Genomic DNA, 115,343 nt, shown 5'->3' with positions numbered 1-115,343 from the left:
GTAATTATCTATCCCCATTATGCTGGAGATTCACCGTCTCCTTCATTTAAAGCTGGCTGCGTAACCGGCTTAGGGGTATGCTTATTTGTAGGTTGAGAAATGTTGCGAACACAGAAGTAAATACAAGAGTGTCCTGCGCCAATAATGGCTAATAGTATGGGTAAACTTTGCTGTTCATTAAAAAAAACGACAGCGATGAGAAAAGAGCCAATTGAAATGATGCGTCCAATATTTAAAAAGACATCTCGAACCACAATATATTCAATACGTTTAGAAACAATATCTTTGGCTCGACCAATAACATCATATGTTAAGGACATATACGGTACCAGCAAAATAGGGTAGCCAATTGCAATACAAATTGCATATAAAATAAGGTTTGTGTACGATAAATTAAATAGCAGTAAAAAAACTGAACCGTATAGAAGAATTCCACCTGCTAAAATGAACTTTAAGCGATCTTTTTGTTTAATAAACCTAGAGGCAACATAATATGCAACAAAGGCTACAGCTGAGTTAACCAGACCAAACGTACCAAGTGCAAGTTCACTATCAGTTGTAATAAAGACCAATACTGACACTACAAAAATAAACGTACCTTCTCTAATTCCTTGAAATACATGTGCATATAAAATTCTGCGCCAGTCTCGATTATATTTTCTTTCCCTCAATACTTCTCTAAATTTATATACGCCCTCAGCTGGACGTCTTTGTAAAAAGAAGCTAAGGACAACCGCACTAACAAACATTAAAAGTGACACTCCAAAGACTACGCGATAACCGATGTATTCGTAAAGGCTAGCGATAATAAAACCTGCGCCTAGAGGGCCAATCATTCCGGCAAATGAGTTCAATACTCCGAGAAATCCGTTAAAAAAATCCCGTGTATCAGGTTCTGTAATTTCAAATGTTAATACGTTAAATGCTAACCAATAGAATCCATATCCTATTCCTAAAAGCGCACCGAGAAGAATTAAAAACTCATCAGCTCGGTCACCTACCATTAATACAACAATATAGAAAATAGACAGAAACGACACACCTAATCGAAGCACAACCACCCGATCGATTTTTTTAGCCCACCTTCCAGCTAAAATAAAGGTCAGTGGTTGAAAAATAACAATGACTAAGTTATAGATCGCTAAAGCAGAAAATTCTCCTGTTTGCTTCCATAAATACACATTTACAAACGAATTCGAAATTGAAATAGCTAAAGCATATAGCCCTCCAATAATAAGTAATAACAATAAATCTTTATTAACTTCTACATCTCCAACAACTTTCTTTAATAAAGGCATATAAAAAACTCCTTTTCTCTTCTACCCCTAGTGTGTGAAAAAGAAAAAGAGATATGTAAAAGAATTGGAAAACAAAAAAACCAGTAAAGGCAATAATTGCTTTACTGGTTTTTTTTATTATTTTGCTGCTGCGTAACGCTTTGCAACTTCATCCCATTTAATTACATTAAAGAATGCTGAAATGTAATCTGGACGACGGTTTTGGTAGTTTAGGTAGTAAGCATGCTCCCAAACGTCTAGTCCTAGGATTGGCGTTTTGCCTTCCATTAGTGGGCTATCTTGGTTTGGTGTGCTTGTTACTTCTAATTCTCCATTGTTTACAACTAACCAAGCCCAGCCAGAACCGAAGCGTGTAGTTGCGGCTTTAGCGAATGCATCTTTAAATGCATCAAAGCTTCCAAATTTGCTGCTGATTGCGTCTGCTAACTCACCTGTTGGCTCACCGCCACCGTTAGGGCAAAGAATTGTCCAAAATAGTGAATGGTTAGCATGTCCACCACCGTTGTTACGTACTGCTGTACGGATGTCTTCTGGTACAGCGTCCATGTTTGAGATTAACTCTTCAACGCTTTTAGAAGCTAAATCAGCTTTTCCTTCTACTGCTGCGTTTAAGTTTGTAACGTAAGTGTTATGATGTTTCGTATGGTGAATGTTCATCGTTTCTTTGTCGATGTGTGGTTCAAGTGCATCGTATGCATAAGGTAATTGTGGTAATTCGTAAGCCATGGGTAATTCCTCCTTTAAAATATGTACCTAATTTGGTGAAAGAAAATTCACCTCATGTTTTTAGATTAGCAAATTTAACCTACGCTTTCAATGAAAAAGCATCTAATCATCATTTATATTTACCCGATTCCCATTGTCTATCCTATTTAAACATAAAATTTTAGCTAAAAACAAAATAAAAAATCTTTCTTTACAATTGTAAAGAAAGATTTATCAGCAATATGTATGGCGGAGGAAGAGGGATTCGAACCCCCGCGGGCTTTAACACCCCTGTCGGTTTTCAAGACCGATCCCTTCAGCCGGACTTGGGTATTCCTCCAACCTTTTCATGGTGGACCCTGCAGGACTCGAACCTGCGACCGGACGGTTATGAGCCGTCTGCTCTAACCAGCTGAGCTAAGGGTCCATGGCTCCACAGGTAGGACTCGAACCTACGACCGATCGGTTAACAGCCGATTGCTCTACCACTGAGCTACTGTGGAATAATAATATGTAAACTTTGTCACTGAAAGGTATAGCGGCGGAGGGGATCGAACCCCCGACCTCACGGGTATGAACCGTACGCTCTAGCCAGCTGAGCTACACCGCCATGGCTCCACAGGTAGGACTCGAACCTACGACCGATCGGTTAACAGCCGATTGCTCTACCACTGAGCTACTGTGGAACGATATAACATTTATTAGCGACATTAAAAATTTAACATGATTTTAAATAAAAGTCAACAAATTATTATAAAACAACAATAAGGAAATATATAATCATTGCCGCTTGAATAATTCCTTTTGAAATGGCCCCGCTGAAAAAACCAACTAACGAACCAAAACCAATTTTCACAGCATTTTGAACACTAGTACGATGTACGACTAGCTCTCCAATCACCGCTCCTAAAAATGGACCAAGTAGTATCCCAATTCCAGGAATTAAAAACGGGCCAACCAATAACCCAATGGTGCTTCCCCAAATTCCTGCTTTTGTTCCACCAAACTTTTTAACCCCAATTAGATTTGCCAAATAATCAGCTGCAAAAAGCGCTGCTACAAGCAGACCTTGAATAAGTACAAACAAGAAGGTATATGGCTCAAAACTATAGAAGAAACCGTACAATAAAAACCCCAATGCTACAAACAGTACGCTTGGGATAATAGGATAGATTAATCCAATAAATGATACTACAAAACAAACTACAATGAGTGTCCAATATAAAAAGTCCAACTTAACACGTTCCCTTTCATCTCAATCTCTATTTGCCATTATCAAACAGTATACACCTTAACAACTTTTTTGATAATAATATTCCATAAAAAAGAGCGACCTTTTAATAAGTCGCTCTTTTTAGCTTATTTTTATTTAGATTTTTGAGCCACGCTTTTTTTATTTTCGCCTAATACCGCTTCTGCAATATTAACAGCATGATCTCCAATACGCTCTAAGTTACTGATAATGTCAACAAATACAATTCCAGCTGACCCTGTGCAAGCTCCTTCATTCAAGCGTAAAATATGCTTTTTACGAAGTGAACGCTCCATGCTGTCAATTTGATCTTCTTGCTGCATAACGTGAACAGCCTTTTCACGATCGTTGTGCTCTAGTGCTGCAACAGCTTCTTTAACTGTTGAAATTGTTAGTTCGAACATTTCTGCTAAATCTTTATTAGCTTCAGATGTTACTTTTACTTTGTTAGTGATTTGATAGTCAACGAGCTCAACGATATTTTCGAAATGATCTCCAATACGTTCAATATCACGAGCTGTGTCTAACAACATTGAATGCTCTTCACTTTCTGACGCTGACATAGAAGAAGAAGAAAGTAAAATTAAATAGTTGGTAATTTTTTTATCCAAATTATTAATAGCATCTTCAATTTGTAGAGCCATATCAGAATGCTTATGTTGCTTCGTTTTTAAATAATTGTTTGCTTCTTCTAATCCAATTGTTGAGAACTGTCCCATACGAACTAGCTCTTCTTTTGCTTGTCCTAACGCAATCGATGGTGATTGCTCAATAAAAACTGGATCTAGATGTTTCGGTTTAAAGTCAACTAGCGCATCGTCTCCAGGGATTGCTTTTGTTACGATATAAGCCAAGAAACCGATTAATGGGAACTGGATAATCGTGTTAGAAATATTAAATGCACCGTGCGCAAACGCAATCGTCATTTCTGGGTTTAAACTTAGCACCCCTTGTAGATAGATGATGAATTTAGTAAATACAGGTAAAATAATTAAGAAAATTACTGTACCCACAATATTAAATACAACATGGGTTAACGCTGCGCGTCTTGCCGCAACGCTTGCACCAATAGATGCTAAAATTGCTGTAATGGTAGTACCAATATTGTCACCAAATAATACCGGTAACGCTGCATAAATATCGATTGCTCCTTGTCCAAAAAGCTCCTGTAAGATACCAATTGTTGCACTTGAACTTTGAACGATAACTGTAAACACCGTACCAATGACAACACCTAAAATTGGATTATCACTCATGCTTACCGTTAAATCTTGAAACGCTTGAAGTGAACGGAGTGGCTTCATGCCATCACCCATTAGCTCTAGTCCAAAGAATAACATTCCAAAGCCAAACACAATTTGTCCAAAGTTTTGAACTGGCTTGCTCTTGAAGAAGAACAGTAGGAGAGCACCCACAGCTAAAATAGGTAACGCATAATCTGAAATTTTAATACCGATTATGAAAGCTGTAACGGTTGTTCCGATATTCGCTCCCATAATAACTCCAATTGCTTGACGTAAGTTCATAAAACCAGCACTTACTAACCCGACTGTAATAACGGTTGTTCCAGAACTACTTTGAATGAGTATGGTAACCAAAATCCCTGCAAGCACACCCATAAATGGATTTGTTGTAAAACGATCTAGTATATCGCGCAATTTATCTCCGGCTGACTTTTGTAAGCCATCACCCATGAATTTAATCCCAAACAGGAAAATCCCGAGGCCACCGATAAATTCAAATATCATCTTCTGAACATCTAGTTCCAAAGAATTCCACTCCTATCTCTACAGTTTCATTTTTCGACAGACATCTACAAGTCCCACATAATTATTAACGTAAAATAAATGTTGTGTAAACGCTGATTCTGAAAAATTTACATTATCTTAACATTTCATTTACATAACACAGCATCTACATAAAAAAAATCACCTTTTCGCACTTTCATTATGAATATAATGGTAAAATAAAAAGCAAATATTACTAAAATAAGGAGCTTTGTCCATGGAAATGTTTCGCCGCTTTTTAATGAGTACATACCTTCCAAAAAAAGTAGTGATGCTTAGATTTGAACATCCAAATAAAACCATCGGTTATGTTTTATTGTTAACTGCTTTCTCATTACTACCAGCTTTGCTTTTTATGATACCCACAATTGTAAGCGGTTATCAAAATGCCATTCAGTATATTACAACACCATCCACAACTGTTTACCTTGAAGATTACACACTTTACGAAGAAGGAAAAAGGAATATTTCTAGTTCTTCATTTACTCTAGATTCCACGACTACAACTGAGGAAGTTTCAATTACACCGCCTTTATACGGAATAGGATTGGTGAAAGATGGTGTCTTTCTTGCCATTAAAGGACAAGCACAAGTGTATTCATACGAACTTTTAGGTTGGGACTCTTTAAGCAAAGTGGATCTTTTACATCACTTAAAGGATATTAAAAATACGCTTTTTGTTTTTATTCCTCTCTCTGTCTTTTTATTATTTTGTTTAACAGCAGGATTAAAGTTTATTCAAATTACACTTTTCGCTGTAATTGGTCTGTACGCGAGTCGCTTCACCAAAAAAACAGTAACGTTCAAACACGCTTGGGTATTGAGTGCTTACAGCATTACTCCCATGACTGTTCTATTTATGATTATTGATTTATTCTCTTATTCTGCCCCTTACTCAACAAGCCTTTATTTAGCTGGAGTGCTATTTACGTATGTACTTATTTTATCGAGGCTTCCAATTAAAAAGGAAAAGGGTATCTCTTTAAACGCTTAAGAGGTACCCTTTATATTAATAAAAAAACTGAGCGACTTGCTGTAGCTTTTTGGAGAGTATGGTTAACTCTTGTGCTATTTACTCAGTGTTTTCAACATGCTTTCTTTAGCTATTAAAAGTATGTACAAAGCTCCGTGGTACTCGCAACCACTTCTTTGGAAACTGCCATTAAGCTTTCAGCGAATGGATTGATTTCTGATATCATGTATCTCATTTATCACACATAGATGCAACTTTGTTCCCTCTTTTAATTAGTAGTCCAAAGTATGAAAGAAGGTTGTAAACTCTATATAAAGAAATTGTTCTTTTCAAATGAAAAACTACTTCAGTTTCACCTTTACAACTTTTCTCTTTCCGATATCAACTGAGCTGAAGATTCGTAAAATCAGCCATCCGCCCGCTATGAGCAAAGTTAGAAAACTATACATGTACATGCTTTTTTCATTTACCATCCAAACTCCATATACGATGGGTCCTAAAGCAACACCTAGAAACCGGGTTGTGCCGTATAATGACACAACAAACCCTCTTTCTGCATCTGAAGTTGTAGACGTAATCATCATGTTCACACACGGCAACACAAAGCCAAGCCCGCCAAAAGCAAGCGTCAAGCTAAACATTAAAACAGAAAGAGAATGGACAAAAATAAGCAAACCAAACGTTACAAATAATAAACTTGTACCTAGAAGCATTAATTTCTTCATTAAGACCTCATCGTTTTTAATTCGTTTTCCACTCCAATAAGAAGCAAGGGTCATCGCAGTGAGAGGGAAGAAAAAAGCTGTCCCTTTAAAAAAGCCATCGATATGATACGTTTCTTGAATTAAAAAGGATAGAAAGTACAGAACACCAAAGACAATAAACAGCCCTACCCCTCCTATAAAAAAAAGAGGAAACAATTCTCTCTTCCGTTGATAAACAATCCGAAAGGCTTGTTGAAAATAAGCTCGAATTCCTAACGCATTTTCACTGTTCTTTACATTTTCTACGTATCGATTAATACCTAAAAAAGCCATTAATGCAACCAAAGGATAGACAATGAAAACGGCAGACCATGTTACGAGCGCAACAGTCGCACCTATAATAGGAGCAATGACTTTTCCAACTCCGTTATATACTTCTAACAATCCTAATGCCGTCGCCCGCTTGTCATTATGAAACACATCACCTACTAAAGCCATTGCAAGAGTTGTCGTACCTGCTGCTCCTATTCCCTGTATTACTCGCCCTCCAATTAATATTGAAAACGCCTGACTTGGTATTGCCATACTAAAAAAAGATACAATACTTCCTACCATAATAAAAGTTAACGAAATTAAGATAAGTTTTTTTCTACCATAACGATCTGATAAGATACCTGCAATTGGAATTAAGATGGCTGCTGGAATTGTAAAAGCACTTAAGATAAAGCCCGTTTGTAATTCATTTAAATCCAAGGACTGCTGAATATTTGGTAACAGAGGAATCAAGGTAGAATTCCCCAGAACCATAATGAGCGGTAATAGTCCTAGTGAAATCATCATTAATTTTTCTTTCAAAATAAATTCTCCATTCATAGTTAAAGTTGGACAAGCATAAGCTATAACACCCTGTTTATTTAAAATTTGCTTTCAGGAGGAGCTTATGAAAAGACTATCTGCCCTTGCCGCTCTCGCATTTGTTGGTTATATTTGTCATTATGATATTAAATATGGTACGATTCCTTCCTCAACTGAAGCTGCTCCTGTTCTGGCAAATGTTGAGAAAGAACAGCCAACACAAACAACAACACATTTTATAGAAGTAAAAGTAAAAGCTGGAGATACGGTATTGTCTATTATGGAAAAGTCATTAAAAGGTTCTATTCCCGTTTCAATCAATCAGCTGTCAAAAGACTTTACCACTTTAAATAACGGGCTTTCTCCACATGAAATCCAAGTTGGAAAAACATATAAATTCCCTACTTACAAGTAATTACAGCATACTTCTTGTCAAACAAAGATTGTCATTGTTAAAATAAACAGGCAACACTTTATACTAGTTATTTTATCTATAAAGAGTTATTCTATTAATGAATCTAAATTCTTGATTTCTTTTTGAAGGAGAGATTATCACGTGAGTGAAATTATACATCGTACAAAAACACGCCCTGTTAAAGTTGGAAATTTAACAATCGGTGGCAATAATGAAGTAGTTATCCAAAGTATGACAACAACAAAGACACATGATGTTGAAGCAACGGTCGCTGAGATTAAGCGCCTAGAAGAAGCAGGCTGTCAAGTTGTTCGCGTAGCTTGCCCAGATGAGCGCGCAGCAAATGCTATTGCAGATATTAAAAAACAAATTAACATCCCTTTAGTTGTTGACATTCATTTCGATTACCGTCTTGCTTTAAAAGCAATTGAAGGCGGAGCTGATAAAATCCGAATTAATCCAGGAAACATTGGACGCCGTGAAAAAGTTGAAGCTGTTGTTAACGCTGCAAAAGCTAAAGGCATTCCAATTCGTATTGGAGTTAACGCAGGCTCACTTGAAAAGCGTATTCTAGATAAATACGGATATCCAACAGCTGATGGAATGGTTGAAAGTGCATTACATCACATTAAAATTCTAGAAGATCTAGACTTCCACGATATCATCGTATCTATGAAGGCTTCTGATGTAAACCTGGCAATTGAAGCATATGAAAAAGCAGCAAAAGCTTTTGATTATCCTTTACACTTAGGTATCACAGAGTCTGGTACGTTATTTGCAGGAACAGTAAAAAGTGCTGCTGGATTAGGTGCTATCCTATCCAAAGGTATTGGAAATACCGTTCGCGTATCTTTGAGTGCTGATCCTGTTGAAGAGGTAAAAGTGGCTCGCGAATTATTAAAATCATTCGGCTTAGCAGCTAACGCAGCGACTTTAATTTCTTGTCCTACATGTGGACGCATTGAAATCGACCTTATTAGCATCGCAAACGAAGTTGAAGAGTATATTTCACATATTAAAGCACCGATTAAAGTTGCTGTATTAGGTTGTGCAGTAAATGGACCTGGTGAAGCTCGCGAGGCAGATATCGGAATAGCTGGTGCAAGAGGTGAAGGATTGCTCTTCCGCAAAGGAGAAATCGTTCGCAAGGTTCCAGAAGAAACAATGGTTGAAGAGTTGAAAAAAGAAGTCGATAAGATTGCTGAAGAATATTATGAAAAGCAAAAAGCAGAACAAAACACTTAAAAAACAGGGTACCCAAACGGTACCCTGTTTTCTTTGTTAAAAGAACGGGAGGATAAAGGTTCCCACAATAATGGATACAATCCCAATCCCTATTGCCCATGCTCCTAACGTGTTTGCTCCTTTTCTTCGTGCGATAAACCCTAAAATAATCCCAGCTGCGCCAAGGATAATTGGCAAGAAAAATAACGAAAGAATGGATAGGATCAGCGCAAAGCGCCCATACCCTTTTCCTTCATCTTGACCAACTACTTCATGTTCACGATGAATATGCTCTTCACGTCCTGAAGCTGGAACTGCTATCTCAGCAGCTGTTTCTTCCATAAAGTCCGCTTCGTACGCGTCGTAATCTGTATCCTTACGTCGTTCATGCTGCTCATTCTCCATGTCTATCCCTCACTTTCTGAAATAAAGGAGCATTTATAGTATGTGATGTCATCTTAAAATTATAGTTGTTAATGTTTTCTTACTTTAGTACACTTAACATAACAAACCGCTAGAGAAGATTTTACAGATTGGAGTGCAATTGTTTGTCTAAACGATTTGGAATTGATATTGATGGAACAGTTACTTCACCCGAAACATTTGTTCCTCATTTAAATAAAGCATTTAATGCAAATTTAACTTACGAAGATATTACGGAGTATGATTTCTTACCTTTTGTAAATGCTACTCGTGAAGAATTAGCACAATGGTTTACAGACAACGAAGCCGCAATTTACAAGTCATCCCCTCTTGCTTCCCACGCAAAAGAAATTTTACAACAGTGGCATAAGCAGCATGAACTTTTTTTTATCAGTGCTCGCTCAGATAAACTATTAGATGTGACGAAAAATTGGTTTAATGAACATGATGTATCGTTTCATCATATTGAACTTATTGGAACACATTTCAAAGTAGAAGCAGCAAAAAAGTACAAAGTGGATATATTCTTTGAAGACAAACATGACAATGCTTGTGATATAAGTGAAGAGTGTGATATACCTGTCATTCTTTTTGATACGCCATATAACCGTCTTCCAGTGCCTTCAAAAGTTGTACGAGTTCACAATTGGTTAGAAGCAAATGAATGGGTAAACAATTGGATCAAAAAGCAATCGTAATGACAAAAACAAAAGGCGAACTTAGCTAAGTTCGCCTTCTTTTTATCAAATTCAGTTTACCACTTGCTCGTTACAATCCGTACACTTACCGTAGATTTCAAATTTATGTCCCGTTACATCGAATCCCTCTAAATCTTCGTTTACATACTTCATTGGACAAGCATCAATTTCTTTTGTTTTGCCACATTGTAAGCAAATAAAGTGATGATGGTGGTGTTTAGTTGCACATTTAAAGCGGAAATGCTTTTCACTTGAAAGCTCCGTCATCTCTAATATGCCAAGGTCTGCAAATAGTGATAAGTTACGATAAATAGTATCAAAGCTAAGACCTGGATAATCCAATCGCATATGCTCTAACACATCTTTAGCCGTTAAATACTTATCCGTTTTTGAAAACAACGCAAGCATTTCTTCTCGTTTTCCAGTATGCTTATATCCTTCATCTTTTAACAAATTAATTGCTTCTGACAAATTCATTTTCTTTTCCCCTTTCGCCCTTTGTTAATCATGATTGATATAATTAAAATTATAACAGCAATGACAACAATTGTACCTCCGGGAGCTAAATCTAAATAGTAAGCTGAAAACAATCCACCTAGTACGGATACTTCTCCAAAAATGACCGATAATAAAATGGTTTGTTTGAAACCATTAGCTAAGCGAATGCTCGCTGCTACCGGGAGCGTCATTAAGGATGACACTAATAAAATCCCAACAATTCGCATGGAAACCGCAATAACTAAAGCAACCATTACGATAAATAAAAAATGCACCCATTTCGCTTTAATGCCAGATGCTGACGCATGCTCTTCATCAAAGGATAAAATAAACAATTCTTTATAAAATACGAAAACGAGCGTAATAACTACTACCGCAATACCAATAACCGTCCATAAATCTGATCGGCTTACAGCGCTGACGCTACCAAACAAATAATTCATTAAGTCATTGTTAAAGCCATCTGCTAATGAAATGCAAATGGCGCTAATTCCTATTCCGCCCGATAAAATAATGGGAATGGCTAATTCTTGGTAATGCTTGTAAACCGCACGTAGCTTTTCAATGAAAAGCGATCCTCCAACCGAAGCAACCATTCCTAAATATAGTGGATTTACCCCTTGCATAAACCCTACTTTCTGACTCAATAACAAACTAAAAGAAATGCCGGCAAGAGTTACATGGCTAAGTGCATCTGCAATAAGAGAAAGGCGGCGCACAACGATAAAAGCGCCTAAAAGCGGAGCTAAGACCCCAATGATCATTCCCGTTGCAAATGCATTGCGTAAAAATTCAAATTCAAATAAGCTTGCAATCATGCGTGCTGCCCTCCATGGTCATGGTGATGAGTTAACATATGAACGTCATGTCCATAAAACATGGATACATCATGCTCACAAAACGTTTCAAAGTCCTTTGATTCCCCATGAAAATGTAAAAATTTATTTAAACACGCAACGTGCGTTACTTTATCAGTAATCGTTCCAATATCATGTGTAACAAGTAACAGAGTAATTCCGTGCTCCTTATTTAGTTTTTCTAATAATTGATAAAAATTTTGAACATTTTGAGCATCCACACCAACCGTAGGCTCATCTAATATGAGTAGCTCCGGGTCACTTACAAGAGCACGTGCGATGAAAATGCGCTGTTGCTGCCCACCCGATAACTCACCTATGTTTCGATTTATAAACTCACTCATACCAACAGCAGCTATTGCTTCTTTAACTTTTTTTCGATGTGCTGGTGTCATAAACTTAAACAATCCAATCTTAGATGTTAGCCCTGTTGATACAACTTCAAATACCGTTGCGGGAAAACCGCTGTTAAAGCTATTTGCTTTTTGTGACACATAGCCAATTTTGCTTCGCTCTTTAAATTTTCTTTGTTCTGTTCCAAATAAGCGAATTAACCCTTTTGAAGGCTTCTGCAGTCCCAGAATACATTTAATGAGCGTTGATTTTCCAGAACCATTTGGACCTACAAGTCCTAAAAAGGATCCTTTTGGAATTGAAAAGCTAATGTCCTCTAAAACATATCTCCCATCATATTGGAACGATAATTGTTCAACTTCAATAGCATTCGCTATACTCATATTTATCACCATTCTTTTCTATATTTAAGCACGACGAACAGGGCACGGTTTCATTATTTTAGCCGTTACCCCATTCACGTCAGAATCGTTACGATTTAATCATTCTAGTAGTATACCTCAATCCTACTTTGTTGTAAATGTTAATACATAAAGAAAATCAGCACATGTTGCACTTTCCCTCATACAATGTATATAACGAGGAGGGATTGACATGAAATTAGTTCAACAAATCGTTAACAAAAAAGTGAATAGCTTAACACCAAACGAGTTGCTTAAATATAGTAAACAGTATAATGTGTTTATTACACCCGAGCAGGCTCATACTCTTGTGAACGTCATTAGGCAAAAACCTGTAAACATTTATAATGAAGCTGAGCGTCGTTATTTAATTAAGCAAATTGCTCAAGTAACAGATCGGGAAACAGCTAAAAAGGTCAATGAGCTGTTCCAAAAACTGATGTAACATAAACAAAGAATCTAGGAAAACGAAATGATTCTTTCTCAAACACGACTTATGCCTTTTCTAAAATCTTTTAGGCTGCAATAACAAGCTCATTCCATGATGCTGCAGACACTCGCTTTTCGCAGGGAGGAACCTGGTTCTCCTCGCTGTGCTGCGGGGTCTCAGCCTTTCCTCTAGTTCCCTCTGGAGCTATGTATCTTACGCTCCATTCCACTAGGCTTTTTAACTTATTTTTGGAACAAATAAAAAGATACCCAAACTATTAAAAGTCGTTACCTTCCACTAGTTCGGATATCTCGTTCGCTCAAATACTTATGTCTCAGCTTATTTTAACTGTTAGTTCATCAGCTTATTTTGTAACTCGGGATCGAATACTTTTGCTTTTAACATATCAATTTCAAGCTTATATGGTGCTTTTTTCGTCTTTTTATCCACGCCAACGTACGGTGTTTCTAGAATCTTCGGCACATCTGCAAATGCTGGATGATGAACAATGTAATTTAACGCGTCAAAGCCAATATGACCAAAGCCAATATTTTCATGTCGGTCTTTTTTAGCCCCACAGCTATTTTTACTATCGTTAACATGCAGTACTTTAATACGATCAATCCCCACCATTTTATCAAATTCATTTAATACTCCATCAAAATCGTTCACAATATCATATCCTGCATCGTGAACGTGGCATGTATCAAAACAAACCGATAACTTTTCGTTATGCGTAACACCATCAATGATCATAGCAATTTCCTCAAAACTTCGTCCACATTCAGATCCTTTTCCCGCCATTGTTTCTAAGGCAATCTGTACTTCTTGGTCTGGGCGAAGCACTTCATTTAATCCGCTGATAATCTGCTTGATACCTGTTTCTGTGCCAGCTCCTACATGAGCTCCTGGGTGAAGTACAATTTGGCGAGCACCAAGAGCATGGGTACGCTGAATTTCTGAAGTTAAAAACTCTACTCCAAGCTCAAACGTGGCTGGATTTGTTGTATTACCAATATTAATGATATATGGAGCATGCACAACGATGTTATCAATACCGTTTTCTTTCATATGCTGTAGACCAGCTTCAATGTTTAGCTCTTCAATTTTTTTACGCCTTGTGTTTTGAGGAGCGCCCGTATAAATCATAAACGTATTAGCTCCATACGAAACAGCTTCTTCACTAGCCCCAAGCAGCATCTTTTTCCCACTCATTGATACGTGCGAACCGATTTTTAACATGTTGTTACCACCTCTGTTTTATCGATTATTGCGGCGCTCGCTTCTCTTTTTCTTTTGAACAAACTTTTGAATTTCACGAGCACGTTTTTTCTTATAGCCAGGTTTTACTTTCTTTGGCTTTTGAATTAAGCGACTTGCTTCTTTATCAACATCATCCGTTTTTTTCTGACGTTTTTTACGACGGTTGCGGTCATCAATTGAAATCCATTCACCGTTTTTCAAGTCTTTGTTCACAAACTCTATTCCCATTTTCTCAAGTCGAATCACCGCATCTTCATCTTCTACATCATACATTGTAGCAGCAATCCCTGAATATCCAGCACGTGCTGTACGTCCTACGCGGTGAATATAAAAATCTAGATCTGAAGGAAGTTCAAAGTTAATTACGTGACTAATGCCCTCGATGTCAATACCGCGAGCTGCTAAATCTGTTGCTACAACGTATTGAAACTCTAGGTTTGAAATTTGTTTCATCATCTTCTTACGATCACGTGGCGTTAAATCCCCATGAATACGCCCTACACGAAGGCCTTTTGCCATTAAATCATCCGCTACTTCATCAGCCATCTTCTTCGTGTTGGTAAACACAATGGCTAAGTATGGATTATAAGAAATAAGCATATCGTGTAAAAGTTTAAACTTGTTACGATGACGAAGGGGTACTAATACATGCTCTAGCTTAGCTGCTGCTACTTGATTTGGTGCCACATGAGAATATTTAGGGTTATCCATATATTTTTTCAAGAATGGCTTTAATTTCTCTGGAATTGTAGCTGAGAATACAAGCATTTGAAGCTTTTCAGGCATGCTGCTTGCCAAACGATCTACATCTTCTAAAAAGCCCATATCAAGCATTAAATCCGCTTCATCTACAACGATTGCTGCAGTCGTATGAACAAATAACGCTTTTTCATTTACTAAATCAAATAGACGTGAAGGTGTTCCAACTACAATTTGTGGCTGTTTTTTTAACTTTTCAATCGTACGCTGCTTGTCTGTTCCACCAATAAAACATTTTGCTGTAATTTCTTTTCCTTCTTCACAGTATTTCGTAATCTTTAATACTTCTTGATAAATTTGTGAAGCTAGCTCACGTGTTGGAGCTGCAATAACAACCTGTACTTCTTGCTTTGCCGGATTCACTTTTTCTAAAAGAGGAAGTAAATATGCATGTGTTTTACCTGTTCCTGTTTGCGACTGACCAATAACGCTGTCTCCTTTTAAAACTGATGGAATCAAGCGTTCTTGAATTTCTGTTGGGTTATAAAACCCTAATTGCTTAATTGCTTCTATTAAAAATGGCTGTAGCTCAAAACGTTCAAAGTTAGTTTTTTCCATATTAAATCTCCTTTTTTTACTGTCACGTTCAATTTTAAACACAATATATGATTATAATCCATTTTGCTCTCGCTGACTACTGATCATTTTGATTCTAAAAACTTATGTTGGGTTTTGCAAACATTTTCGGTACAAATGCATAGGATAAAGAAGAAGTTTACTAACCTAAAGGAGGTGCGCTCTTTGATTCCAAGAAGACCATCCTTTCCCCCTCGTATGCAGAGCCCGTTTGGACCTACTAATACTCAACAAACATTCTTCCCGAATACACAGGGAATCAACCCTCAAGGAACGCCTCGTGGTCCAGGAAATTTGCTAGCTCGTATATTTGGAAGAGGTCGTGCTGGTGCCAGAGGCACTGAAGCCTTTGGAGGTTCTGGAGCTGCTGGAGCTCAAAGGATGATTCCACCTACTTCTCTATTCAATACGGTTCAAAGTGCAGCTACACCCGCATCGTCTGCTTCATTATTAAGCAATTTACAAAATTTAACGAACCCTGCTACGCTGAGCTCCATGATGACCAATATTCAAAAGGTTATTAAAGTGGCTGAAACAATGGGGCCAATGGTACAACAGTACGGACCACTCGTTAAAAACGCTCCGTCTCTTATAAAAATGTATCAGCTACTACGCACAGCGGATACAGGTGAAGAGGAAGAAACTGACGCAAGTAACAATAGCGAAGAAAAAAACAATGAAGGAAGCACCCAAATTAATAATTCTAAAGAAAACGAGAACGAAAAAGAAAAGAATTTAGAAAGCGACGAATTTAATTTTGATGATGAAGAAATTAAACCCGTTAAAAAAGTACGCCAATCAACGCCAAAGCTTTATATTTAACAAAAGAAAGGTAGAGAGGTTAACATCTACCTTTTATACATATTGTCACCCAAAAAGAAAGACTAATGTCAATTATAGAGAGGAAGCATTACACGACCAATATATCCTTTGTATTATTGTTCATGCTTTTATATAATAGAAAGGAGTTTACAAATACTCGTCACCTTATGATGAGGAGGATACTAATGAAAGTTATAAAAATTGCTCCACGCGGCTATTGCTATGGAGTTGTTGATGCAATGGTTATTGCACGCAACGCAGCTTTGGATACATCCCTTCCACGCCCAATTTATATATTAGGCATGATTGTGCATAACAAACACGTAACAGACGCGTTTGAAGAAGATGGAATCATTACCCTAGACGGTGCAAATCGTTTAGAGATTTTAGATAAAATTAATGAAGGTACGGTCATTTTTACAGCTCATGGTGTATCACCAGAAGTAAAAGAGCGCGCAAAAGAAAAAGGACTTGTTACAATTGACGCAACGTGCCCAGACGTAACCAAAACACATGACCTTATTCTTGCAAAAGAGAAAGAAGGCTATGAAGTCGTTTATATCGGTAAAAAAGGCCATCCTGAGCCGGAAGGAGCAGTGGGTATTGCGCCTCACATCGTTCATCTAATTGAAAAAGAAGAAGATGTAGAATCCCTTGATATTACAAGAGATAAAATCATTGTGACGAATCAAACAACAATGAGCCAATGGGACGTAGCCGATGTGATTGAAAAAGTTCAGGAGAAATACCCTCATGCTGAAGTGCATAAAGAAATTTGTCTAGCAACACAAGTACGTCAAGAAGCGGTAGCAGAACAAGCTGGAGAAGCTGACGTGACAATTGTTGTTGGTGATCCAAAAAGTAATAATTCTAACCGTCTAGCGCAAGTTTCTGAAGAGATTGCTGGAACAAAAGCTTATCGTATTAGCGATATTTCTGAGCTTAAAGTAGCTTGGTTGAAAGATGCTACTTCAGTCGCTGTAACGGCTGGTGCATCCACTCCTACGCCAATTACAAAAGAAGTCATTAAGTTTCTAGAGCAGTTTGACCCTGCTGACGAAACAACATGGACACTTGAAAAAACTGTTCCATTATCGAAAATCTTACCAAAAGTACGTACGAAAAAATCATCCTAAAAAAGATGCTCTGATGAGCATCTTTTTTTATAGAAACGTAAATGGATTTGTATTAACTTTTGATGAAAAGATTGTGCACTCAAACTTCTTGTCTTTACAGAGCTCTTGCATTTTCTTTTCAACTCCTTGACGCATCACTTTTTCGACATGATGACCAGGATCAATAACATTCAGCCCCATCATCATTGCGTCATGTGCTACATGAAAATATAAGTCCCCTGTCACATAAACATCGGCACCTTTAAATTTTGCATTAGAAATGTATTTGTTACCATCCCCACCTAATACCGCAACCTTTTTCACAGTATCATTTAAGTTACCAACGACTCTTAACCCTTCTACATCTAACGCTTCTTTTACATGATGAGCGAATTCTTTTAGTGTCATTTCACGGGATAGATGTCCGATTTTCCCAAGACCATACTCTTTTCCTTTTTGCTTAAGGTTATAAATATCATAGGCTACTTCTTCATATGGGTGAGCACGTAGTACGGCTTGCACAACTTTCTTTTGAAGCCTTGCTGGAAAAATCGTTTCAATTTTCACTTCTTTCACGCGTTCTACAGTACCTTGTGAGCCGATATAAGGATTTGCCTGCTCCGATGGGGTAAAGGTTCCAACGCCTTCTGTAAAGAACGCACAGCCGCTATATAATCCGATCTCACCTGCACCTGCTTTTGAGATTGCTTGGTGAACCGCTTCGTAATGTGTTTCTGGTACGTAAACTACAAATTTATTTAGTTCTTCAGCACCCGTTGGAACAAGAACTTCGGTGTTTTGCAAACCTAATGCTTCAGCTAGCAAATCGTTAACGCCACCTTCAGCAATATCTAAGTTTGTATGAGCAGCATATACAGCAATATCATGTTTAATGCACTTTTCAACGATACGTCCAGCAGGCTGATCCGTTTGGATTTGCTTTAACGGTCGAAAGATAGGAGGGTGATGAGCAATAATGAGATCAACATGCTGTTCAATTGCTTCATCAACAACCATTTCTAATACATCTAAGGTAATCATCACTTTATAAACTGGCTTGTTTAATGTGCCGATTTGCAAACCAATTTTATCCCCTTCCATAGCTAAGTGCTTCGGAGAAAAAGATTCAAACAGCTCAATAACTTGATAACCGTTTGGTACTTTATTCATGATAAAACCTCCTCAATGATTCGAATTTCATTTTCTAATTTTTTCTTTTTTTCTTGTCCTTCTTTTGTTGTAGCTGATTTTTCCATTTGCTCGACAATCTTTTTCGTATGTGCTAACTCATGATTCCATTTCTTCTTAAAGGCATCATTTTTCTCCCTTGCCAAAATTGGTCCTACTAAAATTCCTTCTTCGACCTTGTCACCATAGGCACCTAATGGATCCCCTTGTTCAGCTACAAGAATTTCATAAATTCGGCCGTCATCTTCCATGATTTTTTCGTCAACTAAAGACCATTTATGTTCAATCAACCACTGTCTGATATGGTGAGCTCCGATATTAGGCTGTAGCACAAGTCTTTTAACGCCCTGCAGCTTCTCTTTCCCATCTTCCAAAATAGTTTGAATTAAGGTTCCACCCATTCCTGCAATGGTAATGCAATCCACTTCACCCGGTGTAATAACAGCTAACCCATCGCCTTTTCTTACTTCAATGACGTCTGTTAAGCTGGTTTTTTCTACTTGTTTAACAGCTGATTGAAAAGGACCTTCTGTAATTTCACCTGCAATTGCGCCTTTTATATATCCTTGTAAATATGCATAGCAAGGTAGATAAGCATGATCTGATCCAATATCAGCAATCATTGCTCCCTTTGGTATTGATTTTGCCACTTCTTCTAGTCGCTTAGATAATTTTAACTCATTCATTGTCTTGTCACCTATTCTTTATGTAATTACTGTTCATTATTTTATCATAAACACTCTTACGAATCATACTGTGATCCCGGTTCTATTATTTCCTAACTTGTATAAAAAAAAGCCTCTTAGTTTATAAGAGGCTACCATAAAACTCTTAGTTATTTAATTTCTGAAACCCATTTCGCCATCTCAGGAGCTTTTTCAGCAGATATTAACCCGGATGGCATTGATCCCTTTCCGTTCACTAGAATATCAGCAATTTCTTCTTCAGAAAGCTTGTCGCCCACTCCTTTTAAAGCTGGCCCTACGCCTCCTTGATACTGATCGCCATGACATCCAATACAGTTTTGTTGATAGAGATCTTCAGGCTTTGCTGAGGCTTGATCTTCTTCGCCCCCACCTTCTTTTTCAGCGGCTATTTCTTCTGCGTTGTTGAGACCATTAAATGAGAAGGTTACCATTAATCCAATTCCAATAAGTGCGATGAGCAAAAATGGTATCAGTGGATTTCGATTCATTAACTATACCCCCTTTATGTATTCCCATCCCGTGAAATAGCAAAATAATATAAGCATCTTTATTTTACTGTAAAACGGGGACAAGTGAAAGGGTTTTATTGACAGAATTATCTAATCTCTCTATAAAATCCACTATTTTTCGAAACGCTTACACTTTTTAAAGTTCATTAGCAGCCAATCTGTCTAGCAATAACGGAACGCTGAATTTCAGATGTCCCTTCACCAATCTCCAATAGTTTCGCATCTCGTAAAAAACGCTCGACCTGATACTCTTTCATATACCCATATCCACCGTGGATTTGAATAGCTTGGCTTGCTACTTCCATACATATTTCAGACGCATAAAGCTTACACATAGCCGCTTCCTTAGTAAAAGGTTTGCCTTGATCTTTCAGCCACGCTGCCTTATAAACCATCGTTCTTGCCAGTTCCACTTTCATAGCCATATCTGCCAGTTTAAATTGGATTGCTTGAAAAGATGAAAGGTTTTTTCCAAACTGCTTTCTTTCTTGGGCATAAGCAAGAGCTTTTTCATAAGCCGCTTGAGCAATTCCAACTCCCATTGCTCCAATTCCGATTCTGCCTCCATCGAGCGTTTTTAAGAATTGCTTAAAGCCCTCTCCTTTTTTGCCAAGTAAATTTTCTTCTGGCACTTTTACGTCTTCTAGAATTAGTTCCGTTGTATTCGAAGCATGAAGGCCCATCTTTTCATAATTATCAATAACTGAAAAACCAACTGAATCAGTCGGCACAATTAGCGCAGAGATTTCTTTTTTCCCTTCATCCCTTGCTGTAACAGCTGTCAGAGCTAAAAATCTTGCATAGCTTGCATTGGTAATATAGCATTTACTGCCGTTAATCGTATATTCACCATTTTCTAACTCTGCACTCGTTTCAGTTCCTCCAGCATCGCTTCCTGCATTCGGTTCAGTTAAACCAAATGCTCCAAACGATTCTCCAGTACAGATTGGAACTAAGTATTTTTCTTTTTGCTCAGGTGTTCCAAATAGATGAATAGGTGCACCGCCTAACGATACGTGAGCAGAATATGTAATTCCCGTTGAACCACATGCTCTGCTTAGCTCTTCTACTACAATAGCAAAGCTAACAGTATCAGCACCCCCTCCACCATACTCTTCTGGAAAAGGAAGCCCCATAACGCCTAAATCAGATAACTTTTTAAACACATCTAACGGAAACTCTTTCGTCTTGTCTCGTTCCAATGCTCCTGGTGCAACCTCAGCTTCTGAAAACTCTCGAAGTGTTTTTTGAATCATTTTCTGTTCTGCTGTTAATTCAAAATTCATCTCAAATTCCCCCCAAAACAAAATGTATACGCTTACAATAATTAATTATAAGTCATTTTTGTAAATTTTCTCAACTTTTAAAATAAGAGAATCCATTTCATGATATAATAAACGAAAAGTTCCTTTTAAAAAATGATAGCGATTGCATTTAAAAGTTTTCTTGTATAACTTAGTGGAATTTTTAAAAAAGAGCATTTGCAAAACAAAACTCATTTCAGTAAAATATATTCAAAGGGTAATGATTGGTAAAAAAAAGAAGCAAAAAAATAGTTTACTCCTATATAGAAGTAAACTATTAATTCATCTTAAATTCTATTCTAAGAAATCCTTTAAACGTTTGCTGCGGCTTGGATGTCTTAACTTACGCAATGCTTTTGCTTCAATTTGACGAATACGTTCACGCGTTACGCCAAACACTTTTCCAACTTCTTCAAGCGTACGTGTACGACCATCATCTAAACCAAAACGAAGACGTAGCACATTTTCTTCACGATCTGTTAACGTATCTAAGACGTCTTCTAATTGTTCTTTCAATAATTCGTAGGCAGCGTGCTCAGAAGGCGATGTTGCATCTTGATCTTCAATGAAGTCACCTAGATGAGAGTCATCTTCTTCACCAATAGGCGTTTCAAGTGAAACAGGCTCTTGAGCAATTTTTAAAATTTCACGTACTTTTTCTGGTGTTAAATCCATATCCTCTGCAATCTCTTCTGGAGATGGCTCACGACCTAAATCTTGCAGTAATTGACGTTGAACACGAATTAACTTGTTAATTGTTTCTACCATGTGTACAGGAATACGAATTGTTCTCGCTTGGTCTGCAATTGCACGAGTAATCGCTTGACGAATCCACCATGTTGCATACGTACTAAATTTATAACCTTTACGGTAATCAAACTTTTCAACTGCTTTAATTAAGCCCATGTTTCCTTCTTGAATTAAATCTAAGAAAAGCATACCGCGTCCTACATATCTCTTAGCAATACTTACAACTAGACGTAAGTTTGCTTCTGCTAAACGACGCTTAGCTTCTTCATCGCCTTCTTCAATACGTTTTGCCAAGTTAATTTCTTCTTCAGCAGATAGAAGGTCTACACGACCAATTTCTTTTAAATACATACGAACAGGGTCATTGATTTTTACTCCTGGTGGTACGCTAAGGTCATTCAAATCAAACTCTTCTTCCTTAGACAATTGTTGAATATCTGGATCCGCATCTTCATTTGCTTCCGCTTCGCTCATCACTTCAACACCTTGTTCCCCAAGGAATTCGTAATATTCATCCATCTGGTCGGACTCAATTTCAAAATTCGCCATGCGTTCGGCAATTTCTTCATATGTGAGAACACCACGTTTTTTACCAATTTCAGTCAATTGTTCTTTGACTTGCTCTATTGTTAAATCTGAATCAAGTTGCTTTGAATGTGCTGATTTTTCAGCCATCAAATCCCCTCCTTCCAAAATTTTGAGGACACCTTTTTTAAAAGTGGGACTAATAAACACGTTTTATTTTAACGCCTTTTTTAATTCCAAAATTTCCATTGCAATTGTCGCAGCTCTTACATAATCCTTTTGACGCTCCGCTTCTTGCCTTTGCTGCTCTTTGTCTTTTATTATGGACTTCTTTTCATAATTCAACACTTGTTGAATGTAATCATGCAACGCTTGCTCCGACAATTCTTCGTTAATTGACATCATCGCTAGTTCCGAAGCTAAACCTGTCAGGTTTGAATCAGGAATACGTTCGATAAAGTTGCTTGGGTTAGGACTATAACCTTCTTCATAGTACCCATATAAGTACGTCACAAGAGCCCTATGTTCTTCTATATTAAACTGTGCTTGAAGCATATCTTGAATCCGAAACGCTATATCCCTGTCTTTTAGCATATATGCAATTAAATGCCTCTCTGCATTTTCATGTGCAGGAAGGAGGTTCTTTTTTGTGACAGGATGTCTTGATATAGTATTTCTATTCCAAGAATCATTATCCTTTTTCTTTTTCACTTCATGGCGAACTTGTTGTTGCTGTTCTTTTAAAGCATCTAATGAAATTGAAAACTCTTGAGACAGCTGCCTTAAATAATAATCTTTTTCGACCGCTTTTGTTAATTGACTAATTGCTTTTAACACTTCGTCAATATACTTCATACGATCGGCTTCAATCTGCAAGTTTTTACCACGTCGCAAATATCGCATTTTAAATGCCATAAGCGTCAAGCTGTTTTCAATAACTTCGTTTCGAAACTTTGCTGCTCCAAACTCTTTTATATAATCGTCAGGGTCATATCCATCTGGCATCATAGCGACTTTTACTGAGCAGCCTGCATCTGTTAAAATATTCACAGCTTTATACGCGGCTTCAATACCTGCTGAGTCTGCATCATAGCATAAAATAACGGATTCAACATTTCGACGGATGATTTTAGCCTGCTCTTCGGTAAGCGCGGTACCCATCGTAGCGATGGACTGCTGACACTCCGCAGTCACCGATGAAATAACGTCTGCGAATCCTTCAAATAAAATGACTTGTTGATTTTTTCTAATGTGTTTTTTGGCACGGTGAAAATTGTAGAGTGTACGACTTTTATTAAAGATCGAAGTTTCGGGACTATTTAGATACTTAGGCTGCCCTTTTATCTCTTTTAATAGGCGCCCTGAAAAAGCAATGGTTCTCCCTTGTAAATCTGCAATGGGAAACATAACTCGATCTCGAAACCGATCGAAATAACTTTCTTCTTGGTTTCGTTTAATAATAAGACCTGCAGCTTCCATTTCATCTGGCTTGAATCCACGCTTTGTTAAAAATTTAGTAACAAAATCCCAGGAATCCAGTGCATATCCAATTTCAAACTCATCTATGATTTCCCTTGTGAAACCACGGTTAATTAAATAATCATATGCTTCCTGGCCCTCTTTTGTATTTACCAATAAATGATGATAAAATTTCTTTAAAAGCTCATGTGCATCAACCAGGGCATTTTCTGACTTTGAACCCTCGGAGCTCGGCTGTTGAACTTCATATTCAAATGGAATATTCCCTTTATCAGCAAGGTGTTGAGCAGCTTCGGTAAACGAAAGCCCCTCTAAATCCATAACAAATGAAAATGCGTTTCCTCCAGCTCCACACCCAAAGCAATGATAAATTTGCTTGTCTGGCGATACGGAAAATGATGGTGTATTTTCCCCATGAAACGGACATAGCCCGAAATAATTTCGGCCCTGTTTGGTTAGCTGCACATGGTCGCTTATGACATCGACAATATCTACTGAACGTCGAATACGATCAATCACTTCATCGGGAATTCGATTTGCCATGTTAACAGCTCCGTATTTCTATAGTAATTCTTCATTAAAAGCTAAATTCCTTCACGTTTCGACAATATTTTTTCGAGCGCTGTACTGAACTTCTCTCTGTCTTCATCGCTAAAAGCTTTAGGGCCTTTTGAATAACGACCTGCTTTTCTTTCCTTTGCTGAAACATATCGAAAAAAAAGAACCGTATCCATATCACTCTCACTATATACTTTTCCACGTGGAGACAATACATAAACCCGTCGACTAAGAAGCATGCTCGCTAACCCCGTATCCTGTGTTACAGCGATGTCTCCTTGCTGAACGTGATTTAAAATGTATAAATCTACTGCTTCTTTCTCACTATCTACGTAAACCCACTTACCCGCTGAAGGGTTTGTTTGCATGTGAGCATATGAAGCAACAAAAATAACCTCAACGCAGTATGTATGTGCTAGTTCTACAATCTCTTTTTTTACAGGACACGCATCAGCATCGACAAAAATCGTATAGTTTCTTTTGCTATAACTCTGTATTCTACATCCCTCCACAGATTCCTTCTACCATTTGTAATTTCATGTAGATTGCGTTTGTCGAATACTTTTTAGACTCGATCCTTGACATTTATATAAATAGTTTATTCGTTCTTCACAAAGTCTAAACCTAAAACTATTCTTTTTTATCACAATTTTTAATTATAATATAACTACGCGATATTTTCTACCATAAAGTTAAGGAATAACTCGTTATGCAAAGGGCCATCATTCAGGAATGATGGCTCATAAAGCAATACGGTATTGTCACGTCATTTTTTAGCTCTGCTGACAACTGCATTATTTTTTTTGTTGAATGATTTTTGCAATAATCCCAGCAGTCTCTTCTACAGCTCGATTTGAGACGTCGACTACTTCACATCCAATTTTATCGACAATCCCTTGGAAGAAATCTAACTCTTCTTTAATTCTTTCGATATTTGCGTAGATAGCTTGGTCATTTAATCCTAATGACTTTAAACGCTCTTTGCGAATGTCATTTAACTTATCAGGACTGATCATTAGACCAATGCATTTTTTAGGTGACACGTGAAAGAGTTCTTCTGGTGGATCTACTTCCGGTACGATTGGAACATTAGCCACCTTTAAGCGTTTATGAGCTAAAAACTGAGACAATGGTGTTTTTGACGTTCGTGATACGCCAATGAGTACGATATCCGCTCGTAAAATACCTCGTGGATCTCGTCCATCATCATATTTAACTGCAAATTCAATCGCTTCTACTTTTTTAAAATAATCATCATCTAACTTGCTAACTGTTCCTGGTTCGTACCTTGGCGATAACTGATACGATGATTGAATTTTGTCAATAAGTGGTCCGATAATATCAAAAACTTCCACGCCTTTTTTAGCCGCTTCGTTCAGCAAAAAGCTGCGCATTTCTGGTTTCACAAGTGTAAACCCAATAATTCCATTGTTCAACTTAGCTAGAGATACTACTTCCGCTAGCGTAGCTGTATCTTCCACATAAGGAACTCTTTTAATAATAAATTCCGTCATATTAAATTGACTGGAAGCTGCTTTGACAACTAATTCTGCTGTTTCCCCAACCGAATCCGAGATTACATATAAGCATGGGTTGTTCATTTTGGCACATCCCCTTAATCATTTTAATCACTTCGATTATAATACTTCATCATGAGCCAGTGCTACTAGTAATTTTGTGATATTTGTTTTTGTCACTCTTCCTACTACTTCAAGTCCTGCATCTACTTTTTTCACCACGGGAATGGCATCAATTTGTTTCTCAATCAACACCTGTGCAATATCAATGAGCAGCTCTTCACGATGACAATATGTAATATTAGGCATCCTAGTCATAATAATGTGAACAGGAATTGATGTAAGCTCTTGCTTTCCAATACTTGCACGCAGCAAGTCTTTTCGAGATAGAACTCCTACTAATAACGACTGTTCATCCACAACAAACAATGTTCCTACATCTTCGAGAAACATCGTACAAATTGCATCGTATACAGACACATTTTCATTGACTACAACAGGGATAGATTGATAGTCCTGAACTTGGATTTTTTTGATTTTATCCGTTAAAAGTTGCGCTCCTGTTTTTCCCGTATAGAAATACCCCACGCGAGGCCGTGCTTCTAAATAACCTGCCATTGTTAAAATCGCTAAGTCCGGTCGAAGTGTTGCCCGTGTCAAGTTTAGCTTATCTGCAATATGCTCTCCAGTAATGGGACCTTGGTCTTTTACAATCTGTAAGATATGTTCTTGTCTTTTATTTAGTTCGATTTTAATCACCACCTAGCCGTTAAATGTGACATACTATTTATAAAAACATTATATACTTTTTATTTAAAAGTAAAAGATGAAAAGATATATTTTTTAAAAGGATTTTTTATTCTATCACGTTACGTCCAAAAAAACATGAAAGATGCTTGTCACTTTTCTAATCGCTATTGTTTTTTTTTAAACAACAGTAAAAAGGGCGTCTCAAATATCACTTTATCTTGAGGCACCCTCACATTATATTATAGAACTCACACGTAACCTTATTCGCTTTTAGTTGGCAATGCCGCTTTCAACGATTCCATTTGAGTTAAAAATCGCTTTGTTTTTAAATACAGGCCTGAATACTCATCATAATATTGATCAATAATAAAGTGCAACTGTTTTTTCGTTTCAGGCTTGACTGAAATAGACCCTAGCCTTTTTAGATCCATATAATAAAATAAACGCAGTAATTTAACGGACGTGGGCGTAAGTTTAAAGTGATAAGGATCTTTTTCTAGGCAACGGTGACAAATAAAGCCCCCTTCTCGTACAGAAAAGTGAAAGGTTCCTTCTTTTGCATGACAAACCGCGCATTCATCGAGAATTGGATATAACCCCAGTACATTCAACATCTTCATTTCATAAATATACGTTAAGATTTCAGTATCGTATCCTTCATTCATATAATGAATCGTTTGGTAAAGTAGCTCAAAAAGAAAGGGGTTTGGCTTGTTGTTATCTGTTCCTTTATCCGTTAATTCAAGAATATAAGAAGCATACGCGGTTGTGAAAATATCTTCGCGTATGCTTCTCATAGAAGAAATCACTTCACCTTGCTGAAGAGTTCCCATTCCTGAACCTGCCTGTATAAAGAAATAGCCATACGTAAATAACTGTGTCACAGAAGCTAAACGACTACTAGGCTTTTTCGCACCTCTTGCCATTAAGCCTACCTTGCCCAATTCACGTGAATAGATGGTTACAATTTTATTTGATTCACCATAGTCATTCGTTCGAATAACAATACCTTCACATTTTTTAAACAAACTTTATCACCTACTATTGGGAAGGCTACGAAACTGGAGAATTGAGACCTTCAGGATCATCTTCGTGTGCTTCAGGCCCTTCTATTACCTCTTTTTCAAGTTCTTTGAAAAGAAGGTATGTATCGATACTACCTGTTTGTGAAAAGACGTTCCAAGTAAAATTTAACATAGAACTCCCACCTTTCTAATCGTATAGATCAGATACAATTTCAATTCCTTACGTTTAGAATAGCCTTCCTAGCTAAAATCATGTAACACAATTTTTTACAATTTATGACGTGTTAACTTAATATTCATCTTCTCGGAATCCATAATCTCTTAAATGTGATGCACGGTTACGCCAATCTTTTTGTACTTTAACCCAAAGTTCTAAGAAAACTCTTGAGCCTAATAAAGCTTCAATGTCAGCACGCGCTTTTCTACCTACTTCTTTTAACATTTTTCCTTGCTTCCCGATCACAATACCTTTTTGAGAATCACGTTCAACAATAATTGTTGCCCCCACGTATATTGCACCGTTATCTCGCTTTTGCATAGAGTCCATGACAACTGCAATAGAGTGGGGAATTTCTTCGCGAGTTGAATGCAATACCTTTTCACGAATTAATTCTGTAATGATAAAACGTTCTGGATGATCCGTCACTTGATCAGCAGGGTAGTATTGTGGACCTTCTGGAAGTACTTTTTTAATTTGATCTAACAAACGCTCTACGTTGTTTCCTTGCAAAGCAGAAATTGGGATAATCTCAGCAAAAGGATATAAATCCTTATATGTTGTAATGATTGTAAACAGCTCATCTGGATGAATTTCATCAATTTTGTTAATGACTAAAAACACTGGTGTTTTTGTCTCTTTTAAACGTTCAATGATAAATTCATCACCACGGCCTAATCCTTCAGCTGCGTTTACCATAAACAGCACAAGGTCTACTTCTTTTAAGGTATTTTGCGCAACTTTCATCATAAAGTCTCCAAGCTTATGCTTAGGTTTATGAATCCCAGGTGTGTCAATGAACACAATCTGTGCCTCATCTTCCGTATAAACGCCTTGAATTTTATTACGAGTTGTTTGTGGCTTGTCGCTCATAATGGCGATTTTTTGTCCAATTACTCGATTTAAAAAGGTAGACTTTCCAACATTAGGTCTACCAATAATTGAAACAAAACCTGATTTAAATGTATGATTACTCATGTAAAGCCTCCGATGATTGATCCATTCATAGTATTCTTACTATCTTTTCTCCAACACGTAATAAGTTCAGCGTGCTGTAAAAAGAGAAAATCTTACTATAGCATCATTATAGCACAACGCTATATGTGGAATACAAACAACTCATGAAAAGAAGATGTATTTCCAAAAGATTAGCATGCCAATAATCACAGCAAAACACGCATAAACCAACACTGCCGCAGCGGCAGCATCCTTTGCGTGCTTTGCTAAGGGATGACGTTTAGTTGTAATTAAATCCACTGTTTTTTCAACAGCTGTGTTCATCAGTTCCAAGCTAAACATACCTGCAATTAACAGTAAAACAATCAACCATTCTGTTAATGAGATACGAAACCAAAAACTCGCTAGGATGACTACAAAAGAAGCCAAAACGTGAATTCTCATGTTCGCTTCCTTTGCAACCACATACCTAAAACCTTCTATTGCATAGCCAAAGCTACGGACCAAACGTCTTATTTTTCCCCTATCGCGTAAGGCCATACTCATCTAAAATGTCCTTTTGACGTGTAAACATTTGCTTCTCGTCTTCAGCCGTTTCGTGATCATAACCAAGCAAATGTAAAAACCCATGTACGGTTAAAAAACCTAGTTCACGCATAAAGGAGTGGCCATACTCTTCAGCTTGCTCAATTGTTCTTGGGACAGAAATGATAATATCCCCTAACACTCGCGGCATTTCCTCACCAAAAATTTCAATTTCACCTTCGCCCATTTCCTCTAAAGCAAAAGAAATAACATCCGTTGGTTTGTCCTTGTCACGATATTCACGATTGATTTCTTGAATGCGCTCATTGTTTACAAACGTGATTGACACTTCCGTTCCATCTTCTACACCTTCTTTAGCAGCAGCTACCGCTAATAAGGCTTCTAACGTTTCTTTTTGTTCATTTTTTATTTCATTTGTTTCATCAATAAAGTCAATTAGTAAACTCATGCTTTCACCTTCTGTTTTTTTAATTCAGGATACTCAATACGAGAATGGAATATACCGTTTAGCGTTTCACAAAGAGCTTGTCTGATTAATTCCAATTCTTTTAATGTAATGTCACATTCAATAAACTGCTTATCTTCAACCCTGTCATTAATAATGCTGCGCACAATTTTCTCAATTTTTTCTGGGGTTGGATTTGGCATTGAACGCACAGCAGCCTCTACGCTGTCTGCAATGCAGATGACGGCGGCTTCTTTTGTTTGGGGTTTAGGCCCTTCGTAACGATAGTCTTCTTCTTTTATCTCTTCTTCTGTTTGTTCCAGCGCTTTATGATAGAAAAACTTTAACAAAGATGTTCCGTGATGCTGTTCCGCAATATCAACAATCTCTTTGGGTAGCTTATGTTTGCGCAAAATAGCTGCTCCGTCTGTTGTATGAGACGTGATGATATTTTTACTAACTTTTGGAGATAGCGCATCATGTGGATTACGAATATTCATTTGGTTTTCAATAAAATACTGAGGCCGCTTCGTCTTACCAATATCATGATAATAGGCCCCTACACGTGCGAGCAAGCCGTTGGCCCCAATAGTTTCACAAGCGGCCTCTGACAAGTTAGCTACCATTACGCTATGATGATACGTACCCGGCGTTTCGGTTAAAATTTTTCTCAGTAAAGGATGGTTGGGACTAGATAGCTCAATTAGTTTCATCGTCGATAAAATCCCAAAGCCACTTTCAAAGAAAGGGAGCAAACCAATAGCTAATACTGAAGAAATAATACCAGATGCCATTGCCATTAAGCTATAGTAGCCAAGCTCCACCGTATCTAACTGACCATTTTTAATAAAAATAATGGATAGACTAACGATAACATTCATTAGTGCAACAACAAGTCCTGCTTGTAGCACTCTTGCTTTGCGCTGTTTGTCCATTAAAAACAAAATGGCTGTAATATTACTAATCAACAAGTAAATCCCTATATTCATATTAAAAGCTGTTGTCAATTCACCGTTAAAGATAATGCTACCGCAAATGGCAAAGAGTATGCTAGAGATAATCGCAATCTTCTCATTCATTAACACTCGCAGCAGAATACCACCAACAGCCACAGGGGCTAAATAGCCAATTTCAGATAAATCAATTCGTTGAAAAAAGCTTAAGATCTTCATTAAAGCAATCGTAATGCTCGTGATAATCGCATATAAAAGGAGTGGCTTATATGTATTTGCATGAAAGCCGCGCAAATAAAAAGCTGCTCCGCCAATCATAATAATAATTAACAAGCTTAAGCCAATAAACGGCTGCAGCATTCCTTTATTATTTAACAGCCCAGCAAGCTGAAGCTGGCGGTAGATATCGGCATTAATGAGCTGATTTTCTTCCACAATAATTTGACCTTGCTTAATTCTTACAGGCTCTACTTTCTCAACTGCTGCCTGGCGATTTTCAGATGTTTTTTGTGGATCATAAATAACATTTGGAATAATAGAAGATCTTGCAATTTCATTCATTGCCGCCTTTAGATTAGAACTTACATTAGTCGTATACACCAACTGCCCTTCAGCTTGGTCTTTCATTTCTTCTAAGTCACTAATCATGACTTGGTTTTTCATTACGTGATGGACCGCTGTAACAACCGCATCTTTGGCAACCGATAATTCTTCTTTGTTCGTCTGTAAAAGCTCACTAATTGCCTTGTCAGATAGATCCTTGCGAATATTATCCGGAAGCTTATCCTTCAACATTTCTTGTTTGCTTGCTTCGCTTTTATTTTCTAGCTGATCGTATTCTTTATTCACTTCAATAATAGCATCAAAAATAGATGCGACAAGATCGACCTGGTTTTGTGCATATTCTGTTTTTTGTGTATACACATCTTCAACTGCTTCTTTTGCCTCTGCCTTTTTCTTTTCAGTACTCTCTTTATCCTCAATTGTCACAGGTGAATAAATCGTCTCCGGTGAAATCGATAGAAGCCTCAAGTCCAATTCTTCTGGCTTTACATTGCTATACATAGACGCAAACATAATGAGACCAATTAAAGCATATAACCCTAGTTGAATTAACCGCAGCTTTTCGATCTGTGCCATTGTTTGTTTCAAAAACCGAAACTTTGACACACCAATTTCCCCCTTTTACAAAAAATAGACCCTAAATTAAAGGGTCTCTTTGTCAAATTGGTCATACGCTTGAATAATTCGACCAACCAATGGATGACGAACAACATCTGATTGATCTAAATGGATAAACGAAATGCCTGTTACATTATTTAATATTTTTGTAACTGACCCTAAACCAGACTTCACACCTCTAGGCAAGTCCACCTGTGATACGTCACCTGTAATAATCATTTTTGACCCGAAACCCAATCTAGTTAAAAACATTTTCATCTGTGCTAATGTTGTATTTTGCGCCTCATCTAAAATGACAAAAGCATCGTCTAAGGTACGCCCACGCATATAAGCAAGCGGTGCAATTTCAATTACGCCCCTTTCGATTAATCGCTGCGTGTGCTCGGTTCCTAACACATCGTGCAACGCATCATATAGTGGTCGTAAATAAGGATCCACCTTTTCCTTTAAATCTCCCGGTAGAAAACCTAAGCTTTCCCCTGCTTCAACAGCTGGGCGCGTTAAGATAATACGCTTTACAAACCCATTTTTCAAAGCATTAACGGCCATTACAACGGCTAAATACGTTTTTCCCGTTCCCGCTGGTCCAATACCAAATACAAGGTCATTCTTTTTAATAGCAGAAATATAGTGGCTTTGTCCCAACGTCTTAACACGAATTGACTTGCCTTGTACATTTTTGGCAATCTCTTCTTCGTATACATCTTCAAAAAACTCCAGCGTACCCTTTTTGGCGAGCTGAATAGCGTAGACAACATCTCGTTCTGAAATTGTAATGTTTTTACGAATAATTTTTACTAGTTTTTTTAACATTTCTTCAACGGTTTGTACATCTTCAGGGTTACCTGAAACAATAACTGTTTCACCTCGAGAGATGATGTTGACATTCATTTCTTCTTCAATTCTCTTTAAGTTAACATCCTGTACACCGAATAAAGAAATTGCTTCGTTTGAATCGTCAAGTTGTACGTTAATTGTTACTAGCTGTTCTGACATTCCTCAATCTCCTTGAATAATTGGTTGGGTACTCGCAATATTTTCTATAACTTGGTAATGTATTGATAATTTTACTTTACCATTCTCAAGTTGTTGGTGCAAAACTTTTTCACCTTTTATTTCAGCATCTTCACTTAAAAATGCTTTTAATTGTTTCCGACCCGTTTCAAGCCCTTTTTCAACGGCTTCTTGTTTAGAGTATACCCGTTTTGTGCTTTGATCTTCTCTTATAATAACTTTTTCATAAGAAAGCGGTGTTTTCCATTTAAAAAAATACAGCGGCTTTACTTCTTTTTCAACTTTTGTCGTTCTATACTTTTCTTTTGAAAACGCCCAAAGCGGCATTTTAAATGCGCTTAAATCTAAGTAATGCTTACTATAGGATTCTCCTGTTAACACATGAAAATTAGTTTCAAGTGGAACTTCTACTTCAGACTTGTACCATGTTTCCCCGTAAACTTCTCCTTTAGCTGATACAACCTTCTTATTTTTCTCATTGCCAATAATACCAGAAACCAGCACCTCACCTTCATTAACCACGTCGTTTACTTTTACCAAAGATTGTCCTTTCTCCACAAACATTTTTGTAATCGTTGCTTTTTTTGCTGCAACTAAGTGCTGGTAAGAAGATTTCTCTTGGGGTTTTGGCTCATTTTTCTCAACCACTTGAAAGTGATAAGAAGTTCCTTTAACCTCTACACCGACCCATGTGATGTTATTCATGGAATCGGTTAAGTAACGCTGTATTTGTTCAGGGCTACCTAGTAAAAATTGAAATTCCCCTCTCTTAACGCCCACTTCCTTTAGCTTCTTGGTCATTTCATATTCTGTTTCTGGAGAAGCTCCAGTTATTTCAACTTTCCATATCATATTAGATAGCAGCGTGAGCAAAAGAAAAAAAGAAAGAAAACCTAAGACAAACCCGCTGTTTCTCCACATTGTTTTTGTTAAAAAAGGAAAGCCTTGCCGACGTACAAAATAAATTTTGCAGTCAGCTTTTCGAATCAGTATACGAATTTTTTTAACATCTTTCAACAAAATAGTGGCTGTAATACAACCCTCTTCTACTTTTTTGACATGAGAGACCATAATTCCTTGGCGTACGCATAAATTCACAAAACGTTCAATGCCTTTTCCAACAATTCGAATTCGCACGGTTCCAATAATAAAGTTTGTCCATCCATTCTTCATTATGTTCCTCCTACCCCTACTGTTCTAAATAAAGAACTTGATTAATTTTCCCTTCTAATACTAATTCTTCAGGTAAAATCACCTTTATCACGAGTCCTTCACCGCGGACTAGCATTTGTCCCTGCTTTAACAACACTCGTATTTCAGTATCAGAAAAGGCTAATAAACCTTTATGATTTTCAATATATATGTGTATTTGTCCAACTAACGTAATCCGAGGAAGATCCATTAACACATCAGCGGGTAGTTCCATCGTTTTCGTCATCCATCTTTTCATTTGCTGTCTCCATGTTTTGCTCATAAAAAAGAACCCCCTTTCATCTCATGTTTATGAGAAAGGGGGTTAATGTATCACATCTATTTATCTTTTATAACTTTGTCTTTTCGACTTTGGTGGTCCTAGTACTTCCGACCAAATAACTCCTTGAACTGCTGATTTCTTTGAAAATGCAACAGGACGAGTAGACGTTCTCTGCTTCTTATCGATGGTTAGAGATGAGCCTCCGACAGCTCGCTTCGGCATTTCCCTTTGGGTCTTTAGCTGTTCAAGCTTTTCTTGAAGCTCATTGCGAACTGCTTGAGCTTCTTCTTGCATATCTTTCTTAACTTCTACTACCGTTTCCTTTTCATGACGATCAGAAGGACGGTACGGTATTCGTTGCGGACGATTTCTCTCTTCTCTAGAAGTAGGATTACCAACAGGAGGCATTGGCTGGCGCTGTGGACGTTTTTCTTGATCCTCTGCACCCGAACCAATATAACGTTGAATAACGTTTAAAATAAAGCCTCCGACGATGATAACAAGAAAGAGATTTCCGATAATAAATTCAAATATACCTTGAATTACGTTCATGAGGAGAGTCCTCCTTACTTCTCTTCTTCATCCTGTCCCATTTTACCGATAGAGTCTCTCATATCTGTATCTGCATCAATGTTTCGGATATTCATATAATCCATCACGCCAAGATTGCCAGAGCGTAGTGCTTCTGCCATTGCTAACGGAACTTCCGCTTCTGCTTCTACTACTTTTGCACGCATCTCTTCTACTTTTGCACGCATCTCTTGCTCTTGCGCTACAGCCATTGCACGACGTTCTTCCGCTTTTGCTTGTGCAATATTTTTGTCAGCTTCTGCTTGATCAATTTGAAGAACGGCACCGATGTTTTTACCGATATCAATATCTGCAATATCAATCGATAGGATTTCAAAAGCTGTGCCTGAATCTAATCCTTTTGTTAAAACAGTTTGTGAAATCATATCCGGGTTTTCTAACACCTTTTTATGGTCTTGCTGAGAACCAATGGTAGAAACAATTCCTTCACCAACACGAGCAATAACTGTCTCTTCTCCAGCTCCCCCTACTAAACGATCGATGTTTGCACGTACTGTAATACGAGCTTTTGCTTTTACTTCAATACCATCCATCGCAACACCTGAAATGAATGGTGTTTCAATTACTTTTGGGTTAACGCTCATTTGAACAGCTTCTAATACATTACGCCCAGCTAAATCAATAGCAGCTCCGCGCTCAAATGATAACTCAATATTTGCACGCTGAGCAGCGATTAATGCATTAACAACGCGGTCAACGTTACCACCTGCTAAATAGTGACTCTCTAGCTGATTTGTTGAAACATCCAATCCAGCTTTACTTGCCTTAATTAAAGGATTTACAACGCGAGATGGAATAACGCGACGTAATCTCATTCCCACTAGTGTAAAAATACTAATTCGTACACCTGCTGCTAATGCTGAAATCCACAGCATTACCGGTACAAACGTAAAGAACACGGCTAATAAAATGATTGCTAAGCCAATTCCCACAAAAAATAATAAGCTACCTGGTTCCATTATTTAATTTCCTCCTCAGTTGGTAAATCTTTCACTTTACGTACAACAACTCGTGACCCTTCTACTTTCATTACTTTCACTTTAACATCTTTTTCCAAATAATTCCCTTCTGATACTACATCGATGTATTCATCATCAATGGAAACTGTACCAGATGGTCGAAGTGGTGTAACCGTTATTCCTTCTTTACCAATTAGTTCATAACGATTTTGGTTTGAAACATAACCCAATTCGGTATTCAATGAATCACTTAAAACCATTTTTCTCAACGTTTTCATTCTCTTACCAAAAAATTTCACCATAACAAACGCTCCTCCCAAAGCAACAGCACAAGCAATGATTAGTGACACGCCCATTTGCATGTAGTTGTCCGTAGTAAGAAAGAAGCTAATAAAGATAGCCCCTAACCCAATGATCCCTAGTATTCCACCCGGTAAAAAAAGCTCGAGTAATAGAAGAACTATTCCAATAATAAATACAATAATTGCTTCCATTCCTGCTAACCCTGCTACAAGATGACCATAAAAGAATAGAAGTAGCGCACCAATTCCCATAGATCCAGCTAAACCAAACGTTGGCGTATATAACTCGATCACTAAACCTAGCCCTCCTATTGACAGCAAAATCGGTACGACTACTGGATTGGTAACAAAACGAGCAATATGCTCTGCCCAACTAACCTTTGTTGTAATCACATCCGATTTTTCATAGCCTAATTTATTTAATAGCTCGTTTAAATTAGCAACTGTACCTTCAGAGTATTGTACGTCTTCGGCTTGTTTTGGGGTCAGCGTCAATAGTTCTTTATTCGTTATGTCCAGCTCTGGCAGCTCAATTGATTTATCTGCCATTGCCATTGCATATTTAGGATCACGTCCATTTTGCTCAGCGGCACTTTTCATTGCAGACAGCCAGTAAGACTGTGCCTTATCATCTGCTGCGTTGCCAGATCCATCAATAACGGCTGCAGAACCCATCGTTGATCCAGGAGTCATATAAATTTGATCAGCGTTTAATGCAATGTACGCTCCTGCAGACAATGCTTTCTTATTGACAAAAGCAACAATGGGAATGTCCGTTTTTGTAATACTCTTTCCAATGTCAGAAGCGGCATCTACGGCTCCACCAGGGGTATTAATATCTAATACAATCAATTCAGCCTGTTCAGCTTCAGCTTCTTTAATGCTGCGATTTAAAAAGGCTAAAAGGCCTTTTTCGACCGTATCTTCAACTGGGATTACGTATACTTTTTTTGAATTAGCAGTGAAGGTTTGCGGTAAAAAACAAAGTATGATGAACGTAGCGGCAATGATGCTTAAAGTTATTTTTTTCACTTATCCTATCACCCCTCCTCTCTTTGCATCATATGAGTGCTTATCTTTTTATACGATTAACTTTACAAATAGTTTCAAGTTTTTGAAACTTTTTTATGTATTAATTGATAGAGACATATAAAAAACACCTTACGTGTGTAAGGTGTTTTTTACGATAAGTGTTGAAGAACAAGCTTATTTACAAGAGAGCCATCAGCTTTACCTTTCACTTTAGGCATAAGCGCTCCCATAACTTTCCCCATATCAGCTTTAGAGGAAGACTGCGTTTCTTCAATCGTTGCTTTAATCAATTCGCTTAACTCTTCTTCACTTAGTTGCTTAGGCGCATAAGCTTCTAATATAACTAATTCAGAATGAATTTTATCAACAAGATCTTGACGACCTGCTTTCTCAAATTCATGGAGGGAGTCTTTACGTTGTTTGAATTCGCGAGAAATAACCGTCAACTCGTCTGCTTCAGTTAGATCGTGGCCCAACTTAATGGCTTCATTTTGAAGAGATGCTTTTACCATGCGAATCACGGTTAGCTTCTCTTTCTCTTTGTTTTTCATCGCTTGCTTCATATCACTATTTAAACGCTCGAGAAGACTCATAATAAATCCACCCTCTTATTAGAACTTGCGCTTTCTAGCAGCTTCAGATTTCTTCTTACGCTTTACGCTAGGCTTTTCATAGAATTCGCGCTTTCTTGCTTCTTGTAACGTACCAGTTTTTGAAACTGAACGTTTGAAGCGACGAAGAGCATCTTCAAGCGATTCGTTTTTACGAACAACTGTTTTTGACATTCTAATTCCCTCCCTCCGAACAAAACCACTAACATCATAATGACATGTGTTAGACATGTCTTTTGCCATTATAATATAATGAACTCTTAAGGTCAACCAGTTTAAATAAAGTAATAAACCCATTCAATTGTATTTTATGAATTCACTTATTAAACCATACCCATTTTTTCAAGTAGTTATAAAGCTGATGCACGCAGATTTACTTTATTCTGCAAATCCACGTGCATTCTTTAAAATTAAGAACTTAGTTTAACGCGATCAGTTGGCATTTCTACCTCATCCATCACGCGGACAAATTCACCTTCATTATAAGGGTAACCTGCTTTAGAGATTTTCACTTTAACAAGCTTTCCAACCATTTCTTCCGTTGCTGGGAACACTACTTTCAAATAGTTATCCGTATAACCCACATACAAATTGCTATTTGACTCTTCTTTGTAACGTTCTTCTGGAATCACTTCCAACACTTCACCTTCAAATTCCGACGCATACTCTTTTGCCAGTTGATTTGAAAGTTCAATTAAGCGATGTACGCGCTCGTTTTTCACTTCTTCATCAATTTGGTCATCCATACGAGCAGCCGGTGTACCTGTACGCTTAGAGTACGGGAACACGTGAAGCTCTGAGAATTTATGCTCTTTAATGAAGTTATATGTTTCCATAAATTCATCTTCTGTTTCACCAGGGAATCCTACAATTACATCAGATGTAATCGCAAGACCTGGTAACGCTTCTTTTAAGCGAGTCAAACGCTCTCCGAAGAATTCCATTGTGTACTTACGACGCATGCGTTTTAACACTGTATTTGATCCAGATTGAAGGGGAACGTGTAAATGGCGAACAACCATTTCAGATTTATCCAACACGTCAATAACTTCGTCTGTAATCTGACTAGCTTCAATTGATGAAATACGGATACGTTTTAATCCTTTTACTTGAGACTCTAAATCACGTAGTAGCTGTGAAAGATTATAATCTTTCATATCTTCACCATAGCCACCTGTATGAATTCCTGTTAACACAATCTCTTTATAACCAGCATCTGCTAATTGTTGAGCTTGCGCTACAACTTCTTTTGGATCACGTGAACGCATTAAGCCTCTTGCCCAAGGAATAATACAAAACGTACAGAAATTGTTACAACCTTCTTGAATTTTCAAAGATGCACGTGTACGGTCTGTGAAAGCCGGTACATCTAACTCTTCATATACACGTGTTTTCATGATGTTTCCTACACCGTTAATCGGCTGACGCTCTTGCTTAAATTGTTCAATGTAATCTAGCATCTTTACACGATCCTGTGTACCTACAACAATATCCACGCCAGGAATCGCCATTATTTCTGCTGGTGATGTTTGTGCGTAACAACCCGTTACACAAATAACCGCATCTGGGTTTTTACGAATTGCACGACGAATTACTTGACGACTTTTTTTATCACCTGTGTTCGTTACCGTACAGGTATTGATAACATATACATCAGCAGTTTGCTCATATTCTACGCGATCGTAGTTAGCTCCTTTAAACAACTGCCAAATAGCTTCTGTTTCATAGTGATTCACTTTACACCCTAATGTGTGGAAAGCAACTGTTGGCATTGTATTCACCCCATTAACTCAGTTTGATATGATATAGCAGATAGCACGTATAGCGGTGCTGTTTCTGCACGTAAAATTCGAGGACCGAATCCACATTTAGTAAATTGATGTTCTTCTAAAAACGCAACTTCTTGTTCTGTCAATCCACCTTCTGGTCCAATAACAACCAAAAGAGAATCACCAGACTGCAGATGAGATAAAACATGATGCAAATTAGAAGCTTCACCTTGCTTAGCTACTTCTTCATACGCTACGATTTTATGCGTATATTCACTTGCTGCAACAAGCTGTTTTAAAGTCATGGGACTATCAACAGTTGGCACTATGGTACGGTGGGATTGCTCTGCAGCTTCCTTTGCAATTTTGTTCCATCTCTCTAATTTCTTTTTGCCTTTTTTCTCGTCCCATTTCACAATGGAGCGATCCGCAATAAAAGGGATAAACTTCGTTGCGCCAAGTTCTGTCCCTTTTTGAATAATAAGCTCAAGCTTATCCCCTTTAGGCAACCCGCTCACAATCGTAACTGTCACAGGCATCTCTTTTTCTTCACTTAACCATTCTATAATAGATCCTTGGATTTCGTCAGTGGAAATCATTTCAATCTCACAAAGAGCCGCTTGTCCGTTTTCATTACAACAAATAACGCGCTCTCCTTCTGACATTCTCATCACTCGCTGGATGTGGTGAGCATCTGAATCAATAATTTTCACCGTTCTATCAACAAATTGATCATTTTTTAAAAAATAACGTTGCACAGCTACACCTTCTCACTTATCAAGCTTGTTTAGTTGCAATAATAGCTACCCAATCTTCCATCATTGTCACTTCTTCAATAACAAATCCAGCTTTCACAAGGGCTTCTTTTACTTCTTCTTTCTTAGCACTAATAATACCTGATGTAATAAACGAACCGCCTGGCTTCAAAACTGCATATGCATCGTCAACAAAGCGAACGATAATTTCTGCTAAAATATTTGCAACAACAACGTCTACAGGACCTTCAATATTATTTAAAAGGTTGTTTTGAGCAACCGTTACAGCACCTTGCACTTTGTTTAGCTTTACGTTTAAACGAGCTGAACGAACCGCTACTTCATCAAGGTCAAGCGCTCTTACAGATTTCGCACCAAGCATTGCTGCACCAATACTCAAAACACCGGAACCTGTTCCGACATCAATAACCGTATCATTTTCTTTAACCGTTCGCTCAAGTCCTTGCAACGACATGACTGTTGTTGGGTGGGTCCCTGTTCCAAACGCCATCCCTGGATCTAATTCAATAATTAATTCATCTGTGTTGACTTTTTCATAGTTTTCCCAAGTAGGAACAATTGTAAAACGCTCAGATATTTTTACAGGATGATAGTATTTCTTCCAAGCAGTAGCCCACTCTTCTTCATTTACCTCACTGATTGTCACTTTGTTTGCACCTAAATCAAAATCATAAACTAACAAGCCATTAATAGCTTCTTTAATACCTTCAACCGTCTCACCTAAGAAGCTGTTTACAGGAAGGTATGCCTTTACGATTACACCTTCTTCAGGGTAATCATCGGCATTAAGCTGGTAGATTTCCCCAAAAGTTGTATCCCTCTCTTTTATTAAATCTGCTGGATCTTCGATTACAACACCGCTTGCTCCTGATTCATGTAAAATATGTGAGATTGGTTCAATCGCTTCCTGTGTCGTATGAATACAAATTTCAGACCATTTCATCTCTACCAACTTCATCCCTTCTGTTTTTTCGCTTTATTTTGTTTTATCACAGCTGACAGGTTGGTAAAGCATTTTACCAACCTGTCAATGTTTATTATTCGCCTTTAATTGCTCTCTTTACTTTTGCAAAGAAAGAATCGTGTTGCTCATCAACTGCTTCTTGTCCGCTTAACTCTGCGAACTCTCGAATTAATTGTTTTTGTTTCTCAGAGAGCTTTGTTGGTGTAACAACGCGCACATGAATATGTTGGTCACCCTGACCATATCCTCGAACGTTTGCTACTCCTTTTCCTTTTAGTCGGAACCTTGTACCCGTTTGAGTACCTGCAGGAATTTTCAGCTTTACTTTTCCATGTAGCGTCGGTACTTCCACTTCATCTCCCAATGCAGCTTGTGCAAAGGTTAACGGCATTTCACAATAAATATCATCACCGTCACGCTCAAAGAGCTCATGTGATCGAACGTTAAACACAACGTATAAGTCTCCAGATGGACCGCCATTTGCACCCGGTTCTCCTTGACCACTCACACGAAGCTGTTGGCCATCATCCACACCAGCTGGGATTTTCACATTAATTTTACGACGTTTTGTTACTTTGCCTTCACCGTGGCATGTTGAACATTTTTGCTCAATTTTCTTACCAGTCCCATTACAATGATGGCAAGCACGACGGTTTACTACACGACCAAACGGCGTGTTTTGTTCTACATTTAATTGTCCAGAACCGTTACAATGTGAACACGTGCTGACTTTTGTACCTGGCTTTGCACCCGATCCGTTACATGTGTCACACGTTTCTTCACGAGGAATTTCAATAGTTGTTTCTTTTCCGAATACCGCCTCTTCAAACGATAATGTCATCGTGTACTGTAAATCGGCACCTTGCCTTGGAGCATTAGGGTCTCTTCTACGACCTCCGCCACCAAAGATTGAACTAAAAATATCTTCAAAGCCAAAACCGCCAAAGTCTGAACCTCCGCCAAAACCACCAAAGCCCTGGTTTGGATCAGTATGACCAAATTGATCATAGTGTGCTTTCTTTTGGTCATCACTTAACACTTCATATGCTTCTTTGACTTCTTTAAATTGCTCTGCAGCATCCTCGGCTTTATTAATATCCGGATGATATTTTTTTGAAAGCTTACGATACGCTTTTTTAATCTCATCTTTTGTAGCGCCTTTGCTGATGCCGAGTACTTCATAGTAATCTCGCTTACTCATCAATACTCACTCCCGAATCGTTTCACATAAACGTAATTGTATCATCATTAATCTTTTCATCGCAACAGAAAAGTTAAGCGATACACCGAACCTATTGTGAATTGCTATTTTTGTACGTTAAAAAAGTCAAAGCCAAGAGATAGCTTGACTTTGACTTTTAAAATCCTGTGAATTGCACCGTGGCGTCCTTCACATTAGTCGTCAAGATGCATTATTTTTTATCGTCGTTTACTTCTTCAAACTCTGCATCTACAACATCATCATTTTGAGCGCCTTCGCCACCAGCTGCTTGCTGAGCTTGTTGAGCTTGCTCATACATTTTCACCGTTAAAGCTTGAACAACTTCTTGAAGCTCATCTTTTTTCGCTTTGATTTCTTCAAGGTCATTCTTTTCGATTGCAGCTTTTAACGCATCTTTTGCTTCGTTAGCTTTTGCTACTTCAGCTTCTTCAACCTTACCTTCAAGGTCTTTCAACGTTTTTTCAGTTGTAAATACAAGTTGATCTGCTTCATTGCGTAATTCAACTTCTTCTTTACGTTGTTTATCTGCATCTGCGTTATCTTCTGCTTCTTTTACCATGCGTTCGATTTCATCATCTGATAAACCAGTAGAAGACTTAATTGTAATTGCTTGCTCTTTATTTGTACCTAAATCTTTTGCACGTACGTTTACGATACCGTTCTTATCAATATCAAAGCTTACTTCGATTTGAGGTACACCACGTGGAGCTGGTGGAATGTCCGTTAATTGGAAACGACCTAACGTTTTGTTATCAGCTGACATTGGACGCTCACCTTGAAGTACGTGAATGTCTACAGCCGTTTGGTTATCAGCTGCTGTTGAGAATACTTGTGATTTACTTGTAGGAATTGTTGTGTTGCGCTCAATTAGCTTTGTGAATACGCCGCCCATTGTTTCAATTCCTAAAGATAGTGGCGTTACGTCTAATAACACTACGTCTTTTACATCACCAGTTAATACTCCACCTTGAATTGCTGCACCTAAAGCAACAACTTCATCAGGGTTTACGCCTTTATGAGGCTCTTTACCAGTTTCTTTTTTAATGGCTTCTTGCACCGCTGGGATACGAGTAGAACCACCAACTAAAATTACTTTATCTAGCTCACTTGCAGAAAGACCAGCATCTTGTAAAGCTTGACGTACTGGAGCCATTGTACGCTCTACTAGGTCTGCAGATAATTCTTCAAACTTCGCACGTGATAGCGTTACTTCTAAATGAAGCGGTCCAGCTTCGCCAGCTGTGATAAACGGTAGTGACACTTGTGTAGAAGTTACACCAGATAAATCTTTTTTCGCTTTTTCAGCAGCATCTTTTAGACGTTGAAGTGCCATTTTATCTTTAGCTAAATCAATGCCATTTTCTTTTTTAAACTCTGCTACTAAGTAATCGATGATTACTTGGTCAAAGTCATCTCCACCAAGGCGGTTGTCACCAGCAGTTGAGCGCACTTCGAATACGCCATCTCCTAGCTCTAGAATTGATACGTCAAACGTACCTCCACCTAAGTCGTATACAAGTACAGTTTGGTCTTCGTCTGTTTTTTCTAACCCGTATGCAAGAGCAGCCGCTGTTGGTTCGTTGATAATACGCTCAACTTCTAAACCAGCAATTTTACCAGCATCTTTTGTTGCTTGACGCTCAGCATCGTTAAAGTATGCAGGAACCGTGATAACTGCTTTTGTTACAGGCTCACCTAAGTACTCCTCTGCATATCCTTTTAAATGTTGCAGAATAATTGCTGACATTTCTTGAGGTGTATACTCTTTTCCTTCAGCTTCTACTTTGTGATCTGTACCCATGTGACGTTTAATTGAGATGATTGTGTTTGGATTTGTAATTGCTTGACGCTTTGCTACTTCCCCAACTTGACGCTCACCGTTTTTAAACGCAACAACAGATGGTGTTGTACGATTTCCTTCTGGATTTGGGATTACTTTTGGCTCGCCGCCTTCTAAAACAGCGACACAAGAGTTCGTTGTACCTAAGTCGATACCAATGATTTTACTCATGTAAAATAACCTCCTTGTTTTATGTAATAATTTTATTGATTTACTTTTACCATTGCAGGGCGAATAATTTTATCCTTTAGCTTATACCCTTTTTGAAGTTCTTCTACGACTGTATTTGATTCATACGCCTCATCTTCTACTTGCATAACAGCTTGATGTTCATAAGGGTCGAACGGTTTTCCAACAGATTCAATTGCCTCAACACCTTCTTTTTGAAGTGCCTCAACTAATTGACGGTAAACCATTTCTACACCTTTCATTACAGACTTCGTGTTCTCATCTTCTGTGTTAACCTGTAGAGCACGGTCAAAGTTATCCAGTGCTGGTAAGATGTCTGTCACTAAAGATTGCGCACGATATTTCTGTGCTGCTTCTGCATCAAGACGAGAACGACGACGGAAATTATCGAAATCAGCTTGTAGACGTACATATCTATTTTCCTGTTCTTCAAGCTGTTGCTTTAATTGGTCAATTTGTGTTTGAAGAGTAGCCTCTACAGATTCTTCAACAGTTTCTTCTTGCTGATTTTCTGTATCTACAGTTTCTTCTACTACTTCTTCTACTTGTTCTTCTACTTGCTTTTCGTTTGACAATTCCTTCACCTCCTTAAAGTTAGAGCACGTTCATGCCGCTGTCTATTTTATCATAGGAAAGGCAGGAAGCAATATCTTCCAGCACTTTCCTTATATTTTTATTGCTTGTATAAATTCGTTAATAAGCGGGACATATCGGAAGATAACAATGTCATTAAGCTAATAGCTCGCGCATATTCCATGCGAGTCGGACCTAGTAAAGCAATGGTACCAATTTGTTCTTCACCAAACGAATACGTAGCGGTAATTAAACTGCAATCAGCCATTTCGTTCACTTCATTTTCACGACCAATTTTAACGTGAATACCAGATTTGCTAGACGTTAAAAGCTGCGAAAACTCTTTTTCATGTTCAATAATAGTGAATAAATCACGAATTTTATCGATGTTATGAAACTCAGGTTGAGCAAACATATTCGTTTTTCCACCGATAACCATTTTACCGCTTGTGTTTAGCTTTAATGCATCGTTTAAAATCGTCATCGTTTCTTTATACCCTCGAATATGATTCTTTAGCAATAACGCTACTTCTTTGTACATCTTATCATGTAGCTCAGTAATCCGAACGCCCACTAACTTATCGTTTAAAATATTGACCATCTTTTCAATATCTGATGCGCCAATTCCAGCAGGTAAAGTAATTGTACGATGCTGTACGTGACCTGCATCTGTAACAATAATAGCAACGGCTGATTCTTCAGTTAGCGGCAAAATTTGCAGCTGCTTCAGCTTATTGGTTACCGCTTTAGGGCCAAGAACAATTGACGTTAGGCTTGTTAAATCTGATAAAATCTGAGCAGATTTTTGTACAATCTCTTCCAGCTCAACAACGCGTTCAGCAAAAAGAGAATTAACCGTTGAAATATCTTCATCCGTTAATAGCTGCGGAGACAATAAATGATCCACATAATAGCGATATCCTTTTTCAGACGGAACGCGCCCTGAAGATGTATGAGTTTTTTCAATAAAGCCAAGCTCTTCTAAATCAGACATTTCATTGCGAATTGTTGCTGAGCTAAAATTAATCTCACTTTTTTTAGAAAGTGTACGAGAGCCAACAGGCTGTGCAGATCGAATAAAATCATCAATTATGACTTGTAAAATTAATAGCTGTCGATCAGTAAGCACGTTTCATCACCTCTGTTAGCACTCTAAAAGCTTGAGTGCTAAATCTAATAATAAATTACCAAATCATCATGGGTCATGTCAACGATTAGATTCCACCAATAAATGCCTGGAATACTTCATTTCCTAGAAAGCGCCCTTTTTTTGTTAATCGTAGCGAACTGTCTGTCTCTTCAAGCAGCCCTTTGTTAACATACTCTTGTATCGGTTTTGAAAAAACTTCATTCATTTCTACTTTATACTTGTCATAAAAATTAGCTTTATTCACACCATCTGTTTTGCGCAGCCCTAAAAACATTTCCTCTTCCATTCTTTCCACTTTAGAAACAGAAATTTCATCTAAGCAGGCACTCTTTGTTTCCGTAATAGTTTGCATATATTTTTTCAATGGTGCAATATTAGACCGTCTAATTCCATCAATATAACTATGTGCTCCTGCTCCTATTCCGTAGTAGTCATTATTATCCCAATATGTGAGGTTATGAAGGCTTTCGTAGCCCAAGCGAGCAAAATTGCTAATCTCATATTGAGAATATCCGTGCTTCTCCATCTCATCCATTAACATCTCGTACATGAACGCTTCATCTTCCTGGGAAGGCACGCGAAGCTGTCCTTTATTCATCAAGTTATAAAATACTGTTTTAGGCTCAATGATTAAAGAATAAGCAGAAATATGCTCTACGTCCATTGAGAACGCAATATCAAGCGTTTCTTTAAAATCAGAAATCGTTTGACCAGGCAAGCTGTACATGAGATCTAAGCTGATATTTTCAAACCCTATCTTTCTAGCTTCATCAACGGCTTGAAATGCTTGTTGGTTACTGTGAACACGTCCAATTTTTTCAAGGAGCTTTTCGTTAAATGTTTGAACTCCAATACTTAAGCGGTCTACACCGTACGCATGTAAAACTCGTAATTTCTCTGCTGTCAGCTCATTTGGGTTTGCTTCAAACGTAAACTCTTTTACATTTTGAACCGGAAATGATTCGTGAATCGATTCTAAAAAGTAAGTCAACTGCTTCTCATCGAGAGCTGTTGGAGTTCCTCCACCAACAAAAATTGTCCTTAATTGATTAGCAGGATATTTTGCTACTGTATGCCTCATCTCGTCCCTCATTTTTTCTAGATAAGGCATAACCGGCTGATTTTTGAAAAATACTTTATTAAAGTCACAGTAGTGACAAATATGATGACAAAAAGGAATATGCAAATAAGCTGCTTCAATCATTGTCTTCCACCTCAAAATAGTTAAAGTAAATGATAAAAATACCGCAGATGCTCTCTGCGGTATTTTTATCGTAACGCGCCTTTAATCGCTCTACGCTATAGTGTAACAAATCAATCAGTTATACAACACTAAACTGCTTATGTTAAATAATTCCTCACTCTTCATCCATACGTAATACAGCCATGAATGCTTCTTGTGGAACTTCTACTGATCCGACTTGCTTCATTCTTTTCTTACCTTCTTTTTGTTTCTCAAGAAGCTTACGCTTACGAGAAATATCCCCACCGTAACATTTTGCTAATACATTTTTTCGAATGGCTTTGATTGTTGAACGCGCGACAATCTTCTGACCAATAGCTGCTTGAATAGGCACTTCAAACTGCTGACGTGGAATCAGTTCTTTTAATTTTTCTACGATGATTTTACCGCGATCATATGCTGAGTCACGGTGCACAATGAAGGATAGTGCATCGACTTTTTCTGCATTTAATAAGATATCCATTTTTACGAGCTTAGATTCTTTATAACCAATTAGTTCATAATCAAAAGATGCATACCCTTTTGTGTTTGATTTTAGTTGATCAAAGAAATCATACACAATCTCAGCTAGCGGAATCTCATACACAATACTTACTCGATTTGCATCTAAGTACTGCATGTCGATGAAATTACCGCGCTTTTTCTGACAAAGCTCCATAACTGCTCCTACATAATCATTAGGAACCATCATTGTTGCTTTTACATAAGGCTCTTCAACTTTTTCAATCTTTTGAGCATCTGGCATATTAGACGGATTATCAACAGATACTTTCTCACCATCTGTCATGTATACATCGTAAATAACACTTGGCGCTGTTGTAATCAAGTCAATCTTAAACTCACGCTCAATACGCTCTTGGATAATCTCCATGTGAAGGAGGCCCAAGAATCCACAACGGAAACCAAACCCTAACGCTTGAGATGTCTCTGGTTCAAACTGAAGAGCTGAATCATTCAGTTCTAGTTTTTCTAAAGCTTCGCGTAAGTCGTTATATTTGGCTGTATCGATTGGATACAAGCCGCAATATACCATTGGATTTAATCGGCGGTAACCAGGCAAGGGTTCAGTTGCACCATTTTTAGCAAGTGTAATCGTATCCCCTACGCGTGTATCTCCTACGTTTTTGATAGCAGCTGTTAAATATCCTACATCTCCAACAGATAGTTCGTCCTGTGGAACTGCTTTTGGTGTTAACACACCAATTTCAGTAACTTCAAATTCTTTTCCTGTTGCCATCATGCGAATTTTATCGCCTGTTTTGACCGACCCTTCTACAATACGAATAGATGCAACAACACCACGATAAGCATCATAGAATGAATCAAAAATTAAGGCTTTTAAAGGCCCTTCTGGATCCCCTTCAGGAGCAGGTACTTTTTCTACAATTTGCTCTAAAATCTCTTCAATTCCAATACCTGCTTTTGCAGAAGCAAGCACTGCTTCTGAAGCATCTAAGCCAATTACATCTTCCACTTCTTGACGCACGCGTTCAGGCTCAGCACTTGGAAGATCAATTTTATTGATAACAGGTAAAATTTCCAAATCATTATCTAACGCTAAATATACGTTGGCTAATGTTTGCGCTTCAATTCCTTGGGCAGCATCCACTACAAGAATTGCTCCTTCACAAGCTGCAAGACTACGAGACACTTCATATGTAAAATCGACGTGCCCTGGAGTATCAATTAAATGGAAAATATATTCTTCTCCATCTTTTGCTTTATACTTAAGCTGAACAGCATTTAGCTTAATGGTAATTCCACGTTCACGTTCTAAATCCATAGAATCCAAAAGTTGAGCTTTCATTTCGCGCTGGGTAAGCGCATTTGTCTTTTCTAAAATACGGTCAGCCAATGTTGACTTTCCGTGATCTATATGAGCAATAATCGAAAAGTTTCTAATTTTCGACTGTCGGTTTAACTTCGCTTCTCTATCCATCATTTTTTCACTCCTACTGAAAATCGGCAAAATACACTAAAGTAAATTATAACAACACATCAGTCAACATTCAATAAACTTCTCAAGGGAGGAAGAGAGATGAGTTCAATAATAAAGCAGAGCAGCCTTAATGTGTAGCGAAACATTAAGGCTGCTCTGCTTTGTTTTTTTATACAAACAGGTTATGAAAAGCTTCGACTGCTTTTTGTATAACAGCCTGGATGCTGTTAGCTAAGCTTTTTCCAATTGAAGAAAAAAAGTTAAATGCCTTTCGCTCTTCCAGCAGCTTTTGTTTTTCTTCAAGGTCCACAACTCGTTTGTTTCCCATTACATCTGCTTCTACTTCGCCCTCGCCCGTCTTAGAAACTGTAAACACTTGCTCAATACTAGGGTCATCATACCCTTTCATCTTGATTAATCCTTGCTGGGCAGTCTGCATCCCTAATAATACGCCGAACAATAAAACAACGCTTAGCAGCAGCGACTTCATCATGAATTTCACCATGAGAATGCTCCTTTCATCTAAACATACCTATTCATTTTCGTAGTATTCATTATGGGACACTTCTGCTGATTTCATTCACTTTTAATGAGTATAAGATCCAAAGTTTCCTTGGTCCACTTCATGGTGAAGAGCTGCGTTTAATCCTCCAGCTACGACGTTAGCCATTTCTTCAATAAATAAGTCAACTTCTTTTGGTGTAACCATCAGATTATGGCCTAGTGGGGCTAACACCTCATGAATTAAACGACGCTTTTCTTCATCAGGTAACGTACCAATCATCCCCAAATATGTTTGACGATGTTCTTCGCTTGGTAAATCTTCGTCAGTTAGCTGTTTCTTTTCTCCAAACGTCATTCCAGAAGGAATAAGTGACTTCGAAGGCTTGTCTTGTTCATTCATCTCACGTCCAAAATGCTTTAAAATAAAATCAATAGTATCACTTGTAATTGATACCGCATCAACAACTGTAGGTATACCAATTGCAATTACTGGAATGCCTAGCGTTTCATAGCTAATTTCTTTTCGTTTATTTCCAACTCCAGAGCCGGGATGAATACCTGAGTCTGAAATTTGAATTGTTGCGTTTACACGTTCAATTGAACGCGCTGCCAAAGCATCAACAGCAATAATGAAATCTGGTTTGACTTTTTGTACAACCCCAAAGATAATATCGCTAGTTTCAATTCCAGTGATCCCCATCACACCAGGTATAATAGCACTTACTGGACGGAACCCCTCTTCTACGCTTTCAGGCTGTAGAGCAAATAAATGACGAGTAATTAATAAATTTTCTACTGTCTTTGGACCAAGTGCATCCGGAGTAACGCTACTGTTTCCAAGGCCGACTACTAAACAGCTTGCATCATCTGCAATATTTAAGCCTTTTATAAAATGATTCAGTTCCTTAGCAAATACTTCCTCCATCTTTTCCTGCTTTTCGGTATCCTGCTCGCGAATTCCAACAGATTCTAGAGTAAGATAGCGCCCTTTTTTCTTTCCAACCGTTTGGGCACCTTGTTCAGTTATTTCAACTAAAGAAACCTTTACTCCATCGACATCTTTTTCTTTAAAAATAACGCCTTCAAGCTCAGACTGCTTCGCTTGCTTTTCATTATCTTCAACAGCCATCGTCCTTGCTTCCACGGCTAAATCGGTGCGAATACTATATTGACTTAAATCCAAGTTTTCATTCATTGCAGACCCTCCTCAGCTATTATCATAGAAGTTAGTTTCACCTGTTGCTAATTAATTCATGCACAAGAGCGATAAAATTCCTTTTAGGTGCTATTGCATTATAGCCGTGGGTTTGATAAAATATCCTTTGTTCTTATTGTAAGAAATGTCGAGTTCTATATAATCTCGATTGCTATAATTTCGGGAGGTGAAACGAATGCCAAACATTAAATCAGCTATCAAACGTGTAAAAACTACTGAAGCTCGTCGTGCACATAACATCCAAGTAAAATCTGCTATGCGTACTGCTATCAAAAACTTTGAAGCTTTAGTTGAAAACAACGATGTAGATAATGCAAAAGCAGCATACTCTGTTGCTTCTAAAAAATTAGACAAGGCTGCACAAAAAGGTCTTATCCACAAAAACGCTGCAGCTCGTCAAAAATCTCGCTTAGCGCAAAAACTTAACGGTTTATCTGCATAATAAGCGAAAAAACGATCCCCATAGGATCGTTTTTTTTATGGTTTTTAGCCACCAGCTTGCTTTAAGAAAAACAATTGTAAAAGCAATGCTTTGTCTATTTTCCCCGTCTTCATTTCATAATCTGCTTCTGCTAGCTCTTTAATAATGTTACGTAGCACCGGCTCTTCAAACCTTCTACTTTGTTGAAGAGAAATCTTCACTCGAAAAGGATGTACTTTTAACGTTTGTGCAATTTGCTGTTGACCATACCCTTGGCCAGAAAGTTGCTTTGTATGATAAATTAAGCGAAATTGTGAAGCCAGTAAAGACAAAATTTTAATTGGCTCTTCATTATTTCGAAGCAAATCTTGATAAATATTTAACGCCTCTTTTAAATTTTTATTCATAACTGCTTCAATAAGCGTAAAAACATTTTGTTCTAACGTTTTAGCTACTAGCTCGTGTACAACTTCTCGCGTAATGACACCATTATCTCCTACATAAAGCATCATTTTTTCTACTTCATTTGTAATAATCGTAACGTTTAATCCAACAAGCTGCAACAAGAGCTGCTTAGCATCTTCATCCATTTCTACATTTCTTTTATGCAGTACATCTTTTATCCATCTCACTAAGTCCTGCTCATTCAATTCATTTGCTTCAACATACATAGCCTGCTTTTTTAACGCTTTGGTTATTTTTTTTCGCTCATCTAATTTTTCATAAGGAGCTTGCACGATTAAAGTTGAAAAAGGTGCGGGTTGCTCAAGGTAAGTCTGTAATTTACTAACATCGTGTTCTACCTTAGATTTTGATTTTTCTGCAGTTAGAAAAAAAGCATTCTTGGCAATTACCACTCGCTTATCACCTAAAAAAGGCAGCGTTTCAGCATCCTCAATTACCTGTTCAATCGGCGTTTCCTCTAAGTCATATATCGATAAATTAAACTCTTTTTCCTCGTCTGATAAGGAATATTGAATAATTTTATCTCTTGCTTTTTTCATAATAAAAGCATTTAAACCATGTAATAAATAGACGGGTTTTATGTCCTTAGAATTGATAGTTTTCAACGGATCTATTGCCAATTTTTTACGCTCCATTCTATAGTTCTTCATCTTCTATGGTATAGGTGTAATAGCGGTTTGGCAAGAATACAAAAAGGAATTGCTAAAAGTAGCAATTCCTCAGTTTATAATAAACACTAACAAATTAAGCCCTAGGTTACTTATTTGTTAATGAGTAAACCCATATAATTATCGTTTACTTTTTTACCCCAAACAATGATTGTTAACTGTTGTCAGGTTAGGAAAACGCTTTATATTTTATAGATTTTTTAAAAAACATGGATTATACTGTAAATAGGAGGGGTGGCAATGAATCAATTTGAAGAAAGCGTTCAAAGTAAACGAAACGACGCAGTCGATTCGGCTGTAGGATTTATCGCATCATTTGGATTTTTTACTACCTTATTTATTATCGCAACGGTCATTCACTACTTTGGATCATAGATCATAAGTAGCTGCTAATGAACAGAGTTCTATTCATTAGTTGAATCGGTAAACGAGATAGAAAATCAGCAATACTTAGCGACTGTCATCTACAGTCGTTTTTTTTAACTTGATATAGACTATGGAAGTTCTGTGTAAAAGGTTCCTTTGTTTTTTCGAAATGTATACGTAATTGCACCGTTTTCATCTGTTCGATAGATGAAAACGTTAGCTTCTTGTAGCCTTTCAACCACTTCGTTATGCGGGTGACCATAGCGATTTTTTTGGCCTGCGGATATGAGAGCAATTTGAGGATTGAGTGCACGAAGAAATGCAGGTGATGTAGACGATTTGCTTCCATGATGTGCAACCTTTAAAACATCAGCTTGTATCGAAGGAATAGTACGAAGAATCTCAGCTTCTCCCGCTTCTTCCAAATCACCTGTAAAAAGCCAACTAATTCCTCCAAGCTCTGTAAATAAAACAATAGATGAATTATTGCTCGTTGTTTCTGTACCTGTTGGTGAAAGAATGTAAAAGGAAGTATCTCCTTGTTTCCAATAGTCTCCTTTTTTAACGTAGGAAATCTGGCTATTTGCTTTTCTTGCTTGTTCGATAATATTTACTTCTAAATCTGTAAGCTGCTTCTTTTTCCCCAGTACTACCTGTTCAATTTTGACTTGATCCAGTAACGTACTGGCACTTCCGCCATGGTCATAGTCCCCGTGTGTAATCAATAACTTATTTACCTTTCGAATTCCCTTTGATTTTAAAACTGGCATAACAATATCCTTTCCCACGTCAAACAAATCACGGCGTACTTGCCAGCCTTCACTCGAAAACAGAACGCTTCCTCCTGTATCAATCAAATAGACTCCTCTCCTATATGGAAGTTCAATTAACAAGCTGTCTCCTTGGCCCACGTCAATCATCGTCACTTTCCCATATGGATTTACATACGGAAAGAGACACTGAACCACAAGTATTAAGACCGTAACTATGCTAAAAAAAGGCGTATATTTCTTCTTCTCAATGGACCATAAAACACTGTAAATGGCTATGTACAGAAGTCCTACAACCCATAAAGAAAGCTTACCGGTTGTTACTACGAATACAGGAGATACATTGTGTATTAGTTGCAGGAACCATTCGCTTAGTAATAATACATTATTTAGTATCCATTGACCGATACCTGCAATGGGTAAAAAGAAAAATGACGTAGTAAATATGAACAAACAAAGAGGGAGAATGACTGTTGAAAAAAGGGGAACATAAATCATATTAAGAGGAAGGCTTAGTAGCGAAACTTCATAGAAGTAAAACAATAATAGAGGTAGTGATCCGAGCTGTGCAATAAATGATACCAGCAGTAACTGACCCATAGTGGACGTAATTCTTTTTAAAATCACCTGTGCACTAAGCACAATAAAGAGGGTGACGACAAAAGATAATTGAAATCCTACTTGTAAAATGTAAAATGGGTTAACAGCTATCATTAACAAAAATGCCAGCGCTATGCTATCTGTTAGACTAATTTTCTTTTGATACTTTGTACTCGCTAAAGCTAACATACTCATTAACACGGCACGAATAACTGAAGGTGCCCCACCAGCGATAATGGCGTACAAAGGAAGAGTCACTAATAAAATATTCGTGGCTAACTGGCGCGTCATTCCCATTCGAATTAGCACATAAAAAAACATAAACGTCATTAGGCCAACGTGAAGACCTGAAATAGCTAGCAAATGAATGAGCCCAAAGCTTTGGTAAAGCTGAAGTAAATCAGAATCGATTTGACTCCTCTCTCCATAAATGAGCGCTTGCATAAAAGACGACGCTGGTTGAGGAACATTCTTTTGAAGATAATCAATTCCATGTTGTCGATAAATAGAAAGCCGCTGAGGAAAAGACAATTGTTTAGAAGGTTGGCATAAAGAGGGTGTAAACGTAGATGCTTTAAGCTTCCAATGAACATGCTTAGTATCCATGTACCCTTTATAGTTAAATGCGTTTGGATTTCGCCTTTCTTCAAAAGATGAAAGTTTTCCTTTTAACATACAGCGGTCATAAATCATTAAGCTTTGAACCTGCTTAACTTCACTTTCACTTTTCATATAGTATACAACAGATACTTCTTCACCTTGCGTGCTAAAGAAAAAGCGTACTTGGCTTCCATCTATATTAGGAATGGAAGAGATTTGTCCGGTAAATATTGTTTGATTCGAAGAAATCGATGTTTGATGATGAAATAAAAAAAGATGAAATAACCCAAAGAAAAAGCTGCCAATAAGAACGCAAAGGATGAAAACATAGCGTGGACATCTAAGGTATAAAAAAACTGCGTAGCTTAGTACAACTATGAGTGTAATCCATAAGAAGTGGTAGGCTAAAAACATGGTTAACATGGCGCTAACTGCTGCATATAAATAAAAGCCTTTCAAAACAGAACCTCCCACTCAAAAGAGATAGCTAGACACTAAGTGCCTAGCTTATGAATGCTGAAACAGGGAAAAAGCTTGATCTTCTAAACGAGCAATTTCTTCTTTGGAAAGATTGCTATGGTGAAGTTTCTCTAAAATACTATTTACAAAGCTCAACTTTTCTTGACTATTTAAATCAATGACGGCTTCGTTTAGCTCTACTTTTTCAAACCTTACCCCTGATTGCTTAAATAATTCAACAGCGTATGGATGATTTTTGTAGTCGTTAGCATAATAAACTGTCTTAATCCCGGCTTGAATAAGTGCTTTGCAACAATTTAAGCAAGGGAAGTGCGTTACATAAACTTCTGCATCTTCTGTTTTAACACCGAACTTAGCACACTGTAACAGGGCATTTACCTCTGCATGAATGGTTCTAACACAATGGTTATCAATAACATAACAGCCCTCATCTGCACAGTGGACCCCTCCGCTTATTGACCCGTTGTACCCTCCTGCGATAATGCGTTTATCTCTCACAATGGTAGCACCTACAGCTAAGCGCTCACACGTGCTGCGTAATGCTAATAAATGGCTTTGTGCCATAAAATACTGATCCCATGAAATTCTTGACATCGTCTACTCCCTACTTTCTTGTCTCACTATCTAGTACCTAGTGTATCGGTTAAAAGGAGATAACGTCAACGCATTCACTAATTTATTGATATCTCTGTTTTGATTTTTTCCAGTGACTTTTCCCCAATTCCTGCAACTTGTAAAATATCTTCAAGTGTTTTAAATGGTCCATTCTCTTCGCGATATGTGAGAATGGCTTGCGCCTTTGACGGCCCAATTCCATTTAAGGTTTGTAATTCTTCCAAAGTTGCTGTGTTCAAATTGACTGCACTCTTATTCTGGTCCATACTTCCCCCAGTTGACATGGGAACTACAGGCTCTTCACCGATAGCTGGAATGTAGATGACCATTTCATCAGCTACTTTTATTGCTAAATTCACATGGTTCATATCTGCTTCTTTCGTAACTCCACTCGCTCTCTCAATGGCATCCTGAACTCTAAGGCCCTCCTCAAGCTTGTAAATGCCTGGTTTTTGAACTGCCCCTTTCACATCAACAACGATTTGAGTACTGGTCGAGTCTTTTTGAGGCACATCCAGTGTTAAAGAGCTATCCTCTTGTTTTTCAGTAAATGGGAAGTCTTCTTCAACTTGAGCACTCGTTTCTACCTGGGGAAATAAAACATTTGTGTAAATTAAAAATCCACATACAACTATCGAAATGAAACCTAAAATAATCCAATGCTTTTTTGGTAAAGTCATGGTTTCCTCCTTATGGGATTATGAACTAACGTCATAAATTGGTTAATAATCTCATACTGTTTAGAAGAATAGGCTTTTGAAGGAGGGAAGTACAAGTGAATATAGGATTTATTGGAACAGGTAATATGGGGAGAATATTAATTGATGCGTTTATTGAATCAAAAGCCGTACATCCTTCACAACTAATTATTACAAACCGAACAAAAAACAAAGCAAAAACGATTCAAAAGCAGCACCGAGAAATTCAGCTGGGAGATTGTGCGGAAGAAGTTGTCCGTTCTTCACAACTTATTTTTGTATGTGTAAAACCATTGGATATTCACCCCCTTTTAATAAAAATCAAACCGCTGTTAACACAAGAACATTGCATTGTATCGATTACAAGTCCCATAAGTGTGGAACAGCTAGAAAGCATTGTGCCTACCCAAGTAGCGAGAATCATTCCAAGTATTACGAACCGTGCATTATCAGGCGTATCACTTATGACATATGGAAATCATTGTTCAGCTTTTTATCAAAACTATTTAACGAATTTATTTAGCAGCATGTCCAAAACTGTATCAATTCCACAAAACATTACAAGAGTATCATCAGATATTGTTAGCTGTGGACCCGCTTTCTTTAGCTTCTTGCTGCAAAGATTTATTGATGCTGCTGTTCAAGAAACAGAGATTTCAAAAGAAGAAGCAACCATTATGGCTAGTGATATGATTATTGGAATGGGAAAACTACTTGAAAAAGAAATTTTTACGCTTCCTACTCTACAAGAGAAAGTATGCGTAAAAGGCGGTGTTACAGGAGAAGGAATTAAAGTATTAGAAGCAGAGCTTGGAGATATGTTTGTGCATTTGTTTCAAAAAACACACGAAAAATTTGATGAGGATATCGAGCTCGTTGAAAAGCAGTTTAATTTTACGTAATCAACACTATTCACCTTTATTCAACAAAATTCCTGCTTTTTGATAAAAAAAATAAAAGAAGCTGATGCTTCTTTTATTTTTTTGCGGAGAAGAATATTCTTTCGCTGTTTTGGTTGGGAAGCTCGTCTTTAAAATCAGCGCTTACTTCAACAGCTGAAAATCCAGCTTGTATTAACCACTCTTTATACGTAGACTCTGATAGCGTTCGCTGAATATGAACTTCATCAAATCGATCGTACGCTTCAATTTCTTCATCATATACAAAGAACGTCATATCATGCTGAACGCTTTGATTCATCTCATTGTACTCACAGTTCCAAATATACGATACATCATCATCTACATATGAAAATGAATTGTCTCCAAAAACATTTTTCAGTTTGTGAGTTGAATGAACGTCAAATAACAAAAAGCCACCTGGAGCTAAATGTTCATAGACACGCGTAAACGTTTCTTTAACTTGTTCATCAGTTTGGAGATAATTGAGTGAATCGCAAAAGATAACGACACAATCAAACTGCTGCATCAATTCAAGTTCTGACATGTCTTGTTCGTATAACTTTAACATAATGCCTTCACGTTGCGCTTTCTCTTGCGCAATCACCAACATATCATCCGATAAATCAATTCCAGTGACTTCATAACCTTGCTTAGCTAGACGAATTGACATTTCACCGGTGCCGCATCCCACATCAAGAATTGACAGCTTTTTGCCTGTTCCCACCTTACGAGACACAAGCTGAATCCATTGATCATATGGAATGTCCGTCATGAGATGATCATAGACGTAAGCAAATTGCTTATAGCTGCTCATGATTGCAATTCTTCTTGTAAGTCAACAGAAGGAGCGTCTCCCCACAAACGCTCTAAATTATAGTAACCACGATCATCTTTGTGGAAGATATGGACAACAACATCACCTAAATCCACAAGTACCCAACGCGCTTCATCGTATCCTTCCATACGCTTTACCGTAATTTCGTGTTCATGCGCTTGTTCTTTTACTTCTCTTGCAATAGCCTGAACTTGCTTATCAGAGTTACCGTGACAAATGACAAAGTAATCTGCTACGAGTGAAATTCCTTGCATATTTAATGCAACTAAATCTACTGCTTTTTTATCGTCTGCTGCTTTTACCACAAGTGATAATAAATCGCGTTCGTTCATTTATTTTTTCCTCCTAAAACTAATTCATTATAAGTATACAGCGTATCTGGGAAAACGCTTTGATTTTTGCTAATTAAAAAGCTAATCGTATTTTTTAATGCTTGAAGTAACGCTTTATCTAAATTTTGCTCTGCAAGTTCTCTTACCTCTTCAACCCCAGGAAACTTACGACCTGGCTCAATATAATCAGCCACATAAATTATTTTTTCTAAAGGCGACATTCCTGGTCTCCCAGATGTGTGATAACGAATAGCATCTAGTATTTCCTCGTCTGCTATCCCCACTTCTTTTTCAACTAAAAATGCACCAACTGGAGCGTGCCAAAGTTCTGTATTTGCCTCAAGAAGATGAACAGACATGCTTTCATTTATGATAATCGCTTTCATTTCTTCTTTTGGTCGAAACTTTGCGTAATCATGAAAGATTGCAGCTAATTCAGCTTTTTTTATGTTTACATCATATCGCTCGGCCAATTTTTTAGCCGTTTCCATGACTCCTAACGTATGAATATATCTTCGTTCCGTTAACTGCTCTTTTACAACAGCTAACGCTTCACTCTGATTCATATAGCTGATTCTCCTCAATATAGTGTTTTACTGATAAAGGCACGTAAAAATCAATAGGGCCTTGCATTTTAAGACGTTCTCGTATGAATGATGAAGAAACATCCATTTGAGGTGCTTCTACTTCTAATATTGAATAAGGAGACTGCATTTTGTACCCAGGTCTTTTTACTCCCACGAATGTTACAAGCTTTTGCAGTTCCTCAATGTTGTACCATTTCGGTAAATATTCTACCATGTCCGCTCCGATGATAAAATAAAACTGATTGTCTGGATACGTTTCTTTTAAGATACACATCGTATCAAATGTATATGATATATCGTTACGTTCGAATTCAATCGATTGAACACGGAATTTAGAATAACCGTTAGTTGCCAAATTAAGCATATTTAAACGATGATTAGGGTCAATTTCTTGTTTCAAGTTTTTATGAGGTGGAATATGCGAAGGCATAAACCAAATTTCATCTAACTTTAACGAAAACAATACTTCATTTGCCATAATTAAATGTCCGATATGGGGAGGGTTAAACGTTCCACCAAAAATACCAATACGTTTCAAAAAATCATAGCTCCTTTTATTGTATTAAGCTTCTCTCGACATGTACATATACCCTATCATACGCGTATGATAGGGTATCCTTTTCTTATCGAGGTAATACGATTTGTTTGTTTTCACGTGACTCTTTATAAAGAATAATCGTATTGCCGATGACTTGAACAACTTGAGCTCTAGTACCTTTAGCTAACTGCTCTGCTACTGTGTTACGGTCTTCCTCACAGTTTTGTAAAATGCTAACTTTTAATAGCTCTCTCGCTTCAAGTGCATCTGAAATTTGTTGAACCATATTTTCATTCACTCCACCTTTACCCACTTGGAAGATTGGTGATAAGTGATGTGCTTTTGAACGTAAAAATCGCTTTTGTTTTCCTTTTAACATAAAAACCTCCATGATGCTTTTACTTTTCAGTAAGTTTCTTCAATACAATTTGTTCCATCTTTTTTTGATCAGGAACGATACCTGTCCACTTTTCAAAAGCAAGCGCTCCTTGTAATACAAACATACCTACACCATTATGACAATATGCTTGCTTTTGTTTCGCTTCTTTTAATAATTTAGTTTCTAACGGATTGTAAATAATATCACTAACAATTGTTTCTGGGCGAATATGTTGAATGTCAATTGGTACATCCTCCACATGAGGATGCATCCCCACAGATGTTGTATTAATAACGACATCAAACGTACCTACTTCTTTTTCTGCTTCGTCTAACGTGATAGCTGATGCATTAGCTTCAAATGGCAATTGATCAATTAACCTCTGTGCTTTTTCAACCGTTCGGTTACATATATAAAAAGAAGAAGGGCTATCTTTGTGAGATGCTAGCGTGTAAAAAATTGCCTTAGCCGCTCCTCCTGCACCAATAATAGCAACAGCTTTACCTTTTAAAGTGTGGCCTACATGCTGTAGTAGAGATGCCACATAGCCATCCCCGTCTGTATTATATCCAACGTAGCGGCCATTTTGATTTACAACTGTATTAACAGCTCCAATCGCTCTAGCTAAAGGGTCGACCTCATCTAAAAGGTCCATGATATCAACTTTATACGGAATCGTCACGTTAAACCCTTTAATCTGCTGCTTTTTTAGCTTCTCAACTTCAACCTTAAAGGAGTCAGGCTCAATTTGAATCGCTTCATAATGAGCGTCTATTCCTAAATTTTCAAACGCATCGTTATGCATAAGCGGTGAAAGTGAATGCCCTATTGGATAACCTATTAGTCCATATAACTGCTTCAACCTATTTCCCCTCTTCTTTATATTTAAATTAATGATTCACGTACAAATACCCCAACACCTTTTGGTGCATATGCAACTACTTTTGTACCAGGTTCGTTTACCGTCACCCAGCCAAGTCCAGAGAATACAATGTCCGTCTTATCATGCTTGATTGTAAATTCATGGGCAACAAGCTCTGGAAACTCGCTTAGCTGTTCAGGTCTTGGAGGTTGAAGCAACTCTCCTAATTGGTTTTTATACAGCTCATCTGCTTTTTCGAGCTTTGTACGATGAATAAGAAGTTCATTTGACACATAGCACGTTAGTGATTTACGACCGCCGCTTACATAATCTAATCGCGCTAATCCTCCAAAGAACAGCGTCTGCCCTTCATTTAGCTGATAAATTTTCGGCTTAATCTCTTTCTTTGGAGAGATAAGCTTCAAATCGCGTTTATCTACATAATGGGCCATTTGGTGATGATTGATAATACCAGGTGTATCATATAACGATGCGCCATTATCAAGCGGTACATCAATCATGTCAAGAGTGGTGCCAGGATATTGAGATGTTGTGATAACATCTTTTTCACCTGTAAACTCTTTAATAATTGCATTAATAAACGTTGATTTACCAACGTTTGTACAGCCAACAACATAAACATCTTTTCCAAATCGGTAGTGTTCAATTGCTTCAGCAACTTCCTTAATGCCTTGTCCTTTATGCGCACTCATTAAAAAGACATCTACGGGCTTTAACCCAAGGTCTTTTGCAGATTTCTTCATCCAGTGAATCAATTTATTTTTCTTCACAGATTTAGGAAGTAAATCTGCTTTATTCCCAACAAGAATAACGTTATTTTCGCCTACAAAACGATGTAGGCCTGGTAGCCAACTACCGTTAAAATCGAAGATATCTACTACCTTCACGACTAAGCCATCCGTTTGGCCAATTCCATTTAAGATTTTTAAAAAGTCGTCATCTGTTAAGGCTACGTCTTGAATTTCATTATAGTGCTTTAAACGAAAACATCTTTGACAGATAACAAATTCCTTTTCAAGTGCAGACTTAGGGGCATAACCAATATCGTTTGGGCGTTCTGTTTGAATTTCTACCCCACAACCCATACATTGTAGCTTTTCTTCACTCACTTTTATTCCTCCCAATTAATCATACCTTTTCTTTTCATCCACGCTAAAATACGTCGCTCCATTTTACGATTGAATTTTGTAATAAATCCATCCGTCTGCGCAACGGGCACAACTAAAATGGTATACACACCTAAGCGATTTCCGCCTAGTACATCTGTTAAGAGCTGGTCTCCAATGACAACTACTTCATCTTTTTGTAGCTCCATATCACGCAGTGCTCGTCTAAATGCTTTTCTCATCGGCTTTCTTGCTTGATGAACAAATGGTAACCCTACAGGATCTGAAAAGAGCTTAACTCTCTTTTCCACATTATTCGATACAATAGTAATCTTAATACCGTGTTCTTGCATTAACTTAAACCACTCGATAAGCTCAGGCGTTGCGTCAGGTCGATCCCACTCCACTAACGTATTATCTAAATCTGTGATAATGCCTTTTACTCCTCGCTCAATTAAATCCTCAGGTTTAATTTGCAATACACTTTTCACATGTTGGTTTGGTAAAAAAAGTTTTAACACGTATTATGCACCTCAACTATATTAATAACGTTCTAAGAACAATTTCCACCGATCATTATCACGGGGTATGTTCATTTTTCCACCAGTCATTTATATTTAAATACTACTTATTTTCATCAGCTATTTCTTTTGTTGAAATTTCTGCAGTCAAACTATAATCATATCTTAATTTCACCAAAAAAAGAATAAAATGATTAAAAACAAATGAAAAAACCTTAAAATTTCCGATATTTTCTCAAGAAACTTTTCGACAAATTATGCTAACTGGTATTCTGTGGATAATTTTATTCACATTATCCCTTTCATAGATTATGCATTATTGGTAATTATAAACAAAATACCCACAGCTTATCCACTTATAATTGTGGATAACAGAACGATTGTTCTATATTTCGATTCATGATACATTATGAATAAGAATACTATTAGGACACGAGATACTTCTTAGAATTAAAGCACCTATCTTTTTTACAGGAGGTGGCGGCATTATCATGCGAAAGTTATCAGATGAACTTCTTATCGAATCATATTATAAAGCTACACAGTTACAATTAAGTCCAGAGTTCATTCAGCTAATTGAAAAAGAAATTCAACGCCGATCATTAAAAATAACCATTCAGATTCCATCTTAACTAATAGAAGGGCCTATTTGAGAGTAGTAAAGCCTGTCCAGTACCCGTTCATCTGACAAGCTTTTCTCTTTCTTAAATAGGTTCTATTTTTTTGCTTTAGTGCAGCTAACAACCTTTATATACATTCCTATAATTTTAAGGTGCCAAACTTCAATAGTTCTTTACTAGCCTCTCGTTTACGTCTAAAATGAAATTACGATCTTTTCTATCATCATGCTATAGGAGGTCATCCTCTAAAAGGAGTGAGGAACTTGTTTTTATTAGATTATCTTGATCATACAATTAAAAAGATAAAATCCCAATCAGCAAATGCTTTAACATTACTAAATTTAAGTCTTGGTAGCTTTTCCATTTTATTCATTCTACGTGATGAATTAAAGCTTAGCTTACTGCTTATTTTTCTTGCAGCGCTAGCTGATCGCTTTGATGGAATGGTTGCCCGGAAGTTAAATATTGAATCAGAACTTGGGAAACAGCTAGATTCCATGTGCGATATTATATCATTTGGTATTGCTCCGGCTCTACTACTATATCAAAGCATCCTGTTTAGCTACGGAGCTTCTGGAGCCGTATTCGCTATTGTATATATTGCATGTGGTGCTCTAAGATTAGCACGCTTTAATATTACAGAGAACAACGGTTATTTTACAGGATTACCGATTACAGCTGCAGGTTGTTTATTAACCCTAAGCTACTTATCTGTACCTTACTTACCGTCCTATGTTTTTATGTTTTTAACCATTATTTTATCTTTCTTAATGGTTAGCACGTTTAAACTAAAGAAAGTATAACAAAAACCTCATGCGCTCGCATGAGGTTTTTTATTAATCCCAGTAACATCCAAACCAGTAAAAGCCGCCGAAAATAAGTAGTAGTACAAATAAAACAACTAGTAACCCTATTCCCCATCCATATCCTCCGCCGCCACAAGGTGGATAACATGGATAGCTTGGATAACACCCATATGCGCCATATCCATATGACATAGTTGTCACTCCTTACATACGTATTACTTATAATTTATTCAAAAAGATAGCTTATGTATGGGCAGGTGTCCATTGTGTCTGTACCTCTTAAAAAGAATTTTGCGAAACTCGCTTGTCTTGCCGTTATTTTTAACCGTACAGGCACATAGTAAGCCCGCCTAACATATAGTTTAATGTCACGGCTTTATCGCTTACACTAACTGGAGGTGTGAAAATGTCAACTATTATTACAGCGCTCGGATACTTTTTTAAAGAGTTGATATTTCTTGTGTCGTATGTTAAAAATAACGCTTTTCCACAGCCCCTATCGGCTGCAGAAGAAAAACGCTATTTAACTTTAATGGCTGAAGGAGACCAAGAAGCAAGAAACTTATTAATTGAACACAACCTTCGACTCGTAGCACACATCGTAAAAAAATTTGAAAATACGGGGGAAGACGCTGAAGATCTTATCTCAATCGGAACAATTGGTTTAATCAAAGCGATTGAAAGCTATTCTCAAGGAAAAGGTACAAAGCTCGCAACATACGCGGCAAGGTGTATTGAAAATGAAATTTTAATGCATTTGAGAGCTTTAAAGAAAACAAAAAAGGACGTGTCGTTGCACGATCCAATTGGCCAAGATAAAGAAGGAAATGAAATTAGCCTTATTGACATTTTAAAATCCGAATCGGATGATGTCATTGATATGATTCAGCTAAATATGGAATTAGAGAAAATTAAAGAGTATATCGACATTCTTGATGAACGTGAGAAAGAGGTAATTGTTGGACGATTCGGACTCGATTTACAGAAAGAAAAAACCCAGCGTGAAATAGCTAAGGAACTCAATATATCTAGAAGCTATGTTTCTCGCATTGAGAAACGCGCATTAATGAAGATGTTTCATGAGTTTTATCGTGCTGAAAAAGAAAAAAAGAAAAATGGAAAGAAAAATTAACTCTTTTTCCACTTTTCTTTATACATCTTTATGACGAAATCTCATCTTTTATTTTTTTCTTTAACTTTTTAGCTTGATAAGCAAAGTAAAAGGCTACTATTAATAAAACAACATCTACTCCAGACATGAACATTAATTGAACAAATGTTTTTTCACCTTGCCCAATTAATACACCAATATATAAAAATGTACCTATAGCTAACAATACATAAATAAATCGTCGATAATCTTCTATTTTTTGTTTAATTAATTTTAATTCTTTTTGATTCATAAGCTTCACCCTTTTCCCCTAAGCTTTTTACGTTTCTTAGTACGTGTGGTGACTAGAAATCCTATCTTTATGGTAACATACAGAACACCAGCACAAGGGTGACAATTTATGTAAATAAAAGAGATTGGGAGTTCACCCAATCTCTTTTATTTTAAGCCATTTGATAAATCTTCAATTAAGTCTTCTACATCTTCAAGACCTACTGATATACGTACTAGTCCGTCCGTTATTCCTAACTCCTTGCGACGATCAGCTGGAATAGAAGCATGTGTCATTTTAGCAGGTAAAGAAATTAAACTTTCCACCGCTCCTAAACTTTCAGCCAACGTGAAGTATTTTACCGTAGTTAATAGCTTATTAGCCTGCTCTTCACTGCCTACATCAAATGATACCATACCACCAAACCCTCTTCCTTGCTGCTTAGCAATTGCGTGGTTTGGATGACTTTCAAGGCCTGGGTAGTAAACTTTTTGTACCGCTGGATGATTGCTTAAGTAGTCCACAATTTTCTTTGTGTTTGCTTCATGCTCTTCCATGCGAATTCCTAACGTTTTCATCCCTCTCATGAGTAACCATGAGTCTTGTGGACCTAAGATACCACCAGTTGAATTTTGAATAAAATGAAGTTCTTCTGCCAGTTCTTTTGAATTCACAACAGCTAAGCCAGCGACAACATCACTGTGGCCTCCTAGATACTTTGTTGCACTATGGAGAACAATATCCGCTCCTTGCTCAATTGGGTTTTGCCAGTATGGTGTGCTAAATGTATTATCGACAATCGTTACTAAATCATGCTTTTTCGCTATTTGTGTAGCTTCTGAAATATCGGTGATTTTCAATAATGGGTTTGTTGGTGTTTCAATGTACAGTGCTTTTGTATTTTCTTTAATTTCTTTTTCGATGTTTGCAACATTACTTGTATCAACAAATGTCGCTTCAATGCCGATACGATTTAACACTTTTGTAATTACACGATACGTACCGCCATATACATCATCCGTTAAAATAACATGGTCACCGCTGTTAAACAACATCATAACCGCTGTAACTGCAGCCATCCCCGATCCAAACGCAAATCCTGCTTCTCCTCCTTCAAGGTCTTTAATTAATTCTTCTAGAGCATGTCTAGTTGGATTTCCAGTACGTGAATATTCATAGCCTTTGTGTTTCCCAACTTCTTCTTGCTTGTACGTGCTTACTTGATAAATTGGAACTGATACTGCTCCAGTATGTTGATCTCCTGCAATTCCACCGTGAATAAGCTGTGTTTTACGCTTCATTATTTAAATACCTCCATCATAAATTTTTTTACTTAAATATCGTTCACTGCTATCTGGGAAAATAGTAAGGATATTTGTACCAGGCTCAGCTTTTTGTGCTTCTTTTAGTGCGGCCATAAAAGCAGCTCCTGATGAACTCCCTACTAATAGCCCCTCTCTTACCGCTAGCTCTTGAACGGCTTTAAATGCTAAGTCATCTTTAATAGTATGAATATCATCAAAATAACTTGTATCCATGTAACTTGGTACAAATTCCATTCCAATGCCTTCTGTTTTGTGAGGCCCTGGTTGGCCACCATTTAAAATTGATCCTTCTGGCTCCACAATCACTGTTTTTATTGATGAATTTTGTTCTTTTAAATACTGAGCAGTACCCATAAACGTACCACCTGTCCCTGCTCCTGCCACAAATATATCGATTTGACCATCGAGCTGTTCATATACCTCTGGACCTAACGTTTTATAATACGTTAGAGGATTATCAGCATTTGCAAACTGCTGCGGGCAGTAAGAGTTTGGAATAGCTTCAACAAGCTCTTTTGCTTTTTGAATAGCTCCTTTCATTCCCTCACTCGTAGGCGTATGAATAACTTTCGCACCAAGGGCTTTCATAAGCTCCTGTTTTTCAATGCTAAACTTTTCAGGAATACATACAATAACATTTAAATTGTATGGAACAGCTGCTAGAGCAAGCCCGATCCCGGTATTTCCTGCAGTTGGTTCAACTATCGTCCCACCATCAGTAACCTTCCCTTCAGCAAGTGCTCTTTCAATTAGCTCTTTTCCAAGACGATCTTTAATACTTCCTCCAGGGTTAAAGTATTCAAGCTTGGCAAATAATCTTACATCTGTAGGAAGCGAGAATTTTGTAATTTCAATGATAGGGGTTTTTCCAATTAATTCATGGATACTTTTTACGACTTCCATGATGCCAACACCTCTTTAGTAGAAGTTACCATTTATAGTTAACATACCTGTTTAGTATGAATTAAATTCCAATAGTACCAATACTATAAAATAGCATTGGTAACATTAGATAGCTTTTATTATTTTAATTTGGATAAAAAGTTTAATACTAAGTTTGTAGAGTTTACAGCTGCCTTTTCAAGGAACTGATCAAACGATACATCTGATTCTTTACCAGCAATATCAGATAATGCACGGATGATAACGAAAGGCACTTTAAACTGGTGACAAACCTGAGCCACTGCAGCTGCTTCCATTTCGGCTGCCATTAATTCTGGAAATTTTTCTCTTACAAATTCAACGCGAACTGGATCATTCATAAATGAGTCACCCGTTGCGATTAAACCTTTAGCTACTTTCATATCCGTTACTTCTTGTGCACTTTGTTCTGCGATCTCAACAAGTTTTTCGTCAGCTTGATATGCAGCTGGTAAATTTGGAACTTGACCGTACTCATAGCCAAATGCTGTTACATCAACATCATGATGACGTACTTCCGATGAAATAATTGCATCTCCAACATTTAGATCTGGATGAAACCCACCAGCAGATCCTGTGTTAATTACATAATCTGGCTGAAATTTCTCTAATAAAATTGCTGTTGATAATGCAGCATTTACTTTTCCAATTCCCGACTTCAACAGTACTACCTCAACTCCATTGATTGTACCAGTTGAATATTCGCAGCCTGCAATGACTGTTTCTTCTCTGTTTTCTACCTTGTCTCGGAGAATGGTTACTTCTTCCTCCATAGCACCAATGATTGCTACTTTCATTATACGAACCTCTTTCTGTTATTGTTTCGTTGCCTCCACAATCCAAACGAAATGATTGAAACGTTCAAAAGTTGCTTCAAACCCATTTTGCTCAAAAAGATTTTTTAAGACAGGGATCGTTGTATAATATTCTCTTTGTAAGTCTTCCGCTAAGTTAAAGAATTTATGTTGCTTAGCATATTCAATCGTCTCTTGAAACGCTTCGTTTGTTTCAAACATCGTGTCAGCAAACACTATTTTACCATCTGTTTGTAGAAGGTTGCTATAGTTTCTAATCGCAAGCTCTTTTTCTTTATCTGTTAAGTGATGAAAAGCATAAGTACTAACAATTGTATCAACCTGCTCTTTTGGAGCAGGAAACGCTAAGAAATCGCCGTCAGATAAAGTAGCTAGTTCACCTAGCTTTCCTGCCGCAAGCTTTCGCATTGAATTTGAAGGCTCAATTCCTGTTACGGTTAAATTGTTTTCCAGCAGTTTTTTCGTTAAGTTCCCGGTTCCAACACCGAATTCAATTACGCTTCCTGATGAACGATTTGCAACTGCTTGTAAAATCTCTTCATAGTTTCGAAAAACTTCTTGATATTCTTGATCATGCCCTTCAACAGTCGAATCATAGTTTTCTGCCCATTTTTCAAAGATGTTTAAAAACTCTCTTCCCATCTATCTCACCCTCATGTTTAAATTTGTTACTATCCAAGTTATTTTTGTACAATAAAAAGTTGCTGTTATTTAAAAGGTCATTTTTCTTTTCCTTATAATTCTTATAGATATAGTATGATTTAAAAGTTTAATTGTTCTTAAAGTATCATAATAAATTTATTTCGGCAAGAATTCTTGTTAAAATAAAGCTTGGTAAATATGGGATGCAGAAAGGAAAGAATAACTATGAACTTTCAGTTTGATATGATTGAGGATAAGATTGAGTTTTTTGAATCACATGATTTAAAGGATTTAGAAAAGCAAATTAGCAACAAAATTGAACAAAATAAAGCTATCTTGTTAGAAGTAAAAAGTGTGTCACATCAAATGGCAGTGGACTATGACAAAGGTAAAAAGCTCTACTCTGCTGTTGTTCATTTCAAATTAAAAAAGCAGCGCTAATAAAAGCGCCGCTTTTTTGTTAAGATAATTTTTCAACGACAGTTGGTTTCCAACCTTCGTTTTCTACCCATTCAATCTCCACTCGATATTTTACTGAACCTTCACCTTTAGGGCTAATTGTTGCCACTGCTTTTTCAGGAGCACCATTATTACCTAAACGCCATACTGTCATATCGCTTGGATTAACACCTACTCCAGCACCAACGGCTGCAAGCATTTCATTCCAGTCAGTTGAACCTTTTTTATACGTAGCTGCTGGCTTTTCACCTTGCTCTGTACCTACAGGTTCCCAAGATGGATCTACTGTACGGCTTTCAACACCTGGCTCAGGATTTTCTTCCACTTCTACATCAGAAGATTCCTCTTGCTCTGTTGCTTCATCATCCGTTGCATTTTCATCCGCTTCTTCATCAGCTGCAGGTTCCTCCGTGTTTTCTTCAGGAGTATTTTGCTCCGTATCATTATTATTTTCGGACTTTGGCGTTTGCTCATTATTCTGTTCTGGAGATGTCTCATCTGATCCTCCTCCAAGAATAAGTGAGCCACCGATAAAGACAATCAATACCGCAACTACGGCAATTAACACATTATATAATCGGTTAACCTTTTTTTCTTTGTTTTGATGTCTTGAAGAACGATTGTTATTCATTGCTACAACTTCCTCCAACTTTTATAATGTTCTATTTTACCATGTGTTTGGAAATTCATGAAGCACATACCTTCATTTGAAGCATTTTTGTAATATTTTTTACATGGTTTTTAGTTATTGATGATTTAAATCATACATTTCTTTAACAATATCATAAAAAACTTGATTTGTAGATGATATTGTACTTTTTGTATTCAAATCCACGACTACTAACGCATACTTAGGCTTGTCGGCAGGAAAGTATCCAGCAAACCACTTATTGACGATTTCGTTCTTTACATCAATTTCAGCAGTACCAGATTTTCCTGCTACTGAGTAAGGAAGATCTCGAAAACGCCTCCCCGTGCCATCATCACTTTGAACAACTTGACTTAGTAACTGTTGAAGTTCCCTAACTGTTTGCTTTTCTATATTTTCGCCAGGTAACTTTTTGTTTTTAAACGTATAAAGCGAAGCTTTGTTTTTATATTGAATTTCATCGACTATCTTTACTTGTCGCTTTTCTCCACCTCTAGCAATCGTAGCCATCATATTAGCAACTGCTAAAGGAGTAAGCTTCACGTCTAACTGACCGATTGCGGTTTGAGAAATGGCATTAGGAACATGTTTATTGGTATCTTTCTGCCATACTGTTCCTTTTCCCTCTTGAAGCTGTGTAAAATGGTCAAAGTGAAACACATCTCCGCTCCATCCCACAGGTTCCGTCAGACCTAATTTTTGAGCATATTGGTCCAATGAATCAGGGTTTTTTTCACTCATCTGCTTAGCTAGCTGTGCAAATGTTTTGTTACAGCTTTGAGCAAAGCTCTCTTCAAAGGATAACATCCCTTTTTGATGACCATCCTCTAACGGTTGGTCATAGATGCTTTGATTACAATTAAACGTCATATTCGGAGCAAGAATCCCTTCTTCTACTGCAGCAGCTGCCGTGACGGTTTTAAACACTGATCCAGGGACTTGTGGAATTAGCATGCGATTATATAACCCTTTTGCTTTTTCTTCATACGGGTGAGTTTGATTGATATTAGGTCTACTAGCCATGGCTAAGATGTTACTCTTTTCAATATCTAATAGTACTACTCCGCCTTCTTTTAAGTTATATTGTTCTAATAACTCTTCTACCTTTTCTTGAATTGTCAAATCCAACGTCGTTTTCACATTTACTGGATAAAAAGGATTAGCATCCCCCGTATACTTAACATCAATTCCAAACATGGGGCCCCCAAACCGGTCCACGTGATATAACAACTTCGACTCTTGCTGTGGTAGAAGAAATTCGTCAAATGTCTTTTGCATACCTGTAATGCCAATCGGCGTATTTGTTTTTAATTCCCCACTTTTCAATTTATCTTCATACTGTGCTACGATTTTCTCCTGACTTTGTCTCACTAAACCAATTACATGCTCAGCAATAGGTATAGGACGGTTATCCTTTAATGGAACACCAAAAACTCCAGGTATCTTTAATTCATTTACTTGCTTTAACTGATCAATAGTTAAATGATCTCCAACAGCTACGGGAGACCTCGTATCTTTTAGCTTTGTAACCATCTCTACTGTCGAGATTCCCGTAATAGTAGAAACCTGCTGCATAGGCCATTTCATTTCATTTAAAAACGGAAACAGCACAAGACGATTATTCGTAACGGATGTAAGCGATTGACCGTTGCGGTCTATAAATTTCCCTCTTCCATCGTCTACTACCATCTCTTGTGTGCGCTGATGAACGCTTTCTTCAATTAAATTAACATTATGATTTGAAAATGATTCTGTACTAATAAGCTGTATTTGAACGAGTCTGCCAATAAGTAAAAAAATTAACAACATAATAATAATCAAAATCGATTGCATTCGTTTTCGAACTACTCTCAATGTCGATACACCTCACTCTGTACCATTGTCGCCGATGTATCTTTTTTTCAAACAAACACAACAGATAAAATTCAGAATTAAAATTTTTTATAGAAGTAGAAAAAAAGGAAGCATCAACGAAACTATTCGTTGGCGCTTCCTTTTAACAAGCTAATTGACTTATATTTACTTTACAGTAACAATTTTAACAGCCATTTCTCCGCCTGGAGTTTGAACTGTTACTTCATCTCCAACCTGCTTGCCTATTAGGCTTTTAGCAATTGGAGAGTCATTTGAAATTTTGCCTTCAAATGGATCAGCTTCCGCACTACCTACAATTGTATACGTTTCCTCGTCTCCGTCTGGTAGTTCAACAAACGTAACAGATTTTCCTAAAGATACAATTGAAGAATTCTCTACATCTTCTTCAATAATTTTTGCATTGCGAATCATATTTTCAAGCGTTGTAATACGCCCTTCAACGAAAGCTTGCTCATCCTTTGCTGAATCGTACTCAGAGTTCTCTGATAAGTCACCAAAACTACGAGCAATCTTAATACGCTCTACTACTTCTTTACGCTTTACCGTCTTCAGATATTCTAATTCTTGTTCTAATTTTAGCTTTCCTTCTTCCGTCATTGGAAACACTTTTTCTTGTGCCATAACCCTTCACTCCTTTATAAAATCGAAATACATTAGTGCCTTATACAGTGTTTTCTGTATGTACTAAAAGGTTTCATATTCTAAAATCTCAGTGAATAGAGAAATGACAGCTTCAAATTAGAAGCTGCTCGTTTCTCTACTATATGTCAAGACCTTTTTTATAGAATATGACGATTTTATTTTCAAAAAAATCCCTGTATCTATGCTATGTTATTATAAAATCGCATTTTGTTCAAGAATTGTTTGGATTTTCGTTACCATTAAATCAATTGCTACGTGGTTTTGTCCGCCTTCTGGGATAATAATATCAGCATATCGCTTAGTTGGTTCAATAAACTGATTATGCATTGGACGTACCACTGAAATATATTGATCGACTACGGATTCTAGCGTACGCTCACGCTCTTTAATATCTCGTAACATTCGGCGGATAATACGTAAATCAGCATCTGTATCAACATACAGCTTAATATCCATTAAGTTACGCAGACGTTTGTCCTCGAGCACTAAAATCCCCTCTAAGATAATAACGTCCTTTGGCTCTTCTACAATAACTTCTTGAGAGCGAGTATGAATAGTATAATCATATACAGGTTTTTCAATGCTCTCATAATTTAATAATTTCTGCAAGTGCTCAATTAAAAGGTCATTATCAAATGCTAAAGGATGATCATAATTCGTCTGTAAACGCTGTTCAAATGGCAGGTTACTTTGGTCTTTATAATAATAGTCTTGCTCCAGAAGCATAATTGAATGACCTTTAAAATATTCATAAATTGCTTTTGTAACAGTTGTTTTTCCAGAGCCAGATCCACCAGCAATACCGATTACAACGGGCTTTTTCCCCATTTTCTTATTACATCCCCTTCCGCATCATGTTGTAAGAAGACAATGGTTTGTCTACCTTAAACGTTACAATTTGTAACGGATGACGAGCAGCGTCTAGCTCATTTCCTTTTTCATCCCAAATTGTGCCGACTACTTGTGTAAAGTTTTCAATTCCTGGGCCAAAGAATTCCACTTCGTCTCCAGGCTTAAAGTGGTTTCGTTGTTGGAGTGTTACCATGCTTGTTTCTTCATCATAGTCTAACACTAGTCCAGCAAAATCAAATGTTGTTTTCTTACCATGAATACCAAACATTTGCTCATCTACGCCTGGTACACCTTCAAAGAAAGCAGGCGCAGTATCACGATTAGCACATTTATCAAGCTCATCTAACCACTCTTTTTGAATTACAAAGTTTTCTGGGTCTGCGCAATAAGCATCAATAACTTTGCGGTAGACACTTACAACTGTTGCAATATAGTGGATTGACTTCATACGGCCTTCAATTTTTAAGCTGTCGATACCAAGCTCAATCATTTTTGGAATTGACTGAATTAAATTTAAATCTTTTGGACTCATTGCAAACGGACTATCTGACTCATTGAATAAAGGAACTTCTGTTGCTTCGCCTTCTAACTTGAATAAGTCGTAGTCCCAACGACATGACTGACAGCAACCACCACGATTTGAATCACGAGCCGTCATATGATTACTCAACGTACATCGACCAGAGTAAGCAATACACATAGCTCCGTGGATAAATGTTTCAATTTCAATATCTACTTTTTCTTTCATTTCACGTATCTCATCAGCCCCAGTTTCGCGTGCTAATACAACACGCTCTAAACCTTCCTCTTTCCAGAACTGAACAGCACGCCAGTTTGAAAGCGACTGCTGAGTGCTTAAGTGAACTTCTAGCTTTGGCGCAACCTTACGGCATGTTTCAATGATTAACGGGTCAGCTACGATAATTCCAGCTACGCCAGCAGCTTGTAATCCCATTAAATATTCATCTAAGCCATCCATGTTTTCATTATGAGCAAAGATATTTGTTGTTACATAAATACGTGCTCCGTATTTTTTGGCAAATTCTACTCCCTCAGCCATTTCTTCTAATGAAAAGTTGCCTGCATTTGAGCGAAGACCGAACTCTTTTCCACCGATAAAGACCGCATCAGCACCATAATGTACTGCTACTTTTAACTTTTCAAGATTGCCTGCTGGAGCTAACAACTCGGGCTTTTTCGTAATAACACGCTTCCCATTAACAACCGTATCGATTTGTACAGCCATAGTTAGTACCTCCTAATTGTCTACTTTTTCGATTTTTCCGTTCTCATGATGCTTAGTAAACAGTTTCTTTAAAGAAGAACCCTGTATCAAGAGGACGATTTGCTGGTTGCATTCCTTCAATTTCTTCTAGTAACTCATCTTTTAGATTTTCATACTCTTCACGATTCTCTACACATAAATCAATAGCTTTGCGATACTTTTTCGTTACCTCAATAATGTATTCTGAGCTTTTTAACACGCCGTCAATTTTAAAGACATCGACTTCCGCATCAATCATTTCTGCAAGCTCGTCGATAATACAAATATCGTTTGGACTCATGATATGTGTACCGTTCTCATCTTCGTAAATTGGATACTTGTTATCACGCTCTTTGTCGAATAAGAACATGTCTTTTTCAAGCTTACGATTTCCAACTTCCATAACCTTACCTTGATATTCAAAATAATTACCTAATAAAGAGCGCTTCGATTGGAACATACATGTCATTCCGTGGACCTGTACTTCCACTTCTACTTCTGCATGTTCTTTAATATCAATAATGCTGTCCATACTTAGCTCGCGAGCTAATACTGCACGCTTAGCACCTTTTCGCCCCCAATAATTACATGTATACCAGTTAGTTGCCGTCGTCTCTGTATTCCAGTGAAGCTTCATTTTCGGCGCAACTGCACGAGCAGCCATCAATACTGCCGGATCCCCAAAGACAATCGCATCTACGCCTGCTTCTTGTAAAAATAAGATATATTCATCTAACTCAGCTACTTTATCGTTGTGAAATAATGCATTCATAGCTACATAAACTTTTGCATGATGAGCGTGTGCAACATTAACTGCCTCTACAATATCCTCACGCTTAAAGTCTCCTGCAAGTCTTAACCCGTATCGCTGTTCACCAATTACAAATGCGTTTGCACCTGCTTCTATTAATGGTTTAATATCTGAAACAGCAGTTGGTGTTACTAATAATTCAGGTTTTTTCATTGTCAGTCACCTCTTTTTATACTAATTGCAATTCCATCCCCAATTGGTAAAATTGTGGTTTGGAAATCTGGATGTTCCATTAGCCATACGTTGTATGCATCAATTTTTTTAATTAAACTTCGCTTACGACGCGTTTCAATCTGCGATAAATCTGTTGCTACATGCCCCTTGAATAAAATATTATCTGAAATAATAATACCTTTTTTATTTAAGAGTGGTGCATAATGCTCAAAGAATCGCTGATATTGTCCTTTGGCAGCATCAATAAACACGGCATCGTAAGGGCCATTTTTTTCAATGTCTGCTTGAAGTTCTAAAGCATCTCCAAACAAGGTTTTAATCTGTTCTTTCTTTTCAGCTCGATTAATGAATAATTGAGCTTGTTTATAACGATCTTCATTACGTTCTACCGTAACGATTTTAGCATTTGGCAATGCTTCAGCCATACGAATAGCAGAATAGCCGATGGCTGTCCCAATTTCTAATATATGTGCTGGCTGATGAAGGCGAAGAATTTGAAGCAATGTTTCGATTCCGATAAGTTCCATAATTGGTACCACGTGCTCTTTTGCATAGTTCTCCATCTCTTCAACAAGCTCTGTACGCTTAGGAATAAGGTTTTCTACATATTGTTCAACATTTTGTAAAAGCAAAACACTTCCTCCGTTCAAAGAAGTATGTTTGACGTTAGTCAAAAGCGGTTATATATAGTTTGATTTACTAAATAAACGTGACTAAAGCTTTAAAAAAGCCTTAATTACCATGTACTAACGTACAAAATATACCGCAATAAAAATATACAACTAGTCTATTATAAGTGGTTTTTTTCTGAACGTAAACCCGATATATTTTAACATAAAAGTAGAGCAGATGCCAAAAGTCGAATCGATTATTAGAGCTATCCATACAAATTTATAACTAAAACCCCCTCTGCTTTTTAAAATAGAGGGGGTTTTAAACACATAATTAACATATATTATTACTTTTATTCCTTATCTTCTTCCCGAGGACCTGTGATATGAGTCGCTTTTTCCTGGTTATGTTCATCGAGTGTTTTAGTAAAGATGACTTCTCCATCTTTATTCGCTAAGAAATAAAGGTAATCTGTATCAGCGGGCTCCAAAGCTGCTTTAATGGACATTAAACCAGAGTTAGCAATTGGTCCTGGTGTAAGTCCTTTCTCTCTGTACGTATTGTAAGGTGAGTCCACTTCTAAATCTTTATAGTAGACGCGCTCACGATGTTCACCTAAAGCATATAACACCGTTGGATCCGTCTGTAATGGCATATCCTCTTCAATACGATTGTAAAACACGCTTGCAATTTTCTCGCGATCAACCTGTTTCGTTGCTTCTTCTTCAATCAAAGACGCCATTGTTAAAAGTTGATGAGCAGTATATTTTTTGCTCTTCATTTCTTTTTGATATTGAGCTAAAACACCATTTGTTTTGCCAATCATCTCGTCTAAAATAACTTCAAGCGAAATATTTGAATCATAGTAATCGTAAGTAGCAGGATACAAGTACCCTTCTAAAGGATGCCTGATATCCTTATTAAGCACTTCATCCGTCACAAGGTCCGGATATTTCTTCTTCATCTTCTCAATAAAAGCAGGATTGTCTAGAGTATCCATTACTTCTGCTTCTGTATACTTCGTTCTATTTGCAATGATAGTAGCTATCTCGTCAAGTTGACGCCCTTCTGGAATCGCTAAGCGAACATCGGGATTCTTTGATACATCTCCCGTTTCCATCATATCTACCATCTCACTTAAGCTCATGGAAGGAGAGAAAGTGTATGTTCCAGCCTGAAAACCTGATACGCTAGAAGCTTTAATATAGTATCGAAAAGCACTTTCACTTTTAATTAGCTTTTCTTCTTTTAACAACGTTCCAATCGAGCGTACTGAAGAACCTTGTGGAATCGTTATGTTTACTTGTTTACTACTGTTTTTATCAACGGGTTGTACAAATGATTGGGCATAAAAAAAGCCTCCACCAATAAGTACAGCTAAAAGAATTATTGTCACAATCATAATTTTTTTTCGTTTATTATTTTTAGGGGTTAAAAAAGACTGGTGCGACAAGTTGCATCCTCCTCTCATACGCACGCACTATTATACTACAATTTATCTCATTTTTCGTCATTATCATACAAGATCGCCTATAAAAGCAAGTGAAAAGACATATCCTCATTAGGATAGACAGTAAAGATGTAAATTATTTGAAAGAAAACCATAAAAAAAGTTGGTGGCTCTCGCCACCAACTTTTTTATTCGCCTTCTTCTTCGTCAAGGAACGTATTAACCATTTCCTCAACCATATCCCACTCTTCTTCTGTTTCGATTGGTTGAAGCTCACCATCTTCACCATTTTCGCTTGGTGTAAAGGCAGACGCATGAATTTCAATTTCTTCATCGTCGTTTTCATCTGCACCAATCGGATAATAAATCACATAAGATTTACCATATTCTTCAGAATCAAATGTGAAAAGAATCTCACATAATTGTTCGTTACCACTTTCGTCTACGATTGTAATTTTTCCTTCTTCTGTCATGTTTGACACCTCATTTTCCGGCTAGTTACTAGCGATTTTATGACAAGTTGAAAGCCCTAGCTTCTTATCAAATTAGACTCTTATAATCGAGTATAACCGTGCAGAAGCTAAGCAACAATCAACCTTATTGTTTGCTGTCTAAATATCCTTGAAGAATCATAACAGCTGCCATCTTATCGATGACTTTTTTACGCTTTTTACGACTAACATCCGCTGAAAGTAGCACACGCTCTGCAGCCATTGTCGATAAACGCTCATCCCACATCATCGTTTCAATGTCTAGATTCTTCGTTAGTTCCTCCGCAAATTGAAGACAAGCTTCACCGCGAGGACCGATTGTTCCATTCATATTTTTGGGTAGTCCAACAATGACTTTCTCAACTGAATATTCATCAATTAACTGCTGTAATCGAGGATAAGACTCCTTCATTTGCTCATCAGCAATTTTAATAGTCTCAATTCCTTGAGCTGTCCAGCCCATTTCATCGCTTACAGCTACGCCAATCGTTTTCGTACCAACATCTAATCCTAATACGCGCATTTATGAATCCTTTCGATGCTGTTGTAAATAAGATTTCACAAGTTCTTCAATGAGCTCGTCTCTCTCTAATTGGCGAATTGTATTTCGCGCATCATTATGACGAGGAATGTAAGCAGGATCGCCTGATAGCAAATATCCAACGATTTGGTTAATCGGGTTATATCCTTTTTCTTTCAATGCGTCATAAACCGTAAATAAAACCTCATGGACGCTTGTTTCAGCTGGCTCATCTTGAAAATTGAATTGCATTGTTTTATCAAATGAACTCATTTTCCCACCTCACTCGTTTAATTTGTGAGCACATTATGAATCATGTTAAGTCTTACTTCTATTGTACACCAAGAAAGCGGAGAATTAAACGGATTTAACCCATTCTTCTACAATCTTCAATGCATTTTCAATTTGGTTCGGGTCTTTTCCGCCTGCTTGAGCCATATCTGGACGCCCGCCGCCGCCGCCGCCACAAATTGTTGCCACTTCTTTTACAATCTTACCTGCATGATGACCTTTTGAAATTAAATCTTTTGTCACTCCCGCAACGATGTTTACTTTTTCACCTTGAGGTGCTGCTAGTACAATAACTGCTGAGTCAAGTTTTTGCTTTAAGTCATCTACCATTGAACGAAGATTGTTCATATCCGTTGCGTTTACTTTTTCTGCTAGGACACTCACACCGTTTACGTCTTTTACACGGTCAATTAAGTTTCCTGCTTCAATATTTCCTAATTTTGTTGCTAATGACTCATTTTCACGTTGAAGCTGGCGAATCTCTTCTAGTAAACCTTCTACACGTCCAACAAGATCGCGAGGATTTGCTTTCGCTTTTGCTGCTGCTTCTTTTAACAATGTTACTTGGTCATTCATCAACTGGTAAGCTGCTTTTCCAGTTACTGCTTCAATACGACGTGTTCCAGCTCCAATTCCTGATTCTGACACAATCTTAAATAGACCAATTTCAGACGTGTTCGCAACGTGGCAACCACCACAAAGTTCTAAGCTATAGTTTCCAACTTGAACAACTCGAACGATATCACCATATTTTTCACCAAACAGCGCCATTGCTCCCATTGCTTTTGCTTCGTCAATAGCTTTATTTTCAATATTTACCGCAATGTTTCCCCAAATTTTTTCGTTAACAATCGTCTCAATTTTTTCAATTTCTTCCGCTGTTACTTGGCCAAAATGAGAGAAGTCAAAACGTAAGCGACCTGGAGTTACTAATGAACCAGCTTGGTTAACATGCGTTCCTAACGTATCTTTTAACGCTTGATGAAGGAGGTGAGTTGCCGTATGGTTTTTCACAATTGCGTCGCGCTTTTTCCCACTAATTGTTGCTGTGTATGTTTCACCCTTTACAAGCTCACCATTTCTTACTTCTACCGTGTGTACGTTTTGGCCATTTGGTGCCTTTTGTACATCTTTAACAGACGCCACAGCTGTCGCATTTGAAATTTCTCCTTGGTCAGCAATCTGTCCACCGCTCTCAGCGTAGAATGGAGTTTGCTTTAAAATAACCTGTGCTTCTTGACCTTCTGTTACTCTATCAACAAGCTCGCCATTTACAATAATGGCTTCGATGAACGTTTCCACTTCATCTTTATCGTAGCCGACAAATTCACTTTCAACTGTTAATTCGCCTAGTACGCCACCTTGAACTTGCATAGAGTTAGAATCTTGTCGAGCCGCTCTTGCGCGTTCACGTTGACCTGCCATTTCTTTCTCAAAACCAGCATGGTCTATTTTCATTTTTTCATCTTCTGCATATTCTTCCGTTAACTCTACAGGGAAGCCATACGTATCATATAAGCGGAATACATCTTCACCAGAAATTATATTACTGCTTTGGTCTTTTGCTTTTTTAATCATCGTTGCTAAGATAGCAAGACCTTCATTTAACGTTTCATGGAAACGCTCTTCCTCGTTTTTCACAACACGCTGAATAAAGTCTGTTTTATCTTTAACTTCTGGATAGAAATCAACCATAATCTCGCCTACAACGGGTACTAGCTCATACATAAACGGACGATTGATGCCTAATTTCTTCGCATAGCGCACAGCGCGACGCAATAAACGACGCAGTACATATCCACGGCCTTCATTTGATGGAAGAGCTCCGTCTCCAACGGCAAATGTTACCGTACGAATATGGTCAGCAATTACTTTAAATGCCACGTCCTTTTCATCTTCCGTGCGGTACTTAGCACCTGAGATACTTTCAGTTGCTTCAATAATTGGCATGAATAAATCTGTATCAAAGTTTGTTGGTACATCTTGAATGACAGATACCATACGCTCTAGTCCCATTCCTGTATCAATGTTTTTCTTTGGTAGCGGTGTGTAGGTATGGTCTGGATTGTGGTTAAATTGAGAAAATACTAAGTTCCAGATTTCTAAATAGCGTTCGTTTTCTCCACCAGGGTACAGCTCAGGATCTGTTAAGTCGTTTCCATAAGCTTCACCACGGTCATAGAAAATCTCTGTATTTGGTCCACTTGGTCCTTCACCGATATCCCAGAAGTTACCCTCTAAACGAATAATACGCTCTTTTGGAACACCGATTTTTTCATTCCAAAGCTTAAATGCTTCTTCGTCTTCTGGATGAATAGTAACCGATAGTTTTTCAGAATCAAAGCCAATCCATTTATCACTTGTTAAGAATTCCCAAGCCCAGTCGATTGCTTCTTCCTTAAAATATTCACCGATTGAAAAGTTACCTAACATTTCAAAGAACGTATGGTGACGCGCTGTTTTACCGACATTTTCAATATCATTTGTACGAATTGATTTTTGAGCATTACAAATACGTGGGTTTTGTGGAATGACACGTCCGTCAAAGTATTTCTTTAGCGTGGCAACACCACTGTTAATCCATAAAAGGGATGGGTCTTCATGAGGTACAAGAGAAGCACTTGGCTCTACATCATGACCTTTTTCTTTAAAGAAATCCAAGTACATTTGGCGCACTTGTGCAGATGTTAACTTTTTCATGATTGGTTCCTCCTTTAGAACTCTTCATTATTTATAGACAAAAACAGAATGACCTAAAAGCAGCTTGCTTCATTACGCACAATACAATAGGCAATTTTAGAAATTTGCGCACAAAAAAACTCTCATCCCAAAAAGCAGGGACGAGAGTTTAGCTCGCGGTACCACCCTGATTATGAACATCCTTGTATGTTCATCACCTTCATCGCATTAACGCTGCTGAAACGGCAGGTTTTTCCTGCACTCAGGACTAGCTATTCAGCTATTCTTTGTATTGCACCTCTTTCAGCCTTGGAAGTGCTTCTCTTATATACCAGTGTACAGCCTACTTGGTTCCATCATTGTATTGTTTACTATGTAACGTTTTCTATGGCGATATTATGACAAATTCGGGTTGCTTTGTCAATGTTTCAAAGTATGCCCTCGCACATGTAGAATTGAAATTTTTACAACAGCTAAAATGGGAACAGCAATAATTAACCCAAATACTCCTCCAAATTCTCCTCCAAGCAAAAGCGCTAAGATTATAAAAAGAGGATGAATATGTAAGCTCTTCCCTACAATTAGAGGAGATAAAACATTGCCTTCTAAAAATTGAAGCACAAAAATAATGACGACAACAATTAGCACAAGCTTAACAGAGACCGTCATAGAGAGAATAGCGGCCGGTACTGCTCCAATAATTGGGCCAAAATACGGAATGATATTCGTAATGCCTATGATTACTCCTAGCAACAGTGCGTACGGTACGTTAAAAAACCAAAATGCAGCCGTGGCAATGGCACCTATGATGAGACAAACAAAAAACTGCCCTCTAAGATAGCTCCCTAATGACAAATTTACATCATGTAGAAAATGCTTTCCTTCCTCATGCCATCTTTTTGGCACAATATATGCGACTGCTTTTCGAACAAGCCCAAAGTCTTTTAGCAGGTAGAATACAATAAATGGAATAATAATGAGAATTAAAAATGAATTAACGATGGATTTAACTCCCTCCATTACTCGTAATAACCATGCGTTAACAGTTTGCTCTAAATCGACAATACTTTGTTCAATTTTCTCATGAACTCCGTTTGGCAGGGTTGAAGTACGATCATGAATTTCATGCACCCACCCCTTATACATCTCCGTAAGTTCGGGCAACTGTTCATTTAATTCTTTTAGCTGAATAACGAAAAGAGGAAATCCTTTATAGATGCCATAACCTATTCCACCAAAAAAGATGAGGTAAATGAGTAAAATAGCAAGAGGTCGCGGAACACCTCTTTCATGCGTCTTCTCAATAATTGGATGAAGTAAATATGTAATAAAGGCAGCAACAAAAAAAGGCAACATTGCTTTAAAAAACATCTCAAGAAACGGTAGCCAAACAAACTTTATTTTAAATAAAAGCAATATACAAAGCAGTGCCAGCAAAAAAATCCCCAAGCGATAAAACCATTTAATCGGTACCTCTTTCACAATAAACTCCTCCTCATGTTTATTTTTCAACAAAGAAAAGAGTTTATTCATGATGTTTTTAAGATATCCTTTGACATAAAAAAAACCCTTGCTAAGCAAGAGCTTTTTTTGTAAAGAGACCAACAATGATTTTAGTGCATTGCTTTCATTACACGCTTGCGCATTTTTTTCATATTGCGCTTTGTAAACATATCTCGGTCATCTGCCATTTTAAACGCATAAGCCCCTAGACCAAAAGCAACTACTGACGGAATAATTCGATTCATCGCAAAGCCCCCCCTAAATGAGTTAAAAGTTCATCGTACGCTCATCCTCTGAAAATAGATCATCCAATGAGCTTAATGTGCCATCCTCTTCTACTTGGTGGGTATTAATTTGTCCTTTTGAAATCGTCATTTCAATAAAACAATTCCAGCAATAATATTGATTAACCCCAATTTTACCAACATCAATACTTCTACAGTTTGGACACTTTAACAAAGTGAACACCTCTTTTATACGTTCGTTTATAAAACGTATTCTGTCCACTTTTTACCATGTCCATACCTAAACACCAGGGTAGGAGGAGGGAATTAAACAATGCTTAATTCTTTTGTAGGTTGCGATATCTTACATAAAATCATACGGCGTAAGGTTTTCCATACCAATATTTGCATCTTTCATAAATGGAACCTCAGGATCTTCTAACTCATCAACTAATTGCTCTTTGAGAAGAGCTTGTAGATTGGTTTGCCGAACGCTATCTTCGTTCCGATTTACGCCAATTTGAAACGCTTCTTCTTCGCCACATAAGATTAAGAACTGCTTGCTTCTGGTGACGGCTGTATAGAGAAGGTTTCGTCTCAGCATTCGATAATAGCTTTTCACAATAGGCAACACAACAATGGGGAACTCACTTCCTTGTGATTTATGAATAGAACAGCAGTACGCATGCGTAATCTGATTAAAGTCTTGTTTCGTATACGTTACTTCATTTCCTTCGAATGAAATAACGAGCATATCCTGCTTCTCTGTATTTTCTTTGGCGAAAAAAACAGATACAATCTCCCCCATATCCCCATTAAAAACATTGCTATCCGGTTGATTGACAAGCTGAAGCACCTTATCGCCTACACGATAGGTTACATCTCCATGCTTCAGTTCTCTCCGTTGATGAGAAGCCGGATTAAATAACTCTTGAAGGACTTCATTCATCTTATCAATACCAGCTGGACCTTTATACATTGGAGCTAACACCTGAATATCTTTAGCCGTATAGCCTTTTTTTACAGCATTGCCACACACTTGTTTGACGACATCTGTAATTTGCCCACCGTAACAGCGAATAAAAGAACGATCACCTTGTTGATTAGTTAAATCGGATGGAAGACGTCCTTTTTTAATTTCATGGGCCAAATCAATGATAGATGAACCTTCTTCTTGGCGATACACGTCTGTTAATCGTACGGTAGGAACGGCTTCAGAATGTAATAAGTCTTTCAGTACCTGGCCAGGACCAACTGAAGGCAATTGGTCTTCATCTCCTACAAGCACTACTTGGATGCTAGCTGGAAGTGATTTAAAGAGTTGGTGAGCAAGCCATAGATCTACCATGGAGACCTCATCCACAATCAACAACTTGCCATTGATTGGATTCTCTTCATTGTGGTCAAATCCTTCTTGTCCATTCCACTTTAGAAGCCTGTGAATCGTCACCGCTGGTAAGCCCGTTGCCTCACTCATACGCTTAGCCGCTCGTCCAGTAGGAGCGACAAGCAATACGGGAAACCCTTCGTCTTTTTTATAATCGCCTGGATTTAACGAACAGCCATGAAGCTCTGCATAAAGTTCTACAATACCTTTAATTACTGTTGTTTTACCCGTCCCTGGGCCTCCTGTAAGAAGAAGCATTGGGGATAAAAGTGCTTTTTGAATCCCTTCCCTTTGCGAAGGTGCATATTGTACGCCTAAACGTTCTTCTAACTCCCCTAGAGCTAGAAGGAACTCTGATTCGGGAAATTGCTCTGCGTACTCTGTTTGGGCCATGAGCTTGCTAATTGCTTTAACGACTCCTTTTTCAGCATAAAAAAGCGGTGGAAAGTACATTTTATCGTCATCAATAATAATCTTTTTCTCTTCTTTTAATGCGTCAATCTCGCGTGTAATATCCATTTCTGAGAGTGGCTCTTGACGACTCTTTTGTAACAGTTCTCCCGTTTTCTGATAGAGCTGCTCTGCTTTCACATAGACGTGTCCCATTTGATTGCATTCATGTTCAATAACATATAAAATCCCAGCTCGAAGCCGATTAGGGTGATTGGTTGCTAACCCGAGCTTTCTCCCTAATTCATCCGCTCGATTAAAGCCAATTCCTTGCACATCTTCTACGAGCTGATAGGGATTTGTTTGAATCACTTCTAGAGCTTCTTGTTTATAAGCTTGGAAAATTTTCATAGAAAGCTGCGGACCAAAACCCAAATCTGTCAGCTTAACCATTACTTCTTCTAACCCCTGGTGCTCTCTTAGCTGAGCAATTAGCTTTTCAGCTTTATCAGCAGAAAGTCTAGGCACCTTTTTTAATACTGCAGGGTCTTGTAGCATTCGGTAAATTGCACGCTCACCCAGTGCTTCTACAATATTTTCTGCCGTTTTTTTACCAATACCATTAAAGAGATCACTTGATAAGTACTGAATAACCCCTTGCTTTGATTGGGGAAGCTCTTTTTTAAACTGCTCTACTTGAAACTGAAGGCCAAATTTCGGATGTTCTTTAAAATTTCCAATAAAAGTGTAAAGCTCATCTTCATTTAAACGAGGGAAATAACCCGTAACAATCGCTTCTTTATCGTCCATAGATACATTTGTTTCTTTTATTCTAATTCTTGTTACGTTATACAAGTTTTCTTCGTTATGAAAGACCGTGACAATTGCCGTGCCTTTTATGTACGTTTTCTCTTCCTCGGGTTGTAAAGGGTTTAGAACTTCCTCACTCATACTATTCCCCCATTTTTACATTCACTTCTTAGTGTTCCATCATTGAAAGAACATTTTTACCATTTGCTGCTAGATGATGATCTGGTTGGATTTCTAATGCTTGATCAAACATTGAGATAGCTTTATCTTTATCATCTTTCATCGCATAAGCTACGCCTAAATTGTAGTAAGCATCAGCATGTTCTTCATCTTCTTGGACAACGCGAAGTAACTCTTCTACCGCTTCATCTACCATTTCCAGTTGAGCTAAACAAAGTCCAAGCTGAAATCTGGCTTCTGTATCGTGTTCATTGAGCTCTACTGCTCGTTTTAAATAAGGCAGAGCATACGTTGTTTGTTCTAAATGAAATAGTGTTAAGCCAAGCATAAAATGCGCATCTGAAGAATTTAAGCCCTTTTTAATAGCTAAATCAAAATAATGCTTCGCTTGTTCTAATTGCTCAAGGTTAAAGTACACGTTACCAGCACCATAATAAGCAGTTGCTGTTTCCTCATCAATTTCAATTGCCCGTTCATAAAATTTTAGTGCTCGATCCGTTTCGCTAACTGCGGCTAAAAGGTTGCCGAAGTTTACGTATACAACTGGATCTTTTGGATTTTCTTCAATTGCTTCTGAAAATGTTTTTGCTGCTTCTTCAAATTTTCCATCTTGCATATATTGAATACCTAATTGATTTTTATCTGTCATATTTCACTCCACCGTTGTTTTTTATTAGTTTATCCCATTACTAGTAGTATATCATAACAAAACCCCCGCTCTACAGAGCCGAGGTTTCGTTAAAAAGCCTTTGGATTCGTATTACACGTACCAAAGCTGCTCTTCATCTTTATACACATTATCGATTGTAGCTCCACCTAGACACTCTTCACCGTTATAAAATACAACAGCTTGTCCTGGCGTTACGGCACGAACTGGTTTCTTAAAAAGTACTTTAACCGTATTTTCGTCTAGCTTTTCAACCGTTACTTCATTATCTTCTTGACGATAACGGAATTTAGCTGTACAAGAAAGCGGCTCGTTCCACTCACGATCACTTACCCAGCTAACATTAGTTGCTGTAATAGACGTTGAGTATAACAGTTCATTATGAAACCCTTGATCAACATAAAGAACATTCTTTTCTAAATCTTTACCAACAGCAAACCAAGGCTCTCCGCTTCCACCAATTCCAAGCCCGTGACGTTGACCGATTGTATAATACATCAGGCCATCATGATTTCCTTTTACTTCACCATCTAACGTTTGCATAAGACCAGGCTGAGCTGGAAGGTACTGACTTAAAAACTCTTTGAAATTGCGTTCTCCAATAAAACAAATGCCCGTGCTATCCTTCTTAGTAGCTGTCGCAAGTCCCGCTTCTTTCGCAATCTCACGCACTTTGGATTTTTCGATTCCTCCAAGTGGAAACATCACTTTTGAGAGCTGCTCTTGACCAAGCTGGTTTAAGAAATACGTTTGGTCTTTGTTATTGTCTACTCCGCGAAGCATTTTGTACTCACCATCACGATACGCTACTTGCGCGTAGTGACCTGTTGCTAAATAGTCTGCTCCAAGCGTCATCGCATGTTCTAAAAATGCTTTAAATTTAATTTCTTTATTACACATAACATCAGGATTTGGCGTACGACCTGCTTTGTACTCATCAAGGAAATACGTAAATACTTTATCCCAATATTGTTTCTCAAAGTTGACTGCATAGTATGGTATACCGATTTGATTACATACGCGAATGACATCATTGTAATCTTCTGTTGCTGTACATACGCCATTTTCATCCGTATCATCCCAGTTTTTCATAAAGATTCCAATTACATCATAACCTTGTTGTTTTAATAAAAGAGCAGCAACTGAAGAGTCTACTCCTCCACTCATTCCAACAACAACACGCGTATCTTTTGGTGCTTTCGTCAACTTAGTCACCTCCAATAAACGTGTTCTTTTATTTTGCCAATCGCTTTACGATTGTTGCTGTTTTACGAGCTAATTCTTCTATTTGCTCCATCGTATTACCCAAGCCAAAGCTAAAGCGAATTGAAGAGGTAATACGATCAGATTCTTTGCCAAACATTGCGACAAGTACGTGAGACGGATCAACAGTTCCTGCTGTACAAGCTGATCCACTTGATGCAGCAATTCCTGCTAAATCTAGATTCACAAGCATGGATTCTACGTTTACACGTTCAAAAGAAAGATTCAGTACGTGTGGTAAAGCATAATCGACATTACCATTGACGTTAAACGATACCTGCTCCTCTTCTAGTATCTGCATCATTCGTTCTTTAAACTGCTTATACTGAACTGCGCGTTCTTTTAATGATTCTTGCGCAATGCGAACAGCTTGTTCAAACCCAACAATGCTTGCCATATTTTCTGTACCCGCTCTACGCTTTCGCTCTTGCTCTCCTCCGAATAAAAGCGGTGAAAGCACAACGTGTGGAGCAACATATAAAAAGCCAATTCCTTTAGGTCCGTTGATTTTATGAGAAGAAACAGAAAGAAGATCGACACCTAATTGTTGCACATTTAAAGAAATTAATCCATAAGCTTGCACTGCATCCGTATGGAAATAAGCACCATGTTCTTTTAGCAGTGCACCAATTTCTAAGATTGGTTGGATTGTACCAACCTCATTGTTGCCATACATAACTGAAACTAAAATTGTTTTATCCGTTAATGAGCGTTTAATATCTTCAATGGATACACGCCCAGTTTCATCAACCGGTAGATATGTCACTTCAAAACCTTGTTCTTCTAGAAACTGACAGGTATGCAAGACAGCATGATGCTCAATAGATGTAGTAATAATATGATTGCCACGATGTTTATTCGCAAGCGCAACACCAATCAACGCCATGTTATCTGCTTCTGTTCCACCGCTCGTAAAGATAATGTCATTTTCACGTGCTCCAATACTGCTGGCAATTGTTTGACGCGCTTCATCTAGATATCTACGGCTTTCTCGTCCATAGTGATGAATGCTTGACGGATTCCCAAAATGTTCATGCATAAACGTCGTCATTCTTTCAACAACCGCTGGATGTACAGGAGACGTGGCTGCATGGTCTACATAAATACGCTCCAACTAAAAACTCCTCCTAAATCAGCAAATTAAATATAAAACATGTATGATTCTTGTTCGCCATCTGAATGATTCGCTAAATCTTCAAGCGTTGTACTATCCAACACTTCTTTAACCGCGTCACGAATGCGAATCCACAGCTCTCTTTTAGCTGGCTCTTCGTCTTCCAACCCTTCTACTGGACTGATTGGTCCTTCTAGTACCGAAATAATGTCTCCTGCTGTAATATTTGCAGGTTCATGTGCTAAAATATAGCCACCGTATGCACCTCTAACACTTTTCACAAGGCCTGCATTACGAAGAGGGGAAATTAACTGCTCAAGGTAATGTTCTGATAAGTCATGGTTTTGAGCAATTGTTTTCAATGAAATGGGTCCTTCACCAAAACGTTTTGCTAATGCAATCATAATTGTCAAACCATAGCGTCCTTTTGTCGAGATTTTCATCTTCTCCACTCCTTCTTATATTCAATAAAGGTGTTTATAATAGGTCGTTCATTGTTTCAAATTAAAATAGCCCATTCAAAAACGTTATACTGTTGACATTATATCATACTATCCCTATGAGATAAATTTCAACACTTTTTTAGATATGATACAGTAAAGAAAAACTACATATCCAATCCTAAAAGGAGGTCAGTGTATGAATAATAACCCACTTGCATTTCGCATGCGCCCTAAATCTATCAACGAAATTATCGGACAACAGCATCTTGTTGGAAAAGACAAAATGATTTATCGAATGGTCAAAGCCAACCACTTGAGTTCAATGATTTTGTACGGCCCGCCTGGCGTAGGAAAAACGTCTATTGCTACAGCTATTGCAAAAACAACCAAAATAGCTTTCCGGCAGCTAAATGCGGTTGTGAATAATAAGAAAGATATGGAAATTGTAGCTGAAGAAGCAAAAATGTCTGGCAAAGTAATCTTGTTATTGGATGAAGTTCATCGGTTAGATAAAGGGAAACAAGACTTTTTACTTCCTTATTTGGAAAATGGACTTATTACGTTAATTGGAGCTACTACCAGTAACCCTTATCATGCGATTAACCCAGCGATTCGAAGTAGGTGTCAAATCTTTGAACTAAAACCCTTAGAACCGGATGATATTGAACAAGCCTTAACCAGAGCACTACATGATAAAGAGCGCGGATATGGCGATCAGAATGTTCAGGTTGATCATGATGCAATGCTTCACTTCACAACGAGCTGTAACGGCGATGTTCGTTCCGCTCTAAATGCCCTTGAACTTGCTATTTTATCTACGGACGAAAATGAGGAAGGCTTTATTCATATCACGCTTAAGATTGCTGAGCAGTGCTTACAGCAAAAATATTTTTCCCATGATAAAGATAGAGATGCTCATTACGATGTACTTTCAGCATTTCAAAAATCCATTCGAGGAAGTGATGTGAATGCCGCTCTTCATTACTTAGGAAGACTGATTGAAGCTGGTGATTTAATAAGCATTAACAGACGACTTTTAGTCATTGCATACGAAGATGTTGGACTAGCAAGCCCTCAAGCCGGTGCAAGAACGCTATCCGCCATTGAATCAGCTGAGAGGCTAGGACTTCCAGAAGCACGTATACCGCTAGCTACTGCCGTCATTGAACTTTGTTTATCACCAAAGTCAAACTCAGCTTACAAAGCACTTGACGCTGCTATTGCTGATATAAAAAAAGGCTTGTCTGGTGAGGTTCCCAATCATTTAAAAGACGGCCATTATAAAGGAGCAGCTAAGCTTGGGAGAGCACAGAATTATCAATATCCTCACGACTTTGAAAGTGGATGGGTTAAACAGCAATACCTTCCTGATAAAATAAAGAATAAACGCTATTATGAACCAAAAAGAACAGGAAAATTTGAACAAGCATTAGCACAGGTTTATAAGAATTTATCCACATAATAAAAGCCCCAAAGAGGCCAGGTTTTAAAAGATAAAGATAAACTTTATTTTTAAAATTCAGAGCCTAATGGGGCTTTTTTTCTTACTTATCGTCACCAACACGTTTAATTGTTACGTCTGCTAACAGTTCATTAATAACATGTCCAGCCATGATTAAACCGGCAACAGAAGGAACAAATGCATTTGATGATGGTGGCATTTTAGCTTTGCGAATTTCGGCTGCATCGTTTCCTACTTCTTTACGAATTTCTTCACGAATAACGATTGGTCTTTCATCCGAAAAGACAACGTTAATTCCTTTGCGAACTCCTTCTTTACGCAGTCGCGTACGTACTACCTTCGCAATTGGATCTGTATGGGTTTTGGAAATATCAGCAATTTTAAAGCGAGTTGGGTCCATTTTATTAGCAGCGCCCATGCTTGAGATTACCGGAATATTTCGTCTTAGACACTCTTTCATCAAATGAATTTTATATGAAATAGTATCAGACGCATCAACCACGAAGTCAGGGTCATAGCTAAAGAACTGCTCATATGTTTCTTCTGTATAGAACATTTTTAACGAAATGACTTCGCAATCTGGATTAATATCAAGAATTCGATCGCGCATTAAATCTGCCTTTGGTTTCCCTACTGTTGATAATAAAGCATGAATTTGACGATTAACGTTTGTGATATCCACATCGTCTTTATCAACTAAAATTAATCGTCCAACTCCTGAGCGAGCAAGCGCTTCTGCCGAAAATGAACCAACGCCTCCAATACCTAGAACAGCTACTGTACTGCCTTTTAAAGTTGCTAAGCCATCTTTTCCAATCGCTAGCTCATTACGTGAAAATTGATGCAACATTGTTTAAACACTCCGCCTTTCTATTTCAACACTTTTTTAATAGTGTGTACTTTTCAAGTTTTTCTACCATCGTAAATGCTTGCATAATGGTTTTTATACGAATTAGACTATAACACACTTTTCTTCAAAAGCAAGCATGTCTATCGGGTTACGTATTAAAAACTCATAAAAAAACCTTCTCTATCTAAAACAGAGAAGGTTTTTATGTACGCTAGTCCCAATAATGCCGTCTTAGTGCTTTTGTTTTGAACCCGCTCTCAGCAGGTGGGTACTCTGTTTTACACATTGTAAGTCCTTAGAAAAGGCATGTACGCTGTATAAAAACTCCGAATTCCCAAGCAACAAATTGTTCGGTCAAAACTGTTGTAAAGACGAACATATCAGGACTCTATTGTTCTTGAAAGTATCTTATCACAGAAGATTTTTTTTTGCAATATTATGCTTCTGTTTTTGTTTTTCGAATATCTAAATTCAATTCCACAAGCTGAGCCTCACTTACCTCACCCGGTGCGTTTGTTAATAGACAGCTTGCGCTCGCTGTTTTCGGGAACGCAATCGTATCGCGAAGATTTGTACGTCCAGCAAGAAGCATAACCAGACGATCAAGTCCTAATGCAATTCCACCGTGAGGAGGTGTTCCGTATTCAAACGCTTCAAGTAAGAAGCCAAATTGTTCATGCGCTTCTTCAAGGGTAAAGCCAAGCGTTTTGAACATTTGCTCCTGAATATCACGCTCATAAATACGCAGTGATCCGCCACCAAGCTCATAGCCGTTTAAAACAAGATCATATGCTTGAGCGCGAACGGCACCTGGGTTTGTTTCTAACTGAGGTAAATCTTCACGAACTGGCATTGTAAACGGATGGTGAGCCGCATAGTAACGACCTTCTTCCTCATCATGCTCAAGAAGTGGCCAATCAGTTACCCATAGGAAATTGAATAATGACTCATCAATTAAGCCCAGCTCTTTAGCAAGCTTTAAGCGAAGTGCACCTAATGCATCTGCTACTACTGATTTTTTATCAGCAACAAATAATAATAAATCCCCTTCTTCTGCTTGTAACGTGTTCATAAACTGCCCTTGTTCTTCTTCATTAAAGAATTTACTAATTGGTCCTTTTAGTCCTTCAGCTTCAACTTTTAACCATGCAAGGCCTTTAGCACCGTAAATCTTAACAAAGTCTGTTAACGCATCAATATCTTTGCGAGAATAATTCTGAGCAGCTCCTTTAACAGCGATTGCTTTAACCTGACCGCCGCTTTCTACTGCAGCACTGAATACTTTAAACCCACAGTCTTTTACAAGTTCAGATAAATCGACAAGCTCCATAGCGAATCGCGTATCCGGCTTATCAGAGCCAAATCGACTCATCGCTTCATCATAAGACATGCGTGGGAACGGTGTCTGAATATCTAAACCTTTTACATTTTTCATTACTTTTGACATCATTTCTTCTGTCATTGTCATAATTTCTTCTTGTGTTAAGAAAGAAGTTTCAATATCGACTTGCGTAAATTCTGGCTGGCGATCCGCACGTAAGTCTTCATCACGGAAGCAGCGCGCGATTTGGTAGTAGCGTTCTACACCACTTACCATTAACAGCTGCTTAAATATTTGCGGCGACTGTGGAAGCGCGTAAAATTCTCCTGGATGCACACGGCTTGGTACAAGGTAATCACGTGCACCTTCTGGGGTACTTTTTGTTAGAATCGGTGTTTCTACATCTAAAAAGTCGTTGTCATCTAAGAAGTTGCGAATAGTCTTTGTAATATCGCTTCTCATCTTTAGTGTTGAAAACATCTCCGGACGGCGAAGGTCTAGGTAACGATATTTTAAACGCACATCTTCTGATACATCTGTTTGATCATTCAGAGCAAATGGAGGCGTTTTTGCTTCGTTTAATACTGTGATACGCTCAGCGTGAATTTCAATTTTCCCTGTTTTCAAGTTAGGGTTAATCGTACCTTCTTGTCTACCTACTACTTCACCCTCAACCTGCAATACGTACTCGTTTCGAACAGTTTCAGCGATTTCAAGCGCTTCTTTCGACACCTCAGGGTTAAATACTACTTGTACTAAACCTCCTCGGTCACGTAAATCAATAAAGATTAATCCTCCTAAGTCACGGCGCTTTTGCACCCAACCTTTTAGCAGTACTTTTTCACCGATGACCGTCTCCGTTACGTCACCACAGTAATATGAACGTTTTGTCATGACTATTCCTCCTTAAGCTTTGTTCTGTAAGTAAGCTACTAGCTCTTCTAACTTCACTTCTTCTTGCTGACCTAATGCCATATCTTTCACATTAGCTACGCCTTTTTCTAACTCGTCATCTCCAAGGACCACTACATATTTTGCTTCTAAGCGATCTGCAGATTTAAATTGGCCTTTTACTTTTTTATCTTGGTAGTCTTTTTCTGTTACAAAGCCCGCTTTTCGAAGTTTATTCACAAGCGCCACTGATTTTGCTTTCGCTGCGTCCCCAAGCGTAACAACATAGCAATCAATACCCTTTTCTACCGGAAGCTCAATGCTTTCAGCTTCTAAGGCTGATAGTAAGCGCTCGATACTTAAAGCAAATCCAATACCTGGTGTTTCAGGACCACCGATTTCCTGAATTAGTCCGTTATAGCGTCCTCCACCACATAGCGTAGTAATAGCACCGAATCCTTCAGCTTCACTCATTAGCTCAAATGCTGTGTGATTATAGTAATCTAACCCGCGAACTAACGTTGGATCAACAACATACTCAATGTCTAAGTCCGTTAAGTATTGCTGTACATTTTCAAAGTATTCTTTTGAATAGTCATTTAAATATTCTAAGATAGATGGTGCCGTATGCATAAGCTCGTGATCACGATCTTTTTTACAATCTAAAATGCGAAGTGGATTTTTGTGCAAGCGGTTTTGACAATCGCTACAAAACTCACCAATTCGCGGAGAGAAATGATTAATTAGCGCCTGACGATGCGCTTGACGACTTTCTGTATCTCCTAAGCTGTTTACAACTAGCTTTAGCTTCTTTAAACCTAGGGATTGGTAAAAATTCATTAAAAGCGCCAACACTTCTGCATCGATAGCTGGATCATTCACACCAAGTGCTTCAACACCAAACTGAACGAATTGACGGAAGCGTCCCGCTTGCGGTCTTTCATATCGAAACATTGGGCCAATATAGAAAAGCTTCGTTGGTTGATTTGGATTCCCAAACATTTTATGCGTTACGTAAGAACGTCCAACAGCAGCAGTTCCTTCTGGACGAAGCGTTAAACTTCTATCTCCGCGATCTTTAAAGGTATACATTTCTTTCTGAACGATATCCGTTGTTTCTCCCACACCACGCTGAAATAGCTCAGTATGTTCAAACATCGGTGTACGAATTTCCTTGTAGTTAAATGCACGACAGATTTCACGAGCTTTTTGCTCAACAAACTGCCAGTATTCTACTTTTCCTGGTAAGATATCTTGAGTTCCTCTTGGTATTTGAACTGACATAAAGCGTCATATGCCTCCTATAACTTCATTTTCTATAACAAAAAAACTCTCATCTCTACTAGCAACTAGTAGGGACGAGAGTTTAAATCACGTGGTACCACCCTAATTGAAGCATACCATGCTGCATACTTCCACTCATTCGTTAACGTACGAAACCGTTCAACTCCTACTAACCATGCTTTCAGAGCGAAACCTCCAAAGTGTTCATTCATTGAGTCATCATGTAAAATGCTTTCAGCCCAAGGCACTTTTTCTCTCTCCATGTGTCATCTCAACTACTTTTCTTTATCATAGGCTCTATTCATATAAAATTAAGCTATGTAATAGCCATTCGTTAAAATATAGCAATTGTTTACTATATTACGAATGAAATGAACAGTTGTCAAGAACTTCACGGCTATAAATTGTTGGTAAGTTGGAAGCGAAATGAATTATGAACGATTTAGCTGTTTTCTAAGCTTTTGTACATCTCGAAGCGACAAACCAAATTCTGACGCTAATTCAATTGAAGAAGCATCCTTTTCTTTATCTACGAAGTCGTGGAACTGCATGCCGAAAAGCGACTGATTTTGTTGAAAGGAATGCTCACCTTTATCACTAAATTTCACGTATACCCCTTCTTTCCATGTACTTTTACACTACATATGCTCTTTATAGCATTGCCAAAAAAGTCGACATCTTTCATAAACGAAAGGATTTTTTTTCGTAATCTCGAATTACTTAGTCTGTGATAAAGGAGGAATATGTATGGCTTTTGTTCGCTCGTCTAAACTCTATTTCTTGTTGTCTGTCATCATACTCGTTTGTCTCTCTTCCTTCGATCATCCAGAATCTCCACGCTTCTCACCTAGGATTATTACAGCGGATACCTTACACGTTCGAACAGGACCAGGTTTAGCTTTTTCAATTGCAGCAACACTTAAACAGCATGATGAGGTGAACGTTATAGATCAACAAGGAGATTGGATTTTTGTTCAATTTCAAGACCTTAAAGGCTGGATTTCTAAACCACATACAGCATTGTTAAATTTTAATAACCTCTCTCCACAGCAACAGATTCAGCTAAAATCGACACCTGCTATCAAAAATCTACCTACAGACGATTTAAAAGGGAAAACCATTATTTTAGACCCAGGACATGGTGGAAAAGACAAGGGGGCAATAGGTACACAAGGTACATATGAAAAGGATTTAACACTTCGAACTGCTCGTTTTGTACAAGAAGAGCTTCAAAACAATGGTGCCATCGTAAAATTAACAAGAACAGACGATTCCTATGTAAAGCTGTCCAATCGTATCTTGGCTTCAAACAGCGCTGATTTGTATATCAGCATTCATTATAACAGTGTCGCTGATTCCAGCTTAACGGGACTCATCACGTACTTTTATCATGACAACCAAGACTCGCTTCTAGCTGGTTCTGTTCATGCTTCACTTGTCAATCAAAGTGATTTAAAAGATAAAGGAGTGCGCTTTGGAGACTACTACGTGCTGCGTGAAAATAAACGTCCAAGCATTTTATTAGAGCTAGGTTTTTTAAGTAATAAGCGTGAAGAAACCTACATTAATTCCGTTGAGTATCAGCGAAGAGTCTCTCATCAAGTAGCCGTAGGAATTCAGCAATACTTCAAACAATAATAGAAAAAGCGCCTGTTTGCACGTGATGCAACAGACGCTTTTTTAATCACTTATTTATCTTTGCTTTCAATAATTAACGTAACAGGCCCATCATTGGTAAAGCTAACGTCCATCATTGCTCCAAACGAACCGGTTTGAACACGAACTCCCTTTTTCTCTAGCTGCTCGTTAAAATACTTATACAGCGCAAGCGCTTTGTCTGGCTTTGCCGCTCCCATAAAATTTGGGCGTCTTCCTTTTCGACAATCACCATATAGCGTAAACTGCGAAACAGATAGAATTTCTCCCTCAATATCAAGCAATGAGTGATTCATTTTCCCTGCTTCATCTTCAAACACTCGTAGGTTGACTATCTTATCTGCAAGGTAATCCGCATCTTTCACTTCATCTTCATGCGTAACCCCTACTAAGAGCATAAAGCCTTTGCTAATTTCACCAACAACTTCACCTTCAACGGTAACCTTTGCTTCTTTTGCACGCTGTACTACAACTTTCATTCTTCACGTACCTTTCTTAATGCATAATACGACGAACCGAATAGATATCACGAATTTGCTTGATACGTTCAACAACCTTATGAAGATGACTAATGTTATGAATAGAGATTGACATATTAATGGTTGCCATTTTATTTCGATCAGATCGTCCAGATACAGCTGAAATATTGGTTTTTGTTTCATTTACAGCTTGCAGCACTTCGTTTAACAAGCCGCGACGGTCATATCCAGATATCTCAATCTCGACATTAAATTCTTTACCTTCTTTAATATGCGTTTCCCACTCAACTGGAATTAAACGATTTTCCGAATCCTCCGTATGGACATTCAAGCAGTCTGCGCGGTGAACAGATACTCCACGCCCCTTTGTAATAAATCCTACAATTTCATCACCAGGAACTGGATTACAACATTTTGATAAACGAATAAGCATATTTTCAACACCCGGTACAATAACACCAGAGTCTTTGCGCTTATGCTGACGTACACGCTTTGCTGCTGTATCTCGAGCAAGATCATCTACCTGCACTTCCTGCTCCTGATCACGCTGTTTTCGCCATTTCTCTGTTAAACGATTGGCAACCTGAGCAGCAGTTAAACCATTATATCCAATTGCTGCATACATATCATCTTCATTTGAAAAGTTAAACTTTTCGGCTACTCGTTTAATATTATCGGTTGTTAATACTTCTTTCACATCAAATTCCATTTGACGAATTTCTTTTTCAACAAGCTCTTTGCCTTTTTCAATATTTTCATCTCGGCTTTGTTTCTTAAAGAACTGACGTATCTTATTTTTCGCCTGAGATGTTTGAGCAAGCTTCAACCAATCTTTACTTGGTCCATAAGAATGCTTGGATGTTAGAATTTCAATGATATCTCCCGTTTTTAACCGGTAATCAAGCGTAACCATCTTTCCGTTGACTTTCGCACCAATTGTTTTATTTCCAATTTCTGAGTGGATGCGATATGCAAAATCAATTGGAACGGAGCCGGATGGTAATTCAATCACATCGCCTTTCGGCGTAAAAATGTAGACCATGTCCGAAAATAAGTCAATTTTTAATGATTCCATGAACTCTTCTGCATCATTAGCGTCATTTTGAAACTCTAAAATTTCCCTGAACCAAGTTAGCTTCTCTTCAAAAGATGCATGTTCCGTTGACTTTCCTTCTTTATACGCCCAATGTGCAGCAATTCCGTACTCTGCAATTTGATGCATATCAAAAGTACGAATTTGAACTTCCAATGGATCTCCTTTTGGCCCAATAACGGTTGTATGAAGAGACTGGTACATGTTTTGCTTTGGCATTGCAATATAATCTTTAAAACGACCAGGCATTGGCTTCCAACAGGTGTGGATAATACCAAGTACCGCATAGCAATCTTTAATGCTGTCTACAATAATACGCACTGCAAGCAAATCATAAATTTCATTAAACTGTTTATTTTGAAGAGCCATTTTACGATAGATTGAATAAATGTGCTTTGGTCTACCCGAAATTTCGACTTTAATCGATACATCATCAACGTTCTCGCGGACTTCATCAATAACTTCTTCTAAATACTGCTCGCGCTCTGCTCGCTTTTTCTTCATCAAGTTTACAATTCGATAATATTGCTGAGGGTTTAAATAGCGGAGCGCTGTGTCTTCAAGCTCCCACTTAATTTTTGAAATCCCTAAACGATGAGCAAGCGGTGCAAAGATCTCCAACGTTTCGTTTGAAATGCGGCGCTGTTTCTCTTGTGGTAAGTGCTTCAATGTACGCATGTTATGCAAACGGTCCGCTAATTTAATCAAAATAACACGAATATCCTGTGCCATTGCAACAAACATTTTGCGATGGTTTTCTGCTTGCTGCTCTTCTTTTGATTTATATTTAATTTTCCCAAGTTTTGTAACACCGTCTACTAGCATTGAAACTTCTGAATTGAAAGCTTTCTCTAAATCTTTTAGCGTTATCTCTGTATCTTCAACGACATCGTGTAAGAATCCAGCTGCAATTGTAGCTGGATCCATGTCAAGATCAACTAAAATCCCTGCAACCTGTATAGGATGAATGATATACGGTTCTCCTGATTTACGATATTGCTCTTTATGTGCTTCTTTTGCAAAATCATATGCTGCTTGAACAAACGCAACATCCTCTTCATCCAAATACCGTCTCGAATTATCAATGACCTGTTCTGCTGTTAGGACTTGCTCATTTGCCATGAAATCACCTTTATCAACTAGCATTTTTATTAATTCATATTGTAACTATTATCATGAAAATTAATAGAGATGTAAAGCCTTTGGTAATAATTTATCAAATAAAGTCACATTTCAATCTTTTGCTTTCTTTGTATTAAACAAAAAAGCGCCTAATTCATTTAGGCACTTCTCTGTTTCATTATACATCCATTCATTAATACGTCATTAATGTAAATACGTCATATCCTTCTAGCTTTTCGCGTCCATCTAAATATGACAATTCAATAAGGAACGCAATCCCAGCAACTACTCCACCTAGTTCTTCAACCAGTTTAATTGTTGCTTCAATTGTTCCACCTGTCGCTAATAAGTCGTCTGTAATTAATACACGTTGCCCTGGCTTAATTGCATCTTTATGGATTGTTAATACGTCTTTTCCATATTCTAAGCCATAATCAACTTTAATTACCTCACGAGGTAATTTACCTTCTTTACGAACCGGTGCAAAGCCTACACCTAACGCGTATGCAACCGGACAGCCAACGATAAATCCACGTGCTTCAGGTCCAACGATGATATCAATCTCTTTATCTTTTGCATACTTCATGATTTCATCTGTCGCTGCACGATACGCTTCACCATTATCCATTAATGTTGAGATATCTTTAAACTTAATACCTGGTTTTGGCCAGTCAGGTACAATTGTAATATAATCTTTAAAATTCATTCTAATGTTGCCTCCTCATTCATCCGCACTTGCAAGAAGCTTCTCAAACTCACTTTTTAACTGTGCATATGAACTATAAATAAAGTTTTTGTCCATTTCAATTTGTTGCTGTTTATTACGATAAGTCACAGACTCTATTAAATCACGTTTAGAACTATTTTTCACTAGCGAAATTAGACCATTGTTTATTGTAACAAATTCTAGTTCAAAAAACACCTGGCAGATAAAATCAATTGTATCTTTTGTCCAGCCTTTGTGAATGGCAATTTCTTCTTTATAACGGTTTAAGTCAAACGGACTTCTTTTCGCTAGCAGTCCATAAAACCACTTAAAATGCTCCCGCGTTGGAATCGTATCAAAGTAACTATCACTTTCTGTTACGAACATCGCGTAAACTCGAGCCGGCTGTCCTTCAGCAAACAAGAGGTTTAGCCTCTGTGTTGAATCTGGTAAATCTAAAAGAACCATTTGTTTATCAGCTGACTTATATAGACTAGCCTGTTCATCTGTCGAAATCTCAACGACTTGATCCATTGGCAAAATCGCTGCATGCTTTTGAACGGTCTTTGGATTAAAAGTTACAATGTCCATTTCTTTCGTAAAAATCTCTTGAAAAAACCGTTTCATATCAAATGAATTTCGGTAATCAAATAACTGCCATTCGCTGACCGCTACATCTTCAATCATAAGCTGTGGCTTTCGCATATTATTCCATTCATTAATAGAAAGCTCACCGACTAACGATACTTTAGCTAATGGAGAAACCTCATCTAACACATGTCCTAATCCAAATCCTACAGCGTCAATAGAGAATCCATTATCTTCTACAACAAGCTTTAAATGGTTTTTGTCACTCCCAATTTTACGCATTGATGTTGGCGTAACGTGCTCAACAAGAACTTTTGGCTTAGGGTTATGCATACCAAATGGCGCGAGTGTTTGAAGTTCTTCAATACTAGAGATTGTAACATCTTCAATTTTGCATATTGTATCAATCGAAGTAATGGGAATGAAGTCTTGTTCGGTTAGCACTTCTTGCGCTTGTTCATTTAAGCGTTGACGCAATAGCTCAACATTTTTTGCTTCAAGCGTCATCCCTGCAGCCATTGGATGGCCTCCGAAATGTGGTAAAATATCACGACTCTTTGATAAGTTTGCAAATAAATCAAATCCAGGGATACTTCTTGCTGACCCTTTTGCTAAGCCCGTTTCGTGATCAAGACTTAACACAATGGTTGGACGATAGAATTTTTCTACCAAGCGAGAAGCTACAATTCCAACAACCCCTGCGTTCCAGCCTTCACCTTCAATAATTAAGACTGGATTCTCACTAGGCGGGTATAGACCTTCCACAGTATTGATTGCTTCTTGTGTAATTTCATTAACAATCTGTTGACGTTCTTTATTTAAATTATCAATTTCTTTTGCTAACTCAATTGCTTCTTCATAATGATCAGACATCAGTAAATCGACTGCTGGGTCTGCATCTTGAAGACGACCTACAGCATTAATTCTTGGAGCAAGAGCAAATCCAATCGTGTCTTCCGTAATGTCTTCTTTCTTCACGCTGCATACTTTTAGTAGTGCTTCAATTCCAGGTCGGGTCGAACTCTTTAAATAGCGTAAGCCTTTTTTTGCTATTAGTCGATTTTCTCCAACTAGCGGTACCAAATCAGCAATTGTACCAATGACAGCTAGTTCTAATAAATGCTCAGGAGCTTCACCGAGCAAAGCGTGTGCTAATTTAAATGCCACCCCAACTCCAGCTAGCTCTTTAAATGGATAAACTCCACCAGGAAGCTTAGGGTGTATAATTGCATAGGCTTCTGGAAGTTCAGGGCCTGGTTCGTGGTGGTCAGTAATGATTAGATCAAATCCCAGCTCAGCTGCTAGCTTTGCCTCTTTTACTGCTGAAATTCCAGTATCTACTGTGATGACTAAACCATACCCTTCATCACTAATTTGTCTAAATGCCTGTTCATTTGGGCCGTAGCCTTCTGTAAAACGATTGGGTATATAAAAATCAACTTGTGCTCCGAGTTGACCTAAAGCAGATAGCATAACGGACGTACTGCTTACACCATCAGCATCATAGTCCCCATATATCATAATACGTTCATTGTTTTCAATTGCTTGACGAATACGTGCAACCGTTTCTTCCATACCTTCTAAAAGAAATGGATCATGAAAAGATTCATCCTCAATATGTAAAAACTGTGAGGCTTCTTCTACCGTTTGAATTCCTCGATTAATAAGCAGTGAAGCAACGAGAGGTGTAATATTGAGTTTCTTTGCAAATTCATCAACAAGTGGATTATCTATATGTTTTACATTCCAACGCTTCTTTGACTGTAGCATATCTCATCTCACCCCTTAACCCACATAATTATACTAAAGGCAGTCCAAAGGGGCAATGAGTGAGCTTAATCTTAACTTTCTGAATATGGATTAATATGAACAAATACACCTTGAATATTCGGTTCTTCCAGTAGCTGCTCTTTGACTACTTTTCCAATCTGATGACCTTCTTCTACCGTAATAAACGGATCGACTGAAATGCGCAAATCAACAATAGCATAGTAACCATGCTCCCTTGCATGAAGGGTATCAATTCGTTCAACACCTTCAACACCTAACACTATTTCTTTTAAATGTGCAGTATCTTCCTCATGAAGAACATGATCCAACGTATTGTGAAAAGCTTCTGCCCCTAGTGTCCAAGCTGTTTTTAAAACAAGTACAGAAACAATTAATCCTGCTAGGGGGTCCGCATATACTAACCACTCTATTCCAATTTTATCACCAATAAGAGAAGACCCAATACCTACAAGCGCTGCAAAGGAAGAGAAGACGTCCACACGATGATCATGTGCGTTGATCATAACAGCGTCACTTTTTATTTTCTTTCCAATACGATATGTGTATCGATACAATCCTTCTTTAATGATGATAGCCGTAACTAGAGCATAAATAGCAAAAATTTTAGGTGGCTCTATTGGATTAAAGAATGCTTGGAAAGATGAAGTTAAAATTTCAATCCCTACAATGGCTAAAAGAACGGCTACGATAATAGCAGCGATTGATTCAGCTTTTCCGTGTCCATAAGGGTGGTCTTCATCAGGTGGCTGCTTTGCAATTTTCACACCAATAAAAACCACAAGTGAGCCGGCAACATCTGAAACGGAATTTGCTGCATCCGCTATGAGTGCTCGACTGTTTGCCATGACGCCTACAACTGATTTCATGATGGCCAAGACAATATTACCAACCATTCCTACCACTGCTGCAGTTTGCGCTTCTTTAAATCGCTTTTCATTGTCCACTTTTCCACACCCTTTCTAGAAAGCAGTATTCATTAGCGTTCCCAAAATTCTCTTTTGCTACTAAGCTTATGATATGAATTGAAAGAGAAGACACAGAAAAAGTGCACGGGTTATTCCGTGCACTTTTTCATTAATTTATTCCGTTTCGTTTTCAACAACTTTCTTACGTTCTAGCTGTTTTCCTTTCCACACAAGCCACAGCTGAGCGGCAATGAAAATCGATGAGTACGTACCTGCAATTAATCCTATTAGTAAAGCGATAGAGAAGTTTAAAATTGAGTCACTTCCAAATAGTAATAACGCTACTACAGCAAGGGTAACCGTAATAATCGTATTTAAAGATCGAGTTAGCGTCTCACGCAAACTTAAGTTCACGATAAACTTTAAATCTTCAAACGTTTTTGATTTAAACTTCTTCATGTTCTCTCGAATGCGGTCAAACGTTACAATCGTATCATTTATTGAGTAACCAACGATTGTTAAAATTGCGGCTATAAATGTCAAATCAACTTCAAGACGAGTCAAGCTAAAGAACGCAATGATGAAAAAGGCATCATGTAGTAAAGCTACAATAGCTGCTAATCCCATGTACAGCTCAAATCGGAACCCTACATAAATAATAATTCCAATGGAAGCAATTAATACAGCAATCATTGCATTTCGTGCTAGCTCTTTTCCGACAGTCGGAGAAACCGTACTTACGTTAGGTTCTGAGCCATACTTTTCGCCGAAGTAATCCTTTAAATCAGCAATTTCTTTTTGTGAAAGTACACCTACAAAGCTGGCAACTCCCGTCTTTTTATCATCACCTGTGATAATCACATCGTCTGAGTCTAATCCAATTGAAGACATGTCCTTTTCTACCTGCTCTTGAGTTAAAGCTTTATCACTTGCCACTTCTACTCGGGTTCCACTTGCAAAATCAATTCCTAGGTTCAGCTTGAATACTAGAACAGCAACAATTCCTGCAATTACAAGTGCGCTAGAGAAAGCGAAGAAGCGCTTGCGGTTTTTAACAAAGTCAAAACGGTCCCAAGCAGTTGGTAAAACCGTTTGCCCATCGTCTTTGCTTAAATCATGAATTTCAGATTTTTTCACACCAAACAAATGAGGCTTTTTATTTAACCAGCGGCTGTTAATAAGAAGTGCCAATAGCAATCTTGTTCCATACACAGCCGTCACAAAGCTTAGTACAATTCCAATCATTAACGTTGTCGCAAATCCTTGAACAGAACTTGTTCCATAGATAAACAGCACCACAGCAGCTAACATTGTTGTTAAGTTTGCATCAAAAATTGTTGCAATGGAACGGCGATTCCCCGCTTTAAAAGCAGACATAACGGAACGACCTGTTCTTAATTCATCTTTAATTCGCTCGTATGTAATGATATTAGCATCCACTGCCATACCTACTCCAAGAATAAGTGCAGCAATACCTGGAAGCGTAAGCACAACGTGCATAAGGTCAAACACTAAAAGGTTTAAATACAAATAAAAACTCAGCGTAATAACTGCAATAATACCTGGTAAGCGATAGAATGCAATCATAAAAATAAAGATTGCAGCAATTCCAATCGCTCCTGCAAAAACAGTCATATCAAGAGCTTTTTCACCAAACTGAGCACCGACAGACGTTGAATAAATCTCATCTAATTTAACTGGCAAAGAGCCTGCATTTAATAGCTCTGATAGTTCTGTAGCACTTTTAACTGTAAAGTTGCCACCTGTAATCGATACTTCTTTTTGAGAGAAAACTTGATTCACAGTTGCAGCGGATAAAAACTTAGGATCTTGCTTAGCTGCTTCTGCCTTATAAGAATCTTTTCCTTCCTCAAAGTCTAACCAAATAACCAATAAGTTGTTCGGTGCCATATCTAGCACTTTTTTTGTTACTTCTTTAAACTTATCAGCATCTTTTAGCTTTAACGAAACACTCGGCTGATTGTTTTCATCAAACGACTGCTTGGCACCATTTTGAGCAAGATCAGAACCATCCATCAATATATTGTCATTTACATCACGGAAGGTTAAATTTGCTTCAGTTGATAATAACTCACGAGCTTGTGACTGATCGGTAACACCAGCAAGCTGTACGCGAATGCGATTATCTCCTTCAATTTGAATACTAGGCTCGCTTACACCGAGCACATTCACACGCTGATTCAACGCTTCAACTGTGCTTTTAAGTGCACTGTTGTCGATGACATCGCCCTTCTTAGCAGGTTTTACATCATATAAAATCTCAAACCCACCTTGAAGATCGAGGCCAAGCTTAATATCTTTCGCAATACCTGTAACCGTTGTTCCGATTGTACCAAATATTAAAAGTACTAAGAGGAAAAAGGTAACGATACGTCCTCTTTTAACCATCGATAAGAAATCCTCCTTCTTATGTAAAACACATGAGCTAATCGCTGTAAAATACCAACTTAATTATCTTCGATAACTAGGGGGTCTGTCAAATGACGAACCATAAAATTTGCATTACTTTAATAATTCTTTCCAATCCTCATTGTCACTAACTGTTTCGAACATATTGGATTTATAAGATTCAATTGTTACATAGCTCATTACATCAGTAATCTTAACAGTCAACACGTCACTGACAACCTGATGCAACGAAAATTCTTGACGCTTTTTCCACTTCTTTTGGTTCAAATACGCCCACAGCTCCACTTCCGTTACGTCTTCGTAACCAATTAAATGAAATTCTTCTAACTTACTCTCAATTACCGGTTGAATGATAGCTTTTTGCTCATCTGATATTATCGAGTTCATATTCACGGCTCCTTTTTTCACACGCATGCAAAATATATAAGCAAGCTCTCTGTTATTTCTTTGATTCCTTGTCATGCTTGGACACATCCCCTGCATATATTGGATTACGTCAATTATAATTTGTCCAAGAAGGCAGTGAGGATCTATGTCTAAATTTTTGCAAGGTACTATTATTTTAATTATAGCTGGATTGATTACAAGAGTTCTGGGATTTATTAACCGCGTTGTTATTGCAAGAATGATCGGAAACGAAGGTGTCGGTCTTTACATGATGGCTGTTCCAACTCTTGTACTCGTTATTACGTTAACTCAGTTAGGATTACCTGTTGCTATTTCAAAGCTTGTTGCTGAAGCACAAGCGCTTGGTGACAAACGCAAAATCAAAAAAATTCTGGTTGTTTCTTTAAGCATTACGTGTACGTTGAGTTTTATATTTACGTTCAGTTTAATAGTATTCGCTCCTATTATTGCAAAAACCTTTTTTACAGATGAGCGTACCTTATATCCACTATTAGCGATTATTCCTGTCATTCCAATTATCGCTATTTCATCGGTTATCCGCGGCTATTTTCAAGGCCTTCAACAAATGAAACCCGCTGCTTATTCGCAGGTCATTGAACAAGTCGTTCGTATCACTTTAATCGCTGTATGCACAAAGGCGTTCTTACCTTATGGAATTGAATACGCCGCTGCTGGCGCTATGCTCTCTTCTGTATTTGGAGAATTAGCATCTTTATTTTATATGTTCTATATGTTTAAGCGAAAAAAGAAGTTAACCGTCCGGCGTAACTTTTTTCAATCCCTGCGTGATGGCAAAGATACCTTTTATGATTTAATGCGCATTGCTGTTCCCACTACAGGAAGTCGTATGATTGGCTCAGTTTCTTGGTTTTTAGAGCCAATTGTTGTAGCCAAAAGCTTGGCAATTGCCGGCGTAGCAACCACCATCGCCACTCAACAGTACGGCGAACTAACAGGCTTTGCACTTCCATTATTAATGTTACCGTCCTTTATTACCGTTTCTCTTTCAACAGCACTAGTCCCAGCTATCAGTGAATCTTATGCAAAGAATCAGATGAAACAAATTCAGTATAGACTTCATCAAGCATTGCGCCTTTCCTTTATAACAGGTGGACTTGCCGTTGTTGTATTATACGTATTTGCCAACCCTGTAATGGAATTGATGTATGGATCAGATAAAGCAGCTATTTTTGTTAAAGTAATGGCACCATTTTTTATTTTTTCTTACTTTCAAGGACCCCTACAGGCCGCCTTACAAGCTTTAGACCTAGCCAAAGCTGCAATGATTAACAGCTTCATTGGTGCAGCTGTGAAGACTGCACTGATTTTCTTGTTAGCTTCTCAACCTACTCTTGGTATTATGGGTGCCGGACTTTCTATTGTAGTTGGCACTATGCTCGTTACTCTTCTTCATTTATCAACTGTTATGAAACAAATTATGTATAAACTACAAATCATGGATTATGTAAAAAGCTTTATCGTCATGTTAGCTGCTGGATGGGTTGGACAGTATGCCTTTACACACTTATTCTCCAACCTTCCACTTGTACTACAAACGTTGGTCTCCATAGCAGTTACGAGCCTTTTATACGTTATTCTTTTATTGCTATTCAAGCTTGTTACGAAAGAAGAACTTCACCGTTTTTCAATTTTACGGCTATTTAAAAAGAAATAAAGAAGATGAGCAACTACGCTCATCTTCTTTATTTCGGTTCATCTACTTTATCCACAAAAAAGGTTCCATTATTGTAGGTGCAATATGAAATATTCTTTATTTCTTCATAACCTAGCTTTTTTAACTCTTGGCGAAGCCATAGCTTTGTACGGTTATCCAGTGCCAAATGCTCTTCTTGAACTACACCATCAATAATGTAAGGTAAATTTAGGCTTTCTTTTCCAGAAGAAGCAGTGTTATTCTTTTTTTCAAAAACGGATAGCTTGCCAGAAGGTTCTAAAATAGCAAATTCAACGTCAGCAATATCCTTCACATTTTTATCGCGAAGCTGCATGAGTAAATCATTAAAGTTATAGCGTTGCTTTTGCATTTCCCTTTCACGAATTTCGCCATTTTGAATAATCACCGTCGGCTGACCGTCTAAGAAATTGCGCATGCGATTACTTTTAAGTGACCAAAGCGCTAACCCAATCTGAATTACCAGTAAAGTAACCATCGGCACTAAGCTATGATGCAATGGATCATTTGTATTCTCAATTGCCATCACCGCTAGCTCTGCTAGCATGATAAATACGACAAGGTCTAAAATACTGAGCTCACCGATTTCACGCTTCCCCATTAGCCTAAAGATGACTAATACGATAAGATACAACAAAATAGTACGAAATACCATTGTTACGATCTCCATATAAAAACCTCCGTACTTTGACATTCCTGACTAGTTTTCGTTTAAACAAAGGAAAATAGACGAACTTTTTTGCGTCTATTTCTTCCATTTTGTGAATATGCTCGTACTAAGGGTGGAGTTTGACATATAAGGGGGTTTTCGTAATGGAAGCAAAAAGAATGAGCAGCGCTGTCTTTTTTGGCGTAATGATTATCTTTATTATTGGTTTTATCATCAGCCTTTTGTTAGCACTTTTGTTAAAGTTTTCGTCTGTTACTGAGCAGGCTTTGCAACTGTGGATTGCTATTTTGTCCTTTTTGGCAGTCTTTATTGGCGGGTTTATGTCAGGTGGAAAAAGTGGCTCAAAGGGTTGGATGATTGGTGGAGCAACGGGTCTTATCTACTCTGTTCTTATGCTTATGCTACAGTTTCTTGGATATAACGAGCTCTTTTCGGCTCAGCAGCTCCTATTCCACGGTGGCTTTTTACTAGTAGCTATGCTTGGTGGTGTGATTGGAGTCAACTTATCAGGTTCTAAAACAGCATAAAAAAGCTCCTACAGCAATGTAGGAGCTTTTTCTATATTATGCTTCGCTACGGATTTCACGAATCGCAGCACGGTCAAATACCATCTTAGAACCGTCTGTTGTTTTCACAATAACTGTTCCCTCATCAATTGCCTCAACTAAAGCGTGCATTCCACCGATTGTGATGACTTTATCACCTTTCTTCAGCTCAGACTGCATTTGCTGTACAGCTTTTTGACGCTTTTGCTGCGGACGAATTAATAAGAAATAAAAGATGGCGAACATTAAAAGTAATGGCCATATTGCTTGGAAAATTTCCACAAAATCTCCTCCTTTAATCAATTTATCAACAGGTACTTATTCATATTCAAATGAAAAACTCCTGTAATGACCTAGAAATTTTTTGCATTTGGTCCGTTAAATCCATATTTATCAAAGAATTCATCACGGAAATCGCCTAAGCGATCTTCGCGAATAGCTTCACGGACTTGCTCCATTAAGTTTAGCAGAAAATATAAGTTATGGTAAGATGTTAATCGAATTCCAAACGTTTCATTAGAACGAATTAAGTGACGAATATACGCTCTTGAATAATTTTTACACGTATAGCAATCACAGTTTGGATCGATTGGGCCAAAGTCTTCTGCATATTTGGCATTTTTTACAACTAAACGCCCTTCGCTCGTCATTAATGTACCATTACGTGCAATACGTGTTGGTAACACACAGTCAAACATATCAATTCCTCGGATAGCACCATCGATTAATGAATCTGGTGAACCCACTCCCATTAGATAACGAGGTTTGTCTGCTGGCAGATAAGGCGTTGTAAATTCAAGCACGCGATTCATAACGTCTTTTGGCTCTCCAACAGATAGCCCACCTACAGCATAACCCGGGAAGTCCATAGAAACCAAGTCAGAAGCACTTTGACGGCGTAAGTCTTCAAATTCTCCACCCTGCACAATACCAAATAATCCTTGGTCTTGCGGACGACTATGAGCTTTTAAGCAGCGTTCAGCCCAGCGGCTTGTACGCTCCACTGAACGTTTTAAGTAATCATATTCAGCAGGATACGGTGGACACTCATCAAATGCCATCATGATATCTGAACCAAGTGCATTTTGAATTTCCATTGCTCCTTCAGGTGATAAGAATAGCTTGTCACCATTTAAGTGATTGCGGAAATGCACGCCTTCTTCTTCAATACGTCGAAGATCGCTTAGACTAAATACTTGGAAACCACCTGAATCTGTTAAAATAGGACGATCCCAGTTCATAAACTTATGAAGTCCACCAGCTTTTTTCACAATTTCATGACCTGGACGTAGCCAAAGGTGATACGTGTTGCTTAAAATAATTCCTGCTCCCATTGCTTTTAAGTCTTCAGGAGACATTGTTTTTACTGTAGCAAGCGTACCGACTGGCATAAAAATCGGCGTTTCAAAAGATCCGTGCGGGGTATGCACAATACCAAGGCGTGCTCCGGTTTGCTTACATGTTTTAATATGTTCATAACGAATAGCTGTCATTAGTGTATTCCTTTCATGTTAAATTACAAGATTAGCATGGCATCGCCAAAACTAAAGAATCGATACTTTTCTTTTACCGCTGTTTCATATGCGCCGATGATATGCTCACGTCCAGCTAACGCGCTAACAAGCATAATAAGGGTTGACTTCGGCAAATGGAAATTTGTAATCATACCATCAATCGCTTTAAATTCGTATCCAGGGAAAATAAAGATGCTCGTCCAGCCCGATGAAGCTTTAAACACACCATCGTGTTCAGTTGCAATTGTTTCAAGCGTACGTGTAGACGTGGTCCCAACAGAAATAATTCGCCCACCTTGTTTACGTACTGAATTCAGCAATGAAGCTGTTTCTTCACTCACTTGATAGTATTCCGCATGCATATCATGCTCTTCTAAATCATCTACGCTGACGGGTCTGAATGTTCCTAGGCCAACGTGCAGTGTTAAAAAGGCAATATGCACACCTTTCGCTTTAATTTCTTCCAGCATTTCTTCCGTGAAATGAAGTCCTGCTGTTGGTGCTGCAGCTGAACCTTGTTCACGTGCGAACACAGTTTGATAGCGTTCACGGTCATCAAGGCGTTCTTTGATATAAGGCGGCAGCGGCATCTCACCAAGCTGTTCCAATACTTCATAGAAGATTCCGTCATACTGGAATTCAAGCAGTCTTCCCCCCTGATTACTTACACCTTTACAAACGGCTGTTAAGCGGCCATCCCCAAACGAGATAATAGTTCCTTCTTTAACGCGCTTTGCAGGCTTTACAAGCGTTTCCCACATGTCACCTTCTGTTTGTTTTAAAAGCAGAACTTCAATATTAGCTCCCGTATCTTCTTTTGTTCCAAATAAACGGGCTGGTAACACACGCGTATCGTTCAATACAAGACAATCACCTTCTTGTAAATAATCAAGAAGGTCATGAAACATATGATGACGTACTTCACCTGTTTCTTTGTTTACTACCATAAGTCTTGATGCATCACGCTTTTCAAGCGGCGTTTGTGCAATCAATTCCTCTGGTAAATGGAAATCAAACAAATCTACTTTCATTTCATTCACCTGTTCCTACTAAAATAATTATTTAAATCGACCAATAAAAAAGAAAATAAGCGACAATAAAACGCTAATAATAATCGAAGTCACGATTGGAAAATAAAAGGTTGTATTTCCTTTTTTAATTAAAATATCACCAGGAAGTTTGCCGATAAATTGTAGCAAAAAACCGACCAATAGTAAAATACCGCCCATAATCATTATTAATTTAGGGAGCTCGTTCACTTCTCTGGCACCTCCATTTGAAAATGATCATACACAAGCGACGTTACGATTCGTCCTCTAGGCGTTCTTTGTAAGAAGCCAATTTGAAGTAAGTATGGTTCATATACATCTTCAATTGTGTGTGATTCTTCGCCAATGGTAGCAGAAATTGTATCTAATCCAACTGGACCTCCACGAAATTTTTCAATAATCCCTCTTAATAATTTATGGTCAATATGATCCAACCCTAAACGGTCAACTTGCAGCATCTCTAAAGCTTCTGTAGCAAGTTGAACGGTAATTTCACCATCACCTTTTACCTGTGCAAAATCACGAACGCGTCTTAAAAGACGATTAGCAATCCTTGGGGTCCCACGAGCCCTCCTGGCAATTTCATGCGTAGCTTGCGTATCAATGCCTACATTTAAGATGGAAGCTGTACGCTCTACGATAGATGCTAAGTCTTCTTCTTGGTAATATTCCAAGCGGCTTAAAACCCCAAACCGATCTCGCAGTGGTGATGAAAGCAAACCAGCTCTCGTTGTCGCTCCCACAAGCGTAAAGGGAGGCAAATCTAACCGTACGGAGCGAGCACTCGGGCCTTTCCCAATCACAATATCTAGACAAAAATCCTCCATTGCAGGATAAAGGACCTCTTCAACCGATCGATTAAGACGATGAATTTCATCAATAAATAACACATCGCCTGGCTCTAAGCTTGTTAGTACAGCAGCTAAATCTCCAGGACGTTCAATGGCTGGACCTGAAGTTGTGCGAATTTGCACGCCCATCTCATTGGCAATAATGGTCGCCAACGTTGTTTTTCCTAAGCCAGGAGGCCCATATAGCAGTACATGATCCAACGTTTCACTTCGCATTTTAGCGGCTTTAATAAAGATATCTAAGTGACTCTTTACTTTATGCTGACCAATATACTGTTGTAGAAATTGAGGTCTAAGACTTTGCTCTAACACTTCTTCTTCGCTAAGTGCATCGCCTGTCACAATACGATCGTCCATCATATTCCTCCTTCATTCGTTACTTAAGCAAACGCTTCAATGCTTCCTTAATATATTGATCCGTCGTCATCGACTGCTGCATTAAGGCTGGAACTACCTTGTTAATCTCTCGCTCTGCATATCCAAGGACTTTTAGTGCCTCAATAGCCTCGTCTAAAGCTTCTGAGCTTTGTGATTTAACTTCTTGTTCGTCCATATCAGCAAATAGTGATGGCACTGCATCCGGTACGATGTCATGAAGCTTTCCTTTCAAGTCCAAAATCATTTGACGAGCTGTTTTTTTTCCTACTCCCGGAAACTTCACTAAAAACTTTTCATTTTCCTCTTCAATAGCCTGCACCACTTGAGAAGGGTTACCTGATGCTAGAATCGCCAACGCACCTTTTGGTCCAATACCTGACACGCTAATTAATTTCATAAATAGTTCTTTTTGTTCACGAGAATTAAAGCCGTACAGTGCTAAGATATCCTCTCGCACATATTGATACGTATAAATAATTTTCTCTTCATTATCAACAGAAAATACATAAGGATTTGGTGTAAATACCTGATAGCCCATTCCTTGATTTTCTATGACAACGTACTCTGGATTAATATATGTAATCACACCTCTGATATAATCAATCAACTAACTCTCTCCCTCTCACATGAACGAAGGCAGTCTACCCTCCTTGTTATCATCAAGTAGAGAACACTGCCCAGTTCATTCATCTATCTTCCAACTAAGAAGCCATGATAGTTTTAATTCCATAATTTCTGTTCATACTCTGTCGAACGTATAGCGCTGACTATTATTTTAACACAACCCTAAAAGTGAATAGAAGGAATTTGACGTAGAAATAAAAAGAAATCTGCTTTCAAGTTCTTACTGCTAGTTAGAACATAACAAAAAGCGGCTACTTGATAGAAGTAGGCCGCGAATTAAGCTCGTACATTTTATAAAAATTCATCAAGGATACATAGTCATCTTTCGTTTGAACACGAATCCCGTCTTTTAGCCGCTCTTCTTGATAACTCTCTAATTTTTCTACATCAATCTGAAAGAAAGATTGAATAATATTTGTAGAATTTACAGGTTTCCCTTCAAACGTAGATAATACTCCATTAACTGATAAGCCAACGTAGCCATTTTCTTTAAGCATTGGAGAAATATCGTCAACCGCCTTTCTCAGTACCACCTCTTCGTTTGATGCTTTAATTACTCTCCACGTAGAATAAGCATTTACTACTTCTTCTTTTGTCATGTACGGGGAATTTACGAC

The 115,343-nt window shown here is 37.9% G+C and carries 120 protein-coding genes, 5 tRNA genes, 1 other RNA gene and 1 other annotated feature (1 of these 127 only partly in view); of the genes, 18 read left to right on the top strand and 108 right to left on the bottom strand.

The window, feature by feature from the left end; all coding sequences use genetic code 11:
* Positions 1-17: 17 nt before the first annotated feature.
* The 9 genes from V2145_RS02150 to V2145_RS02110 all read right to left on the bottom strand — a co-directional run bounded on the left by V2145_RS02150 (position 18) and on the right by V2145_RS02110 (position 5,024).
* On the bottom strand, positions 18-1,298 hold the full coding sequence (locus V2145_RS02150) for an MFS transporter (protein ID WP_131888303.1): 1,281 nt from the start codon (positions 1,296-1,298) through the stop codon (positions 18-20).
* A 117-nt stretch (positions 1,299-1,415) separates the two neighbouring features.
* Positions 1,416-2,024, bottom strand: coding sequence for a superoxide dismutase SodA (sodA, locus tag V2145_RS02145; RefSeq protein WP_025911589.1), 609 nt, complete (start codon positions 2,022-2,024; stop codon positions 1,416-1,418).
* A 226-nt stretch (positions 2,025-2,250) separates the two neighbouring features.
* Positions 2,251-2,343: transfer RNA gene (locus tag V2145_RS02140), tRNA-Ser, on the bottom strand.
* Between the two features lie 10 nt (positions 2,344-2,353).
* A tRNA-Ile gene (locus tag V2145_RS02135) sits at positions 2,354-2,430 on the bottom strand.
* Position 2,431: 1 nt separating this feature from the next.
* Positions 2,432-2,506, bottom strand: a tRNA-Asn gene (locus tag V2145_RS02130).
* Between the two features lie 33 nt (positions 2,507-2,539).
* Positions 2,540-2,613 (bottom strand) — tRNA-Met (locus V2145_RS02125).
* Position 2,614: 1 nt separating this feature from the next.
* Positions 2,615-2,689, bottom strand: a tRNA-Asn gene (locus tag V2145_RS02120).
* 65 nt (positions 2,690-2,754) lie between these two features.
* Entirely contained in the window at positions 2,755-3,237 is a 483-nt protein-coding gene (locus V2145_RS02115; RefSeq protein WP_094910814.1) for a DUF456 domain-containing protein, read from the bottom strand.
* Between the two features lie 131 nt (positions 3,238-3,368).
* Positions 3,369-5,024, bottom strand: a complete 1,656-nt coding sequence (locus V2145_RS02110; RefSeq protein WP_330987283.1) for a Na/Pi cotransporter family protein — start codon at positions 5,022-5,024, stop codon at positions 3,369-3,371.
* Between the two features lie 235 nt (positions 5,025-5,259).
* On the opposite strand from V2145_RS02110, the gene V2145_RS02105 reads away from it, so the two are divergent.
* Positions 5,260-6,036: a DUF1189 domain-containing protein gene (locus V2145_RS02105; RefSeq protein WP_330987282.1), complete on the top strand. Its 777-nt coding sequence runs from the start codon at positions 5,260-5,262 to the stop codon at positions 6,034-6,036.
* Between the two features lie 320 nt (positions 6,037-6,356).
* On the opposite strand, the gene V2145_RS02100 is transcribed toward V2145_RS02105, so the two are convergent.
* The gene (locus tag V2145_RS02100) at positions 6,357-7,574 is read right to left on the bottom strand and encodes an MFS transporter (protein ID WP_330987281.1); all 1,218 of its coding nucleotides are present in this window, start codon (positions 7,572-7,574) and stop codon (positions 6,357-6,359) included.
* A gap of 85 nt (positions 7,575-7,659) precedes the next feature.
* Between V2145_RS02100 and V2145_RS02095 the strand changes: the two genes are divergently transcribed.
* Together V2145_RS02095 and ispG are read left to right on the top strand one after the other, a co-directional pair.
* Entirely contained in the window at positions 7,660-7,989 is a 330-nt protein-coding gene (locus V2145_RS02095; protein WP_094910817.1) for a LysM domain-containing protein, read from the top strand.
* 150 nt (positions 7,990-8,139) lie between these two features.
* Entirely contained in the window at positions 8,140-9,234 is a 1,095-nt protein-coding gene (ispG, locus tag V2145_RS02090) for a flavodoxin-dependent (E)-4-hydroxy-3-methylbut-2-enyl-diphosphate synthase (RefSeq protein WP_210610689.1), read from the top strand.
* Between the two features lie 36 nt (positions 9,235-9,270).
* Here ispG and V2145_RS02085 read toward each other — a convergent pair whose 3' ends face one another.
* Positions 9,271-9,618: a DUF4190 domain-containing protein gene (locus V2145_RS02085; RefSeq protein ID WP_094910819.1), complete on the bottom strand. Its 348-nt coding sequence runs from the start codon at positions 9,616-9,618 to the stop codon at positions 9,271-9,273.
* A gap of 143 nt (positions 9,619-9,761) precedes the next feature.
* Between V2145_RS02085 and V2145_RS02080 the strand changes: the two genes are divergently transcribed.
* Positions 9,762-10,334, top strand: a complete 573-nt coding sequence (locus tag V2145_RS02080; RefSeq protein ID WP_094910820.1) for a 5' nucleotidase, NT5C type — start codon at positions 9,762-9,764, stop codon at positions 10,332-10,334.
* 51 nt (positions 10,335-10,385) lie between these two features.
* Here the strand turns inward: V2145_RS02080 and V2145_RS02075 are convergent, their stop codons facing one another.
* From V2145_RS02075 to V2145_RS02065, 3 genes are read right to left on the bottom strand one after another with little or no spacing between them, the layout of a single operon-like run.
* The gene (locus tag V2145_RS02075; RefSeq protein ID WP_094910821.1) at positions 10,386-10,811 is read right to left on the bottom strand and encodes a Fur family transcriptional regulator; all 426 of its coding nucleotides are present in this window, start codon (positions 10,809-10,811) and stop codon (positions 10,386-10,388) included.
* Positions 10,808-11,650: a metal ABC transporter permease gene (locus V2145_RS02070; protein WP_330987280.1), complete on the bottom strand. Its 843-nt coding sequence runs from the start codon at positions 11,648-11,650 to the stop codon at positions 10,808-10,810. Before V2145_RS02070 ends, V2145_RS02075 begins: the two co-directional genes overlap by 4 nt.
* Positions 11,647-12,426 carry a metal ABC transporter ATP-binding protein gene (locus tag V2145_RS02065; protein WP_247600450.1) on the bottom strand — a complete coding sequence of 260 codons (780 nt, stop codon included), beginning with the start codon at positions 12,424-12,426 and terminating at the stop codon, positions 11,647-11,649. Before V2145_RS02065 ends, V2145_RS02070 begins: the two co-directional genes overlap by 4 nt.
* Before the next feature lie 211 nt (positions 12,427-12,637).
* On the opposite strand from V2145_RS02065, the gene V2145_RS02060 reads away from it, so the two are divergent.
* Complete coding sequence (locus tag V2145_RS02060; RefSeq protein WP_094910824.1) at positions 12,638-12,889, top strand: DUF2624 domain-containing protein; 252 nt, start codon at positions 12,638-12,640, stop codon at positions 12,887-12,889.
* 336 nt (positions 12,890-13,225) lie between these two features.
* Here the strand turns inward: V2145_RS02060 and V2145_RS02055 are convergent, their stop codons facing one another.
* Together V2145_RS02055 and V2145_RS02050 are read right to left on the bottom strand one after the other, a co-directional pair.
* Positions 13,226-14,116 carry a deoxyribonuclease IV gene (locus V2145_RS02055; RefSeq protein WP_330987279.1) on the bottom strand — a complete coding sequence of 297 codons (891 nt, stop codon included), beginning with the start codon at positions 14,114-14,116 and terminating at the stop codon, positions 13,226-13,228.
* A gap of 18 nt (positions 14,117-14,134) precedes the next feature.
* The gene (locus V2145_RS02050) at positions 14,135-15,454 is read right to left on the bottom strand and encodes a DEAD/DEAH box helicase (RefSeq protein ID WP_330987278.1); all 1,320 of its coding nucleotides are present in this window, start codon (positions 15,452-15,454) and stop codon (positions 14,135-14,137) included.
* Positions 15,455-15,637: 183 nt separating this feature from the next.
* Here V2145_RS02050 and vrrA point away from each other — a divergent pair, with 183 nt between their 5' ends.
* On the top strand, positions 15,638-16,294 hold the full coding sequence (vrrA, locus tag V2145_RS02045) for a VrrA/YqfQ family protein (RefSeq protein ID WP_330987277.1): 657 nt from the start codon (positions 15,638-15,640) through the stop codon (positions 16,292-16,294).
* Positions 16,295-16,479: 185 nt separating this feature from the next.
* Positions 16,480-17,430, top strand: coding sequence for a 4-hydroxy-3-methylbut-2-enyl diphosphate reductase (locus tag V2145_RS02040; RefSeq protein WP_311856653.1), 951 nt, complete (start codon positions 16,480-16,482; stop codon positions 17,428-17,430).
* 27 nt (positions 17,431-17,457) lie between these two features.
* Here the strand turns inward: V2145_RS02040 and V2145_RS02035 are convergent, their stop codons facing one another.
* The 34 genes from V2145_RS02035 to gpr all read right to left on the bottom strand — a co-directional run bounded on the left by V2145_RS02035 (position 17,458) and on the right by gpr (position 51,368).
* Positions 17,458-18,579, bottom strand: a complete 1,122-nt coding sequence (locus V2145_RS02035; RefSeq protein WP_094910829.1) for a Nif3-like dinuclear metal center hexameric protein — start codon at positions 18,577-18,579, stop codon at positions 17,458-17,460.
* On the bottom strand, positions 18,576-19,283 hold the full coding sequence (locus V2145_RS02030) for a tRNA (adenine(22)-N(1))-methyltransferase (protein WP_094910830.1): 708 nt from the start codon (positions 19,281-19,283) through the stop codon (positions 18,576-18,578). The genes V2145_RS02035 and V2145_RS02030 overlap by 4 nt, the downstream gene beginning before the upstream one ends.
* Before the next feature lie 149 nt (positions 19,284-19,432).
* Complete coding sequence (cccA, locus tag V2145_RS02025) at positions 19,433-19,792, bottom strand: cytochrome c550 (RefSeq protein ID WP_094910831.1); 360 nt, start codon at positions 19,790-19,792, stop codon at positions 19,433-19,435.
* A 167-nt stretch (positions 19,793-19,959) separates the two neighbouring features.
* A complete protein-coding gene (locus V2145_RS02020; protein WP_330987276.1) occupies positions 19,960-21,099 on the bottom strand; it encodes an acyl-CoA dehydrogenase family protein in 1,140 nt (379 codons plus the stop codon).
* Positions 21,100-21,411: 312 nt separating this feature from the next.
* Entirely contained in the window at positions 21,412-22,542 is a 1,131-nt protein-coding gene (gene rpoD / locus V2145_RS02015; RefSeq protein WP_061784756.1) for an RNA polymerase sigma factor RpoD, read from the bottom strand.
* Between the two features lie 63 nt (positions 22,543-22,605).
* The gene (gene dnaG, locus V2145_RS02010) at positions 22,606-24,414 is read right to left on the bottom strand and encodes a DNA primase (RefSeq protein WP_210609575.1); all 1,809 of its coding nucleotides are present in this window, start codon (positions 24,412-24,414) and stop codon (positions 22,606-22,608) included.
* Positions 24,415-24,455: 41 nt separating this feature from the next.
* Positions 24,456-24,941, bottom strand: coding sequence for a YaiI/YqxD family protein (locus V2145_RS02005; protein WP_210609573.1), 486 nt, complete (start codon positions 24,939-24,941; stop codon positions 24,456-24,458).
* A 282-nt stretch (positions 24,942-25,223) separates the two neighbouring features.
* Complete coding sequence (locus V2145_RS02000) at positions 25,224-26,030, bottom strand: pyruvate, water dikinase regulatory protein (protein WP_094910835.1); 807 nt, start codon at positions 26,028-26,030, stop codon at positions 25,224-25,226.
* 36 nt (positions 26,031-26,066) lie between these two features.
* Positions 26,067-26,705: a helix-turn-helix transcriptional regulator gene (locus V2145_RS01995; RefSeq protein ID WP_090752854.1), complete on the bottom strand. Its 639-nt coding sequence runs from the start codon at positions 26,703-26,705 to the stop codon at positions 26,067-26,069.
* A gap of 251 nt (positions 26,706-26,956) precedes the next feature.
* Entirely contained in the window at positions 26,957-27,724 is a 768-nt protein-coding gene (recO, locus tag V2145_RS01990) for a DNA repair protein RecO (protein WP_094910836.1), read from the bottom strand.
* 25 nt (positions 27,725-27,749) lie between these two features.
* Positions 27,750-27,893, bottom strand: a complete 144-nt coding sequence (locus V2145_RS01985; protein WP_131888308.1) for a YqzL family protein — start codon at positions 27,891-27,893, stop codon at positions 27,750-27,752.
* 117 nt (positions 27,894-28,010) lie between these two features.
* On the bottom strand, positions 28,011-28,916 hold the full coding sequence (era, locus tag V2145_RS01980; protein WP_094910838.1) for a GTPase Era: 906 nt from the start codon (positions 28,914-28,916) through the stop codon (positions 28,011-28,013).
* Between the two features lie 141 nt (positions 28,917-29,057).
* A complete protein-coding gene (locus V2145_RS01975; protein WP_094910918.1) occupies positions 29,058-29,435 on the bottom strand; it encodes a diacylglycerol kinase family protein in 378 nt (125 codons plus the stop codon).
* On the bottom strand, positions 29,419-29,889 hold the full coding sequence (gene ybeY, locus V2145_RS01970) for an rRNA maturation RNase YbeY (protein ID WP_094910839.1): 471 nt from the start codon (positions 29,887-29,889) through the stop codon (positions 29,419-29,421). The genes V2145_RS01975 and ybeY overlap by 17 nt, the downstream gene beginning before the upstream one ends.
* A complete protein-coding gene (locus V2145_RS01965; RefSeq protein WP_413691346.1) occupies positions 29,886-31,979 on the bottom strand; it encodes an HD family phosphohydrolase in 2,094 nt (697 codons plus the stop codon). Before V2145_RS01965 ends, ybeY begins: the two co-directional genes overlap by 4 nt.
* A 66-nt stretch (positions 31,980-32,045) precedes the next feature.
* A complete protein-coding gene (locus V2145_RS01960) occupies positions 32,046-33,017 on the bottom strand; it encodes a PhoH family protein (protein ID WP_094910840.1) in 972 nt (323 codons plus the stop codon).
* Positions 33,018-33,020: 3 nt separating this feature from the next.
* A complete protein-coding gene (yqfD, locus tag V2145_RS01955; RefSeq protein ID WP_094910841.1) occupies positions 33,021-34,208 on the bottom strand; it encodes a sporulation protein YqfD in 1,188 nt (395 codons plus the stop codon).
* Positions 34,209-34,224: 16 nt separating this feature from the next.
* Positions 34,225-34,509 (bottom strand): sporulation protein YqfC, encoded by a 285-nt coding sequence (yqfC, locus tag V2145_RS01950; protein ID WP_025911638.1) that lies wholly within the window; start codon positions 34,507-34,509, stop codon positions 34,225-34,227.
* 60 nt (positions 34,510-34,569) lie between these two features.
* Positions 34,570-35,061: a hypothetical protein gene (locus tag V2145_RS01945; RefSeq protein ID WP_311856634.1), complete on the bottom strand. Its 492-nt coding sequence runs from the start codon at positions 35,059-35,061 to the stop codon at positions 34,570-34,572.
* 14 nt (positions 35,062-35,075) lie between these two features.
* A complete protein-coding gene (gene floA / locus V2145_RS01940) occupies positions 35,076-36,059 on the bottom strand; it encodes a flotillin-like protein FloA (RefSeq protein ID WP_094910843.1) in 984 nt (327 codons plus the stop codon).
* Positions 36,059-37,369: an NfeD family protein gene (locus V2145_RS01935; RefSeq protein WP_442956796.1), complete on the bottom strand. Its 1,311-nt coding sequence runs from the start codon at positions 37,367-37,369 to the stop codon at positions 36,059-36,061. The genes floA and V2145_RS01935 overlap by 1 nt, the downstream gene beginning before the upstream one ends.
* Before the next feature lie 173 nt (positions 37,370-37,542).
* Positions 37,543-37,986 carry a GatB/YqeY domain-containing protein gene (locus tag V2145_RS01930; protein WP_025911644.1) on the bottom strand — a complete coding sequence of 148 codons (444 nt, stop codon included), beginning with the start codon at positions 37,984-37,986 and terminating at the stop codon, positions 37,543-37,545.
* 18 nt (positions 37,987-38,004) lie between these two features.
* A complete protein-coding gene (gene rpsU, locus V2145_RS01925) occupies positions 38,005-38,178 on the bottom strand; it encodes a 30S ribosomal protein S21 (RefSeq protein ID WP_003152957.1) in 174 nt (57 codons plus the stop codon).
* A gap of 236 nt (positions 38,179-38,414) precedes the next feature.
* Positions 38,415-39,776: a tRNA (N(6)-L-threonylcarbamoyladenosine(37)-C(2))-methylthiotransferase MtaB gene (gene mtaB, locus V2145_RS01920; RefSeq protein WP_330987275.1), complete on the bottom strand. Its 1,362-nt coding sequence runs from the start codon at positions 39,774-39,776 to the stop codon at positions 38,415-38,417.
* Between the two features lie 5 nt (positions 39,777-39,781).
* The gene (locus tag V2145_RS01915; protein ID WP_330987274.1) at positions 39,782-40,531 is read right to left on the bottom strand and encodes a 16S rRNA (uracil(1498)-N(3))-methyltransferase; all 750 of its coding nucleotides are present in this window, start codon (positions 40,529-40,531) and stop codon (positions 39,782-39,784) included.
* 19 nt (positions 40,532-40,550) lie between these two features.
* Positions 40,551-41,492: a 50S ribosomal protein L11 methyltransferase gene (gene prmA / locus V2145_RS01910; RefSeq protein WP_094910920.1), complete on the bottom strand. Its 942-nt coding sequence runs from the start codon at positions 41,490-41,492 to the stop codon at positions 40,551-40,553.
* Between the two features lie 94 nt (positions 41,493-41,586).
* Positions 41,587-42,714 (bottom strand): molecular chaperone DnaJ, encoded by a 1,128-nt coding sequence (gene dnaJ, locus V2145_RS01905; protein ID WP_025911650.1) that lies wholly within the window; start codon positions 42,712-42,714, stop codon positions 41,587-41,589.
* Between the two features lie 211 nt (positions 42,715-42,925).
* Positions 42,926-44,746 (bottom strand): molecular chaperone DnaK, encoded by a 1,821-nt coding sequence (gene dnaK, locus V2145_RS01900; protein ID WP_210609564.1) that lies wholly within the window; start codon positions 44,744-44,746, stop codon positions 42,926-42,928.
* A 32-nt stretch (positions 44,747-44,778) separates the two neighbouring features.
* The gene (grpE, locus tag V2145_RS01895) at positions 44,779-45,348 is read right to left on the bottom strand and encodes a nucleotide exchange factor GrpE (RefSeq protein WP_397428322.1); all 570 of its coding nucleotides are present in this window, start codon (positions 45,346-45,348) and stop codon (positions 44,779-44,781) included.
* Between the two features lie 89 nt (positions 45,349-45,437).
* Complete coding sequence (hrcA, locus tag V2145_RS01890) at positions 45,438-46,466, bottom strand: heat-inducible transcriptional repressor HrcA (protein ID WP_094910849.1); 1,029 nt, start codon at positions 46,464-46,466, stop codon at positions 45,438-45,440.
* An 85-nt stretch (positions 46,467-46,551) separates the two neighbouring features.
* Positions 46,552-47,691 carry a radical SAM family heme chaperone HemW gene (gene hemW, locus V2145_RS01885; protein ID WP_094910850.1) on the bottom strand — a complete coding sequence of 380 codons (1,140 nt, stop codon included), beginning with the start codon at positions 47,689-47,691 and terminating at the stop codon, positions 46,552-46,554.
* 154 nt (positions 47,692-47,845) lie between these two features.
* Positions 47,846-49,672 (bottom strand): translation elongation factor 4, encoded by a 1,827-nt coding sequence (lepA, locus tag V2145_RS01880; RefSeq protein ID WP_094910851.1) that lies wholly within the window; start codon positions 49,670-49,672, stop codon positions 47,846-47,848.
* Positions 49,673-49,838: 166 nt separating this feature from the next.
* Entirely contained in the window at positions 49,839-50,174 is a 336-nt protein-coding gene (locus tag V2145_RS01875) for a DUF3679 domain-containing protein (RefSeq protein WP_094910852.1), read from the bottom strand.
* An 81-nt stretch (positions 50,175-50,255) separates the two neighbouring features.
* The gene (gpr, locus tag V2145_RS01870; RefSeq protein ID WP_094910853.1) at positions 50,256-51,368 is read right to left on the bottom strand and encodes a GPR endopeptidase; all 1,113 of its coding nucleotides are present in this window, start codon (positions 51,366-51,368) and stop codon (positions 50,256-50,258) included.
* 196 nt (positions 51,369-51,564) lie between these two features.
* On the opposite strand from gpr, the gene rpsT reads away from it, so the two are divergent.
* Complete coding sequence (rpsT, locus tag V2145_RS01865) at positions 51,565-51,831, top strand: 30S ribosomal protein S20 (RefSeq protein ID WP_094910854.1); 267 nt, start codon at positions 51,565-51,567, stop codon at positions 51,829-51,831.
* Positions 51,832-51,875: 44 nt separating this feature from the next.
* Here rpsT and holA read toward each other — a convergent pair whose 3' ends face one another.
* On the bottom strand, positions 51,876-52,910 hold the full coding sequence (gene holA, locus V2145_RS01860; RefSeq protein ID WP_311856630.1) for a DNA polymerase III subunit delta: 1,035 nt from the start codon (positions 52,908-52,910) through the stop codon (positions 51,876-51,878).
* A 273-nt stretch (positions 52,911-53,183) separates the two neighbouring features.
* Between holA and V2145_RS01855 the strand changes: the two genes are divergently transcribed.
* Positions 53,184-53,318 (top strand): YqzM family protein, encoded by a 135-nt coding sequence (locus V2145_RS01855; protein WP_025911668.1) that lies wholly within the window; start codon positions 53,184-53,186, stop codon positions 53,316-53,318.
* Positions 53,319-53,437: 119 nt separating this feature from the next.
* On the opposite strand, the gene V2145_RS01850 is transcribed toward V2145_RS01855, so the two are convergent.
* The 3 genes from V2145_RS01850 to V2145_RS01840 all read right to left on the bottom strand — a co-directional run bounded on the left by V2145_RS01850 (position 53,438) and on the right by V2145_RS01840 (position 57,054).
* Complete coding sequence (locus V2145_RS01850) at positions 53,438-55,738, bottom strand: DNA internalization-related competence protein ComEC/Rec2 (RefSeq protein ID WP_330987273.1); 2,301 nt, start codon at positions 55,736-55,738, stop codon at positions 53,438-53,440.
* Positions 55,739-55,786: 48 nt separating this feature from the next.
* Positions 55,787-56,353, bottom strand: a complete 567-nt coding sequence (locus V2145_RS01845; protein WP_094910857.1) for a ComE operon protein 2 — start codon at positions 56,351-56,353, stop codon at positions 55,787-55,789.
* 77 nt (positions 56,354-56,430) lie between these two features.
* Positions 56,431-57,054 carry a helix-hairpin-helix domain-containing protein gene (locus V2145_RS01840; protein WP_094910858.1) on the bottom strand — a complete coding sequence of 208 codons (624 nt, stop codon included), beginning with the start codon at positions 57,052-57,054 and terminating at the stop codon, positions 56,431-56,433.
* A gap of 95 nt (positions 57,055-57,149) precedes the next feature.
* On the opposite strand from V2145_RS01840, the gene comER reads away from it, so the two are divergent.
* On the top strand, positions 57,150-57,974 hold the full coding sequence (gene comER, locus V2145_RS01835; RefSeq protein ID WP_094910859.1) for a late competence protein ComER: 825 nt from the start codon (positions 57,150-57,152) through the stop codon (positions 57,972-57,974).
* 73 nt (positions 57,975-58,047) lie between these two features.
* Here comER and V2145_RS01830 read toward each other — a convergent pair whose 3' ends face one another.
* The 8 genes from V2145_RS01830 to V2145_RS01795 form a co-directional block, all read right to left on the bottom strand.
* Positions 58,048-58,788 carry a class I SAM-dependent DNA methyltransferase gene (locus tag V2145_RS01830; RefSeq protein WP_311856615.1) on the bottom strand — a complete coding sequence of 247 codons (741 nt, stop codon included), beginning with the start codon at positions 58,786-58,788 and terminating at the stop codon, positions 58,048-58,050.
* Complete coding sequence (gene rsfS, locus V2145_RS01825) at positions 58,785-59,141, bottom strand: ribosome silencing factor (RefSeq protein WP_025911675.1); 357 nt, start codon at positions 59,139-59,141, stop codon at positions 58,785-58,787. The genes V2145_RS01830 and rsfS overlap by 4 nt, the downstream gene beginning before the upstream one ends.
* Positions 59,138-59,707, bottom strand: coding sequence for a bis(5'-nucleosyl)-tetraphosphatase (symmetrical) YqeK (gene yqeK / locus V2145_RS01820; RefSeq protein ID WP_094910861.1), 570 nt, complete (start codon positions 59,705-59,707; stop codon positions 59,138-59,140). The genes rsfS and yqeK overlap by 4 nt, the downstream gene beginning before the upstream one ends.
* Positions 59,694-60,266 (bottom strand): nicotinate-nucleotide adenylyltransferase, encoded by a 573-nt coding sequence (locus V2145_RS01815; protein ID WP_330987272.1) that lies wholly within the window; start codon positions 60,264-60,266, stop codon positions 59,694-59,696. Before V2145_RS01815 ends, yqeK begins: the two co-directional genes overlap by 14 nt.
* 85 nt (positions 60,267-60,351) lie before the next feature.
* Positions 60,352-60,645, bottom strand: a complete 294-nt coding sequence (gene yhbY / locus V2145_RS01810; protein WP_094910863.1) for a ribosome assembly RNA-binding protein YhbY — start codon at positions 60,643-60,645, stop codon at positions 60,352-60,354.
* Positions 60,646-60,664: 19 nt separating this feature from the next.
* Positions 60,665-61,507, bottom strand: coding sequence for a shikimate dehydrogenase (gene aroE, locus V2145_RS01805; RefSeq protein WP_094910921.1), 843 nt, complete (start codon positions 61,505-61,507; stop codon positions 60,665-60,667).
* A 23-nt stretch (positions 61,508-61,530) separates the two neighbouring features.
* Positions 61,531-62,637 carry a ribosome biogenesis GTPase YqeH gene (yqeH, locus tag V2145_RS01800; RefSeq protein ID WP_094910864.1) on the bottom strand — a complete coding sequence of 369 codons (1,107 nt, stop codon included), beginning with the start codon at positions 62,635-62,637 and terminating at the stop codon, positions 61,531-61,533.
* A gap of 2 nt (positions 62,638-62,639) precedes the next feature.
* Positions 62,640-63,155 carry a YqeG family HAD IIIA-type phosphatase gene (locus tag V2145_RS01795; protein WP_094910865.1) on the bottom strand — a complete coding sequence of 172 codons (516 nt, stop codon included), beginning with the start codon at positions 63,153-63,155 and terminating at the stop codon, positions 62,640-62,642.
* Between the two features lie 491 nt (positions 63,156-63,646).
* Here V2145_RS01795 and V2145_RS01790 point away from each other — a divergent pair, with 491 nt between their 5' ends.
* Together V2145_RS01790 and pssA are read left to right on the top strand one after the other, a co-directional pair.
* A complete protein-coding gene (locus V2145_RS01790; protein WP_025911687.1) occupies positions 63,647-63,787 on the top strand; it encodes a sporulation histidine kinase inhibitor Sda in 141 nt (46 codons plus the stop codon).
* 251 nt (positions 63,788-64,038) lie between these two features.
* Positions 64,039-64,578, top strand: coding sequence for a CDP-diacylglycerol--serine O-phosphatidyltransferase (gene pssA, locus V2145_RS01785; RefSeq protein WP_094910866.1), 540 nt, complete (start codon positions 64,039-64,041; stop codon positions 64,576-64,578).
* A 33-nt stretch (positions 64,579-64,611) separates the two neighbouring features.
* Here the strand turns inward: pssA and V2145_RS01780 are convergent, their stop codons facing one another.
* Positions 64,612-64,773: a hypothetical protein gene (locus V2145_RS01780; RefSeq protein ID WP_165932596.1), complete on the bottom strand. Its 162-nt coding sequence runs from the start codon at positions 64,771-64,773 to the stop codon at positions 64,612-64,614.
* Positions 64,774-64,987: 214 nt separating this feature from the next.
* Here V2145_RS01780 and sigK point away from each other — a divergent pair, with 214 nt between their 5' ends.
* Complete coding sequence (sigK, locus tag V2145_RS01775; RefSeq protein ID WP_311856609.1) at positions 64,988-65,713, top strand: RNA polymerase sporulation sigma factor SigK; 726 nt, start codon at positions 64,988-64,990, stop codon at positions 65,711-65,713.
* Between the two features lie 28 nt (positions 65,714-65,741).
* On the opposite strand, the gene V2145_RS01770 is transcribed toward sigK, so the two are convergent.
* The 5 genes from V2145_RS01770 to V2145_RS01750 all read right to left on the bottom strand — a co-directional run bounded on the left by V2145_RS01770 (position 65,742) and on the right by V2145_RS01750 (position 69,666).
* On the bottom strand, positions 65,742-65,984 hold the full coding sequence (locus V2145_RS01770; RefSeq protein WP_311856981.1) for a YrhC family protein: 243 nt from the start codon (positions 65,982-65,984) through the stop codon (positions 65,742-65,744).
* A gap of 146 nt (positions 65,985-66,130) precedes the next feature.
* Complete coding sequence (locus V2145_RS01765) at positions 66,131-67,264, bottom strand: bifunctional cystathionine gamma-lyase/homocysteine desulfhydrase (RefSeq protein ID WP_210609531.1); 1,134 nt, start codon at positions 67,262-67,264, stop codon at positions 66,131-66,133.
* A 3-nt stretch (positions 67,265-67,267) separates the two neighbouring features.
* Positions 67,268-68,191, bottom strand: coding sequence for a PLP-dependent cysteine synthase family protein (locus tag V2145_RS01760; protein ID WP_094910869.1), 924 nt, complete (start codon positions 68,189-68,191; stop codon positions 67,268-67,270).
* Positions 68,192-68,310: 119 nt separating this feature from the next.
* Positions 68,311-69,006: a 5'-methylthioadenosine/S-adenosylhomocysteine nucleosidase gene (mtnN, locus tag V2145_RS01755; RefSeq protein ID WP_094910870.1), complete on the bottom strand. Its 696-nt coding sequence runs from the start codon at positions 69,004-69,006 to the stop codon at positions 68,311-68,313.
* Positions 69,007-69,024: 18 nt separating this feature from the next.
* Positions 69,025-69,666, bottom strand: coding sequence for a class I SAM-dependent methyltransferase (locus tag V2145_RS01750; RefSeq protein ID WP_094910871.1), 642 nt, complete (start codon positions 69,664-69,666; stop codon positions 69,025-69,027).
* Between the two features lie 225 nt (positions 69,667-69,891).
* Here V2145_RS01750 and V2145_RS01745 point away from each other — a divergent pair, with 225 nt between their 5' ends.
* Positions 69,892-70,107, top strand: a complete 216-nt coding sequence (locus V2145_RS01745) for a DUF2536 family protein (RefSeq protein WP_094910872.1) — start codon at positions 69,892-69,894, stop codon at positions 70,105-70,107.
* Between the two features lie 19 nt (positions 70,108-70,126).
* On the opposite strand, the gene V2145_RS01740 is transcribed toward V2145_RS01745, so the two are convergent.
* The 20 genes from V2145_RS01740 to cymR all read right to left on the bottom strand — a co-directional run bounded on the left by V2145_RS01740 (position 70,127) and on the right by cymR (position 90,416).
* Positions 70,127-70,756 carry a YrrS family protein gene (locus V2145_RS01740; RefSeq protein WP_094910873.1) on the bottom strand — a complete coding sequence of 210 codons (630 nt, stop codon included), beginning with the start codon at positions 70,754-70,756 and terminating at the stop codon, positions 70,127-70,129.
* 114 nt (positions 70,757-70,870) lie between these two features.
* Entirely contained in the window at positions 70,871-72,628 is a 1,758-nt protein-coding gene (locus tag V2145_RS01735; protein ID WP_311856602.1) for a peptidoglycan D,D-transpeptidase FtsI family protein, read from the bottom strand.
* Between the two features lie 165 nt (positions 72,629-72,793).
* The gene (greA, locus tag V2145_RS01730) at positions 72,794-73,270 is read right to left on the bottom strand and encodes a transcription elongation factor GreA (RefSeq protein ID WP_094910875.1); all 477 of its coding nucleotides are present in this window, start codon (positions 73,268-73,270) and stop codon (positions 72,794-72,796) included.
* Positions 73,271-73,483: 213 nt separating this feature from the next.
* Complete coding sequence (udk, locus tag V2145_RS01725) at positions 73,484-74,119, bottom strand: uridine kinase (RefSeq protein ID WP_094910876.1); 636 nt, start codon at positions 74,117-74,119, stop codon at positions 73,484-73,486.
* Between the two features lie 7 nt (positions 74,120-74,126).
* Complete coding sequence (locus V2145_RS01720) at positions 74,127-75,389, bottom strand: peptidase U32 family protein (protein WP_094910877.1); 1,263 nt, start codon at positions 75,387-75,389, stop codon at positions 74,127-74,129.
* A 52-nt stretch (positions 75,390-75,441) separates the two neighbouring features.
* The gene (locus tag V2145_RS01715) at positions 75,442-76,371 is read right to left on the bottom strand and encodes a peptidase U32 family protein (RefSeq protein ID WP_094910878.1); all 930 of its coding nucleotides are present in this window, start codon (positions 76,369-76,371) and stop codon (positions 75,442-75,444) included.
* A gap of 2 nt (positions 76,372-76,373) precedes the next feature.
* Positions 76,374-77,024, bottom strand: coding sequence for an O-methyltransferase (locus tag V2145_RS01710; RefSeq protein WP_210609517.1), 651 nt, complete (start codon positions 77,022-77,024; stop codon positions 76,374-76,376).
* A gap of 332 nt (positions 77,025-77,356) precedes the next feature.
* Complete coding sequence (gene mltG, locus V2145_RS01705; protein WP_311856595.1) at positions 77,357-78,457, bottom strand: endolytic transglycosylase MltG; 1,101 nt, start codon at positions 78,455-78,457, stop codon at positions 77,357-77,359.
* 185 nt (positions 78,458-78,642) lie between these two features.
* Entirely contained in the window at positions 78,643-78,936 is a 294-nt protein-coding gene (locus V2145_RS01700; protein ID WP_256993314.1) for a DUF1292 domain-containing protein, read from the bottom strand.
* A 115-nt stretch (positions 78,937-79,051) separates the two neighbouring features.
* Complete coding sequence (gene ruvX, locus V2145_RS01695; protein WP_094910881.1) at positions 79,052-79,468, bottom strand: Holliday junction resolvase RuvX; 417 nt, start codon at positions 79,466-79,468, stop codon at positions 79,052-79,054.
* Positions 79,469-79,738, bottom strand: a complete 270-nt coding sequence (locus V2145_RS01690) for an IreB family regulatory phosphoprotein (RefSeq protein WP_094910882.1) — start codon at positions 79,736-79,738, stop codon at positions 79,469-79,471. It lies immediately after the preceding gene.
* An 84-nt stretch (positions 79,739-79,822) separates the two neighbouring features.
* Complete coding sequence (gene alaS / locus V2145_RS01685) at positions 79,823-82,456, bottom strand: alanine--tRNA ligase (RefSeq protein WP_330987271.1); 2,634 nt, start codon at positions 82,454-82,456, stop codon at positions 79,823-79,825.
* Between the two features lie 399 nt (positions 82,457-82,855).
* Positions 82,856-83,920 carry an AI-2E family transporter gene (locus V2145_RS01680; RefSeq protein ID WP_397428327.1) on the bottom strand — a complete coding sequence of 355 codons (1,065 nt, stop codon included), beginning with the start codon at positions 83,918-83,920 and terminating at the stop codon, positions 82,856-82,858.
* 128 nt (positions 83,921-84,048) lie between these two features.
* A complete protein-coding gene (locus tag V2145_RS01675) occupies positions 84,049-84,183 on the bottom strand; it encodes a YrzQ family protein (protein ID WP_094910885.1) in 135 nt (44 codons plus the stop codon).
* A gap of 22 nt (positions 84,184-84,205) precedes the next feature.
* Positions 84,206-84,397, bottom strand: a complete 192-nt coding sequence (locus V2145_RS01670) for a hypothetical protein (RefSeq protein ID WP_131888322.1) — start codon at positions 84,395-84,397, stop codon at positions 84,206-84,208.
* Positions 84,398-84,526: 129 nt separating this feature from the next.
* Positions 84,527-86,890: an SF1B family DNA helicase RecD2 gene (gene recD2 / locus V2145_RS01665; RefSeq protein WP_094910887.1), complete on the bottom strand. Its 2,364-nt coding sequence runs from the start codon at positions 86,888-86,890 to the stop codon at positions 84,527-84,529.
* Positions 86,891-86,918: 28 nt separating this feature from the next.
* Positions 86,919-87,578, bottom strand: a complete 660-nt coding sequence (locus tag V2145_RS01660; RefSeq protein ID WP_094910888.1) for a tetratricopeptide repeat protein — start codon at positions 87,576-87,578, stop codon at positions 86,919-86,921.
* A gap of 111 nt (positions 87,579-87,689) precedes the next feature.
* The gene (mnmA, locus tag V2145_RS01655) at positions 87,690-88,802 is read right to left on the bottom strand and encodes a tRNA 2-thiouridine(34) synthase MnmA (protein WP_131888323.1); all 1,113 of its coding nucleotides are present in this window, start codon (positions 88,800-88,802) and stop codon (positions 87,690-87,692) included.
* Between the two features lie 28 nt (positions 88,803-88,830).
* Positions 88,831-89,973 (bottom strand): cysteine desulfurase family protein, encoded by a 1,143-nt coding sequence (locus V2145_RS01650; protein WP_311856580.1) that lies wholly within the window; start codon positions 89,971-89,973, stop codon positions 88,831-88,833.
* A 26-nt stretch (positions 89,974-89,999) separates the two neighbouring features.
* Positions 90,000-90,416, bottom strand: a complete 417-nt coding sequence (gene cymR, locus V2145_RS01645) for a cysteine metabolism transcriptional regulator CymR (RefSeq protein WP_094910890.1) — start codon at positions 90,414-90,416, stop codon at positions 90,000-90,002.
* Positions 90,417-90,612: 196 nt separating this feature from the next.
* On the opposite strand from cymR, the gene V2145_RS01640 reads away from it, so the two are divergent.
* Positions 90,613-91,878: a replication-associated recombination protein A gene (locus tag V2145_RS01640; RefSeq protein WP_330987270.1), complete on the top strand. Its 1,266-nt coding sequence runs from the start codon at positions 90,613-90,615 to the stop codon at positions 91,876-91,878.
* 82 nt (positions 91,879-91,960) lie between these two features.
* Here the strand turns inward: V2145_RS01640 and V2145_RS01635 are convergent, their stop codons facing one another.
* The 5 genes from V2145_RS01635 to V2145_RS01615 form a co-directional block, all read right to left on the bottom strand.
* Entirely contained in the window at positions 91,961-92,728 is a 768-nt protein-coding gene (locus V2145_RS01635; protein ID WP_094910892.1) for a tRNA threonylcarbamoyladenosine dehydratase, read from the bottom strand.
* A 210-nt stretch (positions 92,729-92,938) separates the two neighbouring features.
* A non-coding RNA gene (gene ssrS, locus V2145_RS01630) (6S RNA) lies at positions 92,939-93,118 on the bottom strand.
* A gap of 46 nt (positions 93,119-93,164) precedes the next feature.
* A complete protein-coding gene (gene aspS, locus V2145_RS01625) occupies positions 93,165-94,943 on the bottom strand; it encodes an aspartate--tRNA ligase (protein WP_131888325.1) in 1,779 nt (592 codons plus the stop codon).
* A 12-nt stretch (positions 94,944-94,955) separates the two neighbouring features.
* Positions 94,956-96,224: a histidine--tRNA ligase gene (hisS, locus tag V2145_RS01620; protein WP_330987269.1), complete on the bottom strand. Its 1,269-nt coding sequence runs from the start codon at positions 96,222-96,224 to the stop codon at positions 94,956-94,958.
* A 67-nt stretch (positions 96,225-96,291) separates the two neighbouring features.
* Positions 96,292-96,525 (bottom strand) — a binding site (T-box leader).
* 130 nt (positions 96,526-96,655) lie between these two features.
* Positions 96,656-96,832, bottom strand: coding sequence for a hypothetical protein (locus V2145_RS01615; protein ID WP_035321387.1), 177 nt, complete (start codon positions 96,830-96,832; stop codon positions 96,656-96,658).
* Positions 96,833-96,971: 139 nt separating this feature from the next.
* Here V2145_RS01615 and V2145_RS01610 point away from each other — a divergent pair, with 139 nt between their 5' ends.
* Entirely contained in the window at positions 96,972-97,862 is an 891-nt protein-coding gene (locus V2145_RS01610) for an N-acetylmuramoyl-L-alanine amidase (RefSeq protein WP_131888327.1), read from the top strand.
* A gap of 50 nt (positions 97,863-97,912) precedes the next feature.
* Here the strand turns inward: V2145_RS01610 and dtd are convergent, their stop codons facing one another.
* From dtd to V2145_RS01575, 7 genes are all read right to left on the bottom strand, one after another.
* Positions 97,913-98,359, bottom strand: coding sequence for a D-aminoacyl-tRNA deacylase (dtd, locus tag V2145_RS01605; protein ID WP_094910897.1), 447 nt, complete (start codon positions 98,357-98,359; stop codon positions 97,913-97,915).
* Positions 98,360-98,375: 16 nt separating this feature from the next.
* Positions 98,376-100,574, bottom strand: a complete 2,199-nt coding sequence (locus V2145_RS01600; RefSeq protein ID WP_025911733.1) for a RelA/SpoT family protein — start codon at positions 100,572-100,574, stop codon at positions 98,376-98,378.
* A 193-nt stretch (positions 100,575-100,767) separates the two neighbouring features.
* Positions 100,768-101,280 (bottom strand): adenine phosphoribosyltransferase, encoded by a 513-nt coding sequence (locus V2145_RS01595; protein ID WP_025911735.1) that lies wholly within the window; start codon positions 101,278-101,280, stop codon positions 100,768-100,770.
* 15 nt (positions 101,281-101,295) lie between these two features.
* Complete coding sequence (gene recJ / locus V2145_RS01590; RefSeq protein WP_131888329.1) at positions 101,296-103,638, bottom strand: single-stranded-DNA-specific exonuclease RecJ; 2,343 nt, start codon at positions 103,636-103,638, stop codon at positions 101,296-101,298.
* A gap of 71 nt (positions 103,639-103,709) precedes the next feature.
* Positions 103,710-104,603: a cation diffusion facilitator family transporter gene (locus V2145_RS01585; RefSeq protein ID WP_131888330.1), complete on the bottom strand. Its 894-nt coding sequence runs from the start codon at positions 104,601-104,603 to the stop codon at positions 103,710-103,712.
* A 135-nt stretch (positions 104,604-104,738) separates the two neighbouring features.
* Positions 104,739-106,973 (bottom strand): protein translocase subunit SecDF, encoded by a 2,235-nt coding sequence (gene secDF, locus V2145_RS01580; RefSeq protein ID WP_094910900.1) that lies wholly within the window; start codon positions 106,971-106,973, stop codon positions 104,739-104,741.
* Positions 106,974-107,087: 114 nt separating this feature from the next.
* Positions 107,088-107,381 (bottom strand): post-transcriptional regulator, encoded by a 294-nt coding sequence (locus V2145_RS01575; protein ID WP_131888331.1) that lies wholly within the window; start codon positions 107,379-107,381, stop codon positions 107,088-107,090.
* 145 nt (positions 107,382-107,526) lie between these two features.
* Between V2145_RS01575 and spoVB the strand changes: the two genes are divergently transcribed.
* Positions 107,527-109,077, top strand: a complete 1,551-nt coding sequence (gene spoVB, locus V2145_RS01570; protein WP_330987268.1) for a stage V sporulation protein B — start codon at positions 107,527-107,529, stop codon at positions 109,075-109,077.
* Between the two features lie 28 nt (positions 109,078-109,105).
* Here spoVB and V2145_RS01565 read toward each other — a convergent pair whose 3' ends face one another.
* Complete coding sequence (locus V2145_RS01565; protein WP_094910903.1) at positions 109,106-109,765, bottom strand: DUF421 domain-containing protein; 660 nt, start codon at positions 109,763-109,765, stop codon at positions 109,106-109,108.
* Between the two features lie 143 nt (positions 109,766-109,908).
* Between V2145_RS01565 and V2145_RS01560 the strand changes: the two genes are divergently transcribed.
* Positions 109,909-110,292, top strand: coding sequence for a TIGR04086 family membrane protein (locus V2145_RS01560; protein ID WP_311856563.1), 384 nt, complete (start codon positions 109,909-109,911; stop codon positions 110,290-110,292).
* A 36-nt stretch (positions 110,293-110,328) separates the two neighbouring features.
* Here the strand turns inward: V2145_RS01560 and yajC are convergent, their stop codons facing one another.
* From yajC to V2145_RS01525, 7 genes are all read right to left on the bottom strand, one after another.
* Positions 110,329-110,592, bottom strand: a complete 264-nt coding sequence (gene yajC / locus V2145_RS01555; RefSeq protein ID WP_025908505.1) for a preprotein translocase subunit YajC — start codon at positions 110,590-110,592, stop codon at positions 110,329-110,331.
* A gap of 71 nt (positions 110,593-110,663) precedes the next feature.
* A complete protein-coding gene (gene tgt / locus V2145_RS01550; RefSeq protein ID WP_094911747.1) occupies positions 110,664-111,803 on the bottom strand; it encodes a tRNA guanosine(34) transglycosylase Tgt in 1,140 nt (379 codons plus the stop codon).
* 23 nt (positions 111,804-111,826) lie between these two features.
* Entirely contained in the window at positions 111,827-112,855 is a 1,029-nt protein-coding gene (queA, locus tag V2145_RS01545) for a tRNA preQ1(34) S-adenosylmethionine ribosyltransferase-isomerase QueA (protein ID WP_094911748.1), read from the bottom strand.
* A gap of 27 nt (positions 112,856-112,882) precedes the next feature.
* On the bottom strand, positions 112,883-113,083 hold the full coding sequence (locus V2145_RS01540) for a DUF2905 domain-containing protein (protein WP_094911749.1): 201 nt from the start codon (positions 113,081-113,083) through the stop codon (positions 112,883-112,885).
* Complete coding sequence (gene ruvB, locus V2145_RS01535; protein ID WP_094911750.1) at positions 113,080-114,081, bottom strand: Holliday junction branch migration DNA helicase RuvB; 1,002 nt, start codon at positions 114,079-114,081, stop codon at positions 113,080-113,082. Before ruvB ends, V2145_RS01540 begins: the two co-directional genes overlap by 4 nt.
* A gap of 19 nt (positions 114,082-114,100) precedes the next feature.
* Complete coding sequence (ruvA, locus tag V2145_RS01530) at positions 114,101-114,709, bottom strand: Holliday junction branch migration protein RuvA (RefSeq protein WP_094911752.1); 609 nt, start codon at positions 114,707-114,709, stop codon at positions 114,101-114,103.
* A gap of 268 nt (positions 114,710-114,977) precedes the next feature.
* Positions 114,978-115,343 carry the 3' portion of a BofC C-terminal domain-containing protein gene (locus V2145_RS01525; RefSeq protein ID WP_094911754.1) on the bottom strand. Its footprint extends 141 nt past the window's final position, so the window shows 366 of its 507 coding nt (coding positions 142-507); its start codon lies off the right edge, out of view; it ends in the stop codon at positions 114,978-114,980.

Origin of the sequence: Priestia sp. GS2, from assembly GCF_036409025.1 — a bacterium.
Classification (GTDB): Bacteria; Bacillota; Bacilli; order Bacillales; family Bacillaceae_H; genus Priestia; species Priestia aryabhattai_A.
The sequence above is the reverse complement of the archived record's forward strand: the minus strand, read 5'-3'. Positions and strand labels throughout refer to the sequence as shown.

Coding starts and splice junctions, on each gene's coding strand:
- ybeY (WP_094910839.1), bottom strand. CDS start 29,889: ATGAGTTTACTAATTGACTTTATTGATGAAACAAATGAAATAAAAAAT.
- secDF (WP_094910900.1), bottom strand. CDS start 106,973: ATGGTTAAAAGAGGACGTATCGTTACCTTTTTCCTCTTAGTACTTTTA.
- V2145_RS01720 (WP_094910877.1), bottom strand. CDS start 75,389: ATGGCTGTACAAATCGATACGGTTGTTAATGGGAAGCGTGTTATTACG.
- V2145_RS01855 (WP_025911668.1), top strand. CDS start 53,184: ATGAATCAATTTGAAGAAAGCGTTCAAAGTAAACGAAACGACGCAGTC.
- aspS (WP_131888325.1), bottom strand. CDS start 94,943: ATGACAAAACGTTCATATTACTGTGGTGACGTAACGGAGACGGTCATC.
- V2145_RS01790 (WP_025911687.1), top strand. CDS start 63,647: ATGCGAAAGTTATCAGATGAACTTCTTATCGAATCATATTATAAAGCT.
- V2145_RS01780 (WP_165932596.1), bottom strand. CDS start 64,773: ATGTCATATGGATATGGCGCATATGGGTGTTATCCAAGCTATCCATGT.
- ruvB (WP_094911750.1), bottom strand. CDS start 114,081: ATGGACGATCGTATTGTGACAGGCGATGCACTTAGCGAAGAAGAAGTG.
- dnaJ (WP_025911650.1), bottom strand. CDS start 42,714: ATGAGTAAGCGAGATTACTATGAAGTACTCGGCATCAGCAAAGGCGCT.
- yqfC (WP_025911638.1), bottom strand. CDS start 34,509: ATGAGCAAAACATGGAGACAGCAAATGAAAAGATGGATGACGAAAACG.
- sodA (WP_025911589.1), bottom strand. CDS start 2,024: ATGGCTTACGAATTACCACAATTACCTTATGCATACGATGCACTTGAA.
- dnaG (WP_210609575.1), bottom strand. CDS start 24,414: ATGGCAAATCGAATTCCCGATGAAGTGATTGATCGTATTCGACGTTCA.
- V2145_RS01765 (WP_210609531.1), bottom strand. CDS start 67,264: ATGAAGCGTAAAACACAGCTTATTCACGGTGGAATTGCAGGAGATCAA.
- V2145_RS01560 (WP_311856563.1), top strand. CDS start 109,909: ATGGAAGCAAAAAGAATGAGCAGCGCTGTCTTTTTTGGCGTAATGATT.
- rpsT (WP_094910854.1), top strand. CDS start 51,565: ATGCCAAACATTAAATCAGCTATCAAACGTGTAAAAACTACTGAAGCT.
- V2145_RS02020 (WP_330987276.1), bottom strand. CDS start 21,099: ATGAATTTTGAATTAACAGCAGAACAGAAAATGATTCAAAAAACACTT.
- lepA (WP_094910851.1), bottom strand. CDS start 49,672: ATGATGGATAGAGAAGCGAAGTTAAACCGACAGTCGAAAATTAGAAAC.
- V2145_RS02050 (WP_330987278.1), bottom strand. CDS start 15,454: ATGGAAAAAACTAACTTTGAACGTTTTGAGCTACAGCCATTTTTAATA.
- V2145_RS02035 (WP_094910829.1), bottom strand. CDS start 18,579: ATGAATAAAGTACCAAACGGTTATCAAGTTATTGAGCTGTTTGAATCT.
- V2145_RS01745 (WP_094910872.1), top strand. CDS start 69,892: ATGAACTTTCAGTTTGATATGATTGAGGATAAGATTGAGTTTTTTGAA.
- V2145_RS02060 (WP_094910824.1), top strand. CDS start 12,638: ATGAAATTAGTTCAACAAATCGTTAACAAAAAAGTGAATAGCTTAACA.
- V2145_RS02150 (WP_131888303.1), bottom strand. CDS start 1,298: ATGCCTTTATTAAAGAAAGTTGTTGGAGATGTAGAAGTTAATAAAGAT.
- V2145_RS02105 (WP_330987282.1), top strand. CDS start 5,260: ATGGAAATGTTTCGCCGCTTTTTAATGAGTACATACCTTCCAAAAAAA.
- V2145_RS01750 (WP_094910871.1), bottom strand. CDS start 69,666: ATGGGAAGAGAGTTTTTAAACATCTTTGAAAAATGGGCAGAAAACTAT.
- holA (WP_311856630.1), bottom strand. CDS start 52,910: ATGGAGCGTAAAAAATTGGCAATAGATCCGTTGAAAACTATCAATTCT.
- V2145_RS01635 (WP_094910892.1), bottom strand. CDS start 92,728: ATGTTGCATCAATTTTCACGTAATGAGCTAGCGATTGGAAAAGATGGC.
- V2145_RS02065 (WP_247600450.1), bottom strand. CDS start 12,426: ATGAGTATAGCGAATGCTATTGAAGTTGAACAATTATCGTTCCAATAT.
- rsfS (WP_025911675.1), bottom strand. CDS start 59,141: ATGAACGAACGCGATTTATTATCACTTGTGGTAAAAGCAGCAGACGAT.
- V2145_RS01690 (WP_094910882.1), bottom strand. CDS start 79,738: ATGAGTTCATTTGATAAAACAATGCAATTCAATTTTCAAGATGAGCCA.
- era (WP_094910838.1), bottom strand. CDS start 28,916: ATGAGTAATCATACATTTAAATCAGGTTTTGTTTCAATTATTGGTAGA.
- V2145_RS02075 (WP_094910821.1), bottom strand. CDS start 10,811: ATGAATTTGTCAGAAGCAATTAATTTGTTAAAAGATGAAGGATATAAG.
- V2145_RS01675 (WP_094910885.1), bottom strand. CDS start 84,183: ATGAATCGAATTATTCCGTCAGTAGTTGCTTTTGGTCTAGGGGCTTAT.
- V2145_RS01830 (WP_311856615.1), bottom strand. CDS start 58,788: ATGAGCAGCTATAAGCAATTTGCTTACGTCTATGATCATCTCATGACG.
- V2145_RS01595 (WP_025911735.1), bottom strand. CDS start 101,280: ATGAATTTTAAAGATTATATTACAATTGTACCTGACTGGCCAAAACCA.
- recJ (WP_131888329.1), bottom strand. CDS start 103,638: ATGCTACAGTCAAAGAAGCGTTGGAATGTAAAACATATAGATAATCCA.
- sigK (WP_311856609.1), top strand. CDS start 64,988: ATGTCAACTATTATTACAGCGCTCGGATACTTTTTTAAAGAGTTGATA.
- hemW (WP_094910850.1), bottom strand. CDS start 47,691: ATGATTGAAGCAGCTTATTTGCATATTCCTTTTTGTCATCATATTTGT.
- floA (WP_094910843.1), bottom strand. CDS start 36,059: ATGGAACCAGGTAGCTTATTATTTTTTGTGGGAATTGGCTTAGCAATC.
- V2145_RS01575 (WP_131888331.1), bottom strand. CDS start 107,381: ATGAACTCGATAATATCAGATGAGCAAAAAGCTATCATTCAACCGGTA.
- V2145_RS01930 (WP_025911644.1), bottom strand. CDS start 37,986: ATGAGTCTTCTCGAGCGTTTAAATAGTGATATGAAGCAAGCGATGAAA.
- V2145_RS01770 (WP_311856981.1), bottom strand. CDS start 65,984: ATGAATCAAAAAGAATTAAAATTAATTAAACAAAAAATAGAAGATTAT.
- rpsU (WP_003152957.1), bottom strand. CDS start 38,178: ATGTCAAAAACAGTTGTTCGTAAAAACGAATCGCTTGAAGATGCTCTT.
- V2145_RS01565 (WP_094910903.1), bottom strand. CDS start 109,765: ATGGAGATCGTAACAATGGTATTTCGTACTATTTTGTTGTATCTTATC.
- udk (WP_094910876.1), bottom strand. CDS start 74,119: ATGGGGAAAAAGCCCGTTGTAATCGGTATTGCTGGTGGATCTGGCTCT.
- V2145_RS01845 (WP_094910857.1), bottom strand. CDS start 56,353: ATGTCAAGAATTTCATGGGATCAGTATTTTATGGCACAAAGCCATTTA.
- V2145_RS02095 (WP_094910817.1), top strand. CDS start 7,660: ATGAAAAGACTATCTGCCCTTGCCGCTCTCGCATTTGTTGGTTATATT.
- hisS (WP_330987269.1), bottom strand. CDS start 96,224: ATGTCAGTTCAAATACCAAGAGGAACTCAAGATATCTTACCAGGAAAA.
- V2145_RS01985 (WP_131888308.1), bottom strand. CDS start 27,893: ATGTTAAATTTTACTTGGAACGTCTTTTCACAAACAGGTAGTATCGAT.
- greA (WP_094910875.1), bottom strand. CDS start 73,270: ATGGCACAAGAAAAAGTGTTTCCAATGACGGAAGAAGGAAAGCTAAAA.
- V2145_RS02030 (WP_094910830.1), bottom strand. CDS start 19,283: ATGAATGAGTTAAAATTATCTAAGCGACTAGAAGAAGTGGCAAAATCA.
- V2145_RS01740 (WP_094910873.1), bottom strand. CDS start 70,756: ATGAATAACAATCGTTCTTCAAGACATCAAAACAAAGAAAAAAAGGTT.
- gpr (WP_094910853.1), bottom strand. CDS start 51,368: ATGAATGAAAACTTGGATTTAAGTCAATATAGTATTCGCACCGATTTA.
- V2145_RS01975 (WP_094910918.1), bottom strand. CDS start 29,435: ATGGCCTTACGCGATAGGGGAAAAATAAGACGTTTGGTCCGTAGCTTT.
- spoVB (WP_330987268.1), top strand. CDS start 107,527: ATGTCTAAATTTTTGCAAGGTACTATTATTTTAATTATAGCTGGATTG.
- rpoD (WP_061784756.1), bottom strand. CDS start 22,542: ATGGCTGAAAAATCAGCACATTCAAAGCAACTTGATTCAGATTTAACA.
- yqfD (WP_094910841.1), bottom strand. CDS start 34,208: ATGAAGAATGGATGGACAAACTTTATTATTGGAACCGTGCGAATTCGA.
- recD2 (WP_094910887.1), bottom strand. CDS start 86,890: ATGAGTGAGGAAGTTCTAAACCCTTTACAACCCGAGGAAGAGAAAACG.
- dnaK (WP_210609564.1), bottom strand. CDS start 44,746: ATGAGTAAAATCATTGGTATCGACTTAGGTACAACGAACTCTTGTGTC.
- mtaB (WP_330987275.1), bottom strand. CDS start 39,776: ATGCCAACAGTTGCTTTCCACACATTAGGGTGTAAAGTGAATCACTAT.
- V2145_RS01965 (WP_413691346.1), bottom strand. CDS start 31,979: ATGGCACAGATCGAAAAGCTGCGGTTAATTCAACTAGGGTTATATGCT.
- yqeK (WP_094910861.1), bottom strand. CDS start 59,707: ATGAATCAGAGTGAAGCGTTAGCTGTTGTAAAAGAGCAGTTAACGGAA.
- V2145_RS02070 (WP_330987280.1), bottom strand. CDS start 11,650: ATGATTGCAAGCTTATTTGAATTTGAATTTTTACGCAATGCATTTGCA.
- V2145_RS01610 (WP_131888327.1), top strand. CDS start 96,972: ATGGCTTTTGTTCGCTCGTCTAAACTCTATTTCTTGTTGTCTGTCATC.
- queA (WP_094911748.1), bottom strand. CDS start 112,855: ATGAAAGTAGATTTGTTTGATTTCCATTTACCAGAGGAATTGATTGCA.
- dtd (WP_094910897.1), bottom strand. CDS start 98,359: ATGAAAGTTGTAGTACAGCGTGCAAAAGAAGCAAAGGTTACCGTTGAA.
- cymR (WP_094910890.1), bottom strand. CDS start 90,416: ATGAAAATCTCGACAAAAGGACGCTATGGTTTGACAATTATGATTGCA.
- V2145_RS01945 (WP_311856634.1), bottom strand. CDS start 35,061: ATGAACGTAATTCAAGGTATATTTGAATTTATTATCGGAAATCTCTTT.
- V2145_RS01640 (WP_330987270.1), top strand. CDS start 90,613: ATGAATAATAACCCACTTGCATTTCGCATGCGCCCTAAATCTATCAAC.
- V2145_RS01875 (WP_094910852.1), bottom strand. CDS start 50,174: ATGGTGAAATTCATGATGAAGTCGCTGCTGCTAAGCGTTGTTTTATTG.
- prmA (WP_094910920.1), bottom strand. CDS start 41,492: ATGAAATGGTCTGAAATTTGTATTCATACGACACAGGAAGCGATTGAA.
- V2145_RS01760 (WP_094910869.1), bottom strand. CDS start 68,191: ATGGAAGTCGTAAAAAGTATCCATGAATTAATTGGAAAAACCCCTATC.
- alaS (WP_330987271.1), bottom strand. CDS start 82,456: ATGAAAAAGTTAACATCTGCACAAGTGCGCCAAATGTACTTGGATTTC.
- cccA (WP_094910831.1), bottom strand. CDS start 19,792: ATGAATCGAAATCCACTGATACCATTTTTGCTCATCGCACTTATTGGA.
- mtnN (WP_094910870.1), bottom strand. CDS start 69,006: ATGAAAGTAGCAATCATTGGTGCTATGGAGGAAGAAGTAACCATTCTC.
- V2145_RS01600 (WP_025911733.1), bottom strand. CDS start 100,574: ATGGCAAATGAGCAAGTCCTAACAGCAGAACAGGTCATTGATAATTCG.
- yhbY (WP_094910863.1), bottom strand. CDS start 60,645: ATGTTAAAAGGAAAACAAAAGCGATTTTTACGTTCAAAAGCACATCAC.
- tgt (WP_094911747.1), bottom strand. CDS start 111,803: ATGACAGCTATTCGTTATGAACATATTAAAACATGTAAGCAAACCGGA.
- V2145_RS01715 (WP_094910878.1), bottom strand. CDS start 76,371: ATGAAAAAACCTGAATTATTAGTAACACCAACTGCTGTTTCAGATATT.
- V2145_RS02055 (WP_330987279.1), bottom strand. CDS start 14,116: ATGTTAAAAATCGGTTCGCACGTATCAATGAGTGGGAAAAAGATGCTG.
- V2145_RS02000 (WP_094910835.1), bottom strand. CDS start 26,030: ATGAACAACCCATGCTTATATGTAATCTCGGATTCGGTTGGGGAAACA.
- V2145_RS02085 (WP_094910819.1), bottom strand. CDS start 9,618: ATGGAGAATGAGCAGCATGAACGACGTAAGGATACAGATTACGACGCG.
- ruvX (WP_094910881.1), bottom strand. CDS start 79,468: ATGCGCGTATTAGGATTAGATGTTGGTACGAAAACGATTGGCGTAGCT.
- V2145_RS01960 (WP_094910840.1), bottom strand. CDS start 33,017: ATGTCAGAACAGCTAGTAACAATTAACGTACAACTTGACGATTCAAAC.
- V2145_RS01840 (WP_094910858.1), bottom strand. CDS start 57,054: ATGACTTTACCAAAAAAGCATTGGATTATTTTAGGTTTCATTTCGATA.
- V2145_RS01660 (WP_094910888.1), bottom strand. CDS start 87,578: ATGACAGATAAAAATCAATTAGGTATTCAATATATGCAAGATGGAAAA.
- V2145_RS02040 (WP_311856653.1), top strand. CDS start 16,480: ATGAAAGTTATAAAAATTGCTCCACGCGGCTATTGCTATGGAGTTGTT.